A 115,343-nucleotide genomic window follows, 5' to 3' on the forward strand; every position below is an offset into this window, starting at 1 on the left:
GGGTCTGAAGGACGTGTGCCCGGCCTCGGATCTGGCCGAGGGGTTGTTGAACAACGTGGCCCGTCCGCCGGTGCGTTCGCGTGACGGGTCGCGGGTGCTGTGGGACGGGCGGGCGGTGCCGCACTTCAACGAGGCCGACGAGGGTGTCGCGGTCGACGCGCTGGTGACCAACCGGGTGTGGTCGGCGATGGGTCTGGACCCGGCCACGACGTTGCACGACGTGCGCTGGGGCGAGGACTTCGACGGGGACTTCGTGTGGGTGTGGGAGATCTCGGGGTCCGTGCCGGCCTCCCACCTGGACGGCGGGTACGCGGGGGCTGAGGGGTGGCGGCAGGACCCGGTGTTCTTCCCCGCCGGTGGGTCGACCCTCAACGGGGTCTGCAAGGCCGGGGAAGTGGTCTGGTCCCGGGTCTACATCGCCGACGGCCGGTTGCATGCTGATCTGGGCCGTGCCACCGCGGTCGACCTGCCCGCCGCGGAGACCCGGCGCCGCAAGGAGGCCACGAACCCGGAGTGGCCGATCCTGCACGCCGTGCTGCACGGCGTGACCCGTGACCAGTTCATGGCCCGTCACAAGGCCAACCACCTCAACGTGGCCTACGCCCCCGACGCGGCCACCGCCGACAAGGCCCTGACCGCCAAGGCCGCCATGCTCCACGGCATGGGCATCGAGGTCCACCTCTGCGGCGACATCCAGATCTGACCACCGGAGCAGGGCACGGAGCAGGCACCGTACGCCCGGCCGCGGCACCGCGGCCGGGCGTACGGTCGGGTGCCGGCGCACGGCCGGCGGACGAGAGGGACGGCACATGGCTGACACGCAGGACGACGCGACGGCGCTGGTCGAGCGGCTCGAGGCCGAGCTGCGGGACGTGACGCTCGTACGGTTCGGGCACGACGACGCGTGGTGGCTCGGCACGTGGGTCTGGCGCGTCGCCGCCGAGCGCGACCTGCCGGTCGTGGTCGACGTGCGCCGCGGCGAGCACCAGCTGGTGCATGCGTCCCGGCCGGGCACGTGCGCCGACAACGACGGCTGGGTCGAGCGCAAGGTGCGCACGGTCCGCCGGTTCGGAACCGCGTCGTACGTCGTCGGGCGGCGGCTGGCCGCCAAGGGCCAGACGCTCGCCGACTACGGCCTCGACCCCGCGCGCTACGCGACCGCGGGCGGCTGCGTCCCCGTCGTCGTGGACGGTGCCGGTGCCGTCGGCACGCTCGCGGTCTCGGGGCTGCCGCAGGCCGACGACCACGCGCTCGCGCTCGAGGCGCTGCGCGCGCTGCGGGCCGCGCAGGAGACCGGCGAGGTCTGAGGCCCGCGACGGGCGGCGCGAGCGTCGCGACGACGGGTCCGCGTCAGGCGGTGTCGGTGCGGGCCGCCGGCACCGCCGGCGTCGCCTCCGCGTCGTCGGCCCCCGCCGCCGTCGTCGCCGACCGCTCCGGGCCGGCCGGCTGCGCTGCCGCCGGCACCCCCGCCGCCGCCAGCGCGGCGTCGACCCGCGACTGCACGAGCGCGGCCGTGCGCCGGCGCCGCCACCGCACCAGCACGACCCCACCCACGACCACGACCAGCAGCGCGAGCTGCGACCACGGCACGGCCCACACCACGACCGACGCCGAGCCCGTGCGCAGCGCCGCGTCCACGACGTCGTCGCCCACGACCCACGGGCGCGTGTCGACGTGCCCGGCCGCGCGGACCACGGGCCACACCCGCAGGTCGCCCTCGACCCACGCGGACTGCCCGGGCAGCACCTCGCGCAGCTCGGCGCGGTGCTCGGCGGCGCCGACCCCGCCCGGGCCCGCGAGCTCCGCGACCGTGCGGGCCGCGAGACGCACGTCGCCGGTGTTCGCGACGCGGTAGCGCACGTGCACCGTGCCGGGCGCGAACGGGTTCCACGACGGCACCCAGCGCGCCTCGACGTCCTGCGGCGCGAGCGCGGCCGTGACCTCGCCCGTCACACGCAGGTGCAGGCGCACGCCCGTGCGCGCCGCGAGCCGCACGCCCTCACCCGTGACGAGCTCGGCCACGACGCCCGCCGGGTGGTCGCCCGGCGTCGCGTCCGCGGGCACCGTGACCGTCACGGGCACGGTCGCGCGCGCACCGGGGTCGAGCGTGACGCGCAGCGCGCCGTCCGCCTGGCGCTCGGCCCCGGGGACGTCGCCGAGCGCGACCCACGCGCCGCCGTCCACGGGCGTCGAGCCGCCGGGCGGCAGGTCGAAGTCGCCGCCCTCGGACAACGTGCCGTCGCCCGCGTACACCGCGAACGTCGCGGCGCGGTCGCCCAGGTTGTCGAGCACGACCGCGTCGTCGGCCGACGCACCCGGGTCGAGCACGTGGCGCAGCGACAGCCGCCCGTCCGGGCCGTCGGGCGTGCCGGGGCGCACGGACCACGTGACGGCGGGCGTCCCGGCGTCCGTCGTCGCCGGGACGGGCGCGGGTCCGACCGCGGCCGCGGGTGCGGCGGCACCGGTCGCGGCGAGCGCCGCGAGCACACCCGCGGCGAGGAGGCGCCCGGCGCGGACGTGCACGGCGCGGGCACCGGCGGTGCGGTGCGTGCGGTCGGTGCGGCGGGTGTGGTCGGGGCGGCGCGTGCGCGTGCCCCGCGGCGCGGGGGTGGTGCGCGGCGCGCGGGCGGCGGGGGGCGTGCGGTGCATGGGTCTCTCCTCGGTCCGGCGTGCGGCGGGGGTGGCCCCCCGCCGCACGCCGGTGTCCGTCGGTCGGGTCAGTCGACGGGGAACAGCGTCAGGCTCAACGTGCCCGCGTACTCCCCGGGCGCGGTGTCGACCGGCACGTCGAGCACGAGGTCCGCGCCCAGCGTCGCCGTGCCGACCCGGCCCTCGGCGGTCGCCGACGCGAGCCGGCCGGGCACGACCAGCCCCTCGCCGCCGCCGAGCGCCGTCGCGCGCGCCTCACCGGCCACGAGGCCGGCCCGCGGCGTCTCGACCCGCGGCGTCCACCCCAGGTGCTTGCCCTCGAGCAGGCGCGACCCGGAGTCGAACGTGTACGCCTGGCCGGTGACGGCCCACCCGGTGACCCCCGCCTGCGCGACGCTCCGCGAGTCGGTGACGGTCACGGCGGGCAGCTGCCCCCGGAACCGCAGCGCGGTGCCGGTCTGCTGCGGCCCGTCGAGCGTGACGCCCGAGCCGTCGTCGGCCACGGACAGCGCGAGCACGCCGTCCTGCCCCTCCGGCACGACCGCCCGCAGCTCGACGCCCTGCGTGCCGCCGTCCTCGCGGAACAGGCGCGGCAGCAAGTCGATGAGGTTCGTCGACCACACCTCGAACCCGTGCGGGCCCTGCGTGACGCCGGCGAACTCGTGCTCGACCCCGTTCTTCTCCAGCAGGTCCAGCAGGTTCATCGTCTGCTGGTAGGTGAAGTCGGTCTTGTCACCGGTGTACATGCGCGCCAGCCGCGTCTCGGCGTTGACGGCCGCGGCGTCGAACTGCGGCGTGCCGAAGAACAGCCCGCCCGAGAACGCGCCGACCCACCCGAACTGACCCGGACGGGTCAGCCACGTGTTGAGCGTGTTCATCGCACCCATCGACAGGCCCGCGATGCCCTGCCCGGCCGCGTCGGACCGGATGTGGTACGCCGCGCGCGCCGCCGGTGCGAGGTTGTCGAGCAGCTCGGTCGGGAAGTCGGGCACGTTGCCGTTGCCCATGACGACGACCATCGGGACGATGCCGCCCTGCGCCGAGTAGTTGTCGAGGATCTGCGGCGCACGGCCCACCTCGACCCAGTCGCCGTAGTTCTGCCCGCCGCCGTGGTTGAGGTACAGCACGGGGTACGGCTCGGCGCGGTCCGGGTCGTAGCCCGGCGGCGTCCAGACGTACGCCTTGCGCTCCTCGTTCGCGACCTTGCTGTCGTACGTCAGCACGGACAGCTCGCCCCGCTGGCCCTCCGGGGCGTCGGCGAGCATGCGGTCGTTCTCGCCCGGCACGAACAGCGGGCTGACGCCCGTGAGCGTGTTCACGGTGTCGGCGGGGTCCTTCTCGTCGACGCCGTCGACCACGTACCGGTAGTAGTAGAAGCCGTCGAGCGGCCCCATCGACAGCCGCCACCGGTCGCCGACCTTCGTCATCGGCACCCGGAACCACGCGCCGTTCGGCGCCCAGTTCGCCCACACCGTGACGCCCTTCGCGTCGGCCCACTGCGTGCCGGTCTCGAACGTGACGATGCCGTCGGCGTCGACGTGCGGCGTCGTGATCGAGCCCGCCGCGGGCGGCGTGTAGCGCGCGTCGAGCGGGCGGTGCCCCTCGCGCGGGCCGTGCCCCGCGTCGTCCCGGAAGACGCGCGACGCGAAGTCCCGCAGGCCCTCGCGCCACGTGTCCCACGTGCCGCCCGTGTCGGGGTCGACGCCGTCGAACTCGTGCTCGACGCCCGCGCGCTCGAGCGTGCGCAGCAGGTCGTGCGTGCTGTTGTACGCGGGGTCGAGCACGTTGCCGACGTAGACGCGCAGCCGGTCGGTGCCCGCGTTGATCTCGCGCGCGGTGCTCGCGCTGATCGACCCGGTGAGCCGCCCGGAGAACGACGCGACCTCGGAGAACACCCCCGGGTCGGTCCGCAGCACGGTGAGTGCGTGGTGCGCGCCGTCGCCGATGCCGGCCAGCGCCTGGCCCGCCGCGTCGTCGGACACGTGGTACGCGTCGCGGGTCGCGGCGACCACGCCGTCGAGCAGCTCGGTGCGCGGGTCGGTGCCCCGCGCGTCGGCCATGACGACGACCATGTCGGCCAGGCCGCCCTCGGCGGCCAGGTTGTCGAGGACCTGCGGCGCACGGCCCAGCTCGGCCCACTCGCGCGCCGACTGCGAGCCGTCGGCGAGCAGGTAGAGCACGGGGTAGGCGTCGGCGCGGCCGGGGTCGTAGCCCGGCGGCGTCCACACCAGCGCGTCGCGCTCGGCGCCGTCGACGGGGCTGTCGTACGCGAGGTCGGCGACCGTGCCGCCGTGCGCGACGTCCGCCATCCACTGCACCGACGGTCCGGGCACGAACAGCGTGCTCCACGTGGGGTGCGCCGTCACCGCGACGGGGCTCGTGGGCTCCTTGAACGACTTCTTGGTCCGGTCGGGCCACGTGGCCGTGTACTGGTAGTAGTACAGGCCGGGCTGGAGGATCCCCACCTGCGTCGGGTAGTCGGTCCCGCTCGGGTCCATGGCCAGGTCCGACCACGTGCCCGCGGGCCCGAAGTTGCCCTGGAGCTCGACCTGCGCGGGCTTGCTGCCCAGGATCCGCTCGGCCTCGGCCTGCGGCACCACGAACCGGTGGTAGCCCTCGGGCGTCACCGACACCCACGGGTCCGGCGCCACCGGCTCGGCTGCCGCGGACGGCGCCATCGCCGCCGCCGTGCCGAGCGCCAGCGCGGCGCCGGTGACCACGGCCGTGGTCCTGCGTGCTGCGCCACGGGCCTGCCGTGGCGTTCTTCCCCTCATCCCCATCGGTACCCCTTTCACGGTCCCGACCGGCAGGGGACGTCGCGGCCCCGCGCTCGTCCTCGAGCGTGGGGGAGTACGTCCTGCGCCACCCCCTGACGGAGCCACGGACGCCTGCGTCCGCGGCCTTCCCGCCGTCCTGCGACGGTGCAGGGGCGGGTGCCCGAATGCTGTCGGGTCGAGAGGTTTAACGTCAACCTTCCGAGTGCACCGGGGTGTGCAGCGCGGCGCGGCGCACCCCTGCCCGTGCGACGCGGGGTGCCGTACGCTGGCCGACGGACCACCACAACTGAACACGCTGCTCGAACCGCGGCGGGAGAGCTCCCGCCGACCGTCCGCCCGCACACCGGTGCGGACGGCAGCGCGGGACGCCGAAGGAGCAACCCTCCCCGGGAATCTCTCAGGCCCCCGTACCGCCGCGGCCAGGCAACTCTGGAAAGCGGCGCCGGCCAGGTCCGGCGCCCACCGACGGTGCAAGTCGGCGCGCCCCGGAGCCCGTCCCGTGGGACGCGCTCATGGCGGACCGGCAAAACTCTCAGGTCACCCCTGCGCGGGTGGATGACAGAGCGGGGAGCCCCTACCCGTCCCGGACCCGTCCGGACGACCCCGTGGAGCACCCGTGACCGACCTCGCCACGCCGCCCGTCACCCCGCCCGCCGCACCGACGCACTCGCCCGCGGCCGCGGGTTTCGTCGACCGGCACGTCGGCCCGCGCGGCGACGAGACCGCGCGCATGCTCGCGACGCTCGGGTTCGCGGACCTCGACGCGCTCGTCGACGCGGCCGTGCCCGCCGTCATCCGCACGGACCGGCCGCTGGACCTGCCCGCCGCGCGCGGCGAGGAGGAGGTCCTCGCGGACCTGCGCGCGATCGCGGGCCGCAACCGCGTGCTGCGCCCCATGATCGGGCAGGGCTACTACGGCACGACGACGCCCGCGGTGATCCGCCGCAACGTGCTGGAGTCGCCGGCCTGGTACACCGCGTACACGCCGTACCAGCCCGAGATCTCGCAGGGCCGGCTCGAGGCGCTGCTCAACTTCCAGACCGTCGTCTCCGACCTGACGGGCCTCGACGTCGCGAACGCCTCGCTGCTGGACGAGGCCACCGCGGTGGCCGAGGCGGTCGCGCTGATGTGGCGCGCGTCGCGGGCGACGACGGGCACGGTCGTGCTGGACGCCGACCTGTTCCCGCAGTCGCTCGCGGTCGCGCGGGGGCGGGCCGAGGCCGTCGGCCTGCCCGTGGTGGTCGCGGACCTGCGGGACGGCCTGCCCGAGGTCGACGGGCCGCTGGTCGGCGTCGTCGTGCAGCAGGTCGGCGCGTCGGGCGCGCTGCACGACCTGCGTCCGGTGGTCGCGGCCGCGAAGGAGCGCGGCGCGCTCGTGACGGTCGCGGCGGACCTGCTCGCGCTCACGCTCGTGACGACGCCCGGCGAGCTCGGCGCCGACGTCGCGGTCGGCTCGGCGCAGCGGTTCGGCGTCCCGCTGTTCGGCGGCGGCCCGCACGCCGCGTTCATGGCGGTGCGCCAGGGTCTCGAGCGCACGTTGCCCGGGCGCCTGGTGGGCGTCTCGGTCGACGCCGACGGCGCACGCGCCTACCGGCTCGCGCTGCAGACCCGCGAGCAGCACATCCGCCGCGAGAGGGCGACGAGCAACATCTGCACCGCGCAGGCGCTGCTCGCGATCGTCGCGTCGATGTACGCCGTCTACCACGGGCCCGACGGCCTGGCCGCGATCGCGCGGCGCGTGCACGGCGGCGCCGTCCGGCTGGCCGAGGTGCTGACGGCGGCGGGCGTCGAGGTCGTGCACGAGCACGTGTTCGACACCGTGCGCACGCGCGTCCCCGGTGCGGCGCGCGCGGTCGTGGCCGCGGCCGCCGCGCGCGGCGTCAACCTCTGGGCGCCCGACGACGACCACGTGCAGGTCGCGTGCGACGAGACGACGACGGGCGACGACCTGCGCGCCGTCGTCCTCGCGTTCGCCGACGCGGGCGTCGCGACGCCGCCGGTGGACGGGCCGTCCGTCGCCTCCGTCGCGCCGCAGCCGGCGGACGTGCCCGCGCACCTCGCGCGGTCGACCGGCTACCTCACGCACCCGGTGTTCCACGTGAATCGTTCCGAGACCGCGATGCTGCGGTACCTGCGGCGGCTGTCCGACAAGGACCTCGCGCTCGACCGCACGATGATCCCGCTGGGCTCGTGCACCATGAAGCTCAACGCGACCGCGGAGATGGAGCCGATCTCCTGGCCCGAGTTCGCCGCGATCCACCCGTACGCGCCCGCCGACCAGACGCAGGGGTACGCGGCGCTCGTCGGAGAGCTGCAGGACTGGCTCGCCGAGATCACCGGGTACGCGGCGGTGAGCGTGCAGCCGAACGCGGGTTCGCAGGGCGAGCTCGCGGGGCTGCTCGCGATCCACGCGTACCACGAGTCGCGCCGCGCCGACGGCGACGAGCCGCGCGACATCTGCCTGATCCCGGCGTCGGCGCACGGCACGAACGCGGCCTCGGCGGCGCTCGCGGGGCTCAAGGTCGTGGTCGTCGCGACGGCAGAGGACGGCGAGGTCGACCTCGCCGACCTGCGCGCGAAGCTCGCGCAGCACGGCCCGCGGGTGGCCGCGATCATGATCACCTACCCCTCGACGCACGGCGTGTACGAGGCCCACGTGCGCGAGGTCTGCGACCTCGTGCACGAGGCGGGTGGGCAGGTGTACATCGACGGTGCGAACCTCAACGCGCTCGTCGGGCTGGCCCGCCCGGCCGAGCTCGGCGGGGACGTGTCGCACCTCAACCTGCACAAGACGTTCTGCATCCCGCACGGCGGCGGCGGCCCCGGCGTCGGGCCCGTCGCGGTCGCGGCGCACCTCGCGCCGTTCCTGCCCGGTGACCCCACGCCCGGTGCGGCCGGCGGCTCGCCCGTCGCACCCGTCGCGGCCGCGCCCTGGGGCTCGGCCGGCATCCTGCCGATCTCGTGGGCGTACGTCGCGCTCATGGGCCCCGACGGCCTGCGCCGCGCGACCGAGACCGCGGTGCTCGCTGCCAACTACCTCGCGGCGCGCCTGCGCGAGCACTTCCCCGTGCTGTACGCCGGCCCCGGCGGGCTCGTCGCGCACGAGTGCATCCTCGACCTGCGCCCGCTCACCAAGGCCACGGGCGTCACCGCCGAGGACGTCGCCAAGCGCCTCATGGACTACGGCTTCCACGCCCCGACGCTCTCGTTCCCCGTCGCCGGCACGCTCATGGTCGAGCCGACCGAGAGCGAGGACCTCGCCGAGCTCGACCGGTTCGTCGACGCGATGGTCGCGATCCGCGCCGAGATCGACGCGGTCGCCGACGGCACGTGGGAGCTCGCCGACTCGCCGCTGCGGCAGGCGCCCCACACGGCCGCCGCCGTGACGGCCGACGCGTGGGACCACGCCTACGGCCGCGAGCGGGCGGCCTACCCGCTCGCGTCGCTGCGGGCCGACAAGTACTGGCCGCCCGTGCGCCGCATCGACGGCGCGCGCGGCGACCGGCAGCTCGTGTGCTCGTGCCCGCCCGTCGAGGCGTACGCGGACGACGTGCGATGACCGGCCCCGCCTCGCCCGCCACCCCCACCACCCCGGGAGACGACATGACCGACCGGCGCTCGCCGCTGCACGACGAGCACGTCGCCCTGGGCGCCGCGCTCACGTCCTTCGCCGGCTGGCAGATGCCGCTGCGCTACACGTCCGACCTGGCCGAGCACACCGCGGTCCGCACCGCCGCCGGCCTGTTCGACCTGTCGCACATGGGCGAGATCGAGGTGACCGGCCCCGACGCCGGCGCGTTCCTCGACCGCGCGCTCGTCGGCGACCTCACCGGCCTGCGGGTGCACGGCGCGCGCTACACGATGGTCGTGCAGGAGGACGGCGGCGTCGTCGACGACCTCGTCGTCTACCGCACGGGCGAGCGGACGTACCTCGTGGTCGCGAACGCGTCGAACCACGAGGTCGTGCTCGCCGAGCTGCGCGAGCGCGCCGCGGGCGCCGGTGCGGGCCTCGACGTCGAGGTCGTGGACCGCTCGCAGGCCACGGCGCTCGTCGCGGTGCAGGGACCGCACGCGCTCGCCGTCGTCGAGGCGCTGCCCGGCCTCGCGCCCGCACCCGACGCCCCCGCCGACGTCACCCCCGCGACGCTCCGGTACTACGCGTGCCTGCCGATGGTCGTCGACGGCACGCCCGTGCTCGTCGCGCGCACCGGCTACACCGGCGAGGACGGCTTCGAGTTCTTCCTCGACGCGGCCGCCGCGCCCGCGCTGTGGCGCGCGCTGCTCGCCGCCGGTGCCGACCACGGGATCGTGCCGGCCGGGCTGTCCGCGCGGGACTCGCTGCGTCTCGAGGCCGGCATGCCGCTGTACGGCAACGAGCTCGACCGCACCACGACCCCGCACGACGCGGGCCTCGGGCGCGTCGTCCGGCTCGACAAGGTCGACGCCGCGGGCGAGCCCGTGCCGTTCGTCGGGCGCGACGCGCTCGCCGCGCGCGCGACCTCGCAGCCCGCGCGCGTGCTCGTCGGCCTGCAGGGCCTCGGGCGCCGCGCCGCCCGCCACGGGTACGCCGTGCTCGCGTCCGACGCCCCCGACGCCGCGACCGTGGGGACCGTGACGTCGGGCGCGCCGTCGCCCACGCTCGGCCACCCCGTCGCGATGGCCTACGTGACGCCCGAGGTGTCCGCCGAGGGCACCGAGCTCGCGGTCGACGTGCGCGGCCGCCGTGAACCGGTGCGCGTCGTGCCCCTGCCCTTCTACCGTCGTCCTCGGTGACGGCGCACACGCCGTCGCCCCGCACCCCGCACCCCCGCACCGCCCGAGACCCCCAGGAGCCCCGATGACCGCCGAGCTGCCGACGACGCTGCAGTACACCGCCGAGCACGAGTGGGTCGACGACGCGTCGCCCGCGACGATCGGCATCACGTCGGTCGCCGCCGACGCGCTCGGCGACATCGTCTTCCTCGAGCTGCCCGCGGTCGGCGCGACCGTCGAGCAGGGCGCCGTGATCGGCGAGATCGAGTCGACGAAGTCGGTGTCGGAGCTGTTCTCGCCGGTGTCCGGTACGGTGACCGAGGTCAACCAGGCAGCGGTCGACGACCCGTCCGTGGTCAACTCCGACCCGTTCGGCGCCGGCTGGCTCCTGAAGGTCGACGTCACCTCCACGGGCCCCGTCATGACGGCCGAGGAGTACCGCGCGCTCAACCCGTGAGGCCCGTTCACCCCGATCCGTGGGTGAAAGTGCCCAGCAGACCCCCCGGACGGGCGCGAACTCGGACACGCGTCCATTCGTCCGGGTGCTTGCCCCGAACGAGTGACCTGCCGCACCCTGCTGAGGACGGAAGTTCGCCCGGGTGTATCAGGGCCGGTCGGACGATGTCATGTCAGGTGCAGCGATCGGCACCGCGGGGGGGATCTCACGGTGATTCGGAGAAGTCGGCAGAAGTCGCGTCATAGCGGTCCCACCTGCCCCTCTCATCCGGTACGCAGCCACCGCGGTCCCGGAGAGTCCGGGCCCGCCGCACTCCGGAGGACATCATGAGCATGCTGGACACCACCGTGAACCCGGCCGCCACGGGAGCGCACGCGCTCACCCGTCGTGAGCGGGTGGTGCTGGCGGAGCTGGCCGAGGACGTGACGCTCGAGGAGATCGCCACGCGGCTGTTCGTCACGCGCAACACGGTCAAGTCGCAGGTGCGTTCCGTGTACCGCAAGATCGGCGTCTCGACGCGTGCCGAGGCGGTCGCGTGGGCCGAGGCGCACGGCATCCGCTGATCCGGCGTGCCGCCGGCCCCCGCGTCGGGAACGGTGCGGCCACACGGCCGTGACCGCGACGTGACACGTGGCTGGCACACTCGGCGCATGGACCCCGTGCTCGTCGTCGCCGCCGCCGTGGTCGACGACCTCGACGACCCCCGCCTGCTGCTCGCCGCGCGGCGTGCCACGCCCGCGAGCCTCGCGGGCCGCTGGGAGTTCCCCGGCGGGAAGGTCGACCCCGGGGAGACGCCCGAGGAGGCGCTGCACCGCGAGCTGCGCGAGGAGCTCGGCGTGCGCGTGGGGCTCGGCGTCGAGCTGCTCGGCCCGGACGACGGGGCGTGGCGCCTGTCGGAGCGGTACGTCATGCGGCTGTGGTTCGCCGAGGTGGTGGAGGGCTCGCCGGAGCCGATCGTCGAGCACGACGAGCTGCGCTGGCTGCCGTCGGGGCAGTGGCACGACGTGCCGTGGCTCGACGCGGACGTGCCGATCGTCGACCGTCTGGTGGAGTTCGTGGCGTCGTTCGCACCCGACCCGCACGCCGGACCGGGGCGCTCGGCCTGACGTCGCGCGGCCGTGTTCTCCGTGCGCGAACACCTGCCGCCGACCACTTGGCACTCTCCCGCGGAGAGTGCTAATCCTTGACGTGTAGCCGACCCCCGGCGGGCGACCCCGCCGGCGGGAGCACCGGGGCCCGGGCGGTCCGGGCCCCTCGTCGAGGAGGTGATGGGTGTGGCTACTCGTGTCGACCCCTTCCGGGAGATGGACCGACTGCTCACGCAGGTCCTGGCGTCCGACCGCGCCGCGGCGACGATGCCCATGGACCTCTACCGCGACGGCGACCACTACGTGCTGCACGTCGACCTGCCGGGCGCCGACCCGGGCACGATCGACGTCAACGTCGAGGACCGCACGCTGACCATCCGCGCCGAGCGGACCGCCCGCACCGAGCACGACGTGCAGTGGCTGGCCAAGGAGCGGCCCGTGGGGACGTACGCCCGGCAGCTCACCGTCGGTCGCGGGCTGGCGCTCGACCGCATCTCCGCGACCTACGCCGACGGCGTGCTGACGCTCACGGTGCCCGTCGCCGAGGAGGCCAAGCCGCGCCGCATCGAGGTGCAGCACGGCGCGACGCCGACGTCGATCGAGGCGGGCGCCGCGGCCGGCTGACCGCCGCCCCGCCCCGCGACCCCGCAGGCCGTGCCGCGCCCCCGGTGCGCGGCACGGCCTGCGCCGTGCCGCGGCGCGACGTCAGGCAGCCGGTCCGAGCCCCGCGAGCACCCGCGTGACGGTCGCCGTGCTCACGGGCTTGCTCAGCAGCGCCGTCACCCCCTGCGGGGGGTCGTCGCCCACGGCCGCGTGCTCCACGACGCCCGTGACCAGCACGAACGGCACGTCGGCGCACGCCCCGCGCACGCCGGCCAGCACGTCGAGCCCCGTGCCGGACGGCAGGCGGTAGTCGCAGAACACCACGTCCGCGCCGGGAGCCGCGGCGACCGCCGCCGCGACGTCGTCCGCCTGCGCGACGTCCCAGCCGGCCTTGTGCAGGATGTGGGCGAGGACCAGCCGGGACACGGTGTCGTCGTCGACCACCAGCGCCCTCATCCGGCGTCCCCCGCCGAGCGCACCGCGACCATGCGCAGCACGCGGTCCAGCATCGTCAGCTCGAACACGCGCCGCGCGTCGGCGGAGCGTGGCTCGCACACCACCGCCGTGCCCCCGACCGACTCGCACACGCGGTGCGCGTGCACGACCGCCGCGAGCCCGGCGGAGTCGACGAACGTCGCCTCCGTGAGGTCGACCACCGCCGTGTCGACGCCCCCGACGGCGAACGTGTCGATCGCGCGCCGCACCTCGAGCGCGACGGGCGCGTCGAACCGGCCCGCGACCTCGATCACCGCGAGCCCCGGCGCGGGTCGCGTCACCTCCAACGACGTCGGCGTCACCGCGCACCCCCCGCCGGCGGTCGGTGCACGTGCAGCCGCCACGTGTTCACGGCGCCCTCCCGGGTGTGCTCGAAGTCGTCGACGAGCTTGCGGACGATCATCAGCCCGTACCCGCCCTCCTGCGGCACGCCGGGCACGGGCTCGACCGCCATCCGCGTGCGGTCCGGCGCGGCGCCGCCGTCGCTCACGTGCACGGTGACGCCGCGGTCGTCGACCGCGCCGCGCACGTGCAGCCGGTCGCAGCGCGTCAGGCCCGAGTGGTCGACCACGTTGACGCAGACCTCGTGCGTCGCGAGCTCGATGCGGGTGCGCACGCGACCCGGGCTGGACCAGCCGGCGTCCGCGAACAACGCCGTGAACCAGTCCTCGAGCACGCTCAGGGCCGAGTGGTCCACCGGCAGGTCGATCTCCCGGATCATGCCCACGCCTCCCGTCGGACGACGACGAGCGTGCGGTCGTCGGACTGCGCCACGCCCCGGCCGTGCGCCGCGACCGCGTCGAGCACTGCCGCGAGGTCGTCCGCCGCGGTGCCCCGCGACCACCGCGCGCACAGCGCCGCGAAGCGGTCGTACCCGAGCATGCCCCCCGTCGCGTCCTCCTGCTCCACGAGCCCGTCGGAACCGACCCACAGCGTGTCCCCGGGCGCCATCCGGACCTCGCGGACCGCGTGCGCCAGGCCCGGGAGCACGCCGAGCGGCGGCGACGTCGCGCGCAGCGGCGTCACACGCCCGCCCGCGCCCAGCAGCACGGGCGAGTGGCCCGCGTTGCACACGCGGGCGACGCCGCTCGCCGGGTCGACGTGGCCGACCGCGAGCGTGACGAACCGCCGGATGTCGACGAGCCAGTCGTGGACGTCCCGGTCGACCCGCTGCGTCGCCGCCACCACGTCGCCCGGCTCGACGCTGGTGAACGCCGCGAGGCACTCGGCGATCACGCGGCTCATGACGACCGCCGCGGGCAGGCCCTTGCCCGCGACGTCGCCCACGGCGAACCACAGCCCGCCGTCGCGCTCGGCGAACGCGTACAGGTCGCCGCCCGCGACGTGCGCGGGCACGGAGCGCGCCGCGACGTCGAGCCCGGGCACCACCGGCGGCGCGGGCGCGAGCACCGCCTGCGCGACGGTCGACGCGGCCTCGTGCTCGCGCGCGACGGCCGCCCGCTCGACGGCCGTCGCGTGCAGGCGCCAGATGGTGCGGGCCATCACGGCGGTCGCCACGACGACGTCGACGAGGTCGAGCTCGCCCGTGCCGAACGGCGGCCCGGCGGTGCGGGACACGACGACCCCGCGCAGGTCGTCGTCGGGCTCGGCGGGCACCTGCACGACCGTCGAGCCGCCGTCGAGCACCGCGACCCGGCCCGGCGCGGTCGTCGCGGCCGCCGCCGCGGCGCGAGCGACCACACCCGTCGCGGCGTCGGGATCGGCCGCGCGCACGTCGTCGGGTCCCAGCACGGCCACGACGTCGGCGTCCGTGAGGTCGGCCGCGATCGCGAGCAGCCTCGCACGCGCCTGCGTCGGGTCGAGCGCCCGGTCCAGCACGGACGCCAGCAGCCGCAGCGCGTGCAGGCGGTCGAGCGCCGTGACGAGCGCGTCCATGATCTCCGGTGCGTCCGGCGTCCCCGTGGTCACCGCGCGACCCTCACCCGGCGTCCGGCAGCAGGACGCCGGCGAGGTCCGTGACCTCGAGGATCGTCCGCACCGGCTCCGACGTGCCGGTGAGGGTGAACGTGCCTCCCCGCGCGAGCGCGGTGCGCCGCAGCGCGACCAGCTCGGCGAGCGCGCTCGAGTCGACGAACGTGACCCCGGACAGGTCGACCTCCAGCGCGGGGGCGTCACCCTCGACGAGCGCGCGCAGCACCCCCTGGGCCTGCGCCACCTCGTGCGCGTCGAACCGCCCCACGACCTCCGCCCGGCCGGTGCCGCCCACCCGCTCCGTGCGCACGCTCATCCGTCCCGCCCCCTCCGGTCCTTCGGCGCCCCGGCGCGCCCCGTGCCCCGCGCGCTCACGAGCGCCCGCCCTCGGCGGCCAGCCGCCGCAGGTGCAGCACGTGCCAGTGCACGACGTCGGCGAGGGCCGCGCCCGCCGCCGCGGTGAAGTTCTGCCGCCCCAGCCGGGTGCGCAGCTCGTCGTCGTCCAGCACGCGCTCCAGGGCGTCCGCGAGCCCCGCCGCGTCACCGAGGTCGTAGCGCTCGACCGCGAACCCCTCGTCCTCGACGAGGTCGTCCAGCTCGCTGCCGCGCGGCAGGACCACCGCCCGCCCGTGCTCGCCGGCCAGGTGCAGCACTCCGGGGGCGCCCGGGCCCGGCGCGGACGGGAACGCGACGACCGCCGCCGAGCGGAACAGCGCCGGCACGTCCTCGTCCGCGACGAACCCGGTCAGCTCGAGGCCCGGCAGGTCCGCGTGCCGCGCGGCGACCTCCGCCAGGTACCCCGGCTCGTCCGGACCGTCCGACCCCGCAAGCACGAGCACGACGTCGTCGCGGCCGCGTCGCCGCAGCTCGCGGTACGCGTCGACGAGCACGTCGGCGGTGACGGCGGCGCCCCACCTGCCGTAGGCGAGGACGCGCCGGGGGCCGGGCGGACGCGCGAGGTCCGGCAGCGGTACGAGCTCGAAGCTGCCGTGGGGTGCCAGCGCCACGTGGTCCGCGCCGAAGCGGTCGCGCACGAGGTCGACGTGCCGCGGGATGGTCAGCGCCAGCAGGTCGGCGCGCAGCAGGGCTCGCAGCCGCAGCCGCCCGACCGCGCGCGCCGCCCGGGCTCGCAGCGACGGACGCCCGCGGTCCGCCGCCCGCTCGTCGATCTCGTCGGCGAGGTCGTGCAGCAGCACGACCACGGGCACCCCCGCGCGTCGCACGAGCCACGGCGACAGCAGGCCGAGCGTGCCCGGCACCCCGTGGTCCCCGAAGGACGCGAGCTGCACGTTGAACAGCACCGCGTCCAGGCGGTGCTCCCGCGTCGCGCGGCGGATCCGCCAGGGCGTGCGCAGGTCCTCCGGCCGCCATGCCGCGACCGGCGTGACCCCCGGCGACGGGGCGGGCGCGCCCCAGGGCGTCACGTCGTGCAGCAGCACCACCTCGGCGACCTGCTCGTGGTGGGCGAGGTGGTGCACGAGGTGCCGCCCGTACTCGGTGAGCCGCGCGCGGCTCGGCGGGTACGCCGTCACCACGCCCACGTGCAGCCCGCGGCGGACCGCGCTCGCTGGTGTCATCGGCCACCCCCCCTGAGGGGTCGGCCCGCGGTCGCCGCGGGCGGGTGTTGACGCCCGGTGCTCCACGTCCGACCCTGTGGATGGTCCAGACGGTACTCCTGGCGCTGCGGCGCCGACAGCAGGGGCGCAGATGACCGGCACGGGGCAGACCGGCACGGGGGCGGCGGGAGCCGACCTGCTCCGACGGCTGCCCGCCGGCGCCCGTGCCGCGCTCGCGGTCGGTCTCCTGGGGGTGCTCGCGGGTGCCGCGGTCGGCCTCGCCGGGGGTGAGCGGGCCGCGACCGTCGTGTGCCTCGTCGTCGAGCTGCTCGCGGCGGCCGTCGTGACCGCGCGCGTCGTGATCCTGCCCGCCGAGCGCGGCGCGTGGAGCGCGATGGCGGCGGCGCTGCTGCTGCACGCCGTCGAGGAGCTGCTGGCGGCGTCGTCGGTGGGCGGGATCGGGCTGTGGGTCGCGCTGTCGGCGGCGTCGTCGGCGTTCGCGGTCGTCAGCGTCGTCGCCGTCGTGTCCGCGCGCCTCGTGACGCAGACCCCGGTGATGTGGCTCGAGACGACCATCGCGGCGTCGGGGCTGCTCGCGGTCGGCGCGATGCTCGTGGGGCCGCTCGGTGGCGCCGGGTGGCTCGTGCTCGTGCACGTCGCCGGACCGCTCGTCGTGCTCGCGGCCCTCGTGGGCGGGCTCGTGGCGCTCGCGCAGCGACCCACGCCCGCGTGGTGGGCGATCACGGTCGGCTTCTCGCTGATGACGCTGTCCGCGGCGCTCACCACGGCCGGGTCCGCCTGGGCCGAGGGCGGGCCGGGCCTGGCCGCGGACCTCCTGACGGGCGTGGGCACGCTGGTCGTCGCGGCCGGGGCGTGGTGGTCCCGCCCGCGGGCGACCGGGGTCGTCGCACCGCTGTCGAACCTCGGGGTGCCGCTCGTGTTCCTCGTCGCGGCGCTCGTCGTCGAGCTCGTCGACACCATGGCCGAGGTACCCGTGCTCGCCGAGGCGGCGGCGTTCGTCGCGCTCACCGCGGGGGTCGGGCGGCTGTTCCTCGCGGTGCGGTCCGCGCAGCGCGTCGGGCGCACCGAGCAGGCGCTCAACCGCACCCTGCGGCAGGCGCACGAGGACGCGCTCGCCGCGGCCGCGGCCCGCACGGCCTTCGTCGCCAACATGAGCCACGAGATCCGGACGCCGATGAACGCGGTGATCGGCATGACGGGTCTGCTGCTCGACACCGACCTCGACGCCGAGCAGCGCGAGTACGCGCAGACCGTGCGACTGTCGGGGAACCTGCTGCTCGACCTCATCAACAACGTGCTCGACCTGTCGAAGATCGAGGCCGGCGGCCTCGACCTCGAGGACCACCCGTTCGACCTGACGGCCGCCGTCGACGACTCCCTCGGGCTGCTCGCGCACGCGGCCAGCGCGCGCGACGTCGCGCTGCTCGCGGACGTCGACCCCGCGTGCCCCGCGTGGGTGCGCGGCGACGTGACGCGGCTGCGGCAGGTGCTCGTCAACCTCGTCGGCAACGCCGTGAAGTTCACGCACAGCGGTGACGTGGTGGTGCGGGTCGCACCCGCCGCCGGCCCGCCCGGCGCGCTGCGCTTCGCCGTGACCGACCAGGGCATCGGCATCCCGCGCGACCGCATGGACCGGCTGTTCCGCGAGTTCAGCCAGGTCGACGCGTCGACCACGCGGCGCTACGGCGGCACGGGGCTGGGGCTGGCGATCAGCCGTGCGATCGTCGAGCTCATGGGCGGTGCGCTCGGCGTGACGTCCGAGGTGGGCGTGGGCTCGACGTTCGCGTTCACGGTCGTGCTGCCGCCCGTGCCCGCACCGACGCCCGAGTCCACCGCCCCCGCGGTGCTGCACGGCCGCACCGCGGTCGTCGTCGAGGACGACCCCACCAACCGTCGCATCCTCGTCTCGCAGCTCGAGCGGTGGGGGCTGACGTGCCGCGCCTTCGCGTCGGCCGAGGACCTGCTCGACGCCGCCGACGTCGACCGACCCGACCTCGTGACGCTCGACATGCGGCTGCCCGGGCTCAGCGGGGTCGAGGCGGCGACCCGCGTGCGGGAGCACCCGGGCTGGCAGGACGTGCCGCTCGTGCTGCTGAGCAGCCTGAACGACGTGCTCACCGTGCAGGAGCGTGCACCGTTCGCCGCTCTGCTGACCAAGCCCGTGCGCGCGGCCGAGCTGCGGCGCGTCGTCACCGACGTCGTCACGGGCCGGCGGCGTGAGCCCAGCCGCGCCGCGCCCGCCCGCACCGGCGCGCGGCTGCGGGTGCTCGTCGCCGAGGACAACGCGGTCAACCGCACCATGGCGGAGCGGGTGCTGGCCGCGATGGGCCACGACGTGGAGACCGTCGGCGACGGCGGTGCGGCCGTGGCGCGCACGGCCGAGCAGGACTTCGACGCCGTGCTCATGGACATCCACATGCCCGTGCTCGACGGCCTGGAGGCGACCCGGGAGATCCGCGCGCGCGGCGGCGCGCACCAGCCGGTGATCGTCGCGCTGACCGCCAGCGCGACGGCCGAGGACCGGCAGGCGAGCGCCGCGGCCGGCATGGACGACTTCCTCACCAAGCCGTTCCGGTCCCAGGACCTCGATCACGTGCTTGCGCGCGTCGTCCCGCAGCGCTCGGACGCCGCGGTGGCACCCGCGCCCGGCGCGCCGACCGCACCCGCGCCGCCCGGCGCCGCCGACCCGACCGCCCCCGCCGCTCGGGACGTCCCCGCCGACCCCGCGGAGGGCGCGCCCGTCCTCGACGCCGACGCGTTCGCGCTCGCGTGCGAGGTCGACGCCGCGTCGGGCGGTGCGCTGCTCGGCGCGTTCGTCGCCGACTGCGCGACCGGTGCCGACCGCCTCGACGCGGCGGCCGCCGCGGGCGACCCCGGCGAGGTCGCCGCGGTCGCGCACGCGTGGCTGGGTGCGTGCGGGACGGTCGGCGCGACGGGCCTGGCGGACCTGCTGCGACGGGTCGAGGACGCCGCGCGGCGCGGCGCGCTGCCGGGCGCGGACGTGCTCTGTGCCGTGCGTGCCGAGGCGACCGCGGTGACCGCCGCGGTGCGTGCTGCCGTCAGCGCGTGAGCGTCGCCACGAGGCGGTCGAGCGCGTCGTCGAGGATCGACGGCGCCGTCGCGAGGTTGAGGCGCACGTGCCCGTCGCCGGCCTCGCCGAACGTCGGGCCGGGGTTGACCGCGAGCCGCCCGCGCGCGAGCACCAGCCGCGCCGGGTCGGCACCGCTCGCGACCACCGCGGGCGTCGCGCGCAGGTCGAGCCACGCGAAGTACGTGGCCGCCGGGCGGTCCCAGCGGGCCTCCGGCAGCCGCTCCGCCAGGACGGCGGCCGTGCGGTCGCCGTTCGCGCGGATCCCGGCGCGCACGTCGTCGAGCCACGCGTCGCCCGCGCGGTAGGCGGCCTGGTGCGCGATCGACGCGACGTGGCTGACGCCGTGCCGCACGATCTCCGGCAGCCGCTCCAGGTCGCGCGCCGCGGGTCCCGGCACGGCGATCGCGGCCTTCAGCCCGGCGAGGTGGAACGCCTTGGACGCCGAGTGCAGCGCGATCGCGTCGGGGATCACGGTGGTGGTGGGCACGAACGGCTCGTCGCCCACCACGAGCGGCGCGTGGATCTCGTCCGCGACGACCCGCACGCCGTGGTGCGCCGCGAGCTCGCCCAGCGCGCGCAGCTCGTCGGCCGTGTGCAGCGTGCCGGTCGGGTTGTGCGGGTGGCACAGCAGGTACGCGCGGGCACCCGCGAACGCGCGGTCCAGCGCGTCGAGGTCGAGCCGCCCCGCGGGCGTGAGCGGAGCGGTGACCACGCGCCGGCCCGCGTGCTCGACGAACGCGCGGAACGGCGGGTAGACCGGCGGGCTGATGACCACGCCGTCGCCGGGCCCGGTCACCAGGCGCAGCACCTCGACGGCGCCCAGCATGACGTCGGGCACGAGCCGCGTGCGCTCGACCGGCACGTCCCAGCCCTGCCGCCGGGCCGCGAAGTCCGCGAACGCCTCCGCGTACGCGGTGCCCTGCGGGCTGGTCGGCTCGGCCTCGTACCCCGTGTCGCCGGTCGTCATGGCGCGGTGCACCGCGTCGACCACCGCCTCGAGCGGGCGCACGTCCATCTCGGCGACGAACGCGGGCAGCACGTCCGGCTCGTACGTGCGCCACTTGAGCGAGGTGCGCCGACGCAGCTCGTCGGGCGTGACGTCGAACGGCGAGGTCATGAGGTCACGGTACGGCCAGGCGTGCGAGTCGTGGCGACGAGGTGCGGCGCCGACGTGCGGCGACTGGGTCTGCGTTCCATTTCTCACCATGGAACTTGAATGCGACCGGTCGCCGTTCAAGTCCGCTTGTCAGCGACGAGGGCTGCTGGTCAGGACGTCGACCACCGCGGGCGCGCGGTAGATCTGGCTCCGGGACTCACCGCCAGATGCCTGCCCGCCGCAGCAGACCGCGCGAGGCCCCGGCCGCCGCGGGTGCGGCGGGCCGGGGCCCCGGGTCGTGCGGCGCGGCGCCTGCGTCAGAGCGTCGCGCGGACCGTGCGGGTCGCCTCGACCAGGTGCTCGAGCGAGGGCGTGACCTCCTCGTAGCGGCGGGTCTTGAGGCCGCAGTCCGGGTTCACCCAGAGCTGGTCGACGTCGATGGTGCGGACCGCCTCGGTGAGCAGCTCGGTGACCTCGGCCTGCGACGGCACGCGGGGCGAGTGGATGTCGTACACGCCCGGGCCGACGGCGCGCGGGTAGCCCGCCGCCGCGATGTCGCCGAGGATCTCCATCTTCGAGCGGGCCGCCTCGATGCTCGTCACGTCCGCGTCGAGGCCGTCGATCGCGTCCATGATCTCGCCGAACTCCGAGTAGCACAGGTGCGTGTGGATCTGCGTGTCCGGGCGCACGCCGGCCGTCGAGAGACGGAACGAGCGCACCGACCAGTCGAGGTACGCCGCGTGGTCCTTCTCGCGCAGCGGCAGCAGCTCGCGCAGCGCCGGCTCGTCGACCTGCACGATGCCGATGCCCGCGGCCTCGAGGTCCGCGATCTCGTCGCGCAGCGCGAGCGCCACCTGGTTCGCGGTGTCGCCGAGCGGCTGGTCGTCACGCACGAACGACCACGCGAGGATCGTCACCGGGCCCGTGAGCATGCCCTTGACGGGCTTGTCGGTGAGCGACTGCGTGTACGTGGTCCACGCGACCGTGATGGGCGCGGGCCGCGACACGTCGCCCCACAGGATCGACGGGCGCGTGCAGCGCGAGCCGTACGACTGCACCCAGCCGTTCTGCGTGACCGCGAACCCGTCGAGGTTCTCCGCGAAGTACTGCACCATGTCGTTGCGCTCGGGCTCGCCGTGCACCAGCACGTCCAGGCCGATGCGCTCCTGCAGCTCGACGACCCGGCGGATCTCCGCCTTCATCTCGTCCTCGTACGCCGCCGCCGACAGCTCGCCCTTGCCGAACGCCGCGCGGGCCTTGCGGATCTCGGGCGTCTGCGGGAACGAGCCGATCGTCGTGGTCGGCAGCGCCGGCAGCCGCAGGCGCTCGGCCTGCGCGGCCTTGCGCGCCGCGAACGGGCCGCGGCGGAACTGGTCGTCGGTGAGCGCGGCGGCGCGCTCGCGCACCTCGGGACGGACCACGCCGGGTGCCTCCGCCCGGCTGCGCACCGCGTCCGACGCCGCGCGCAGCTGCTCGGCGACGGCCGCGCGGCCCTCGGTCAGGCCCGTCGCGAGCGTCGCGACCTCGCGGACCTTCTCGTCGGCGAACGCGAGCCACTGCACGAGCGTGCGGTCGAGCGCGGGCTCGTCGTCGAGCGTGTGCGGCACGTGGAACAGCGACGTCGACGTGCCGACCGCGACGGCGGCCGCACCGAGGCCCGCGAGCTGCTCGAGCACCGTGAGCCTCGCGTCGAGGTCCGCGCGCCAGATGTTGTGGCCGTCGACGACGCCGCCGACGAGCGTCTTGCCGGCCAGGCCGGGCACCGCGACCGTGGGTGCGTCGCCGCGCACGAGGTCGATCGCGAGGCCCTCGACGTCGGTGGCCGCGAGCACCGGCAGCGCCGCGCCGAGGTCGCCGTAGGGCGCCGCGACGAGGATCGCGGGCCGCTCGGGTCGTGCGAGCTCGGTCGCGAGCGCGCGGTAGGCGCGGGTCGTGGCCTCGGCCAGCACCGCCGCGTCGACGCCGATCGAGTCGGAGACGAGCGCGGGCTCGTCGAGCTGCACCCACGTCGCGCCCGCGGCGGCGAGCTCGGTGAGCAGGCGCGCGTAGACCGGCAGCAGGTCGTCGAGCCGGTCGAGCGGGTGGAAGCCCGCGGGCGCGTCCTCGGTGGGCTTCGCGAGCGCGAGGAACGTCACGGGGCCGACGACGACGGGCCGCGTGAGCACGCCGTCGGCGAGCGCCTCGGCGAACTCGGCGACCGGGCGGTCCGACGCGTAGCGGAACGCCGTGCCCGGGCCGATCTCGGGGACCAGGTAGTGGTAGTTCGTGTCGAACCACTTGGTCATCTCGAGCGGCAGGTCGTCGCCGCGGCCGCGCGCGACCGTCGAGTATCCGGCGAGGTCGAGGCGCCCGTCGGCGTCCTGCAGGTCGGCGAAGCGGGCGGGCACGGCGCCGACGAGCGCGGCCGTGTCGAGCACGTGGTCGTAGAACGAGAACGCGCTCGGGATCGCGGGGGCGTCGGTCGCGAGGCCGAGCTCGGCGAGGCGGGCGCGGGTGCGCCGGCGCAGGTCGGCGGCCACGGCCTCGACCTCGTCGGCCGTCGTGCGGCCGGCCCAGAACGCCTCGAGGGCCTTCTTGAGCTCGCGGCGCGGGCCGATGCGGGGGTAGCCGAGGACGGAGCCGGTGGGGAAGGCCGGGGTGGCCGGCGCGGCGGGCGTGGTGCTGGTCATGACAGGTTCCCTCGCGGAGTCGTCGAGGCGGCGCCGGTGGGCGCGGCCGGGGTCGTGGGTGCGGTGGTCGTGGGCGGGGCGGGGTCGGCGACGGTGGTGCGCCGTCCGCCGACGAGGTCGGCGCCGTCGAGCAGGTCGAGCGCCGCCTCGTGGGTGTTGAACGTGTAGACGTGCACGCCGGGCGCGCCGCCGTCCAGCACGCCGTTGACCAGGTCGACACCGGCGCGCGTGCCGCGCCGGTGGCGCTCCGCGGGGTCGTCGGTGCCGCCGAGCAGGTCGAGCAGGCGCTGCGGCACGGGCACGCCCGTCAGCTCCTGCACGCGCAGCAGGCGGGCCGGGTCGGTGGTGGGGATGATCCCCGGCACGATCGGGATGGTGACGCCGGCCTCGCGCGCCTCGGCGACCAGACCGAGGTAGGCCTCGGCGTCGAAGAAGACCTGCGAGATCGCGAAGTCGGCGCCCGCCTCCTGCTTGGCGAGCAGCGCCTGCACGTCCTGCGCGCGTGTGCCGCCGGTCGCGTGGTTGCCGCGCGGGAACGCCGCGACCGCCACGGACAGCGGGCGGACGCGGGCGCGCACCGCCTGCGACGCGGAGCGGCCGCACCGGCGGCCCTCGATCTCGCGGAGCAGCTCGACCAGCTCGGCGGCGGTGTGCACGCCGTCGGGGTGCGGGCGCCAGTCCGGCTCGCCCGCGGGCGGGTCGCCGCGCAGCGCGAGGAACGAGCGCACGCCCTCGTCGAGGAACTCCTCGACGATCGTCGTGACCTCGTCGCGCGAGGTGCCCACGCAGGTCAGGTGCGCGATCGGGGTCAGCGACGTCTCGCGCAGCAGGCGCCGCACGAGCACGCGCGTGGTCTCGCGCGTGCGGCCCGACGCGCCGTAGGTCACGGACACGAAGTCGGGCTCGACGGTCTCGAGCTCGCGCACCGTGCGCCACAGCCGCGGCGCGGCGTCGGGGTTCCGGGGCGGGAAGAGCTCGAAGGACACGGTGGGCCGGTCGAGGGCGCCCGCCTGCTCGGCGCGCCGCCCGGCGGCCCGGGCGGGCGGCGGGGCGGGTGCCTCGACCTCGGCCACGAGGGTCATCGGGTGCGGCCCGGGAGGCACGCGGTGCGTGCGCTCACGGGGCAGCACGGGCTGCACGAGGGGTCGGTCGCCAGGGCGCAGACGGTCATCGTCACTCCATCGTTCCTGGCGGAAGCACCCACACCCTCGCAGGGAGGGGGGTTGCTGCGGCGTCGCGGAGCCAGGTCTCTCAGCCGCTCTGGATGGTCGACGACGATGCTAGCGGCCATGCCCGGATGGCGGACAGCGCTTCTCGTTCAGTGAGACGACTTCGTTCGGTCGGCGGCCCTCCCGGCTCCGACGGGCCGGAGTGGGTCGGTACAGCTCGTCGCGCGCCGACCGCCCGGGGCGACGCCGGGTGGACGGCAGGGGTCAGCGGCGGCGGCGGTGCAGCGAGGGCAGCGCCTCGCGTGCCGTGCGCTGGTGCGGCAGACCGAACCAGGACGTCGCCGGGGTCATCACGGGGACGTCGTGCAGGCCCTCGTGGACGGCCGCGAGCACCTGCGGGTCGGGCTCGCCCGCCGTCCACCACGCCTCGTGCGCGGCCTGCACGGGGTCGTGCTGCCCGTCCGGGTGCGCGTGGTGGGTCATGGGGGCGACCTTAGCGGCGGTGGGAAGGGCCCCGTCGGCCGCCGGACGCTTGTTCACCCCACGCGTCACCCCGCCGGAGCAGCGCGCGCGCCACCCGGGGGACGCGGCGTCACCCGGCCACCACGACGCACCCCGCGAGGTGGTCGTCGACCACGCCGCACGCCTGCATCGCGGCGTACGCGGTGGTCGGGCCGACGAACCGGAAGCCGAGCGACTTCAGCTCCTTGGCCAGCGCGGCCGACTCGGCGGTCCGCGCGGGCACGTCGGCGTAGCTGCGCGGGCGCTCGCGGGGCGCCGTGGGCGCGTGCGACCACAGCACCTCGTCGAGCGTGCGGCCGGAGTCGTGCAGCGCGAGCAGCGCGCGGGCGTTCGCGATCGTCGCGTCGACCTTCGCGCGGTTGCGCACGATCCCCGCGTCCGCGAGGAGCCGCGCGACGTCGTCCTCGCCGAACGTCGCGACGACCTCGGGGTCGAACGCCGCGAACGCGGCCCGGAACCCCTCGCGCTTGCGCAGGATCGTCAGCCACGAGAGCCCCGACTGGAACGCCTCGAGCGAGATGCGCTCGTACAGCGCGTGCTCGTCGTGCACCGGCACGCCCCACTCCTCGTCGTGGTAGGCCGCGTACACCGGGTCGCCGGAGCCGAAGCACCGGAACGGCTCGTCCTGCGCCGGCGGTGCGGCGGGCGTCGCGTCGGGGGTGGGGACGGTGGTCGTCATGGCCCGAGTCTGGCGCGTCCCGCCGACACCTCGACGCGACCGGCCGGGCACCTGTGCGGCGCGGATCGTCACCCGGGTCTGGGGGCGGCCCGGATCCGTCTGAGGTGCGTGCCCGGGGCAACCGGAGTAGGCAGGGCTGCATGAGCACACCGGCAGCACCCGCCACCCCCGGTCCCGCGCGCCGCGCGCCCTGGTGGCCGTGGGCCGTCGCGGTCGTCGTGCTCGTCGGCGTCGTCGTCGCGCTGCTGCTGACGCGCGGCGACGGCGACGACGCGGCGGCCCCGACGACGTCGCCGACGCCCGCCGCCACCACGCCCACCACGGCGACGAGCCCGAGCGCGACCCCGGCCGCGTCGCCCACCGCGACCGCGGGCTGCGCCCCGACCGGCGACGGACCGCCCGCCGGCGCGGACGTCCGCGAGGTCGTCGACGTCGACGGCGACGGACGCCCCGACCAGGCGTGGCTCACGGGCGGCGCCGACCGTCGCATCGGCATCACCACCGCGTCGGGCGCGACGTTCTCGGCCGCGATCGACTCGGCGAGCCCGGTGCCCGCGTCGGCCGTCGTGCAGCGCGTGCAGGCCGACGCGATCCCCGTCGTGCTCGTCGACCTCGGGCGCGAGGCCCGGCTGTGGTCGGTCGTCGACTGCGGGCTCGTGGCACCCACCAACGCGCAGGGCCAGGCGTACACGTTCGACCGCGGGTTCGCGGGCCAGGGCACCGGCGTCGGCTGCACGCAGGACGGCGGTGCGCTGCGCCTCGCGGGCCTCGACGCCGTGAGCGCCGACGGCGGCACGTTCACGGTCACGCGCACGTGGGTCGACCTGGGCGACGGCGGGCGCACCGCGCGCAACGGCGCGGCCGAGCAGGTCGCGACGGGCGCCGCGGCGGACGACCCGGTCGTCACCACGGCGCAGCAGGTGTCGTGCGGCGACCTGCTGGCCGGTCGCGACGGCCCGGTCGAGCCCGCCTCCTGACGGGCGGCCGTGGCCGCGGCCCGTCGATGGGCGACCATCTGTCGACGGACAGCCGTACGGGTCGACGGACACGCGCGCGCGGGTGTCCGTCGACCGTGGGCGTGTCCGTCGGCGTCGTTGCGGGAGCGCCGGGAGGGTCGTCCGAGACCGGGGCCTACGCCCGGCCGAGCGTGCCGCCCGTCGCTCGCGGGCCCGGCGTCCTCAGCGCGCACACCCGCGGCGCGGTGACGTCGGTCGTGTCGACGACGACGGTCGCACGACCGCGCGGGTGCGCGGCCCGCGCGTACAGCCGCTGCGCGCCCGCGTAGCGCTCCCAGACCGGGTCGTCGGGCGCACGGCCCTCGCGTGCTGCCATGCGACGCGTCGCCTCGGCGAGCGGCACGTCGAGGTGGACCGCGACGTCCCAGCGGTCGGCGAGCCCGTCGCGCAGCAGGAACGTGCCCTCCACCAGCACGACCGCAGCGGGGGGTGCCACGAGCGCGACGCCGGGCGCTGCGAGGCCGTCGTCGCGCGTCGGGCGGTAGCGCCCGTCACCGCCGGGACCCAGCGGGTCGAGCACGTCACGCACGAGCGCCGGCACGTCGTACGCATCGAGCCAGAACCCCTCCGGGGAGTACCGGCCGCGCGCGTGGCGTACGTGCGGCGGTGCGAGGAAGTCGTCCGCGTGCACCACGAGCACGGGGCGTCGCTGGCGCACACGTTCGGCGAGGTGCGCCGCGAACGTCGTCTTGCCGCTGCCGCCGGCACCGTCGACCGCGACCAGGGCGCGGGCGCCGGGCGCCGCCGCGACCACCAGCCCGGCGACGACGGCCAGCGCGTCGTGCTCCATGCAGCGATCGTGCCACCGTCGCGCGCGACGGCCCGCCCGATCGCCGCGCACGACGGCGGGTCGGCTCAGCGCACCCGCCAGTCCCCGACGTCGCACCGACCGTCCTCGGCGGAGCCGGCGGCCAGCACGCAGCCGTCGGACCGCACGCCGAGCGTGTGCGTCGAGCCCGCGGCGACGGCCACGACGTCCCGCCACGCCGCCACGTCGCACTGCCCGCGGCCGTCGTCGCCCGCGGCGAGCACGCGCCCGTCCGCGGTGACCCCGACGGTGTGGTGGCTGCCGGCCGCGACGGCGACGACGTCGCACCAGGTGCCGACCTCCGCGACACCCGCCCCCGCGCTGCCGGCCGCGACGACCCTCCCGTCGCGCGTCAGGCCCACGGTGTGCAGGGACCCCGCGGCGACCGCGACGAGGTCGCGCCAGCGGCCGACGCGGCACTGGCCGCGGCGGTCGTTGCCCGTGGCGACGGCCGTGCCGTCGGCGCGCAGACCGACGGAGTGCCAGTCGCCCGCCGCGACGGCGACGAGGTCGCGCCACCCCTCGACGTCGGCAGCGCCCTCGGCGCGCCGCCCCGCGGCACGTGCGGTCCCGTCGACGAGCACCGCCAGGGTGCGTCGCCACCCGGCCGCCACGGCCACCACGCCGGACCAGTCGCCGACCTGGCACTGCCCGTCGCGGTCCCAGCCCGCGGCGAGGACCGTGCCGTCCGCCCGCAGCCCGACGGTGTGCGAGCGACCCGTGTTGGGTGCGGTGTGCACGTTGCCGGCCGCCACGGCGACCACGTCCCGCCAGTCCGCGGTGCGTCGCTCCTCGGCGCCCGGCGGGCCGGCCGTGAGCACGGACCCATCGGGCGTCACCGCGACCGAGTGCCGGCGTCCGGCGGCGACGCGGGACCGCGCGTGCGCGGCGGGCCGGCTCAGAACAGCGGCCACGGCACCGGCGACGACGCCGCCTCCGGCCCGGGGAACCGCCCGCTCGCGAGCAGCCGCTCGCACCGCGCGACCAGCGCGTCGACCTCGGCCCCGTCCAGCAGCGCCGCCAGCTCGTCGCCCAGCGCACCGTGCACGCCGTCGCGCACGCGCTCGACGCCCGCGCGCTCGTCGGCGTCGAGGTGCTCGCCCACCCAGCCCCACAGCACGGTGCGCAGCTTGGGCTCGGTGTGGAACGTGACGCCGTGGTCGACGCCGTACCGGTGGCCGCCCGCGACGGGCAGCACGTGCCCGCCCTTGCGGTCGGCGTTGTTGACGAGCACGTCGAGCACGGCCATGCGGCGCAGCGCGGGGGAGTCCTCGTGGACGACGGCCACCGGGCGGCCGCGCTCGTCGGCGCCCTCGAGGACCGTGCGCCACCCGGGTGGCACAGCCGTCGTCGGGACCACGTCGACGGGGTCCTGCTCCGGGTCGGTGTCCTGCCAGAGCTGCACCATGCCCGGGCCCAGCGGCCCGTCGCGCAGCCACGTGCGCGGCACGACGTCCCAGCCCAGCTCCTGCGACACGAGGTACGTCGCGACCTCGCGCCGGGCCAGCGTGCCGTCGGGGAAGTCCCACAGCGGCTGCTCGCCCGCGACGGGCTTGTAGACGACCTGCACGCCGCCGACCGTGCCGACGAACGTCGCGTTCGACGCCGTGGTGACGCGACCGACGACCACCAGCTCGCCGTCGAGGGCGTCGACGTCGTGCGCGTCGTCCGGGTCGGTCACGCGCCGTCGAGCGGGTCGCACACGTGACCGTCCGGGTCGACCGGCCGGCCGCACCGCGGGCACGCGGGTCGCCCGGCGCCCACGACGCGGCGCGTGCGCTGCACGAACGCCCGCGCGGTGCCCACCGGCATGCGCACCAGCAGGGCCTCCTCGGGCTCGTCCTCGTCGGCGTCCGCGAGGGCCAGCGGGTCGTCGTCGTCCGGCGCCTCCTGCAGCGGGAACGCCTCGACGACCACCTGCATCGTGCGCGGGTCCCAGCCCAGGCGCATCGTCCCGGTGCGGAACAGCGCGTCGTCGGGCGGGTCCAGCGGGTCGTCGTCGACGAGCTCGGGCGGGGTCTCGCGCGGGACGGAGACGGGGTGGTCCGCGTCGTTCGCGAGGTCGTCGAGCAGCTCCTCGATGAGGTCGGCGAGCGCGGCGGACTGCTGCTTCTCCAGCACGACGCTCGACGACCGGGCGCCCATGCGCGCCTGCAGGTAGAACGTGCGCTCGCCGGGGCGGCCCACGGTGCCGACGACGACGCGGTCCGGCCAGTCGAACTCGTGGACGCGGGTGGTCATCTTTCGAGTGTACGAACGGTCAGCGCGTCGCGTCGGTCGAGACGTGACCCGCGCCGCCGCCGACCGGTGCGTCGTCGGCGGGGCGGGCGGCCGCGAGCCAGCCGAGGTCGTCGGACGAGCTGTTCGTGGTGACGACGCGCGGGCGCCCGGGCCCGTACTGGACGATCGACACCGACGCGGGGCCGACGTCGAGGCGCTGGAACAGGTCGAGGTGCAGGCCGAGCGCGTCGGCCAGGACGGCCTTGACGACGTCGCCGTGGCTGACGGCCGCCCACACCGCGCCGGTGCCGTGCTCGCGCTCGACCGCGGCGTCGTGCGCGCGCACCGCCGCGACGGCGCGCGCCTGCATGCCGGCCAGCGACTCGCCGCCGGGGAACGTCACGGCCGACGGGTACGACTGCACCGTCGCCCACAGCGGCTCGCGCGCCAGGTCCGCGAGCGACCGGCCCTGCCAGTCGCCGTACCCGCACTCGGTGAGGGCGTCGTCGACCGTGAGCGTCGGCGTGCCGGCCTGCCGGGCGAGCAGCGCGTCCGCCGTCTGCCGGCACCGCTCCAGCGGGCTCGTCACGACCGCGACGAGCGGCACGACCGCGAGCCGCTCGGCGGTGCGCCCGGCCTGGCCGTGCCCGACGTCGTCGAGCAGCACGCCCGGGGTCCGCCCGGCGAGGACCCCCCGGACGTTGGCGTCGGTGCGGCCGTGGCGGACGAGCAGGACGGTGGCCATCCGGTCAGCCTAGGCAGCGAGGCCGCCCGCGCGCCCGCGCGACGTCACGCACCGAGCGCCGCGAGCGCCTTCCTGATCCGCGTCGGCGAGACCGGCACGGGCGTGCCGAGCTGCTGCGCGAACAGGCTCACGCGCAGCTCCTCGACCAGCCACCGCACGTCGTCGAGCGCGGCGTCCCGCGCCGGGTCGGGGGACGCGGTGCGCGCTCGCTCGCGCGCGGCGACGTACAGGTCCTCGACGTCCTGCACCTGCCACGCGAGGTCCGCGTCGCGCTGCGGGTTCTCGGCGGCCTTGGCCAGGCGGTGCCGCGCCGCGCGCAGGTACCGGACCAGCTGGGGCAGCCGGTCGGCGCCGACCTCGGAGACGAACCCGTCGTGCACGAGCGCCGCGGACTGCGTGCGCAGGTCCTGCGCGGTCGCGAGCAGCGCGAGGCTCGCCGAGCCGCGCACGTCGGCGTCGAGCTCGCGCCACGCCGTGAGCACGGCGACGAGGTCGGCGACCACGCGGTGCACATCGTCCTCGAGCGTGTCGCGCACGGCCTGGCGCAGCGCCGCGTACGCGTCGGCGTCGCGGACCTCGCGCACGGGCCGGCCGCCCAGGTGGCGGGCCATGATCCGGTCGACGGCCGCGAGCTGCACGTCGGTGACCAGGGCGTCGGTCGACGCGTACGGCGACGCCGCGAGCGCGAGGGCCTGCGTGCCCGTCCAGCGCGACGTCACGCGGGGCGTCGCGAGGCCCACGTCGAGCAGCAGCAGGCGGCGCAGGCCGCGGCGCGCGGCGGACTCGGCCGCGGCGGCGTCGGCGAGCACGCGCAGCGCGACGCCCGCGCGCGGGCCCGTGCCCTCCTCGACGAGCGTCGGGTAGGCGCGCACGACCCCGCCCGCGGCGGACGGCGCCTCGACCACGTCGGGCAGCGCGCCCGGCAGGTCGGCGGGCCACGTCGTCAGGCCCGTGCGCTCGAGCGTCGGGGCGGGTGCGGCCTGCGGGCGGGCGGTCGCGGGCGTGGGCGTCGTGGGGGTCCGCCGCGACGCACCGTCCGCCGCGGGCCGGTCCGCGGCCGTCGGGGGTGCGGCGACCCCCGCCTGCGCGGCGGCCTCCTCCATCGCGGCCCGCACGGCGGTGCGCACGGCCGACGCGACGGCGTCCTGCGCACGGTCCGCGTTGCGGCGCTGCAGCGCGAGCAGGTCGGTGCCCTCGTCGATCACGCCGCCGCGGTCGCCGACCACGCGGAACGTCATGCGCAGGTGCGCCGGCAGGCGGTCCTCGTCGACCGCGTCGGGCGGCACCTCGACGTCGCGCAGCGCCCGCACGGCGCGCGCGAACATCTCCCGGAACGACGGCGCCGCGTCGGCCGCGCGCACCGTGTCCTCCCAGGTCGCGGCGTTCTCGTCGAGCCACGCGTCGACCGCGCGCGCGACGTCCGGCGCGGGCACGAGCTGCACGCGCACGGGCTTGGGCAGCGCACGGATCGTCGCGGTCAGCAGCTCGGCGCGCATGCCGGGCACCATCCAGTCGAAGCCCTCGGGCCGCACGCGCGGCAGCTGCGACAACGGGACGTGCACGGTGACGCCGTCGGCCTCGGTGCCGGGCTCGAACTGGTACGTCAGCGGGAACGACAGGTCGCCCTGCGGCCAGCGCGACGGGAATGCCTGCTCGTCGATGTCGGCGGCGTCCTCGCCGACCAGCAGGTCACGCGTGTACGTCAGCAGGTCGGGGTCGGCGCGGCGTGCGTCCTTCCACCACCGGTCGAAGTGCCGTGCCGAGACCACGTCGGCGGGCACGCGCGCGTCGTAGAAGTCGAACAGCGCGTCGTCGTCGACCACGAGGTCGCGGCGGCGGGCGCGCGCCTCGAGCGCCTCGGCCTCGGCGAGCAGCCGCCGGTTCTCGTGGAAGAACCGGTGGTGCGTGGTCCACTCGCCCTGCACGAGCGCGTGCCGCAGGAACAGCTCGCGCGCGTGCTCGGGGTCGATCTTCGCGAGCAGCACGCGCCGCTGCGCGACCACGGGCACGCCGTACAGCAGCACCTTCTCGTCGACCATCGCCGCGCCCTGGCGCGTGGACCACGCGGGCTCGGAGTAGGTGCGCTTCACGAGGTGCGCGGCGGCCTCCTCGACCCACGCGGGGTCGACGCGCGCGACGTCCCGCGCCCACAGGCGCGACGTCTCGACGAGCTCGGCCGCCATGACCCACGACGGGGGGCGGCGCGCCAGCCCCGAGCCGGGGAAGATCGCGAACCGCGCACCGCGCGCGCCGAGGTACTCGTTGCGGGCGCGCGCGTCGGGGCGGCGCGGCTTGCCGTCGCGGCCCTTGGCGGGCGCGCCCGCGGCGACGTCGGTGACGAGCTGCATGCCGACCTGCGACAGCAGGCCGGGCAGCATCGCGCGGTGGATCGCGTCGCCGTCCCACGACCAGCGGGTCTGCACGCCGTCGGGTCCGGTGCGCTCGGCGGACTCCTGCGTGGGCGCACCGGTCGGGGTGTGCCGGCCGCCGTCGCGACGCCCGTCGCGGCCGTGGCCCGCTGCCGCGGGGACGTCGGACGACGCGGGCACCGGCGCGCCCTTGGCGTCGAAGCCCAGGTCCTTGGCCATCTGCCGGAGCTGCGCGACGACGTCCTGCCACTCGCGCACGCGCAGGTAGTGCAGGTGCTCGGCCTTGCACAGCCGCCGGAACGCGGACCCCGACAGCTCGCGCTGCCGGTCGCGCAGGTACGTCCACAGGTTGAGGTACGTCAGCAGGTCCGACGTCGGGTCGGCGAACCGGCGGTGCATCGCGTCGGCGGTCTCGCGCTGCTCGGCGGGCCGCTCGCGCGGGTCCTGGATCGACAGCGCGGCCGTCACCACGAGCACCTCGCGCGCGACGCCGCGGCGCCCCGCCTCGACGACCATGCGCGCGAGGCGCGGGTCGATCGGCAGGCGTGCCAGCGCGCGCCCCGTCTCGGTGAGCTGCGTGCGGCCCCGCCGCTCCTCGAGCGCACCGAGCTCGGTGAGCAGCACGACGCCGTCGCGCACCGAGCGCACGTCCGGCGGGTCGACGAACGGGAAGTCGACGACCTCGTCGGGCGACGTCACGACGCCCACCGCGATCATCCGCAGGATCACCGACGCGAGCGACGTGCGCAGGATCTCGGGCTCGGTGTACTCGGGGCGGGACTCGAAGTCCTCCTGCGAGTACAGCCGGATCGCGATGCCCGGCGCGACGCGGCCCGAGCGCCCGGACCGCTGGTTGGCGGACGCCTGCGACACCGGCTCGATCGGCAGCCGCTGCACCTTCGTCGCCTTGGAGAACCGCGAGATGCGCGCCGTGCCGGGGTCGACGACGTACCGCACGCCCGGCACCGTCAGCGACGTCTCGGCGACGTTGGTCGCGAGGATCACCCGACGGCGCGTGTGCGGCTCGAACACGCGCCGCTGCTCGGCGGCCGAGAGCCGCGCGTACAGCGGCACGACGTCCACGCCGAGCGCGTGCCGCGGGTCGCTGACCCGCGGTCCCAGGGACCCGCGCAGCGCGTCCTCGGCGTCGCGGATCTCGCGCTCGCCCGACAGGAACACCAGGACGTCGCCCGGGCCCTCCGCCATGAGCTCGTCGACGGCCTCGGTGATCCCGGTGACCACGTCACGATCCGGGCCGTCGTCGGGGGACAGCGGCTGGTAGCGGATCTCGACCGGGTAGGTGCGGCCGCTGACCTCGACGACCGGTGCGGGCACGCCGTCGGGGTGCTCGTCGCTCGGCGGGGCGCCGAAGTGCCGCGCGAACCGGTCGGAGTCGATCGTCGCCGACGTGATGACGAGCTTGAGGTCGGGCCGCTGCGGCAGCAGCCGCGTGAGGTACCCGAGGATGAAGTCGATGTTGAGGCTGCGCTCGTGCGCCTCGTCGATGATGAGCGTGTCGTACATCCGCAGCATCGGGTCGCGCTGGATCTGTGCGAGCAGGATGCCGTCGGTCATCACCTTGACCAGGGTCGAGTCGCTCGACTCGTCCGTGAACCGCACCTGGTAGCCCACGACCCCGCCCAGCGGGACCCCGAGCTCGTCGGCGATGCGCTCGGCCACCGTGCGCGCCGCGATCCGCCGCGGCTGCGTGTGGCCGATCTGCCCCGCGCGGCCCCGGCCCAGCTCGAGCGCGATCTTCGGGATCTGGGTCGTCTTGCCCGACCCGGTCTCGCCCGCGACGACCACGACCTGGTGGTCGCGCAGGGCCGCCGCGATCTCGTCGCGACGGGCCGAGACGGGCAGCTGCTCGGGGTAGACGATCGCCGGCAGGACCACGTCCGCGCGGGCCTGCGCCGTGCGGGCCAGGTGCGCGTCGCGGGCCGCGGCGCGGGTGGCGTCGTCGCGTCGTCCCCCGTCGCGTCGTGCCTCATTGCGTCGTGCTGCGTCGCGCGCGCGACGTGGAGCGCCGCCGCCGGCCGTGCCCTCACCGGCCGTGGCCACGCCGTCCGTGCTCTCGCGCGCGGAACCCTCGCCCCGCCGTCCGCGACCCCCACGCCGCCGCGGCGCACGACGCCGCGTCTCCGCACCGTCGGCCGCCGGGCTGCCGGCGTCGGCGTCGGCGGGGACGTCGGCGGGGGTGGGGTCGGACGTGCTCACGACCCACCATCCTCCCAGGCGTCCCGGCGGGGCTCACGCCGAATACCGGGACGCGGGGTCCGCGAGACCGGGCTCACCGCATCCGTGCGGCCGCAGAACGTTCCTCAGCCCGGTCTCGCTCCGGTGGCGTCCCGCAGTCCGGGCAGCAGCTCCTCCGGCAACTCGTCGACCGGCGCGACGACGAGGTCCTGCACCTTCCAGTCGAGGTCGGCCACCGCGTGCCACGCGTGCTGCAGCTGCGCCTGCGTGGGCATGCCGTCGCGCGGCACGACGAACGCCTCGACGTGGAACACGTGCCCCTCGTCGCGCACGCGGGACTGCGCCTGGGCGACCCACGGCAGCGCCCGCAGGGTCGCGTCGATGCGGTCGTGCAGCGGGTGCGGCTGCGTGCCGTCGACCGTCGTGGCGCGTGCGTCCATGAGCGCCGCGACCGCCGAGCGCAGGTTGCGGACGCCGTCGTGCAGGATGCTGCCGGAGATGAACAGCGCGGCGACCGCGTCGGCCCACCACAGGCCCGCACCGATGCCGAGCACGCCCACGATCCCGCCGACGGCGGTCATCCAGTCGGCCTTGTTCATGTCGGCGTCGGCGTAGAGCACGCGGTCGTGCAGCTGCTCGGCGAGCGGCATCTTGGCGCGGCCCAGCAGCACGGGCGGCACGATCGTGTACGCGAGGACCGCGACCATCAGCCAGCCCGCCCAGATCTCGTGCCCCAGCACGACGATGAGCCCGACGGGCGGGTGCTCGCCGGCCAGCAGCCCGGACAGCGAGTCGAACACCAGGAACGCGCCCATCGTCAGCAGCGCCGTCGCGGCCACCAGGTGACCGATGCCGACCGACCGGTGGTAGCCGTAGGGGTGCCGCTCGCTCGGCACCCTGCCCGTGACGTGCAGCGCCACCAGGAACGCGACCGGCGGGATGAACGACAGCAGGTCCTCCGCCCACGCGGCCTTCATGGCCTGCGAGCTGCCCATGACGAGGTACGTCGCCGTCACGGCCGTGACGAGGAACCCGATCGTCAGCCACGCGAGCCGCACCGCGCGGCGGCGTGCGCGCTGCGCGTCGGGCGGCAGCTCGGTGTTGCCGAACCGGAACGACTGCTGCACGGCTCCCTGCGTCACGGCGCCGTCACCTCCTGGTCGAGCAGGTGCCGCTCGAGCGCGACGAGGAACGCGTTCTCGCCCATCGGCGCGAGCACGACGTGCCCCTCGGGCTTGCCGTGCTCGTCCGTGACGGTCGTGTAGGCCACCGTCACCGCGGCCTTCGACGTCCACGGCGTCGACGCCGTGAACCCGCCCACGACCACGTCGAGCCGGCCCTCCTCGAGGTCGGCGACGAGCGCCTCCTCACCGCCCGTGGTCCACGTGACGTCCGCGCCGAGCGAGTCCGCGAAGTCCTCGACGAGCGCGACCTCGACGCCGTCGGGCGACCCGTCCGGGCCGAGCGCCGTCCACGGCTCGTGCGGCGAGAGGCCGGCGCGCAGCTCGCCGCCGCGCACGCGCTCGAGCGTGCCGTCGGGGTCGGTCGGGAACGTCGGGGCGTCCGCGCCGCAGCCGGTGAGGGCGACGAGGGCGAACGCCCCGGCGACGAGCGCGGCGCCGCGGGCGCGGCGGGCGGCGCGGTGCGCGTCACGCGTGCCGGCACGCGTGCGGCGACGGCGGGAGGACGTCATGCCGTCATCGAACGCCGGGACGCGCGTCCGCGCACGTCAGAGAGGTGGATGCCGACCCGTCGTGCACGGGTCGCGGTGGGCCGGGTGCCTGCGACGCGGCCCGTCAGCGCAGACGTTCGAGCTCGACGAGCCCCTGCACGACCGGCCCGACCACCACGAGGTACATGAGGCCGAAGAACAGCGCCCCGAGCAGCGTGAACCCGATCGCGTCACCCAGCCGACCGGGCGTGCGCAGGTGGCGCACGATCTTGCGGACGAGGTGCGTCGGGTGCTTCACGTCCCACGAGTTCAGGCGCACGTGCCGACCCAGGTAGATCCCGAACGCGACGAGCAGCAGGACGACCGCCTCGACCGCGCGGGCCTCCGCACCGGCGAGCGGCGCGACGGTGTCCCCGTACCGCAGGATCACCCACGCGAGGATCACGAGGAACACGTTGAGCACGGTCGTCAGCACGCCCGACATCGCGAGCACCAGGACGAGCAGCACGTCGTACCACTCGGGCACGCGCTCGCCCTCGCGCCGGTGGTTGAGGTTGAGCTCGGTGATGAGGTACCCCGCGTTCGGCAGCATGAGCAGCCACACGACCCCGAGGACGATCCCGGAGCCCCAGACGACGGCGGGCGGTGCGCCGCGGGAGATCAGCGGCAGCAGCACCACGACGGCCACCGCGAGCACGACGAACGGCGCGACGGACAGCGCGAGGTTGAGCAGCATCGGGCGGTACAGCCGTGTCCGGTAGACGGGGGCCCGCGCGACCACCAGCGCCGCCGCGAACAGGTTCATCAGCAGGACCCCGACGACGAGGCTGTTCAGCACGCGTTCTCCCTCCGCACCGCACGTCGCGCGGCAGGCACCGTCCGCACGCGTGCGCTCATGGAACCAGCCCGGCGGCGCGCCCGCCCGCGGTCCACCCCCGCCGGGGCCCGCCCCGCCGTGGTCGGCTCCCGCCGGGCTCGCTCCCGCCGCGGGCGGCTCCCGTCGTGATCCGCGCCCAGGTGCCTCTCCGCCCGCCCGCCTCCTGCGTCGTCCCGCCACCCGCTCCGCGACGGACAGCGGCACGGCACGGCGGACAGCGGCACGCAGGTGTCCGTCGTCCGTGCGGCTGTCCGTCGCGGGAAGGGGGCGGCGGCCGTGCGCGGGTGGCCGAGCGCGGGTGGCGTCGCCGGGTGCGCGACGGGGGGTAGCCCTTTCGGGTGAAGGGCGGGGCGTGTCGCTCGTCCGGACGGCATGCTGGTCGTTGGGTGATTCGTCCGGATCGGCCGACGGCGACGGAGCGGAGGCAGCGTGCTCGACCACCCGTGGCCGCCGCCGTCGCCCGGCCCGCAGCAGCCACGCGACGCGCACGGTGCGGCATGGCGCAACGGCACGCAACCCCGGCACGCGGCCGCGCCGCGCCGGCCCGGGGCGTCGGGGTGGCCCGACCTGGCGGGTGAGCCCGCGGCGCGACGACGTCACGACGACGCGCGCTCGGCGGACCGCGACGACCGCGAGGACCGTGGTGGTCCGTGGCGCGCGGGCCGCCCCGAGGGCGAGGCCCCGCGGGGACGCCTGCCCGCGTCCGGCACCTCGTGGGAGCCGGCCGCCGCGTGGATCCCGCAGCCCACCCCCGCGCCCGAGCAGCGGTGGACCCCCGAGCAGGACTGGCTCACCGCCTTCGCCGCTGCGCCCGCGGTGGCGCCGGTGCGCCCGCGCCGCGCCGCGCTGCGCGTCTGGGGCCCCGTGCTCGCGGTCGCCGTGCCGCTCGTCCTGGTCCTCGCGGCCGTCGCCCTCGCGCGGGGCTAGGGGTCGGGCTGCGCGTGGCCCGTCCCTCGCGCCTCGCCGGGGCTACCGTGGCCGCATGAGCGACCCGACCGTGCCCGCGACGCCCGACTCCGAGCTGCGCACCGACGGCGAGCGCCGCGTGGTCGAGGCCCTCGACGCCGCGGGCGTGCCGTACGTCCGCACGCGGCACGGGCGCGTCGGCTCGCTCGCGGAGGCCGCCGCGGCCCGGGGCATCGCGCCCGCGGACCTCGTCAAGACGATCGTCGTGCGGCGCGGCGACGACGACTACCTGCTCGTGCTGCTGCCGGGGGACCGCACGATCTCGTGGCCGCGGCTGCGGGCGCTGCTGGGCGTGAACCGGCTGTCGATGCCGGACGCGGCGGTCGCCAAGGACGTCACGGGCTTCGAGCGCGGCACGATCACGCCGTTCGGCACGACGCGCATGTGGCCGGTCGTCGTCGACGCGCGGGCCGCGGGGCGGACGGTGTCGATCGGCGGCGGCGGGCACGGCGTCGGGATCGAGCTCGCGGTCGACGACCTCGTGGCCGCGCTGGGTGCGACCGTCGCGGAGGTCAGCGAGGCCGAGTGACCGCCCGACCCCGGACCCTCGGGTCAAGCGGGGGTCAAGCGCGGGTGCGGCAGGAGTAGGGTGCGGGAACGCGCGCGGTGCGCCGCGCGTTGTGGCGAGGGATGGCAGGTCCTTGTCGTCGTTCGGCGCGCGGGTGTCGGAGGGCGCAGGTAGCGTCGATCCGCCCGTCGCACCCCGGTACGACGACGTACCGACCCGAGGCACGAGGAGCACGAACGCCACATGACGGAGCTGTCGAGCGTCGTCGAGCCCATGACGTCGACCGTGGAGCAGACGATGACCGTGGAGCACGCGATCCGCGTCGAGCACCGCGAGGACAAGGCCGTGGTCTGCCTGGTCGGGGAGATCGACGCGTCGCTGCGGGAGTCCGCGTCCGCGTCGATGGGGCTCGCGCTCATGAGCGGGCTGCCCCTGCTGGTCGACGCGACCGAGGCGACGTTCGTCGACTCGTCGGGAGTCGCGTTCGTGCTGCAGCTGCACCTCGCGGCCAGCGAGGCGCAGATCCCGCTCACGCTGCGCGACCCGCACCGCGTGCTGCGCGACGTGCTCGACATGGTCGGCCTCGGCACCGCGATCCCCGACGAGGGCGAGGCCCCCGCCTGACGCACGGCGTCGTCCCGGACGGTGTCGGTGGGCTCGGTTAGGTTCGCCGCATGCGGCTGCTGCACACGTCGGACTGGCACCTGGGCCGGACCCTGCACGGGGTCGACCTGCTGGACCACCAGTCGGCCTACCTCGACCACCTGGTCGACGTCGTGCGCAGCGAGTCCGTCGACGCGGTCGTCGTCGCGGGCGACGTGTACGACCGGGCGATCCCGCCGGTCGAGGCCGTCACGCTGCTGTCCGACACGCTCGCGCGCCTCGCGGAGCTCACGACGGTCGTCGTGACGTCGGGCAACCACGACTCGGCGACGCGCCTGGGCTTCGGCGCCGCGCTCATGCGCGAGCGCGTGCGGCTGCGCACGCGCGTCGCGTCGCTCGCCGAGCCGGTCGAGGTCGGGGACGTGCTCGTGTACGGCCTGCCCTACCTCGACCCGGACGTGTGCCGGGCCGAGCTCGCGCCGGTCGCTCCGGACGGGTCGCGTGCGCTGCTCGCGCGCTCGCACGAGGCCGTGACGACCGCGGCGATGGCGCGCGTGCGCGCCGACACGGCCACGCGTGCGGCGGGCGGCGACCGGCGGCGGGTCGTGGTCGCGGCGCACGCGTTCGTCGTCGGCGGGCTGGCCAGCGAGTCGGAGCGGGACATCCGTGTCGGCGGCGTGGACCACGTGCCGGCCGCGGTTTTCGCGGGGGCCGACTACGTCGCCCTCGGGCACCTGCACGGCCCGCAGGTCGTGGGCGGTCCCGCCGGCACGACGCTGCGCTACTCGGGCTCGCCCCTGGCGTACTCGTTCTCGGAGCGCCACCAGACCAAGTCCACCGTGCTGGTCGACCTCGCGGGCGACGCCCCGGCCACGACCCTCGTGCCCGCACCCGTGCCGCGGCGGCTGACGGACCTCACGGGCACGCTCGACGACCTGCTGGGCGCCGCGGGCGAGCCGCACGTCGACGACTGGGTGCGCGTCACCGTCACCGACGCGGCACGCCCGGCCGAGCTGTTCCGCCGGGTCCGGCAGCGGTTCGCGCACGCGCTCGTCGTGCAGCACCGCCCCGACCGGCCCGACGACGCGCGCGAGCGGCTCGCGCTCGTCACCGCCGCGGCCGACCCCGTGCAGGTCGCTGCGGACTTCGTCACGCACGTCACCGGCGGCGCGCCCACGGACGCCGAGCGCGCCGTGCTGCGCGCCGCGCACGAGCACGTGCTCGCGGCGGAGCGGAGCGCCTGATGCACCTGCGTTCGCTCACCGTCCAGGCGATCGGCCCGTTCGCGGGCCGTCACACGGTCGACGTCGACGCGCTGGCCGCGTCGGGGCTGTTCCTGCTCGAGGGGCCGACGGGCGCGGGCAAGTCCACGCTCATCGACGCCGTCGTGTTCGCGCTGTACGGCAAGGTCGCCGGTGCGGACGCGTCCGACGAGCGGCTGCGCTCGGCGTACGCGGCGGACGACGTCGAGAGCGTCGTCGACCTGGTGTTCGAGGTGCCGTCGGGCGTGTACCGCGTGCGGCGGACGCCCGCGTACCAGCGGGCGAAGCGGCGCGGCACGGGCACGACGACCGCGCAGGCGAGCGTCAAGGCGTGGCGCCTGCCGGCCGACGCCGACGTCGCGGGCGCCCCCGACGCGCTCGAGGGCGTGGGCGAGCTGCTGGGCACGCGGCTCGACGAGGTCGGCGCCGAGCTGCAGCGCGTGGTCGGCCTGGACCGCACGCAGTTCGTGCAGACCGTCGTGCTGCCGCAGGGCGAGTTCGCGCGGTTCCTGCGCGCGACGGGCGAGGAGCGGCGCGTGCTGCTCCAGAAGATCTTCGGCACGCAGGTGTACGAGCAGATGCAGCAGCGGCTGGCTGCGCTGCGCGCCGAGTCGGCCCGCACGGTCGAGGCGGCGCGCACGGCGCTCGGGCACGCGGTCGAGCACCTGCTGGGCGCGTGCGGCCTCGACGCCGACGAGCAGGCGGCGGCCCGCGCGCTGCTCGACGAGGCGGTGGTCGGCTCGCCCGTCGGGGCGCGTGTCGCGGACGCCGTCACGGCGACCACGGGCGGGCTCACGTCATCGGCCGCCGACGTGGCCGCGCGTGCCGACGCGGCCCGCGCGGCGTGGCAGAGCGCGCGGACCGCGCACGACGAGGAGCGGCGCCTGGCCGGGCTCGTCGCGCGCCGCGCCGCGCTGCACGCCGAGCGCGCGCTGCTCGCCGACGCGGCCGAGCAGCACGCCGACGACGTGCGACGCCTCGGGCTCGCGCGCGCCGCCGCGACCGTCCGGCCCCTGCTCACCGGCTGGCGCGACGCGTGCACCGCGCACGAGGGCGCGCTCAAGGCCCTCGTCGCCACGGCCGACGTCGCACCGGCCGCGCTGCTGCGGGTCGGGGACGTCGCCGACGTCACGACCCTGCTGGCCGCGACGACCGGCACGACGCCCGACGGTCCCGCCGCTGCCGGCACGGCGTCCGACGGTCCCGCCGCCGGCACGGCCGGGGCGTCGGCCGCGCCCGGGCCGGACACCGACGCCGAGCGGGTGCTCGACGCGTGGCGCACCCACCTGCGCGCCGCGCGCACCGACGCGGCCGAGGACGCCGCGGCCCTGCGACGGACGGTCGAGACCGAGGCCGGCCTCGTCGCGCGCCGGCGCACGGTGCGCGACCTCGCGGCCGTGCTGGACGACCTGCGCGCCGAGGCCGCGGCGGCCACCGAGTGGCTCGCGCAGCGCCCCTCCGCGCGCGCCGCCGTCGAGCAGCAGCGGGACGCCGCGCGCGCGGCGGCCGCGGGTGCCGAGGCCGCCGCGACGGCGCTCGCCGCGGCCCGCGCGCTCGCCGCCGACGTCACCGCGCTCGCCGCCGCGCGCCGGGAGCTCACCGAGGCCGAGGCCGCCGTGCGCGCCGCCGCCGACGACGCGCTCGCCGCGGTGCAGGCCGAGAGCGCGCTGCGGTCCGCGCGCGTCGCGGGCCTCGCCGGCGAGCTCGCCGGGACGCTCGTGCCCGGCGACGCGTGCCCCGTGTGCGGCGCCGTCGAGCACCCGGCTCCCGCGTCGGTCGGGGCCGACCACGTCACGGCCGACCGGGTGTCCGCCGCCGAGGCCGTGCGTGCGGCCGCCGAGCGCGTCGTCGCCGAGGCCGGCGCGCACCGGGCCGGCCTCGCCGAGCGCGTCGCCGGCCTCGCGGCCCGCACCGGCACGCACGACGCCGCGTCGGTCGCCGGGCTCGTGCAGGACGCCGAGCGGCGCGTGGCCGACGCGACGGCGGCGGCCGCACGCGCGACCGCGCTCGACGCCGGGCTGCGCGACCACGACGCCGCGACCCGGGACCGCGAGACGCTCCGGGACGAGGTCCTCGCGCAGGTGCGGACCGCCGAGCTGCGGCTCGAGACCGAGCGCGACACGCTCGCGCGCGCCGAGGCCGAGGTGCTCGAGGCGCGGGGCGACCACCCGACCGTCGCTGCGCGGCACGCCGCGCTCGAGGCGCTCGCGCAGCGCGCCGACGACCTGCTGGGCGCGCTGGACGCCGAGCGCGCCGCCGCGGCCGACGCGCGCCGTCGCCGCGACGAGGCCGACCGCGCCGTCGCCGAGCACGGGTTCGCCGACCACGGCGCCGCGCACGCCGCGTGGTGCCCGCCCGACGTGCTCGCCGACCTCGAGCGGCGCGTCCTCGCGCACAGCGCGGCGGCGGCACGTGTCGCGGCGGCCCTCGCCGAGCCGGACCTCGTCGCGCTGCCCGAGCGCGTCGAGCTCGACGTCGCCGCGGCCGAGCGCGCCGAGCGCACCGCCCGCGTCGCGCTCGACGAGCTGGACGGGCGGGCGCGCGTCGCGGCCGCCCGCGCGGCCGCCGCCGCGGACGCCGCGGCACGCGTCCGCACGGCCGCGGCCGCGCTCGACGCGGCCGTCGCCGCGGCCGCGCCCGTCACCCGCATGGCCAACCTCGCGGCCGGCACCGGCAGCGACAACGCGCACGCCCTCTCGCTCGCGACGTACGTGCTCGGGCGCCGGTTCGAGGACGTCGTCGCCGCCGCGAACGACCGGCTCGCCGTGATGTCCGACGGCCGCTACGAGCTCGTGCGCTCCGACGAGAAGGAGGACGTGCGCACCCGCACGACCGGCCTGTCGATGCGGGTCGTCGACCACCGCACCGAGCGCGCGCGCGACCCGCGCACGCTGTCCGGCGGCGAGACGTTCTACGTGTCGCTGTGCCTCGCTCTCGGCATGGCCGACGTCGTCACCGCCGAGGCCGGCGGCGTCGAGCTCGGCACGCTGTTCGTGGACGAGGGGTTCGGTGCGCTCGACCCGCACGTGCTCGACCAGGTGCTCGCCGAGCTCGGCCGGCTGCGCAGCGGCGGTCGCGTCGTCGGCGTCGTCTCGCACGTCGAGGCGCTCAAGCAGGCCGTCGCCGACCGCATCGAGATCCGCCCCACCCCCGAGGGACCGAGCACGCTGCGCGTCCTGGCGGGCTGACGGCGCCCGTCCGACGGCGCCGGGCCCTGCTGCACCACGTCCGGCCGCACCACGTCCTGCCGAGCCTCGTGGAGCCTCACCACGTCCGGCCTCACCACGTCCAGCCCCGCGCGGCGAGCTCGACCTCCTCACGGAACCGCTCCTGCGCGTCGCCCAGGGCCGCCGGCCGGACCTCGACGCCCGCGAGCCCGCACGCCTCCGCCAGGAGCGCGTCGTACGCGAGCCGCGACGCGATGATCCGCTCGGCGCGGGCGTACGCGTGCACGTCGACCTCGAGCCGGCGCACGTGGTCCGCGACCGCGCCGAGCCGCTGCTGCACGCGCAGCGTCCGGAACGGGTCGTACGGCTCGGGCTCCGGGTGCCGCAGCCTGGCGGCCACCGCCTCGAGCCGCGCCGCCAGCCACGTGCGCCAGCGCGGCGGCTCGTCCGGCGACGGGAACAGCGACCAGACGCCGAGCAGCACGACGCTCGGTGCCACCGAGACCACCAGAAGCAGGAACCAGGTCATCGCGCGTCCTTGGTCGAAGCCCTGCCACGAGCCTAGGCAGCCGCTGTGACGTGCGCCACAGGATCGGGCGTGGTCCCGGTGCGCGGGCCGCTCGTGCACGCGCACCACGGGACCTCCCGGGCTCGGGCGCCTACCGTGTGGGGCCGGGGCACCGGCCCGGACGGGCCGGGCACGACGAGGACGGGGAGCCGATGGGAGCCAGAGGGGTCGTCGCGGGGGTCGTCGCGCTCGGACTCGTAGGGGTCGGCGCGTACGTCGGTGACCGGTTCGCGCGGGACGCCGCGCAGGAGCGCGCCGCGCAGGTCGTCACGCAGCAGCTCCAGGTCGACGGCGAGCCCGACGTGCGGATCGACGGGTTCCCGTTCCTCACGCAGCTCCTGGCACGCTCGCTCGACGACGTCGGCGCCACCGCCGCGGGCGTGGTGTTCGAGGGCGTGCGCGCGACCGACGTCGTCCTCGACGCGACGGACGTGTCGCTCGAGTCGCCCTACCGGGTCGGGCACGCGCGGCTGCAGGCGACGCTGCCCCCCGAGTCGATCGAGCGGGCCGTCGCCGACCGCGCGAACCTCGTCGTCGACGTCACGGTCGACGGCGACGTGCTGCGCGCGTCCGGCCAGGTGCTGGGCGCCCCGCTGACGGCCGGCCTCGTGCCGCGCGTCGAGGACGGGCGCCTGCTCGTCGACCTGCGCGACGTCACGCTCGGGGTCGGTGCGCTCCAGGTGGACCGCCTGCCCGACGCGATCGCCGACCGGCTCACCGGGCTCGAGGTCCCGCTCGGCGGTCTGCCCGAGGGCGTGGTGCTCGAGAGCGTCGCGGTCGTGCGCGACGGCGTCCGGTTCGTCGCCGGCGGCACCGACGTCGTGCTGGAGCAGTCCCCGTGACGACCGCGCGGCTCGGGGCCGCCCCCGACGTCTCGGGCGTCGCCGACCTGTGGCAGCGCGTGACGACCGCGCAGCCCGCGCCCGACCGCACGACGGTGCTCGTCGTCGGCGCCGCGGTGCTGGTCGCGCTGCTCGTGCCCGGCCTGTGGCACCTGCTGCGCCACGGCCTGACGATCGTCCACGAGGCCGCGCACGCCGCGGTCGCGGTGCTGGTGGGCCGGCGGCTGTCGGGCATCCGCGTGCACTCCGACACGTCGGGGCTCACGGTGTCGCGCGGCAAGCCGCGCGGGCCGGGCATGGTGGCGACCGTGGCCGCCGGCTACCCCGGGCCCGCGCTGCTGGGCGTCGCGGCGGCGTGGCTGCTGTCCCGCGGGTACGCGCTGGGCGTGCTGTGGCTGCTGCTGGTCGTCGTGGTCCTCGTGCTGCTGCAGATCCGCAACTGGTACGGGCTGTGGGCCGTGCTCGTCAGCGGGGCGGTGCTCGTCGGCGTCACCGGGTGGGCCCCGGCGGGCGCGCAGACGGTCGTCGCCGCGGGGATCACGTGGTTCCTGCTGCTCGGCGCGCCGCGGGCCGTGCTCGAGATGCAGACCCAGCGCGCCCGCCTCGCGCGGCGCGGCGGGCGCGACACCTCGGACGCGGGTCTGCTGGCGGGGCTCACGCACCTGCCGGCGGTCGTGTGGGTCGCGATCCTGCTGCTGGTGTGCCTCACCGCGCTCGTCGCGGGGGGAGCGTGGCTGCTCGCGGCGTGGCCGGGCGCCTGACCTGCGGCGTCACCCGTCGGTGGGACATGGGTGCGCGTCGGTGTGCACGGGGCGACATCGGCCCGACGTCCCACCGGACGTGCGTCCAGGTCTGCCAGAGTGATGCGGTGAGCACAACACCGGACGATGAGGCCCGCCCGGCGCGCAACGAGTCGCTCTCGCTGCGACGTGCGCTCGCCCTGCTCGACGTGTGCGCGCAGGACTCCGACCCCGCGGGTCTCACGGCCGCCGAGATCGGCCGCCGGCTCGACGTCCACAAGTCCACGGTCCTGCGCCTCGCGGCGCCGCTGCTCGAGGCCGAGCTGCTGCGACGCGACGCGAGCACCAGCCGGTTCCGCCTCGGGCCGGGCGCGCTGCGCCTGGGCCACGCGTACCTCGCGAGTCTCGACGTCGAGACCGTCGCGGCCGGCCCGCTCGACGACCTCGCGCGCACGAGCGGCTGCACGTCGATCCTGTCCGTGCCGGACGGGCTGCAGGTCCGGGTCGCGGGTCGGCGCCCCGCGCCGGGGGCCGCCGGGCGTGCGGCGGGCCGCGTGCCCGCGAGCGTGCCCATGCACTGCTCCGCGAGCGGCAAGGCGATCCTGTCGTTCGCGGCGCCGTCGCTGGTCGACCGTGCGGTCGCGGCCGGGTTGCAGGCGGCGACGCCGCGGTCGATCACCGACCCGGGCGAGCTGCGCGCCGAGCTGATGCGCACGCGGCGGCGCGGCTTCGCGGTCGACGACCGCGAGCTCGACCCCGACCTGCGGGCGGTCGCTGCGCCCGTGCTCGACCACACGGGGGACGTGGTCGGTGCGCTCTCGGTCGTCGCACCCGCCGCGCGGATGCCGGCGGCGGTCGTGCAGGAGCACGCCCGCGCGGTCGTGCACGCGGCCCGGACCGTCACGCGGCACCTCGGCGGCGTCGCGGGGCCGGGCGTCGACGTGCACGCGCGCCGCGGCGCCTGACGGCGACGTCTCCGGACCCGTCGGCCCCGACCGCGGACCCGCTGCCCGGTCCGCGGACCGGAGCGGCGCACGGGTGCGCCCGCGGCGCCGGGGCGTCTCAGTCCGTCGAGGTCGGCAGCGTGAGGATCTCCACGCCGTCCTCCGTGACGGCGACGGTGTGCTCGGTGTGGGCCGTGAGGCACCCCGTCGCGCTGCGCAGGGTCCAGCCGTCGGCGTCGGTGACGAGCTCGTCGGTGTCGGCCATGACCCACGGCTCGAGCGCGAGCAGCAGCCCGGGTCTCAGCGTGTAGCCGCGCCCGGGCGGGCCGGTGTTGGGGACGTGCGGGTCCTGGTGCATGGTCGAGCCGATGCCGTGCCCGCCGAACTCGGTGTTGACCGGGAACCCGGCGCCGGTGAGGACGGTGCCGATCGCGTGCGACAGGTCGCCGATGCGGGCGCCGGGCCGGACCTCCGCGATCGCCGCCGCGAGCGCGGTGCGGGTCGCCTCGATGAGCACGTCGGCCTGCGGCGACGGCCGCTCGCCGACGACGAAGCTGATCGCGGCGTCGGCCGCGACGCCGTCCTTGAGGACCGCGAGGTCGAGCGTGAGCAGGTCGCCGTCGGCGAGCACGCGGTCGTGCGGGAGGCCGTGCAGCACGGCGTCGTCGACCGACGTGCACACGTAGTGGCCGAACGGCCCGCGGCCGAACGACGGCGCGTAGTCGACGTAGCAGGACTGCGCACCGGACTCGCGGATCAGCTGGGCGGTCCACGCGTCGATCTCGAGCAGGTTGGTCCCGGCCCGGGTGCGGCGCCGCAGCTCGGCGAGGATGTCGCCGACGAGGCGCCCGGTCACGCGTGCGCGTGCCAGCTCGGACGGGGACAGGATCTCGATCATGCGGGGGGTCCTTCGCGGGAGGTGCGGGGTGGGGCGGGGGCTCGGGAGGCCGGCGCGCTCGGACGACGATCTCGGATAACAATACCGGGAAGACAGTACCGGTACTATCATCGCCCCATGGTCCGCCTGCCGCTCACGCCCGCCGAGGTCGAGCGCGGGAAGCGCCTCGGCGCCCTTCTGCGCGACGCCCGCGGGACCCGCACGATCCTCGACACCGCGCTCGACGCGGGCGTGTCCCCCGAGACGCTGCGCAAGATCGAGTCCGGCCGCGTCGCGACGCCGTCGTTCCCCACGATCGCCGCGCTCGCCGCCGTGCTCGGGCTCTCGCTCGACGAGCTGTGGGCGCGGATCGCCGAGCCCGGGGTCGACGCGGCGCCGCGCGGCGCGCGGCAGCGGCTGGCGTCCTGACCCACCCGGCTCCCCGCCTGCCCCGGGCGGCCCGGTGGCGGGAGAGCGGAGCGCGCGCCCTCAGTCCGCGACCACGCACCGCCCCAGCTCGCGGTCGAGGGCGTCGCGCTCGGCGCGCGTGACCCACAGCCCGTAGGCGGCCTTCACGTCCACCTGGCGCAGCGCGTACACGCACCGGTAGCCCGAGTTCGGCGGCAGCCACGTCGCCGCGTCGCCCGCACCCTTGCGCTGGTTGGTCGGGCCGTCGACGGCCTGCAGGTTGGCGGGGTCGTTCGCGAACGCGCGGCGCTGCTCGGCCGTCCAGCCCTGCGCGCCCTTCTGCCACGCGTCCGACAGCGCCACGACGTGGTCGATCTGCACCTGCGACGACCGCTCGCCGCGCTCGAACGCGATCGTCGTGCCCGTGTACGGGTCGTCGAGCGTGCCCGTCAGCACGACGCACCCGCGCGTCGCGGGGTCGGTCGTCACGTCGACCAGGTCCCGCGCGAGGACGTCGTTGCGCGTGTCGCAGCCGTTGCGGTCGACGTCCGCCCACGCCTGCCCGAACTCCTCCCGGGCGTAGCCCGTGCGCGGTGCGCGCCCCTTGACCGCGAGCCCGTCGAGCGCGGCGTGCCCGGCCGCGAGGTCGGCCGCCGTCACCGGGTAGCGGGCCGCCGCGCGCGCGTCGAGCCAGACCGGTCCGCCCAGCCCCGCACCGAGGGCCACGAGCAGCAGCAGCGTCCAGGGCCACGCGCGCCGGCGGCGACGGCCCCCGGACCGGGGCGCGGGACGGGGCGAGGCGGCGCGGACGAGGGCGTCGAGCGAGGTCACGGGCGCACACCCTGCCGGACGGGTCCGACAGCGCGCGCGCCGACGCGCGCGGGCGGCGACGTGGCACGCACCACGACCGCCTGGGGGTGGGTCGCCTCCGCCCGGGGCGGGTCACGCCCGCGTGCCCGCGGACACGGCGGCGCCCGGTCGCCCCGCTCGCGTCGCCCGCGTGCCGGGGGCGCGGTCAGTCCTCGACGTCCTCCGGCAGCGCCTCGTGCCCCGGGCGGCCGTGCGTCCGCTCGCGCTCCTTGAGCTGCGCCTCGTACACGTGCCGCCGCCCCGCCGTGAGCTCGTCACGGACGAGCCGCTCGGCGTCGGCGAACGCGCGGTGGTAGCCGTCGTCGAACTCCTCGACCACCTGGAACGTCCACCGGCCCGGGAGCACGTCGCGGCCCACCACGTCGGCCCGCACGCGGTCCGCGAGCTCGCCGTGCCCGGCCTCCTCGAGCCGGTCCAGCGCCTCCTGCAGCTCCATGTCCGCGCGCCCGACCAGCCGGTGGAACGCGTAGAGCATGCCGCGTGCGTGCTCCACCACCTCGAACGCGGCGGTCACGCCGCCGACGGCCTCGACCGTCGCGTCGTCCACCCCCGGGGGCGGCAGGTGCCGGTCGTCGGGCCCGTCGTCGCGCGTGCGCTCAGCCATGGCACCCACCCTGCGGCCGCCGCGCGCCGACCGCACGCCCGGCGCCCTCCACCGCCCGGGCAGGTGGGCGCGACGACGCCCGACGCCGGACGCGGGTGCCGGGACGTACGTCCGGTGGACCGTGGGGCGCTCGCGCGTCATGCTCACCCGGTGACGCGCACGACACCCGAGGGGGAGCGATGACGGCAGCACAGGACGCGCCGGGGGGCCGGGGTCCCCGCGGCATCCTGCGGCGCAGGTCCGTCGAGGACGCGCTCGCGGCGGTCGACGACCCGTCGCGGCAGCTGCGCCGCACCCTCACGGCGTGGGACCTCGCCGTGCTCGGCGTCGCCGTCGCCGTCGGCGCGGGCATCTTCTCGGTCGGTGCGACGGCCGCCGCGCGGCACGCCGGGCCGTCGGTCATCGTCTCGTTCCTCATCGCGTCCGTCGTCTGCGGGCTCGCGATCATGTGCTACGCCGAGTTCGCGTCGACCATGCCGGTCGCGGGGTCGGCGTACACGTACTCGTACACGACCATGGGCGAGTTCGTCGCGTGGATCATCGGCTGGGACCTGATCCTCGAGATGCTGCTGGCCTCGGCCGTCATCGCGAAGTTCTGGGGCGTGTACCTGTCGGACGCGTTCGGGCTGTTCGGCGTCGACGTGCCGACGGTCGTCAGCCTCGGCGGCGTCGAGGTCGCGTGGGGCCCCATGCTGATCGTCGCCGTGTTCACGGCCCTGCTCGCGGTCGGCACGCGCCTGTCGACGCGCGTGAACAGCGTGTTCACGATCATCAAGGTCGGCATCACGCTGTTCGTCATCATCGCCGGGTTCTTCTACGTCAAGGCCGAGAACTGGACGCCGTTCGTGCCGCCCGCCGAGCCGGCGCCCGCCGGCACGAGCGGGCTGCACCAGCCGCTCACCGGCTTCCTGCTGGGCTTCGAGCCCACGACGTACGGCGTCATGGGCATCCTGTCCGGCGCCGCGCTGGTGTTCTTCGCGTTCATCGGGTTCGACGTCGTCGCCACCACCGCGGAGGAGACCAAGGACCCGCAGCGGGCCGTGCCCAAGGGGATCCTCGGCGGGCTCGCGCTCGTCACCGTGCTGTACGTGCTGGTGACGGTCGTCGTCACCGGGATGGTGAGCTACCGCGACCTCGCGGCGTCCGACTCGCCGTCCCTCACCACCGCGTTCGTGCTGGTCGGGGCCGACTGGGCGGGCAAGGTGATCTCGGTCGGCATCCTCGTGGGCCTGACGAGCGTGCTCATGGTGCTGCTGCTGGGGCTCACGCGCGTCGTGTTCGCGATGAGCCGCGACGGCCTGCTGCCGCGGGCCGTGTCCCGCACGTCGCCGCGGTTCGGCACGCCGATGTGGCTGCAGATCGGCGCCGGGGTCGTCGTCGCGCTCATCGCCGGGCTGTCGGAGGTCGAGCTGCTCGAGGAGATGATCAACATCGGCACGCTGTCCGCATTCGTGCTGGTCAGCTTCGGCGTCCCGCTGCTGCGGCGCTCGCGGCCCGACCTGCCGCGCGGCTTCCGCGTGCCGTGGTCGCCCGTGCTGCCGGTGCTCGCGGGCGTCGCGTGCCTGTGGCTCATGCTCAACCTCACGACGCTCACGTGGCTGCGGTTCCTCGTGTGGGTCGCGGTCGGGGCGGTCGTCTACGCGACGTTCTCGTACCGGAACTCGATGCTCGGACGCGGCCGGCCCGTCGCGCTGACGGAGTCCGAGCTCGAGGGCGGTGCGCACGGCTGAGCCGTCGGCGTGCCCCTGACCTGCGGGTGACCGCACCGCGGGTTCACCCGGACGCGCGTCCGGTTGGGCCCGGGGGCCCGGTCGGCGCGGTGGCACCTGCGGCATACTGGCGCGCAAGCCACCGAAGGGACCCCCTCACGTGACCGTCTTCCTCGTCGTCGGGGGCCTCGGCCTCGTCGTCCTGCTCGCGTCGCTCGTCTTCGGCGACGTGTTCGAGTCGATCGGCGTCGGCGAGGGCGGGTTCTCCGGCATCGCCGCCGGCGTGGGCTCGGTGGTCTTCGGCGCGAGCGGCGTCATCGTGCTCAACTCCCACCTCGCGACCGTGTGGGCGTACGTCATCGGCGTGGGCTTCGCGATCGTCGCGGGCGCGGTCGCGCAGCTCCTCATCAAGCGGCTCTCCGACACCGAGGACGCACCCCCGCCGCCGCTCGACGGCGCGTACGGCATGACGACCGCGACGACCGGCCCCGGTGGCGGCGAGGTCCGCCTCGAGGGCGTGCGCGACCTCGAGGCGCGCCTGGCGTGGTCGCACGAGGACATCCCCGCGGGCACGCGCGTCGTGGTCGTCGGCGTCTCCGGCTCGCGCGTGCAGGTCGTCCGCGCGAGCTGACGCGCCGACCCCGCCCCACCCCCGCTCCACCCCGCCGCCGCGTGCGGCGGCCGCACCACCCGAGCAGGACCGAGAGGAAGGAGCCCGGCCCGGCCGGGACCCACCATGTTCGACTTCACGCAGGGCAGCGGCTCGACCGTGCTGGCCGTCGGCGCCCTCATCGTCGCGTTCGTCGCGGTGATCGCCCTCATCACCAAGCGCATCCGCCGGGTGCCCCCGAACGAGGCCCTCATCATCGTCGGGCGCGGCGCCGGCCGGAACGCGTCGGCCGACGCGGGCCAGCGCGTGGTCGTCGGCGGGCGCGTCTTCGTGTGGCCCGTGCTGCAGCAGGGCTTCCCGATCTCGCTCGAGCAGCGGCAGATCGGCATCACCGTCGAGGGCGTCGACAAGAACCGCATCAAGCTCGCCATCAAGGCGTCCATCAACTTCAAGGTCCGGGGCGGCGAGGAGGGCGTGCGGCGCGCCGCGCAGCGCTTCCTGTCGCAGCAGGCCACGCTCACCGACGTCATCAAGGAGTCCCTCGAGGGCTCGCTGCGCTCGATCATCGGCGACATGACGATCGAGCAGATCATCAGCGACCGGAAGTCGCTGCAGGACGCGGTGGTCAACTCGACCAAGACCGACCTGGCCGAGCAGGGTCTGCAGGTCGACCTGCTCAACATCTCCGACATCTCGACGCCCGGCTCCGACTACCTCGCGAACCTCGGCCGTGCCGAGGCCGCACGCGCCCGCCAGGTCGCCGAGGTCAAGGAGGCCGAGGCGCAGCAGGTCTCCGAGTTCGCGAAGATCCAGGCCATGGAGTCGATCGCCGAGCGGCAGCGCGACCTCGCGCTCAAGCAGGCCGGCATCAAGGCCGAGACCGACAAGGCGAACGCCGAGGCCAACGCGGCGGGACAGCTCGCGCGCGCCGAGCAGGACCGCCTGGTCGCGACGCAGGAGCGCGAGGCCCTCGCCGAGAAGGCGAAGGTCACCGAGGAGCAGCTCGACATCGACGTCCGCAAGCCCGCCGAGGCGTCCGCGTACGCCGCGGTGCAGCAGGCCAACGCCGAGCGTGACGCCGCCAACGCGGCCGCCGAGGCCGAGGCGTTCCGCCGCATGAAGGTCGCCGAGGCCAACAAGATCGCGACCGTGCAGGACGCCGAGGCCGCGGCCGAGGCGACGATCCGCGCCGGCAACGCCGAGCGCGACCGTCAGCTCGCGGAGGCCAAGGCGCTCGAGGCGCTGGGTCTGGCCCGTGCCGCGGCCGCCAAGGCCGAGGGTCTCGCGCAGGCCGAGGCCACGCGCGCGCAGGCCGAGGCGCTGCGCGAGCAGGGCGAGGCGGTCCTCGCGCAGCAGGTCATCGCGCTGCTGCCCGAGATCGTCCGCGCCGCGGCCGAGCCCATCAGCGGCATCGACCAGCTCACGGTCGTCTCGACCGACGGCGCGTCGGCCGTGACGAAGACGGTCGGGCAGGTGCTGGGCGAGGGCCAGGAGGTCATCAAGTCCCTCACGGGCCTCGACCTCAGCACGCTCGTCGCGAGCATCGCCGGCAAGGCGGTCGCCGGGTCGTCGACGGGTGCGAACCACACCGCCTGACGGCCGCCGCACGGCACGAGGCCCCGGCCCGGAGCGATCCGGTGACCGGGGCCTCGTCGTGCGCGGGCTCGCCCGAGGCTCAGGCGGGCGTGAGCACGACGACCGGGATCTGCCGGTCGGTGCGCGTCGTGTAGGTGTCGTAGTCCGGCCACACGGCGGTCGCGCGCGCCCACCAGGTGTCGCGCTCGGCGCCCGTGACCTCGCGGGCCACGTAGTCGCGGCGCACGGGGCCGTCCTGCAGCTCGACCAGCGGGTGCGCGAGCAGGTTGCGGTACCAGACGGGATGCGTGGGCGCGCCGCCCATCGACGCGACGACCGCATACTCGCCGTCGTGCTCGACGCGCATGAGCGGCGTCTTGCGGATCTTGCCGCTCGTCGCCCCGAGGGTCCACAGCACGACGACGGGCCGGTCGTTCAGCGTCGTGCCGCGCGTGCCGCCCGAGCTCTCGATCAGCTCGACCTGCTCGCGGGCGAACTGCGACGTGCTGGGGGCGTACTCACCGCTCAGAGGCATGCCCGGCACAACCTCCTCCCCGCGTCGTGCATTCCCCTCCGCCCGCCACCGGGTGCACGCGGGTGGCAGCCGGACGTCCCGGGGCCGGCGTGAGGGCACTGTCGCGTGACTTCGCGCTACAGTGATCGGTATACCAAGCAGCAGAGGCTCTAAGGAGTGCTCTGTCGAGCATCAGGAGTGACGCATGAAGGTGCAGTCATCCCGGACGCGTCGAGACCTGCGCACGCTCGGGAGCCACCTCGCCGCAGCGCGCAAGGTGCACGGCCTGACGCAGCAGGAGCTCGCCGAGCGCGCCGGTGTGACCCGCGCGACCGTCGGCAACCTCGAGCGTGGAGAGGGGGGCACGCGGATCGAGGCGCTGCTCGCCGTGGCACGTGTGCTGGGCTCGAACGAGCAGCTGGTGGCGGCGCTCGACCCGCTGAGCACGGAGTTCGGTCGACTGAACGCCGCACGGACCGGGCTGCGGAGGGTACGCGCGTGACCCGCGACGTCCGGGTGCACGTCGCCCTGCCGGGCGAGGAGGTGCCTGCCGGGGAGCTGGCGTTCGAGACGAACGCCGGAGGTGCGCTGATCTCGACGACCTTCCGGTACACGGAGGCGTGGCTGCGGCACCCGGCGTGCTACGCCCTGTGTCCCGAGCTGCCGCTGGTGACCGGGTCGCGCCGCAGCACCGGACCGCGTCTTCTCCCAGGTGCGATCTCGGACACCGGTCCCGACCGGTGGGGCCGCACCCTGCTGTTCGACGCTGCGCGACGTGCGGCGAGGGCGGGCGGCGCCGCGATGCCGTCGTTCACCGACGCCGACTACGTCGTCCTCGCCGACGACCGCACGCGGCTCGGCAACCTGCGGTACGTCGACCCGGCCACCGGGGCCCACCTCGCACCGCCGGAGGACGACCTGCCGACTCTGGTGGACCTTCCGGACCTCGTCGCGGCCGCCCGTGCGGCCACGGCGCACGAGCCGGTGGACGACGCCGCGCTCCGGCTGCTCGTCGCCGGTGGGACGACCCTGGGCGGTGCGCGTCCCAAGACGAGCGTCCGGACGCCCCAGGGTGGGCTGGCGCTCGCGAAGCTGCCGGCGGCCGACGACCGGTGGGACGTCCAGGCATGGGAGGCCGTGGTGCTGCAGCTGGCACGTGACGCCGGCATCACCGTTCCCGGGTTCGCGCTGCACCGCGTGGGGCCCGAGGCGTCCGTCCTCGTCCTCGACCGCTTCGACCGAGCGGCCACCGGGCGCGTCGGCTATCTGTCGGCCCACTCGCTGCTCGAGCAGAGACCCGACGAGGTGGTCTCCTACGTCGACCTCGTCGAGGCGATGGGCGACGTCGCCCAGGACGCGCCGGCGCAACGGGCCGAGCTCGCGCGCCGGGTCGCGTTCGTGCTCGCCGTCAACGACGTGGACGACCACATGAGGAACCACGGCCTGCTGCGGGGGACGCGGGGATGGCGGCTGGCGCCGATGTTCGACGTCAACCCGTGGCCCCGGGAGTGGCCGGAGCAGTCCACGCCTGTCGCGGCGGGTGGCTCACGGACCCGGCGGGACGTCACCGAGCTGGTGGACAGCGCGGGAGCGTTCGGACTGACGTCCGACGTCGTGCGGGGCATCGTGCACGAGGTCGACGAGGTGGTGCGCGCGTGGCCCCGCGTCGCCACGAGCTACGGGATCGAGGACCCGGAGGGCGGTGTCGTCGCCACGGCGTTCCGCGTGACGGCGCCCTGACCGTGGCGCGGGTGCGTCGCGCGACGGCGCAGCACCCGGGTCGTCACGACGCCGCGGCGGGGACCGAACAGGTGGACCAGCGCGAACACGACGCCCTGCGCGAGGACGATCGTCGGGCCCGACGCGGTGTCGGCGTAGTAGCTCGCGTACAGCCCGACGACGCCGCACGCGGCCGCCATGACGGGTGCGATCACGAGCATGCGCGCGAACCGGTCGGTCAGCAGGTACGCGGTCGCACCGGGGATGACGAGCAGCGCGACGACGAGCACGACGCCGACGGCCTGCAGCGCGACCACGGCGGTGAGCGCGAGCAGCCCCAGGAGCAGGGCGCCGGTGCGCCGCGGGTGCAGGCCGATCGCGTGCGCGTGGGTCGGGTCGAACGCGTAGAGCGTGAGGTCGCGCCGCTTGAGCAGCAGCAGCGTGAGCACGACCGCGCCGAGCGCGGCGACCTGCACGAGGTCGGCGCGCGAGACGCCGAGCAGGTTGCCGAACACGATGTGGTTGAGGTCGGTCTGGCTGGGGGTCACCGAGACCAGCACGAGGCCGAGCGCGAACAGCGACGTGAAGACGATGCCGATCGCGGCGTCCTCCTTGACGCGGCTGGTGTCGCGCACGAACCCGATGAGCACGACCGCGACGACGCCGAACACCACCGCCCCGGCGGCGAACGGGGCGCCGACGACGTACGCGAGCACGACGCCCGGCAGCACCGAGTGCGACACCGCGTCGCCCATGAGCGACCACCCGACGAGCACGAGCCAGCACGACAGCACCGCGCACACCACGGACGCGACGAGCACGGTGACCAGCGCGCGGACCATGAAGTCGTACGTCAGCGGCTGCGTGAGCAGGTCGATCACGGTCACCGCGCACCTCCGAGCGGGTCGAGCCCGAACGCGCGGGCGAGGTTCTCGGGGCGCAGCACGTCCTGCGGGGTCCCGTGCACGAGGACGTGCCGGTGCAGCAGCACGGCCTCGTCGGCGAGCGCGGGCAGCGCCGCGAGGTCGTGGGTCGAGACCAGGACGGCGGCGCCGTCGGCGGCGAGCTCGCGCAGCAGGCGCGTGATCATGGCCTCGGACGCCTTGTCGACGCCCGCGAACGGCTCGTCGAGCAGCAGCACGGTCGCACCCTGGGCGATGCCGCGCGCGACGAACGCGCGCTTGCGCTGCCCGCCCGACAGCCGACCGATCTGCCGGTCGGCGAGGTCGGCGAGGCCCACGCGCGCGAGCGCGTCGTCGACGGCTGCGTGGTCCGCGCGGCGGGGGCGCCGCGTGAACCCGAGGTGCCCGTACCGGCCGGTCATGACGACGTCGCGCACCGCGAGCGGGAACGACCAGTCGACGTCCTCGCTCTGCGGCACGTACCCGACGGCGCCGCGGCGGCGGGCGTCGGCGGGGTCGCCGCCGTCGACGCGTACCGTCCCCGCGTCGGGCCGGACCACGCCCATGACGGACTTGAAGAGCGTCGACTTGCCCGACCCGTTGACGCCGACGAGGCCGCACACCCGCCCGTGCGCGAGCGCGAGGTGGACGCCGTCGAGCGCTGTGACGTCGCCGTAGCGCACGTGCAGGCCGCGGACGTCCAGGGCGGGCGTCGTCGCGTCGGCGCGTGCGGCCGCGGCGGGGCCGGTCACGACGCACGCCCCGTCAGGCCGTCGACGATCGTGCGCACGTCGTGCCGCAGCAGGTCGAGGTAGGTCGGCACGGGGCCGTCGGGCTCGGACAGCGAGTCGACGTAGAGCGTGCCGCCGAACGTCGCGTCGCTCGCGTCGACGACCTGCCGCATCGCGGTGTCCGAGACCGTGGACTCGCAGAACACGGCGGGCACGTCGCGCTCGCGGACCACGTCGATGACGGCGGCGACCTGGCGGGGCGTGGACTGCCGCTCGGCGTTGACGGCCCACAGGTAGTGCTCGTCGAGGCCGGCGTCGTGCGCGAGGTAGGTGAACGCGCCCTCGCAGGTCACGAGCACGCGCTGCCGCTCGGGAAGGGTCGCGACGGCGGCGACGAGCTCGTCGTGCACGCGCTGCAGCTCGGCGGAGTACGCGGCGGCGTTCGCGCGGTAGTCGGCGGCGTGCGCGGGGTCGAGGTCGGCGAACGCGTCGGCGATGTTCGCGACGTACACCTGCGTGCGCAGCGGGCTCATCCACGCGTGCGGGTTGGGGCGTCCCGCGTAGGCGTCCTCGGTGACGTCGAGGACGTCGACGCCGTCGGAGACGACGACGTGCGGCACGTCGACGCCGTCGAGGAACTGCGCGAACCACGCCTCGAGGCCCAGCCCGTTGTCGAGCACGAGGTCGGCGTCGCGCGCGCGGGCGACGTCGCCGGGGGTGGGGTCGTAGCCGTGGATCTCGGCGCCGACGCGCGTGATCGACTCGACGCGCAGGTGGTCGCCGGCGACGTTCCGTGCGATGTCGGCGAGCACCGTGAACGTCGTGAGGACGACGGGTCGGTCGTCGTCCGGGTCGTCGGCGGGGGTGGTGCCGGCAGCGCCCGGCGAGCACGCCGCGAGCAGCGCGACGGCGAGCGCGAGGGCGGCGAGGGCGCGGGGGTGGGACATGTCGGCGAGGCTAGTTTCGGGTGACCGAACTTGCAATCGGCGGAGCCCGAAACGATCGCCGGCGCGCCTAGGGTGGGACGCGTGAGCACGCACGAGTACGCCATGACCGGGTTCCGGGTGCGCGAGCACCGCGTCGAGGTCCCCGTCGACCACGCAGACCCGCACCGGTTCGGCGCGCTCGAGGTGTTCGCGCGCGAGGTCGTCGACCCCGCGCGGGACGCCGAGGACCTGCCGCTGCTGCTGTTCCTGCAGGGCGGCCCCGGCGGCATGGCCCCGCGCCCCACGCCCGGCGGCTGGCTCGCGGCCGCGCTGCGCACGCACCGCGTCGTGCTGCTCGACCAGCGCGGCACGGGCCGGTCGACCCGTGTCGACGCCGCCGACGTCGCGGCGTTCGACGACCCGCGCACCGCCGCCGACTACCTCGCGTGCTTCCGCGCCGACGCGATCGTCGAGGACGCCGAGCACCTGCGCCGCACGGTCTTCGGCGGTCGTCGCTGGACGACCCTCGGCCAGTCGTACGGCGGCTTCTGCACCCTCACGTACCTGTCGCGGCACCCCGGCGCGCTCGACGCGTGCTGGGTGACCGGTGGCCTGCCGCCCGTCGGCGCGACCGCGGCGGACGTCTACGCCGCGACCTACCCGCGTCAGCTCGCGCGCAACGCCGCGCTGCACCGCGCGTTCCCGGGCGACGTCGAGCTGCTGGGACGGCTCGCGGACCGGGTCGCGGCGGGCGACGTGCACCTGCCGACGGGCGACGTGCTCACGGTCGAGCGGCTGCAGACCCTCGGCATGCCGCTCGGCATGAGCACGGGCGTCGACGACCTGCACTGGCTGCTCGACACCGCGCTCGACCGCCGCGGCGAGCCCGCGCCCGGGTTCCTCGCGCAGGTCGCCGCCCGCACGGGCTTCGACACCAACCCGCTGTACCTCGTGCTGCAGGAGGTCATCTACCACTGCGGCGAGCGTGAGCCCGGGTGGGCCGCGGCCGCCGAGCACGCGCGCCACGCGGCGTTCGCCGCCGGTGCGCGGCCGCTGCAGCTCACGGGCGAGGCCGCCTTCCCGTGGATGTTCGAGCAGGTCGCGGCGCTGCGGCCGTTCCGCGCGGCGGCCGAGGAGCTCGCGGCCCGCACGTCGTGGCCCGACCTCTACGACACCGACCGGCTCGCGGCCAACGAGGTCCCCGTCGCGGCCGTCCAGTACTACGACGACCCGTACGTCGACCTCGACCTGGCCCTCGCGACCGCGTCCGGGCTCGGGAGCAGCCAGGTGTGGGTCACCAACGAGCACCTGCACGACGGCCTGCGCGTCGCGGGCGACGTGATCCTGCCGCGGCTGGCCGATCTCACGGCCGGCCGGTGGTCCGTCACGGCACGCTGAGGCCCGCGCCGCGTCCGGCCGGGTGACGCCGACGCGGCGCGATCGGGTGAGCGGACGTCTCAAGCGCGGGTCGCATCGGACAAGTCCGGCATCATGGGTGGCTCCCCACCCCTCGGAGGTCCCACGTGCGTGCTCGTCGCGCGCGGGCGGCCGGTGCGCTCACCGCCGCCCTCGTCGTCCTGCTCACCGCCTGCACCGCTGGCGGCGGGGATCCGTCGCCCGCGTCGTCGGGGACGGTCGACCCCGGGCCCGGGCCGGAGGACGTCGTCGCGTCGCCCGTCGTACCGGAGGGCGGCACCGAGGTGCGCGTCGACGTGCACCCCGTGGTGCGGGACGGCGACCTGGCGGTGCTCACGCTCGATCTCACGCCGCTCGAGGACCTCGGGGAGGACGGGTCCGTCACCCTCCACGGCTTCGGCGGCCCGATGGCGACGAACCTCAGGCTGTCCGACCCGGCCAACGTCCGCCTCGTGGACCTCGAGCGGGACGTCGTGCACCACGCCGCGGTGGACGCCGACACGGAGCCGGTCGTCGCACCGAAGGGGTGGGAGCGGCTGCGCGGGCCCGGGGGCACACGGCTGCAGATCCCGTACGCGGCCCCCGACGCCGACGTGACCGAGATGTCGTTGTTCCTGCCCGGTGCGCCCCTGGTCGCGTCGGTGCCGGTCATCGACGGCGACGTGCCGTCGAGCGTGCGCCCGGACGCCCCGCGCCCGACGGCGACGAGCACGGCCACCCCCTCGCCCGAGCCCGAGCGCATCGCGGTCGACCGGATCGTCGCGGCACCGGTGTTCCCGCTGGACTCGGCCTCGGCCGAGCTCGAGGGTGCGGTCAAGACCGTGGAGTCGACCGAGCGCGTCGACGTGCAGCTGGGCGCCGACGTCCTGTTCGAGTTCGACCAGGCGACGCTGACCCCCGCGGCCGGTGAGGCGATCGCGCTGGTCGCGGCGCGCATCGCCGAGCGTGAGCCGGGGACCGTGAGCGTCGTCGGGCACACCGACGACCAGGGCGACGACGCGTACAACCTGGACCTCTCGCGGCGGCGCGCGCAGGCCGTCGCCGACGCGCTGGGTCCGCTCGTGGGCCCCGGCTACCGCATGCAGGTCGACGGGCGCGGCGAGGCCGAGCCGTTCGTCGCGAACGACTCGGACGAGAACCGCGCGCTCAACCGTCGCGTCGCCGTGAGCCTGACGTCGACCGTCACGACCCGCACCGACGTGACCGCGACGGGCGAGCTGCCGCCGTTCGGCGACAAGGGGCTCGTCGGGCAGGGGGAGGAGCCGCTCCTCGTCGACAGCTCGAGCCGCCGGCACGAGGTGCAGGCGTCCGCGCGCACCGTGCACGGGCACGTGGTCGTCGACCTGACCGTGCGCGGCGTCGACGACTACGCGGGCACCGGCATGGTGCTCCCCTCGCTGCGGGGGTGGTCGTCCCACCGCGGGCAGGGCACCGACACCCCGCTGGACGTCGCGGGTCGCGCCGTCATCCTCGACGGCGCGACCAAGCTCTACCCGATGGACTACCGGATCGGCACCACCGAGCGCGCGCCCGACGGCGAGTGGCTGACGCTGACCGACCTGCGCGGCGCGACCCGGATCGACGGCGGGCAGAGCCGCGTCTACTCGTTCGTCTACCCGCGCATGGCGACCGACGCCGTGACGTTCCAGGTCGGCTCGGGCAGCGTGTTCGACACCGACTTCCGCATCGTGGACGTGCCGGTGCGGCACGAGGCACGCGACTGACCCGGCGGGACGCCGGTCAGCCCGGGGCGGGAGCAGGCGTGACGTGCCGGTCGAGCACGCGTCGCCACGGCGTCGACGGCAGCCGCGGGTCCAGCGCGGCGAGGCCCGTGCCGTACTTCGAGATCCGCACGGGCCGGTGGCCCGCGTGCCACAGCAGGCGGTCGGCGGCGCACGGCGTCGCGCCGGTCTTGGTCTCGACCACCACCAGGCCGTCGAGCGCGAGTGCGTCGCCGCCGCCGGCGGCCGACCACGCGAGCCCGGTGTCGAGGGTCAGGCGCGCGTCGGGGCGCCCCGGCCCGCCCGGCAGCAGCAGCGTGGAGCGGCGGTACCGGCTGACGAGCGTGGGCGCGAACCGCGGGTCGGCGGGTCCCGGGACGTCGGCCTCGCCGAGGACGTCGTCGGCGAACTCGCGCGCGTCGGCCGTGAGGCGGTCACGCGCGTCGACGTCGTACGGCAGCCGGGTCTTCACGGTCGCGCCGCGCGGACCGCGGGTCTTGACCTCGACGAAGCACGCGGCCGTGTCGAGGTAGGTGCGCGTGCGGACCTTGAACCGCCGGCGTCGACGCCGCGCCGTGCCGAGGTAGCTCGTGAGGTCCGGGGTGTCGAAGTACACCGACTCGTAGGCGAGCTGCTGCCGCCCGTCGATCCGCAGCACGCGCGTGCCGTCGTCGAGCCCGGCCAGCAGGGCGGTGACCACGCGGGTCGGGAGCACGTACTTGCGGTCGACGCGGGTCTGCAGGGCCGCGCGCGCCGTGAGCTCGTCGAGCCCGACGGTCGCGAACCGGTCGAGGGCCGCGCTCGTCGTGCCCACCGGGTGCGCGGCGCTCACCGGGCCGCCGAGCCCGTCGTCACGGGCTGCTCGGCGGCCGGGGCGGGGACGTGCTCGCCCGTGAGCGAGTACCGCACGTCGACCCACGTCGTGTCGTTGACGAGGTCGAGCCGCTGCACGTGCGCGGCGTGCACCCGCGCGCCGAGCATGCCCTCGAGGTGCGCCACCAGCGCCGGCTCCGACGTGAACGCGCGGTCCACCACGACGGTCTGCGAGCGGTACCGCCGCAGCAGCCGCGGCGAGTCGCCGATCGCGACGACCACGAGGATCAGCGCCATCAGCCCGACCGCGACGGGCACGGGCGTCGTGCCCAGCCCGCCGATGAGCCCGAGCGCGAGCGCCGAGAAGTAGTACGCGACCTCGCTCTGCGCGAGCTCGGTCGACCGCAGCCGGATGATCGACAGCACGCCGAACAGCCCCAGGCCGAGGCCGGCGCCGACCGTGCTCGACCCGAGCGCCGCGGCCACCGCCAGCACGCCCACGTTGACGCCGAGGTACGCGACGACCAGGTCGCGCCGCCGGTGCCGCGGGACGTAGAGCACGAACGTGAGGACCGCGACGGCGACGAGGTCGGCGACGAGCAGGGCGAGGTCGGGCACGGGAGGCCTCCGGGGAGAGGGGCGGGACGGGAGGGCACCATCGAGCCCGACCGCGCTGTGGCCGCCCTGTGCGGGTGCTGGGGCGCCGCACAGCGTTCGTGCAGGTGCCGGCGCGACGCGCTCAGCCCAGCAGCGGGTGGACCGCGTAGACCAGGCCGACGACGACCCCGAGCACGACGGCCGCGGCCAGCCACGTCAGCAGCCGGACGCGCCACCGCGTGCGCCGCTCGTCGTCCACGTCACCCAGCCTGCCGTCCCGCGGCGGGGACGGCACCTGCTCGACCGGCCCGCGGCGCGTGCCGGGCGTCGAGCGCGGCGTCGAGGTCGGTGAGGATCCGCTCGCACTCCTCGACGTCCCACGGGGTGCCGGCCAGCTCGAACTCGAACAGCACGGGCCGCCCGGACCGCTGCGCGATCTCGCGCGCGGCCTTCTGGTAGTACGTGCCGAAGTTCCGGTTGCCGGAGCCCATGACCCCGACGAGCAGCCGCCGGTTGCGCTCGGAGCGCAGGAACCGGCGCACGGCCTCGGGGATCGTGTCGTTGGACTCGTTGCCCGTCTTGTACGACGGCGTCAGCAGCACCCAGGGGCCGTCGACCTCGCTGCGCCGGTGCTCCCGCTCGGCGAGGTTGTGCACCGGCCGGTCGAGCCGCTCGGCGAACGCGCGGACCAGCCCGCTCGTGGACGAGTAGTAGTAGACGGGCGTGCGGCGCATGCCCCCAGCCCACCGCGCGGCACCCCGGACCGACCCCGGACGTTGGTCCCGGGCAGGCTGGTGCCGGGTCGCGCGGCCGACCCGTCGCGTCAGCCCAGCCGGGCCGACGCGATCCGCGCGCCCTCGACGAGGGACTCGAGCTTGGCCCACGCGATCTGCTCGTGGACGCGCCCGCCGAGCCCGCAGTCCGTGGACGCGACGACGTTCTCGGGGCCGACGCGCGCGGCGAACCGCTCGATGCGCTCGGCGACCAGCTCGGGGTGCTCGACGACGTTCGTCGCGTGCGACACGACACCGGGCAGGATGACGGCGCCCGCCGGCAGCGCGACGTCGTCCCACACGCGGTACTCGTGCTCGTGCCGCACGTTCGCGGCCTCGAACGAGAACTGCCCGGCGTGCACGTCGAGCATGGTCGACACGATGTCGCGCAGCGGCAGGTCGGTGGTGTGCGGGCCGTGCCACGAGCCCCAGCACAGGTGGAACCGGATGCGGTCCTTCGGCAGGTCGCGCAGCGCGTGGTTGAGCGCCTCGACGCGCAGCGCCGTGAACGCGAGGTAGTCGTCGAGCGCGGGCTCGGGCTCGATCTGGTCCCAGTTCTCGGCGATCGACGGGTCGTCGACCTGCAGGGTCAGACCCGCGTCGAGGATCGCGACGTACTCCTCGCGCAGCGCGTCGGCCCACGCGAACAGGTAGTCGCGGTCGGTCGCGTAGTAGGCGTTCGTGAGGCGCGCCGCGGAGCCGGGCGCGATCGCGGTGACGAACCCGTCGGCGGCGCCGGCCGCGGTCAGCCCCGCCCGCAGGTTCGCGACGTCCGACGCGACGGCGTCGTGGCCCGTGTACGTCAGCGGGCCGGTGCAGCGCGGGAACGTCGTGGGCGCCTCGCCCGCCATGACGCCCGACGTCGGGTCGTCGTAGGCCGCGGCGAACCGCTGGTGGTCGCGGCGGTGCACGAACCCGGTGGTCCGCAGGTCGCCCGGCGTCGACAGGTGCCGCTCGACCGCCCACGCCATCGTCTCGTCGAGCTCGAGGCCGCCCGTGCGCGCGAACGAGTAGGACCACCACGCGCCGAAGTCGACGCTGCTGCTCATCGCCTTGCCGTACTCGCCGTCGCCCGGCACGGTGATGCCCAGCTCGACCTGGCGGCGCACGAGCGCGACGACCTGCTCGCGCAGGAACTCGTCCCAGTCGGGGCGGGGCCGGCCGGCGGCGCGCTCGGCGTTGGCCGCGACGAGCTCGGGCGTGCGGGGCAGGGAACCGGCGTGCGTGGTCGCGATGGTCACGCGGGCGATGCTACGTCGCGTGCCGGTGGACGCCTCGGGACGTCCCGGCCTCACGACCCGATGCGGGGGAACGGCTCGAGCGAGAACGCGACCTCGACGGGGACGTCGAAGAACGCGGCGATGCGCAGCGCGAGGTGCAGCGACGGGCTGTACTCGCCGCGCTCGAGGTACCCGACCGTCTGGTAGTGCACGCCGAGGGCCTCGGCGAGCTCGCGGCGGCTGACGCCGCGCTCGGCGCGCAGCACGGCGATGCGGTTGTGGACCGTCTCGGCCGCGGTGGTGCGGCCCGGCGTGGGTTCGCTCGCCACGTCAGCCGCGCTGCAGGAAGGCGTGGAGGCGGTCGGCCAGCGCGCCCGCGGTCTGGCGCGCGGCCGTGCGGCGCAGCACCGCGGGTGCGGCGACGAGCCCGACGACGGCCCAGGCGAGCAGCACGAGCACGGCGATCTCGGGGTGCCACGCCCCGCCGACCTCGAGCCCCTCGGCACCCGGGGGCAGCGTGGTGGACCGCAGCCCGTGCGCGAGCCAGTACAGCGGGAACGCCTGCACGACGCCGCTCGCCCACCCCGGGACCGTCTGGGGCCCGAACACCCCGGAGACGGCCGACAGCGCGACGACGGGTGCCATGACGAGCAGCAGCACGCGGGTCGTGCGGCCGGCCAGCGCGCCGCCGACGATCCCGACGGGCAGCGTCGCGAGGGTCCCGAGCACGACCCAGCCGACCAGGGCGGCCCATCCGGCGCCGCCCTGGTGCATGGGGTCGCCGAGCAGGAGCGCCCACGGCGCGAGCAGGATGACGAACATGGGCAGCGCGCCGAGCACCTGGGCGAGCACGACGCCGACGGTGTACGTGGTGGTGCCGCGCGGTGTGGTGCGCAGCCGCAGCACGGTGCCGTCCTCGACGTCGGCGGACAGCGCGAACGCGGGCCCCATGACCATGCCGAAGACGACGACGGCCGCCACGATGCCGGGCATCGCGAGGTCGGGGAGCGTCGCGCCGCCCGCACCGGGGACCTCGACGTGCCGCTGCGTCACGAGGTAGACCAGCAGCGCGACGCCGATGACGAGGTTCCAGGCCATGTCGTCGGGTGCGCGGAGCATGTTGCGGAAGTCGGCGAGGCCGCGGCGCAGGCCGAGGCGGACGGCGTGGACGCGGGGCGCGGGCGTGCTCATCGGGTGACCTCCAGCGGCTGGCCGGCCTCGTGGCGGCGGACGATCTCCAGGTAGGCGTCCTCGAGGCTCGCGTGCGCGACCTCGAGGTCGGTGACCTCGGGCGTGGTGGCGAGCAGCTCGCGCGTGAACGCCACGGGGTCGTGCGTGCTGTGCACGTGCCGCTGCCCGCCGCTGGCCCAACGCACCTCGGACGGGCCGGCGACGTCGCGCGCGACGGCGGCGGGGCTGCCGTCGGCGACGATGCGCCCGCCCGCGAGCAGCAGGATGCGGTCGGCGACGTTCTCGGCCTCGGCGAGGTCGTGCGTCGTGAGGAGGACGACCGTGCCGTCGAGGTCGACGACCTCGTGCACTAGCTCGTGGAACTCGCGGCGGGCCGCGGGGTCGAGGCCAGCGGTGGGCTCGTCGAGGATGAGCAGGTCGGGGCGGCCGGCGAGCCCGACGGCGACGTCGAACCGGCGGCGCTGCCCGCCCGAGAGGGTCGCCATGCGCTGGTCGGCGACGTCGGTGAGACCGACGCGCGCGAGCAGCTCGTCGACCGGGCGGGGACGCGGGCGGTCGGGCGTGCCGTAGGGGCGGTACGCGTCGGCGAGCTGGCCGAGGAGCTCGCCGACGCGCCAGCGGCGGTGGTCGCGCCACGACTGCAGCACGACCCCGATGCGCGCGCGCCACGCGTCGTCGCCGCGCTCGGGGTCGACCCCGAGCACGCGGACGTCGCCCGCGTCGCGGCGCCGGAAGCCCTCGACGATCTCGACGGTCGTGGTCTTGCCGGCGCCGTTGGGGCCGAGCAGCGCGACGACCTCGCCCTGCGAGACCTCCAGGTCGATGCCGTCGAGCACGGTCCGGTCGCCGTAGGCCTTGCGCAGGCCGGCGACCGCGATGGCGGGGTCTGCTCTGTGTCCCATGTAGTACATGTACTACAAGGGATCGTAGGTCCGCTACCCCAGCGGGCTCAGAGGATCCCCGACGACACCCGCCGCAGCAGCGCGTGCACGGCCGGCCGCCACTCCTCGCCGTACGTCGCGACGAGCCAGACGCCCACCGCGACCAGCACGAGCGTCACGAGCAGCAGCCCGAGCCGGCGGCGCACGTCAGCGCACCCCCGGCCCGGGGCACCCGCGGCGGAGCGAGGTCACCAGCGGACCGTCAGCCACGGCGAGTCCTCCTGCTCCAGCAGCGAGCGGGTCGCGCTGGTGAACTTGCCGATCTCGGAGTCCAGCGGGTCGCGCATGTTCGACGCCTTCCAGAACGCCCGGCCCACGCAGAACGCGTCGCCGAAGTCCTTCCACGACGCGTACGCCGGGCGCGCGAGGTCCACGGCCTGCGCGATCGCCGCGTACGCGCGCGCCTCGTCGACGAACCCCGCGTCGACCAGCAGCCGGCTCACGTGCACGACGCGTGCGGCGTCCCACGCGACGATCGACGCCGGCAGCGGGTCGACCAGCTCGCCGTGCCCGCCGACCTTCGCCGCCGCGAGCCACCCCAGGTACCACTCGCGCGCCCTCGCGCCGTCGAGCCCGCGCGCGGCGGCCTGCGCCGCGACCTCGTCGGCCTTGGCCTCCGACTCGCGGCGGCCCAGGCGCTGCTCGAACGTCGCCTCGACCGCGGGGCCGACCACCGCGTAGTACCCGCGGTGGCCCTCGGTCAGCAGGAACGCGTACGTCGCGTCGACGTCCTGCGGGCCGTGCACGTCCCACGCGCCCGCGAGGAGCCTGGCGGCCGTGCGCTGGTCGGCCTCCATCGTGAGCGCGTTCATGGGCAGGCTGCCCTCGGCCGCGTGCACGGCGCCCAGCGCGAGGCCGCGCTGCTCGGCGTCCGAGAGCGGGCGCGCGCCCTCGAGCGTGTGGAACGACGACGAGAAGAAGCTCTTGAGGGACGACAGGAATCCCACGGGGTACCTCCGGGACGGCGGGTCAGGACGGGGTCGTCCCCATCGTGCCGGGCGCGCGTCCGGCCGCCCGAGGCGTCCGAACGAACCCGAACGTCCGATGACTAGTCTCGACGGGTGACCTCTCCCGTCGTCCCGGGCGACCCCCGTGGCTGGGACGACCTGACGAGCGCGCTGCGGGCCCTGCGCGCGCACGCGGGGTCGCCGTCGTTCGCGCAGCTCGTGCAGCGCGTCGAGCGCGTCCGCGCCGCACGCGGCGTGCCGGCGGGCGAGCGGCGCCCGGGCCGCGTCACGGTCTACGACGTGTTCCGCGACGGCCGCGCGCGGCTCGACGTCGAGCTCGTCGCCGACGTCGTCCGGGCCCTGGGCGGCGGCGAGGACGACGTGCGCGCGTGGCGCGCCGCGCACGCCGCCGTCGCGGGGCGTGCGGCCGACGCCCGGCCGGCCGCGTCGCCCGCCGCCGCGCCACGCACCACCCTGCGCCCGCTGCCCGACGAGCCCGCCGCCCTCACCGGACGCGCCGCGGAGGTCGACGCGCTCACCACGGCGTGGGACGCGGGCCGCGTCGCCGTCGTCACCGGCATGCCCGGCGTGGGCAAGTCCGCGCTCGCGCACGGCGCCGCGCGCACGTGGGCGGCGGGCACGAGCCGGCCCGTGCTCGTGGTGCCGACGCCCGGCGACGGCGTCGAGGCGCGCGACCTGCTGGCCGACCTCGTCGCGGCTCCCGGTGCGTCGTCCGCCGGTGCCTCGTCCGCCGGTGCGGTGCCCACCGGTGCCCAGCCCGCGGAGGTGCGGACGGGGGACGCCACCCCCGTGCCGCGGGGGCTGCTGCTCGTCGAGGACGTGCCCGACGCGGACGTCGTGACAGCCGTGGCCGACGCGGCCTCCGGGTGGGCGCTCGTCGTCACGTCACGCCGCGCGCTGCCCGAGGTCGCAGGCGTGCACGTGCGCGTCGAGCCGCTGCCCCCCGACGCGGCGGTCGCGCTCATCGCCGCCGTGGCGGGTCCGGAGCGCGTCGCCGCCGAGCCCGATGCGGCGCGCCGTGTCGCGACCGCCTGCGAGGGGCTGCCGCTCGCGCTCGTCGTCGCCGCCGGGCGGATCGCCGGGCAGGAGTCCTGGTCGCTGGCCGACCACGCGCGGCGCATCGAGGCGTCGGCGCACGCGCTGCCCGCGCTCGACACCGCGTACGACGCGCTCGCCCCCGACGAGGCGCGCGTGCTGCGCCGGGTCGCGCTGGTGCCGGCGCCGCTGCCGCCCGTGTGCGTCGCGCTGCTGGTCGGGGCCGACGAGCGGTCGGTGCGCGACGTGCTGTCGGGGCTCGACGACGTGCACCTGGTCCGCACGGGAGCCGACGGTGCCGTGCACCTGCACGCGCTGGTCCGGCGGTACGCCCGCGAACGGGCGGACGCGGTCGACGCGCACAGCGACGTGGTCGCCGCCGTCGGGCGGCTCGGCGCGTGGCTGGCCGAGCGCGCCGCGGCGCGGGTCGCGGTCGTCGCGCCGCACGCCGCCGACACGCCCGCGACCCGCGACGAGGCCGCGGACGACGCCGTCGTCGCGGCCGCGCACGCGTGGCTCGAGACCCACCGCGCGGTGTGCGTCGCGGCGGCGCCCCTCGCGGCGGACCTCGGGCTGACGGACGTCGCGCAGGGCCTGTCGGACGCGCTCGGCCCGTGGTTCGACATGGTCGCGCGCTGGCGCGACGCCCTCGTGGTGCACGGTGCGGCGGCCACGGGCGGCGACCCCGCCGCCGTCGCGCGCGCGTGCCGCGACCTGGGCCGCGCGCACGAGCGGCTCGGGCACTACGACGAGGCGCTCGCGCAGCTCGTGCGCGCCGCAGAGTCCGGGCACGACGCGCGCCCGGGGCAGACGTTCAACCGCGTCGGCAACGTCGAGAAGCGACTCGGGCGGCTCGACGCCGCGGCGGCCGCGTACGCGCGCGCCGAGGACGCCGCGCGGCACGGCGGCGACGCGGTCAGCGAGGGCCGGGCGATCGGCAACCGCGCCGACACGCTGCGCCTGCTGGGCCGCTACGACGAGGCGTGCGACGGCTACGCGCGCGCCCTCGCGCTGAGCGAGCGCGTCGGCGACCGCAACAACGCGGGCATCGTGCGGCTCAACCACGCGACCCTGCTCGAGACGCTGGGCGACCTGCCGCGCGCGCGGACCGTGCTGGGCGCCGCGCTCGACGACGCGCGAGCGATGGGCGACGCGAGCCTCGAGGCGGCGGTGCGGACCGCGCTCGCGAGCGTCGACCTCACGGCCGGCGACCCGCACGCCGCCGTGGCGCAGGTGCGGGCCGCGCTCGCGGGCCGCGCCGACCTCGAGGCCGCGGTCGGTGCGGAGGCGCGCGCCCTGCTGGGGCGCGCGCTCGTCGCCACAGGGGACGTCGACGCGGGCCGTCGCGAGCTGCTCGCGGCCCTCGCTGCCGGCCGCGCGGCGCGCGTGCTGCTCGTGCAGGGCACGGCCGCGCACGCGCTCGGCACGCTCGACCTCGCCGCGGGCCGCGCGGACGACGCCGAGGCGTGGTTCGCGTTCGCGCTCGACGTGGGGACGCGCATCGGCGTCGCGGCGGACGTGACCGCCGCCCGTGACGGGCTCGCGGCCGTCGCGGCGCTGCGCGGCGGCGGTGCGGGCGCCGAGCCGTCGGCCTGAGCGTCGGTCGCGCGCGGCTCAGCCCTGCGGCTGCCCCGCCACGTTGACCAGCCACGTCGTGCCGAACCGGTCCGTGACCTGCCCGAACTCGTCACCCCACGGGGCGACCGCCATCGGCATGACGTCGGTGCCGCCGTCCGCGAGCCGCGCGAACGCCGCGCGCAGCGTCTCGGCGTCCGTCGCGTCGCCGAACAGCGCGACCGCGCCGGGTCGCTCCGGTGCGGGCATCGACGCCGGGGTGTCGGACGCCATGAGCGTCCCGCCGCCGGGCAGCTCGAGCTGCGAGTGCATGACCTTGCCCGCGTCGGCAGGGTCCGACGCCATGCCGAACTCGTCGAACGTGCTCGACGTCGCGGCACCGCCGAAGACGTCGGCGTAGAAGTCCATCGCCGCGCGGGCCTGGTCGCGGAAGCCCAGGTAGGGGCTGAGGCGTGCGGTCATGGTCGGTCCTCCCGAGGGGTGCGTGCCGGTGCAGGTGTCGACCCGGCGGGCCGCGCGGACTCATCGGGCACGCCGCGCCCCGTGGCACACGGGTGCACCTTCACCCGGTCCCTCAAGGTGTATCGATCACACCCGATGCTGAGGGCAGCGAGTCGGCGACCAAGGACGGTCGTGCGCAAGACCAAGGAGGGTTTCTCATGGCCGGTGTCCCACGGGCCAGGGTGACGACGACGCCGTGGCGCTGGTTCGTCGACCGGTCGCTGGGCGTGAAGATCGGCGCGTGCCTCGCGCTGCTCGCGCTCGTGGCCGTCGCCGTCGCGGGCGTCGCGACCGTGCGCATGCAGGCGCTCGCCGGTGCGCAGACGCGGCTCGAGCAGGAGGCCATCGGCCCGTTGCGCGGTGTCTCCGACCTGCAGCGCGCGTTCACGGCCGTGCGGCTCGGCAACGTGCGGCTCATGACGGTGACGGAGGGCGAGCGCCCGGCGACGCTCGCGACGATCGCGGACGAGCGCGAGCAGGTCGGCACGGTCACGGCCGACCTCACCGCGGTCGACGAGGAGCTGGGGCAGCGGCTCGCGGACGCGATCCAGCCGTACCTCGACCTCACCGACCGGTACCACGAGATGGTCGCGATGGACGACCCGCGCGCCCCGGTGTTCCTCAACGACGACCTCGTGGTGCGCGGCACCGACGCCGACGCGGAGATCGCGGCCGTCGTCGAGGAGCTCAACGCGCTCGCGGGCGACACCACCGCCGCGACGTCGCGTCTCGTGGGCACGTCGGTCGTGGTGCTGTGGGTCGTGGTCGCGGGGGCGCTGCTGCTGGCGGCGGGCGTCGCGGTCGTCACGGTGCGCCGCATCCTGCGCTCGGTGCGCGGCGTGCAGGACGCGGTGGTCGCGATGGCCGCGGGCGACCTCACGGTCGAGGCGACGGTCCGCGAGCGGGACGAGATCGGGCGCATGACGGCGGCGCTCACCGAGGCGCAGCGGTCGCTGCGCGAGACGCTGGCGGGCGTGGTCGAGGGCGCGCAGACGGTCGCGGCGGCGACGCAGCAGCTGTCGGCGTCGTCGACGCAGGTGGCGTCCGCGTCGCGCGAGACCGAGCAGCGCGCGGGGTCGGTGGCCGCGGCCGCCGAGCAGGTGTCGCGCAACGTGCAGGCCGTCGCGGCGGGGACCGAGGAGATGGGCGCGTCGATCCGGGAGATCGCGCAGAACGCGTCGGAGGCCGCGCGCGTCGCGGGGCAGGCCACGGACGTCGCGAAGACGACGAACGAGCAGGTCAGTCGCCTGGGCGAGTCGAGCCAGGAGATCGGCAACGTCGTCAAGATGATCACGAGCATCGCCGAGCAGACCAACCTGCTCGCGCTCAACGCGACCATCGAGGCGGCCCGGGCCGGCGAGGCGGGCAAGGGGTTCGCGGTCGTCGCGGGGGAGGTCAAGGAGCTTGCGCAGGAGACCGCGAAGGCCACCGAGGACATCGCGCGGCGCGTCGAGGCCATCCAGGGCGACACCGCCGGGGCCGTCGCGGCCATCGGCGACATCTCGCGGATCATCGCGGCGATCAACGACTTCCAGCTCACCATCGCCTCGGCCGTCGAGGAGCAGACCGCGACGACGACCCAGATGTCCCGGTCCGTCACGGAGGCCGCGACCGGCTCGGGCGACATCGCCGGCACCATCACCGGCGTCGCGACCCAGGCGACGTCCACCAACGAGGCGATGGACCAGGTCACGACGTCCGTGGCCGACCTGGCCCGGATCGCGGCCGACCTGCGCGCCCGGACGGCCCGGTTCACGTACTAGGGGTTCACGTACCAGCGGTTCACGTACTCGGGTGCTCCGACGACGGTCCCGGGTCGGTAGCGTGCTCGCGTGCTGCGTGACTCGGTGACGGTGAGGACGAGGGTCGACGCGTCCCTCGACGTCGTCTGGCGACTCCTGACGGTCGGGCGGGACGCGTGGTGGCCCGAGATGCGCTTCGACGCCGTCGTCGGCTCGCCGCTCGTCGAGGCCTGGACCGAGGACGGCGTCGAGGCGACGGCCACGGGCCGCGTGACCAGGTGCGACCCACCGCGGCTGCTCGCGTTCGTGTGGGCCGAACCGACGTGGGAAGGTCCGCTCGAGGTCGTGGTCCGTCTGACCGCGGACGGGACGTCCACCGTGGTCGACCTGGCCGAGACGGGGTTCGTCCGCGCACGGACCCCGCGCTCGCTGCCCGACGAGCACGAGGAGGGGTGGCGCTACCACCTCGCGCGGTGGAAGCGCGCGAGCGAGGGCGGCGACGTCGACGGCCGGTGAGCGCGGGAGGCGGGACGCCGACGCCGGCGCACGGGAGGGGTGGCCCGTGCGCCGGCGTCGTCCCGACCGTCAGCGGACGGTCAGGGCGTTCGCCCGCGCCTGCTCGCCGAGCCACGCCAGACTCGGCTTGGGGCGGCGCTCGAACGTCTCGGGGTCCCAGCCGACCAGGCCGAACGTGGGACGGAAGCCGCTGGCCCACTCGTAGTTGTCGAGCAGGCTCCAGTGCAGGTAGCCCTCGACCGTGACGCCGTCGGCGATCGCCGCGTGCAGGTGCGCGAGCGCGGCCTCGGTGTAGTCGATGCGGCGCGCGTCGTCGGCCGTCGCGATGCCGTTCTCGGTGACGAACACCGGCACGCCGCCCGTGAGCTCCCACGCCGAGCGCACGCCCTCGGCCATCGCCGGCGGGTAGTACTCCCAGCCCGTGAGGGTCGTCTCGACGCCCTCGGGCACCTGCCGCGGGCCGTCGGGGCCGATGATCGTGCGCGTGTACGCCTGCACGCCGACCCAGTCGTCGCCCTTCGACATCTCCAGGTACCAGTCGTCGCGCGGGTAGCCGTACGCGTGCTTGACGTCCTCGCATCCCGGCTCCGCCTGGAACGCCTGCGTCGCGATCGTCCAGCCCGACCGCACGCCACCGACGCCTGACAGCACCTCCTGCGCGCGGTGGTGGCACTCGAGCAGCGTGTCGGCCACCGCGAGGTCCGGCGCGGGCAGCCCGTACGCGACCAGGTTCGCCGGGTCCTCGCCCCCCGCGATCATCGCCGCGATGTTCGGCTCGTTGATCGTGCAGACCCACTCGACGTCGTCGCCCAGCACGGGCAGCGCCGCCTCGACGTACCGTGCGAAGCGGTCCGCCGCGTCGGCGGCCCGCCACATGCCCTCCTGGTAGAACCAGCGCGGCACCGTGAAGTGCATGAGCGTGACCATGGGCGTGACGCCCAGCTCGAGCGCCGTCTCCACCATGCGCCGGTAGTGCGCGACCTCGGCGCGGGACACGAAGCCCTTCTCGGGCTCGATGCGCGCCCACTCGATGCTGAACCGGTACGTGTCCAGGCCCGCGTCCTTGAGGAGCCGCATGTCCTGCGCGTAGCGGTGGTAGGAGTCCGCGGCGTCGCCCGACGGCTCGACGATCGTCGTGCCGGGCGCGTGCTCGCGCACCCACCAGTCGCTGGTGACGTTGTTGCCCTCGATCTGGTGCGCGGCGGTCGCCGCGCCCCAGCGGAATCCGTCGGGGAACTGCAGGGTGTGTGCCACAGGGCTGTCCTTCACTCGGTTGCAGGGCAGGAGGACCAGAAGCCGACCAGCAGGTCGGCCGTGGCCTCGGGGGTCTCGAGGTTCGGCGAGTGCGCCGCGCCGGGCAGCACCGCGTAGCGCCCGCCCACCTGCTCGGCGGTGCGGCGCTGCCACGTCTGCGGCCAGGCGACGTCGTCGTGCTCGCCGTGCGCGACCAGCACCGGGAGCGCGGTGGCGGCCAGCGCGGGGGTGACGTCGGCGGGGTCGGCGAGGATGTCGATCGCCGCGACGAGCTGCGCGGTGCTCGTGGCCCGTGAGCGCTCGCGGTGGAACGCGGCCTCGGGGTCGAGCTCGACCGGTTCGCCCTGCGCGAGGCGCCAGGCGAGGTCGGGGTTGTCGAGGGTCCACAGGTCGGCGGCGCCGCCCGCGGCGAGCAGCCGCGCGCGCAGGTCCGCCTTGCGGCCCGGCCAGCCGTGCGGGCCCGAGCACAGCAGCGTGAGCGACCGGAACGCGCCCGGGTGGTGCACGGCCGCGGCGGCCGCGACGGTCCCGCCGAACGAGTGGCCGAGCAGGTGCACCGGGGTCCCGAGCAGCGCTGCGACCTCGTGCACGTCCTCGACCAGGCGGTCGAGCGCGTGGTCCGCCGTGCGGGGGAGCGCGCCGGAGTCGCCCTGCCCGCGCTGCGAGATCGCCCACGCGTCGACGCCCTGCGCCGCGAGCAGCGGCAGCAGCACGCGGTGGTCCTCCTTGGACCCCGTGAACCCGGGCACCAGCAGCGCCGTGGCGCGGACCTCGCCCGCCGGCCGCGCGCGCAGCGCGGTCAGCTCGACCTCGGACAGCCGCAGCCGCAGCGGCTCGACGCCCGCGGGCAGCGCCAGGCCGCCGAACGGCCGCCCGGGCGTGACGACGCCGGTGCCGGGCACGACGTCCGGTCGGACCTGCTCAGGGGCCGTCACGACGCCTCGAACCGTCGGGCGGGCTGCGGCACGGCGGCCAGCAGGCGGGTCGTGTAGTCCGCCTCGGGGAACCGCAGCACGCGCACCGTCTCGCCGCGCTCCACGACCGTGCCGTGGTGCAGCACCATGATCTGGTCGGCGATGACGCGCGCCGAGAGCAGGTCGTGCGTGATGTAGAGCAGCGAGACGCCCGTCTCGCGGCGCAGCTCCTGCAGCAGCGCGAGCACGCCCGCGCGCAGCGACACGTCGAGCATCGACACGGGCTCGTCGGCGACCAGCACCTGCGGGTTCGACGCGAGCGCGCGCGCGATGACGACGCGCTGGCGCTGCCCGCCGGACAGCTGGTGCGGCAGCTTGGCGGCGAACTGCTCGACCGGGGTCAGGCCCACGGTCTCCAGCAGCTCGAGCACGCGGGCCCGCGCGGCCTCGCCGCGCAGGTCGGTGAAGTTCTCGACCGGCCGGGTGAGCGTGTACTCGACCGTGCTCAGCGGGTTGAGTGCCGAGTACGGGTCCTGGAACACCATCTGGACGTCGGCGTGCAGGCGGCGCAGCTGGCGGCGGCGCATCCGGTCGACCCGCTGGTCGCCGAACCGCACGGTGCCGCTCGTGGGCCGCTCGACGCCCGTGAGCATCTTGGCGATGGTCGACTTGCCGGACCCGGACTGGCCGACGAGCGCGAGCGCGCCGCCCGGCTCGAGCGTGAACGACACGTCGTCGACGGCCGTGACGGGCTGCTCGCCGCGCCGCGGCGCCGGGTACACCTTGGACACGTGCTCGACGACGACCGCGTCGCGCGCGGCGCCGGCGTCGGGCCCCGCCGCGGTGCCGCGCACGGACGCCGCGGTGCCGCCCGCCGCGTCGACCGTGCGCGAGCTCAGGCCCGGCAGCTCGACGACCTCGGCGCGCGGGTCCGCGTAGTGCGAGAGCAGCATGCGCGTGTACTCGTGCCGCGGGTGGCGGTACAGCTCGCGCGCGGGGGTGTCCTCGACGACGCGACCGTCGTGCATGACCGCGACGCGCTCGGCGGACTCCAGCACGACTCCGAGGTCGTGCGAGATGAGCACCGCGGTGAAGCCCTCGGCCTTCTGCAGCTCGCGGATCGTGTCCATGACGGCGTGCTGCACGAGCACGTCGAGCGCGGTGGTCGGCTCGTCGAACACCATGAGGCGCGGCTCGAGCGACAGGGCCAGCGCGATGGACACGCGCTGCCGCATGCCGCCCGACAGCTCGCCGGGGTACCGGTCCAGGACGGTCGCGGGCAGCTGCACCTTGTCGAGCAGATCGACCGCGCGCGCACGCCGCCGGGGCGCCGGCACGTGGCCGTGGGCCGCGAACACGTCGGCGAAGTGGTGCCCGACGGACCGCACGGGGTTGAGCGCGTTCATGCCGGACTGCAGCACCATCGCGAACCCGCCGCGGCGCTGCGCGCGCAGCTCCTCGGCGCCCATGCCGGCGATGTCGGTGCCGTCGAACACGATCCGCCCCGACGCGATGCGCGCGGGCGCCTTGGCGAGCCGCGTGATCGCGAAGCCGAGCGTCGACTTGCCCGAGCCGGACTCGCCGACCAGGCCGACGAACTCGCCCTGCTCGAGGCTGAGGCTGACGCGGTCGACGGCGGTCGTGGGCTGCGCGCCGCGCGGCTCGTAGACGACCGTGAGGTCCTCGATCTGCAGCAGGCTCATCGGCCGGTCCCTTCCCGCAGGCGCGGGTTGGACAGGCCGTCCACGCCGAAGTTCACGAGGGTCATGGAGGTGGCGAGGAGCGCGATGCACAGGCCGGGCGCGAACAGCAGCACCCACTGGCCGGTGAGGATCGCCATGGAGTTCTGGGCCCAGAAGATCATCGAGCCCCAGCTCACGGTCGACATGTCGCCCAGGCCGAGGAACGACAGGCCGGACTCCGCGAGGATCGCGGCGGTCGCCGCGCCGAAGAACGACGCCGCGATCATCGACGTCATGTTCGGCAGGATCTCCCGGAACACGACGCGCGCCGGGCGCTCGCCCGAGAACACGGCGGCCGTGACGAAGTCGCGCGAGCGCAGCGACCGGGTCTGCGAGCGCAGCACGCGCGCACCCCACGCCCACCCGGTGAGCACGACGACCAGGATGATCATCGGCAGCCCGCCGTTCTGCAGGTACGCCGCGATGATGATCATGAGCGGCAGGCCCGGCATCACGAGGAACAGGTTGACCAGGAAGTTGACGACGTCGTCGCCCCAGCCGCGCAGGTAGCCCCACGACAGGCCGATGACGACCGCGACGAGCGTCGACAGGCCGCCGGCGACGAAGCCGACGAGCAGCGAGATCCGCGCGCCGTAGATGACCTGCGAGAGCACGTCCTCGCCGTTGCCGGTGGTGCCGAGCCAGTGCGCGGCGGACCCGGCCTCGTTGCGGCCGAACGAGTCGTCGTGCGGGCCGTACGGCGCGAGCACGGGCGCGAGGACGGCCATGAGGACGAACGCGCCCAGCATGACGAGCCCGACGCGGGCCTTGGGGTTGGCCCACACGGTCGCGAACCCGCGGCCCACGACCTGCAGGAAGCGCCCGGTGCGGGTGCGGCTCGTGCGGCGCGGCGGCCCGGGGACCACCTGCGGCTCGGTGCCCGCCGCGGTCACGGCTGTCGGTTCGGTCATGTCGCTCACCGCCTCGTCCGGGGGTCGAGGACGCCGTAGAGGATCTCGACCAGGAAGTTCGCCACGAGCACGCTGACCGTGATCATGAGGAACAGCGCCTGCATCAGGGGGAAGTCCTGGTTGGTCACGGCGTTGAACAGCAGGTACCCGACGCCCGGGTAGTTGAAGACCTGCTCGACGAGCAGGGACCCGCCGACCACGCCGCCGAGGGCCATGCCGAAGCCCGTGAGGTTCGGCAGGATCGCGTTGCGGGCGGCGTAGCGCAGCGCCACGGTGCGGCCGCGCAGGCCGTTGGCCTCGGCGAACGTCACGTAGTCCTCGCCGAGGGTCGTGATCATGGTGTTGCGCATGCCGAGGATCCAGCCGCCGAGGGACGTCAGCAGGATCGTGAGCGCGGGCAGCGCCGCGTGGTACAGCGCGTCGCCGACGAACTCGGCGGAGAACGTGGGGACGGCGGTGGCCGAGTAGGCGCCCGACGTCGGGAACCAGCCGGCGACGTAGCCGGCGAAGAACAGGATGAGCAGCGCGGTCCAGAAGTAGGGGAACGCGGACAGGAAGCTGCCGGTCATGGTCGGCACCGAGTCCATCCAGGTGCCGCGCCGCCAGGCCGCGCCGACCCCGATGAGGGTGCCGAGCACGAACGCGACGACCGTCACGAGCCCGACCATCACGAGCGTCCAGGGCAGCGCGGCCGCGACCAGCTCGGAGACCTGCTGCGGGAAGAACGTGTACGAGACCCCGAAGTCGAGGGTCAGGACGTTGTGCAGGTAGCTGACGTACTGGTCCCACAGGTTGCCGTCGGGCAGGCCGAGCTGCACCTCGATGGCGCGCTGCACGGCGGGGGAGACGGGGCCGTTCTGGGACAGCCGGGCGATGGCGGCGTCGGCGGGCGAGCCGGGCATGAGCCGCGGCAGCACGAAGTTCAGCGTCACCGCCGCCCACAGCGTCAGCAGGAGCAGACCGAGCTTGCGCAGGGCGTAGCGCACCGGAGCCTCCTCGTGTCGGGTCGGGTGGGTCGTGCGGGGGGTGCCCGGGCGCGTCGTGGCCGCGCCCGGGCACCGCCGTCAGGAGGCCGGCTCGAGGCTCGTGAGGATGAGCAGCGGCGTCTGGTCCCACGTCTTGGGGGACGCGTACGGGTCGTCGGCGCTGGGCCAGCCGGTGAACGACTTGGTGGAGAACAGGCCCCACGACCCGCCGTAGAACAGCGAGATCATCGGCAGCTGCTCGTAGGCGATGGTCTGCAGCTCCTGCGCGATCTCGGCCTGCCGCGCGTCGTCGACGGTGACCTTGAGCTCGTCGAGCAGGGCGTCGGCCTCGGGCGACTGGAACCGCCCGAAGTTGCCCGACGCGGTGGTGCCGACGTCCTGGTAGAACCGCGCGCCCATCATGCCGCTGAAGTCCTGGTACGGCTGGCCGGTGCCGCCGACGGTGCCCATGACCATGTCGAACTCGCCCGAGCGCATCTCGCGCTGGTAGGCCGCGGGCTGCGGCTGGACGACCTCGACCTCGATGCCGAGCGCGCCGAGCTGCGTCTTGACCTGCTGGACGCCCTGCAGCCAGTCGGACCAGCCGTTGGGGGTCGTGATCCGGATGGTCAGCTGCTGGCCGTTCGCGTCGACCATCTTGCCGCCGGCCTGCGTGTAGCCCGCGGCGGCGAAGTGCTCGAGCGCCGCGTCGGTGTCCTGCTCGACGATCCCCTGGTTCGGCAGGTCGGGGTCGAGGATCTTCTCCTGCGCGGGGAGCATGAGGCCGCTCTGGCTGGCCTGGTCGACGTAGCCCTGCTCGGCCTTGTCGGCGATGGCCTGCTTGTCGAGCGCGGCCGCGATCCCCTTGCGGAAGTCGAGGTTGTCGTACGGCGCCTTCGTCATGTTGGGGATGAGCGCGATGGTCGCGCCGGCCGGGTACCAGTACGTGTTGTGCTCGGGGTCGGCCTTGACCCAGGTGTCCTCGACGTCGCTCATGAACGCGTACGCCCAGTCGTAGCCCTTGTTGACGATGTCGAGCTCGGAGTTCGCGGCGGGCTGCACGAGCCGGTCGGCGGCGACCTTGTCGGCCTGCCAGTAGGTCTCGTTCTTCACGAGCGTGTACTGGTTGGGCGTGAAATCGCCGAGCGTGTAGGGCCCGGTGCCGACCGGGTCCTCGTTGGTGAACGTCACGGGGTCGTCGACGTCGGCCCACAGGTGCTCGGGCACGATCATGGTCTGCGCGATGATGACGGCGCCGGGCACGTCCTCGCTGGACAGGTGCACGATCACGTCGGACCCGTCGGCCTCGACCGAGGCGATGTGCTCGCCGACGCCGCGCAGGTCGAGCTGCGGGTGCTGCAGCAGCAGGTCGAACGTGAAGACCACGTCGTCGGCGGTGAACTCCTCGCCGTCGGACCAGGTGACGCCGTCGCGCAGGTGGAAGACCACGGTGCTCGCGTCGGGCTGCTCGTAGGACTCGGCGAGCCAGGGCGTCTCGTCGCCGGACATCTCGTTGACGATCACGAGCGGCTCGTAGATGTAGCTCGCGGTGTTGCGCTTGTTCGACGAGTACGGGTTGAAGTTCCGCTCGAAGGTCGGCGAGCCGTTGTCGGCGCCGATGAGCATCGAGGTGGAACCGTCGGCGGCGGCACCGCCGCCCGAGGTCTGGACCGGGGCCGCACAGCCCGTGGTCACCAGCACGGCCGCGGTCGCCGCGGCCATGGCGGCGTGGGTCCAGCGCGAGCGGGTCATGAGTCGTTCTCCTCCACGTCGAGGACGGCCCGGGGGCCGTGCGCCGGGGGTGCGCGCGGTCGACTGTATGCGCTTACATCGGACACGGCAACACCTCCCGCCGGCGCACCCCGGCGGCGTCAGCCGGCCGGGGGAGCGACGGCCGCGGCCGGGCCCGGGGTCGCGCGCGCGGTGGGAGCGCACCCGCACGACCTGCGCAGCAGCACCCGCACCGGCAGGTTCAGCGTCGCCGTCGGCAGGCTCGGGTCCGCCATCCGGCGCCGCAGCCGGTCGACCGCCGCGCGCCCCAGCTCGACCATCGGCTGCCGCACGGTCGTCAGCGGCGGCGACGCGGTCAGCCCCGCGTCGATGCCGTCGAACCCGGTCAGCGCGACGCGGCCCGGCACGTCCACGCCCGCGGCCGCGAGCTCGTCCAGGAACCCGAGCGCCGTCTGGTCGTTCGAGCACACGAGCGCGCGCGGCAGGTCGCCCGCGGCGAGCAGGCGCCGCGCGAGCGTGCGCGCCGTCGTCCGCGTGAAGTCGCCGCGCGCCGCGGGGGCGTCGGGCACGGGCAGGCCCGCCTCGGCGAGCGCCGCGCGGAACCCGAGGAAGCGCTCGGCGTCGTCGGGGGAGTCCGCCGAGCCGCCGACGAACGCGAGGTCGCGCAGCCCGTGGTCGGCCACGAGGTGCGTGGTCAGCGCGCGCATGCCCGCCGCGTTGTCGACGCTGATGTGGTCGTGCGGGTCGCCGTCGATGCCGGGCCCCGCCATGACCACCACCGGGATGCGGCGCGCGATGTGCGCCAGCACGTCGTCCGGCACCGTCGCGGACAGCACCGCGAGCCCGTCGACGCGCCCGGCCAGGTCCGACACCGTCGCCGCCGACGCGGGGCCGCGCGCGACCGCGATCATCACCGCGAGCCCGGTGCGCCACGCCTCGAGCTCGGCGCCGCGCATGACCTCGCCCATATACAGGTTGCCCGGGTGCACGTCGGGCGCCTGGCCCGTGTCGACGACCACCTCGACCGCCTGGCCCGCGGGCACGGGCGCCGGGACCGACGCCGGGTCGTCGATGCCGTCGACGTCGGGGAAGCACAGGCCCAGCACGCCCGTCTGGCGGGCCGCGAGGCCGCGCGCCGCGCCCGACGGCACGTACCCCAGCTCCTGGATCGCGGCGTGCACGAGCGCACGCGTCTCGGGTCGCACGTCTTCGGGGCGGCGCAGCACGCGCGACACCGTCGCGGTCGACATCCCGACGTGCCGGGCGACGTCGTACACCGTGGGGGTCTTCGGCACTGGTCCTCCCTTGCCCTGTCCCGGGCGCGTCGTCGCGCGGACGTCGCACGGCCCGTGCGGGCGGCGACGGCCCGCGCCGCGCCCGCCGGCGGGCTCCGTCGCACCGGCGGCCCGGGGGACGGGCAAGCGTCAGGGTGCCACGGCCGGGCGCGTCGTGCGGGCGGTGGTGCGCGGGCCGGTCCGGAGCCTCGGAACGCCCCACGTCCCTGACCTGCGCAGACGGTGCGCCGACCCAGTCGTGGGACGAGATTTTGATCGAACGCTCAAATCACGGCGAGGCCGCCCGATGGTGAAGGAGACCCGTCGTCGATCGAGGAGCACCCGATGCCCGACCTGCCCGCCACGAAGAAGAAGACCTCGTGGAGCTGGTTCGTCGACCGTCCGCTCGGGCTCAAGATCGGCGCGTGCCTCGCGCTCCTCGCGCTCGTCGCCGTCGCGGTCGCGGGCGTCGCCACGGCGCGGATGCAGGCGCTCGCCGCCGCGCAGACCGCGCTCGAGTCCGAGTCGATCGACCCGCTGCGCGACGTGTCGAACCTCCAGCGCGCCTTCACCGCGGTGCGGCTCGCCAACGTCCGGCTGCAGGTCAACACCGCCGACGAGCGTCCGGCGACGCGCGCGAAGATCGCCGAGGAGCGCGAGACCGTCGCGCGCGTCCAGGCCGACGTCGCCCGCGACAACCCCGACCTCGCGCAGCGGCTCACCGCCGCGACCGAGCCGTACATGGTCCTCACGGACCGCTACCTCGACATGGTCGACGCCGACGACCCGCGGGCGCGCGGCTACGCCAACCAGGACCTCGCGCAGCAGGGCGTGGCCGCGGACGCCGAGATCGCGACGGCCGTCGAGGAGCTCAACGCCGGCGCGGTCGAGAGCACCGCGCGCAACGTCGCGCTCGTGCGGACCTCGGTGCTGGTGCTCTGGGGCGTCGTCGCGGGAGCGCTGCTGCTGGTGAGCGTCGTCGCGGTCGTCACCGTGCGGCGCGTCCTGCGGTCCGTGCGCGGCGTGCAGGACGCGGTCGTCGCGATGGCGGCCGGCGACCTCACGGTCGAGGCGACCGTCTGGGACGACGACGAGCTGGGCCGCATGACGGCGGCGCTGACCGAGGCGCAGCGCGCGCTGCGGCAGACGCTCGCCGGGGTCGTCGAGGGCGCGCAGACCGTCGCCGCGGCGACCGAGCAGCTCTCGGCGTCCTCGACGCAGGTCGCGTCCGCGTCCCGCGAGACCGGTGAGCGCGCCGGGTCGGTGGCGGCCGCGGCCGAGCAGGTGTCGCGCTCGGTCCAGGCCGTCGCCGCCGGTGCGGAGGAGATGGGCGCGTCGATCCGCGAGATCTCCCAGAACGCGTCCGAGGCCGCGCGCGTCGCCGGGCAGGCCACGGACGCCGCGAAGACGACGAACGAGCAGGTCAGCCGGCTGGGCGAGTCGAGCCAGGAGATCGGCAACGTCGTCAAGATGATCACGAGCATCGCCGAGCAGACCAACCTGCTCGCGCTCAACGCGACCATCGAGGCGGCCCGCGCCGGCGAGGCCGGCAAGGGGTTCGCGGTCGTGGCCGGCGAGGTCAAGGAGCTCGCGCAGGAGACCGCGAAGGCCACCGAGGACATCGCGCGGCGCGTCGAGGCCATCCAGGGCGACACGACCGGCGCCGTCGACGCGATCGGCGACATCTCGCGCATCATCGCGGCGATCAACGACTACCAGCTCACCATCGCCTCGGCCGTCGAGGAGCAGACCGCGACCACCGCCGAGATGTCCCGCTCGGTCGCCGAGGCCGCCACCGGGTCCGGTGACATCGCCGGCACCATCACGGGCGTCGCGACGCAGGCGTCCTCGACCAACGAGGCCATGGACCAGGTCGCGACGGCCGTCGCCGAGCTGGCCCGGATCGCGGCGGACCTGCGGGCCCGCACCGCACGGTTCACCTACTGAGCCGACGACGGTGCGAGGGCGTCTGCACCCATCCCCCCCCGCGGGGCGTCCTCGCACCGTCGTCACCCCGCGCGGGTGCGCCACGCCGCCTGCGGCGCTCGTCCTGCTCGCGCCAGGGTCAGGCGGCGCGCGTCTCGAGACTGCTCATGGCCAGCGCCATCGCCGCGATCTCGGCGCGCACGCCCGCGTCGTCGCGCGTGCACAGCCACGACGACACGATCGCCGAGCCCTGCGACACCAGGGCCCGCGCGACCACCTCGACGGGCAGCGCCCACGTCGAGCCGCGCGCGGCCGACCACCGCTCCACCAGGTCCGTCGCCGAGGCCAGCAGGCGCTCGTACGTCGTCCGGACCCCCGCGGGGCCCGCGCGGCGCAACGCCGTCACCGTCAGCTCCGCGACCATGAGCTGGTACGCCTCGTCGCGCTGCACGTGCGCCAGGTACGCCAGCAGCGCCGACTCCACGCCCTCCCGGACGCCCGCCGCCTGCTCGACCGTCTCCCACACGTGGCACAGCGTGATCGACAGCTCGCGGTCGATCAGCGCACCGATCAGCGCGTCCCGGTCCTCGAAGTAGTAGTACAGCGCGCTCGGCCGCACGCCCGCGCGCGCCGTCACGGTGCGGGTCGTCACGGCGGAGAGACCGCCCTCGCGGATCACCGCGACCGTGGCGTCCAGCAGCTGCTCGCGCCGCTCGGCCATGGTGCGGTGCGGCTGGTGCTGGCCCGCCACCTCAGTACCTCCCCAGCCCCTGCGGTGTCCGGGCGTTCGAGGCCCTGAGCCTATGCTCCGCCGGGAGCGCTCCACGTGCGATCGGGGGGTGGTTCCACCCCTGCGCGGGAGCGGTCACCGCTCCTGCCGGCTCGACCCCACGGGACGGTGCGACGCGCGGCCTGCGGGCAGCCGATGAGCCATGCCGACCTCACCTCGTCCGAGGCGCGCGACCGCGACGACGGACCGGGGCGAGTTCCACGACCGTCGAGCATCGGGGTGACGTGGCCCGAACGGGTGAAACAACCGCTTGCCGTGCACGGGACGCCGCTTCTGTGCCGATACGTCGCCAAGGCTCGGACGCGCCGAGCCCAAGGGGGCGGTACCGGCATGTCGCAGCGGACATCTCTCACGCGGGCGCTGTGGTCCGCGGTGGTCGTCGCACTCGTGGCCACGATGTCCGCGACGCTGGTCGCGGCACCCGCGCACGCGGACACGCAGGCGTGGGCAGGCGAGGTGTCGTTGTCGGTGGATCGTACGGATCTGCATTCGGGGTCTCGTACGGTGCAGCTGAACGTGAAGACGTCGATTCCGTTGCAGAAGCCCTACCAGCTGAGCGTGTACGACAGCTCGGGGGTGCTGGTTTGGGCTTGCGATGCTTCTTCGTCTTCCACGTGTCGTCCGAGCGCTGGTCCGGTAGATTCCACTTTCTCGCGCACGATCGCGGACTATGACGGTCGATCGTTCACTGCGTATGTCGCGAAGGATGCTCCCTCGATGGGCGTGCCGGTCGATGACGTGCGCTCGACGGCGAGCACGCCGGTGGTGACCAATGTCGGGTGGGTCGGATCGGTGTCGTTGTCGGTGGATCGTACGGATTTGCATTCGGGGTCTCGTGTGGTGCAGCTGAACGTGAAGACGTCGATTCCGTTGCAGAGGCCCTACCGGCTGAGCGTGTACGACAGCTCGGGGGTGCTGGTCTGGGCTTGCGATGCTTCTTCGTCTTCCACGTGTCGTCCGAGCGCTGGTCCGGTAGATTCCACATTCTCGCGCACGATCGCGGACTATGACGGTCGATCGTTCACTGCGTATGTCGCGAAGGATGCTCCCTCGATGGGCGTGCCGGTCGATGACGTGCGCTCGACGGCGAGCACGCCGGTGGTGACCAATATCGGTTGGGTCGGGTCGGTGTCGCTCAAGGTTGATCGAACCGCTCTCGACTCAGCGAATCGAGAGGTGTTGCTCGAAGTTGAGACATCGATTGCGATTCCGTCGCCCTACCGTGTGACCATCTACGACGACGCGGGAAAGCTCGTGATGAACTGCGGGCAGGACTCTGATTCAACATGGTGGAGCAACGGGTGCAGGCCGAGCGCGACGACGCCGTTCAAGCGCGAAGTCAAGGTCGTCGTCCCGGACTACACTTCTCGAACTTTCACCGCGTACGTCTCAAAGGATGCCCCTGGTCTCGGTCCGTCGGTCGATGACGTGCGGGCTTCCTCCACGGCTCCAACGGTCACGAACGTGGGTTGGGTCGGTAGCGTCAGTGTCGATGCGAGGCGCATCGACGACTATTCGGACGGTTACTCGCTCCAGTTGACCGTTAAGGCCACGATGCCTGTTGTCGCGCCATACAGGGTTGTCATCTATGACAACACCGGGGCGATCGTCAAGATCTGCGGGTGGGATCGCGAGTCGGGATGGTCGTCCAATGCCTGCAATCCGAGCACCACGCGTCCGATGAACGAATCATTTGGTCTTCGGGTCAACGACAAGAATCCGCGGTCGTACGTCGCCTACCTTGCTCGTGACTATCCGTCGCCCGGTTACCCGGTGGACGACGTCCGTGCGATCTCGGGCGTGTACGCGTCCTCGGCTCTGGGTCCGACGGCACCCGGTGAGGTCTCCGGTGGCTCCAACCCGTCGCAGTCGTGCTCCGACAGGTGTCACGGCGACCCCGTGAACAGCAGGACCGGAGAGTTCTGGGAGTCGGTCACCGACCTTGCTGGCGCTGGTCCGGCGCCGGTAGGCGTGACGCGCACCTATGCCGCGAGCCGCGCTTCGACGGACGGTCCTCTTGGTCACGGGTGGACCTGGCCGGCCGACATGCGGCTCGCGGCGGATGATGCGGAAAAGGCGGGCACCATCGAGGACGCAGCCTTCGTCTCCGTCACTCAGGAGAACGGCTCGATCGTCCGGTTCGCGCGGCTTCCGGATGGGTCGTACGTGGCGCCGGGAAGAACGCTCGCGACGCTCGAGCGCGCGTCCGATGAGACGTTCCGGCTCACGAGGCGGAGCGGGCCGTCGTTCATCTTCGACGGTGCCGGGCGTCTGCGGTCGGTCACCGACAGGAACGGCAACACGGTCACCTACGAGCGGGACTCGTCCGGACGTCTCGTCTCGGCGAGCGGCACGAGCGGCGGTTCGCTGACCTTTGCCTGGTCCGAGCAGCGCGTCACCGAGGTCACGGATCACCTGGGGCGGGCCGTTGTCTACGGATACTCGGCGGCCGGCGACCTGACGAGCGTCAAGGGGCCCGACGGTTCGACGACCTCCTACGAGTACGACAGCGCGCACCGTGTCGTCGCGCTCACCAGTGCGACGGGCGGGACGACCCGGAACACGTATGACGCTTCCGGGCGGGTCGTCAAGCAGATGGATCCGTTGGGGCGCGAGCTCGCGTTCGCCTACGCCACAGGTCAGACGACCGTGACGGACCCATCGGGCATGGTCACGGTCGAGAAGTACACCGACGGACAGGTCGTCTCCGTGACGAAGGGCGCCGGGACGCCGCTCGCGGCGACGACGACCTTCACGTACGGCCCGACCAACCAGGTGGAGTCGACGACCGATCCGCTGGGCCGGGTCACCCGGTTCACCTACGACGCGCGCGGCAACCGCACATCCGTCACCGACCCGTTGGGCCGCACGTCCACCACGACGTACGACGCGTTCAACAACCCGCTCGTCGTGACGAACGCCGCCGGTGAGGCGACGACGTTCACGTACGACGAGCGTGGCAACCCGCTGTCGATGACGGACCCGACGGGCGCGGCGACGACGTTCACGGTCAACCCGGACGGCACGGTGGCCACGGCGACGGACCCGACGGGCGGGGTGACGACGTACACGTACGACGCGCACGGGTTCGTCGCGTCCTTGACTGGTCCCGACGGCGCCGTGGTGACGACGGTGCGGGACGCGCTGGGCCGCGTGGAGGCGTCGACGGACCCCCGCGGTGCCGCTCCGGGCTCCACCGTGGGCGAGTTCACGTCGACGTTCACGTACGACGCCGCCGGGCGTCGCCTGACGTCGACCGACCCGTTGGGTGCGGTGGTGGCCTCGGCGTACGACGCGGCGGGCCGCCCCACGAGCGTCACGGACGCGACGGGCGCGACGACGACCACCGAGTACGACGCGGCCGGGCAGGTCACGGCCGTGGTCGACGCGGCGGGTGCCCGCACGACGTTCACGTACGACGGCGCGGGGCGTGTCACGTCGGTGACGGACGCGGCCGGCACGGTCACCGAGACCGCCTACGACGTGCTGGGCCGTGCGACGGCCGTGACCGACCCGCTGGGCCGGGTCACGCGCACCGAGTACGACGCGGGCGACCGGGTCGTCGCGACGGTGAGCCCGTCGGGCGCCCGGACCGCGTACGCGTACGACGACGCCGACCAGCTCCTGACGGTGACCGACCCGAAGGGCAAGGTCACGACGACGACCTACGACCGCGCGGGTAGGCCCGTGACGGTCACCGACGCCGACGGCCGGAAGGTGACGACGTCGTACGACCGCGCCGGGCGCCCGGTGAAGGTGCTGCGGGCCGACGGCAGCGCGCTGCTGTGGGACTACGACCCGGCGGGCAGGGTGACGGCGACCGTGGATGCGGCGGGGGAGCGGACGACGTACACGTACGACGCGGCCGGCCGACGCGCGTCCGCGACCGACACCGCGGGGCGCACGACGACGTTCGGCTACGACCCGGCGGGGCTCCTGACGTCGCTCACGCAGCCCGACGGCGCGGTCACCACGTACGACCACGACGCCGCGGGGCGTCGCACGGCGACCGAGTACTCCGACGGCACACCCGACGAGTCCACCGTCTACGACCTCGCGGGCCGGCCCACCGCGGTCACGGACGGCAGCGGGACGACGACGTACGCCTACGACGCCGTCGGTCGTGTCACGCGCGTCGCCCAGGGATCGACCGAGGTCGGCTACGCGTGGGACGCCGTCGGGCGGCTCACCGACCTCACCTACCCGAGCGGTGAGCGGGTGCGTCGCGCCTACGACGCGGCGGGTCAGCTGACGACCGTCACCGACTGGGCGGACCGGGTGTTCACGTACGCCTATGACGCGGACGGTCTCACCACCGAGGTGGCGTACCCGAACGGCGTCACGACGGACGTCGACCGGGACGCCGTCGGGCTGGCCGTGGCGATGACGACGTCCGCGAACGGCGTCGACCTGCTCGAGCTCGCCTACGGGTACACCGATGCAGGCCTGCTGGCCGACCAGACCACCACGCGCTCGACGCAGTCGCGCGCGCCGCCCGCGGCGGCGAGCACGAGCAGCACGTTCACGTGGGACGGCCTGGCGCGGATCTCCGAGGTCGAGGGCCACGGCGCCGGGGTGTTCGCGTTCGACGCCGCCGGGTCGGTCACGACGCTGGCAGACGGTCGCACCCTCACCTACGACGCGGCGCGCCAGCTCCAGTCGCTGACCGCGCCGGCCTCCTCCCCGGGCGGGGACCCGTCGACCACGACGTACTCCTACGACGCCCGCGGCAACCGCCTGACCGCCACGACGGGCTCCGGTGACGACGCGTCGAGCGTCGAGCACGTCTACGACCAGGCCAACCGCCTCACGTCGGTCACCACGGCCGACGGCACGGCGACGTCGTACACCTACGGGCCCGGTGGTCTGCGGGCTACCGCGACCACGGGCACGGCCACCGAGCACTACACGTGGGACACCCTGGCCGGCGTCCCGCTGCTGCTCGCCGACGCGATGTTCGCGTACGTGTACGGCACCGGCAGCGTCCCCCTGGCGCAGGTCGACCTGGCCGACGGGGACGTCGACTACCTGCACACCGACACGCTCGGCTCGGTCCGCAGCACCACCGACGCGATCGGCGCGGTGACCTCCGGCGCCGACTACGACCCGTACGGCCGGCCCGAGGCACCCACCTCTGACCCGACCGCTCAGGTCACGCGCTTCGGCTATGCGGGGGAGTACACCGACCCCACGGGCTACCTGTATCTGCGGGCGCGCTACTACGACCCCGAGTCGGCGCAGTTCCTCACCCGCGACCCCCTCGAAGCCACCACCGGCAACCCGTACGGGTACACAGACGGCAACCCGCTTCAACATGTCGACCCACTCGGCTTGATCGACTGGGGGGTTGCCATTGGAATCGGTGTGGCGACTGCCCTCGTGACGGGCGCGGTACTTTGCGTCGCGAGTGTTGCATGCGCTGCAGCCGTCGGGATCGGTGGCGGACTCGCGCTCGCGGGTGGTGGAGTGGCGGCCGGTGCCACGACCTCGGTGGCGACGATCGCGACCACCTCAGTTGCGGCTGGCGTATCGATGACGTCGGCATCGATCATGCTGCAAACTGCAGGCGAATCGGGCTCGCACGCCTCGTCAAGCGCCAGCGGCCGCGACTGTTCCGGCGCCTCCCGGGATCAGAGCGGTGGCCGCGGATACCAGGCTCGCGGCGAAGCTGCAAAGTTCGATCTCGATGAGATTGCGGAGATGGTGCGTAGCCACACTCTCGACGCCTCTAATCAGAGGCCAGGCATTGACCGTATTCTGCAAGCGCTGCAGAAGGGCAGACAGACGCGCCTCGAAGGTCGGACGCAACTGGATTTGGGAAACGTCCGCGTGATTGTTAATGAGTCCCAGCCGTGGCGAAGCACTACCTTCTATCGATGAGGAGACTAGATGAGATCGGAAGCATTTGTGGATCATCGGGTAGAGTTTCCAAACGATAAGGGGTATCTCCGTCTCGGGGAGTTCGTCGACGGCTACTCGATGCATGTCGGAAAGTTTGAAGAGCGCAGTCAGCCCACGGATTGGGGCGCTGGAGATTTCGTGGCGACGCTTTATCTGCGAGATAGGCTCGAACGTGTGCTCGGTCAAGTTCCGCCAGGCGTGCGGGACGAGCTCGTAGCCGAGCTCAACGTTCTAGACCGGAGGCTCCAAGACGCGACAGAGGAGGATCGAGGCGGAAGGGTGTTGCGCAGCGCAGGGGAGGTGCGTCCGAGGTCTGCATGGTGGTGGTGGCGGCTCCCGGTGGTCGATCCAGCGCGAGAAGAGTTCTTTCGCGACGAAGTGCGGTGACACCCTATGTGACATGTGTCTCGTGCCGGTTGGTCGATCGGTCGCTCCTTTGTAAAGGCTACCTTGGCCACGGCGATAAGGTGCGAAAGTCCGATGTTTGGTGATCATCTTGTGAGCCGCGCCAGTCGATCTGCCGGGCCGTCTCAATCGTCGATGGCGCGGTCGGCGGTATGCGTGCAGTGCATCGAAAGCGGGGCTCGTGCCTCGCTGCTTGCGCGCCGCTCTCCGCGTGGATTTCACGCTGGACGAGATCTGCATCGGCATGGTGGTGTGACCCGAAGAAAGATGCCGGCGCCGTGCACCGTGGGGGACGTCAACGACCGGCCATGGATCTTCGCGCAGATGCGCAAGCACGGCCACGCGTCTCGAGAGGGTTGATGACGATGCTGTTCGAACGCCTTCAGGGTGCGCCGGTCGACGGTGCGCTCGTGTACGACGCGCCGGCCAACTCGTTCGTCTTCCAGGGGTGGCGCGCGGCCGGCACGGACGATGACCGGGCGACGGGGCTCGCCGCGTTGACGATCGGCACCCTGCAGCTCCACGTCGGCGTCGCCAGCGGGCGCGTCTACTTCGTCGACGGCTACCACGAGGTCCGGTCTCGCTGGTCGTCGGCAGTCGTCCGGCCTCCGGAGCCGCGACCGGGCGTCGTCCGCGTGCATGGCGGGGGGGAGGTGCTCTCGGGGGTGGGGTACACGTTTGCCCCTGGCGGTGCCTGGCTGACCTCCGTCGACGAGGTGAGCGGCTGGGTCCTGGTGGCCGACCCGTCGGGCCCGCCTGCTCAGGACGTCGTCCTCGTGGCGGCGGGCACGGTGCTCGGGCTCGCCGAGGGACGGCTGGTGGCGCTCTGGCTCCGCCCGTCGGCGTGGGGCGAGGCCGACGCGGACCCGTCGGATGTGCGATGGAGCAGGGTCTCCTTGTCACTGACGACCCGTCTGCGCGCGCAGGTGGCGCGCCCGCCCGGGTTGTCGGTGGCGTTCGACTGGACCAACGGGGTAGCGAGCCGAGGATTCGACTCGTCCGACCTGCTCGACCACCAGCTGGACGAGGCGGCGCGCTTCCTCGTGACGTGCCGAGACGAGATCGACAGCGTGCCCGCCGTGACGAACGCGTGCCTGCTCGTGAGCGTCACCCCGCGGGTCCCGCAGGACAGCCTGTTGTTCCCAAGGGCGCTGCTGAGAGAGCTGGCGCGGATCAGGTGCGAGCTCATCCTGGACACGCACCTGGGCTGATGCGTACCGCACGCTGTCATCGGCGACGACCGGGGCGTCGGTCGCAGGAGTTCGAGGAGCAGCGCGTGCACCCTGGTGAGAACGCCCCGCCCGTAGAAGGGTGTGGCGACGTCGCAAGAACCGGCTGCGGTGAGCTCGTGTTCACCGAGAGGTAGGTGGTGTGGCGATGACGGATCAGTTGTCGGTGGAGGCGCTTCGTGACGCGATCTCGCGGGTTCTTGACGCAGTCGTCCGATACGGCGCCGACGGCCCCGATCTCGGCTTCGACTACTTCTGGACGATCATCGACCCCAGGATCCTGGACGACCCCGCGAGGCTCCAGCCCGAGCCGACGGTGGCGCAGGTCTCCGAGCTGCTGGAGCGTCTGAGAGACCCTTCCTTCGGGGAGAGCGATCATCTTCCGTCTCTCGGGACGGAGCTGCGCTGGCTGGCAGAGCTGCTCAGTGCCCTCGCGGCCCACCTCGAGCAGGGGCGCTGGTCGGAGGTCGATCCTCGCTGACGGCGACGCCCGTCGACTCGGGCGGCGACCGCTCGCTCGCCGTCCGGTTGCGGCACCTGTCCACGTCCGTGCGCGGTCCGCGAATCCACCAGCCCCGCGTCGCACCGGGATGGTAGGACGGTAGCCATGACCACCACCCCCGGCGGGGACACCCCCACGCCCTTCCACGACCTCGACGCGTACGTCGCGCTGCCGCGCCTGTCCGGGCTGGTCCTGTCGCCCGACGGCGAGCGCCTGGTGACGGCCGTGCAGACCCTCGACCGCAAGCGCACGTCCTACGTGACCGCGCTGTGGGAGGTCGACCCGCACGGCGAGCGGCCCGCGCGCCGGCTGACGCGCTCGGCGAAGAGCGAGTCGTCGGCCGCGTTCACGCCCGCGGGCGACCTGCTGTTCACCAGCGCGCGGCCCGACCCGGACGCGGACGGCGACGAGGACCCGAAGCCCGCGCTGTGGCTGCTGCCGGCCGACGGCGCCGAGGCCCGCGTGGTCGCCGACCGCGGCGCGGGCGTCGGCGGCGTCAAGGTCGCCTCCGACGTGCCGACCGTGCTCGTCGTGTCGGACGTCCTGCCGTCCGCCAAGGACGACGCGGACGACGAGCGGCTGCGCAAGGAGCGCAAGGACAAGAAGGTCGCGGCGATCCTGCACACCGGCTACCCGGTGCGGTACTGGGACCACGACCTGGGCCCGGCCGTGCCGCACGCGTTCGTCGGCACGGTCGGTGCGGACGTCGCGGCGCCACGCGCCGGCGAGCGCGACCCGCGCGTCGAGCTCACCGACGTCACGCCCGACGCGGGCGTCGCGCTGCGCGAGACGCAGCCCGAGCTCAGCCCCGACGGCCGCACGGTCGTCACGGCGTGGAACCGCCCCGCCGCGCGCGGCGACCTGCGCTCGCTGCTCGTCGCGGTCGACGTCGCGACGGGCGAGCGGCGCACGCTCGTCGACGACGCGGACGCCGACCTGGGCCACCCGCGCGTCTCGCCCGACGGCCGCTGGGTCGCCTACGCGCGCGAGAGCCTGTCGTCCCCGCACCAGGCCCCGACGGTCGAGCTGTGGGTCGTGCCGTCCGAGGGCGGCGAGCCCCGCCGGCTCGGCGCCGACTGGGACCGCTGGCCCGCCGACTTCGTGTGGCTGCCGTCCTCCGGCGGGCTGCTCGTCGTCGCCGACGACGACGGCCGCGCGCCGGTGTTCCACGTGGAACTGACCTCGGGCGCCGTCACGCGCGTCACCAGCGACGACGCCGCGTTCTCCGACGTGCAGGTCGCCCCCGACGGCGCGACGGCCTACGCGCTGCGCACGTCGTACGCCGCGCCCGCGCACCCCGTGCGCATCGACCTCGCCGCCGCGCTCGCGGGCGGCCCCGTCGCCGCGACGCCGCTCGTGTCGCCCGCCGCCGACGTGCCGCTGCCCGGCCGGCTCGAGGAGGTCGTCACCACGGCCGCCGACGGTCAGCGCGTGCGGTCGTGGCTCGCGCTGCCCGACGGCGCCGGCCCCGACGCCAAGGCCCCGCTGCTGCTGTGGATCCACGGCGGCCCGCTCGGCTCGTGGAACGCGTGGTCGTGGCGGTGGAACCCGTGGATCCTCGTCGCGCGCGGCTACGCCGTGCTGCTGCCCGACCCGGCGCTGTCCACCGGCTACGGCCAGGACTTCATCCAGCGCGGCTGGGGCGCGTGGGGTGCGGCGCCGTACACCGACCTCATGGCCGCGACCGACGCCGCGCTCGAGCGCGACGACGTCGACCCCGAGCGCACCGCCGCGATGGGCGGCTCGTTCGGCGGGTACATGGCCAACTGGGTCGCCGGGCACACCGACCGGTTCCGCGCGATCGTCACGCACGCGAGCCTGTGGGCCCTCGACCAGTTCGGACCCACCACCGACGCGTCGTTCTACTGGCAGCGCGAGATGACCCCCGAGATGGCGCTCGAGAACTCGCCGCACCGGTTCGTCGGCGACATCGTCACGCCCATGCTCGTCATCCACGGCGACAAGGACTACCGCGTGCCGATCGGCGAGGGCCTGCGCCTCTGGTACGAGCTGCTGTCCGCGTCGGGCCTGCCCGCCGACGACGAGGGCCGCACGCCCCACCGGTTCCTGTACTACCCGGACGAGAACCACTGGGTGCTCACGCCGCAGCACGCCAAGGTCTGGTACGGCGCCGTCGAGGCGTTCCTCGCCGAGCACGTCCTGGGCCGCACGGGCGACGACGCGGTCGCGTACCCCGAGGTCCTGGGCTGAGCCCGGGCCTCACGACGCCCTGACGACGACGGCCGGCGCACCCGAGCAGGGTGCGCCGGCCGTCGTCGCCGGGACCGGCCCCGACGGGGCGCGCCTGGAGCCCGGCACGCGACAAACCCGCAGGTCACGGCGGTCGATGACGGTGCCCAGGGGGTAGACAGTCGCGCGACGGGAAACGTATGCTGGGCAGCGCCCTGGGAGTTGATCCCGGTGGAAGACGAAGACCCGAGACCCTTCCGGACGGTTGTGGCGCTCGGGTCGACGCATGTCTGGGGTCAGACGGTGACCACCGACGAGACCAAGGGTTGCGCGCGACGTCTCCACTCCCCGCCCCTGGTCCACGCCCACGCGATGGCGTCCGGGACGGCGAGCAGCGGTTCCGCGCTCGCGTGAGCGTGCTCGTAGGCGAGGATGTCGCGGCACTGAAGACGCCGCACGAGCTCGAGCAGCTGTTGCTGGTCCCGCCTCGCCTGTCCACACCCTCGGCGGTCTCCAAGCACAGGCGGGTACCCGCGCCCGTGTCGACGACATCGTGGACCAGCCGCTCGAGGCACGCGCGTCGGCGGGTGATGTTCGACTTGTGGCCGGCCCCGGCCTCGTACAAGGTCGCGCTGCACCCCAGATCAGCCATGCGCTGCAGGATCAAGCGCCTTCGAGAGTCGGACTCCTTGACCATGTGCAGTCGACGCTGGCCGGGCTCGACGAGGCTCTTGACGCCACGGCGCGTGGCTGTGACGTCGTCCGGCATCACCACCGCCGCCACCAGCAGGTAGCCGCGACGCATGGACTCGTCGACCACGACATGTCGCACACCCATCGACATCTCGTCCTCTCAGCCGTCGCGAGAGACGAGCGGCCTCCGTCCCGGTGCGGTGCCTACAGGTCCGCCGGGTCCACCAGGAAGTCCGCCTCGTCGGCGACCTCGCCGCCCACGGCGGCCTGCAGCGCCTTCGCGACCTGCGCGACGAGCGGCGCCGAGCGCGAGCGCGCGACGCGGTGCGGCAGCGACGGCTTCTCCTGCTCGATCTGCTCGATCTCGAACGGCTCCCACCGCACGCGGTACGCGACCACGCCGTCGGTCGTCCAGGGCAGGTCCTCCATGAGCGGGGGCAGCTGCTCGCACGCGGCCACCTCGACCGCGAGCATGCCGTCCACGCCCAGGTCCACCAGCACGCCGAACGACTCGGACGGCGGCGGCGCCGCGAGCATCAGCTCGTCGAACGCGTCGGCCTCGGCCATGAGGCGCTGCCGCTCGTCGTCGTCCTGCACGCCGTGCTGCTCGAGCGCCGAGCGCAGACCCGACCCGCCCGACTCCGGGGCGCCGCCCACCGCACCCTGCGACGAGCGGCCCGCGAGCAGGGTCGGGCCCTTCCACGACCCGGGGATCGCCTCCGACAGGTACGCGCGCGGCTGCACGCGCTGCACCAGCTCGAGCACCGTCGCGGGCTCCACCCAGCGGTCGGTGAGCACCGTGAGGTCTGTCGACGCGTCGGGGTCGGGCGTCAGCACCGCGCCCGTCTGCGTGCGGACCGCGCCACCCAGCCGGCGGGCCGCCGCGACGAGCCACTGCACCACGCGACCCTCCTCGCGCACCGGCAGACCGTCCGGGAAGGCACGCTTGAGGCCGTCGCGGTCGCCGCCCGGGTACGGCCGCTCGCCGCGCTCGCGCGGCGTGTGCAGCACCCACACCATGACCGTGGTCGCCGGCAGCCCGAGCGCGACGGCGCCCGCCGCGTCCGTGCGGTACGGCCCGGCCAGCGTCGACAGACGCGCGAGCCGCAGCGCCCGCACGGGCGCCGCCTGCCGCCCGACCGCGCGGATGCCGAGCGCCGCCGTCACCGCGGGCAGCACGCCCGTGCGCGTCGGCGCCTCGGACGCGGGCGCGTCCTCCCAGCGCACGCCGCGGAACCGGCTCGCCGCCAGCACCTCGACCTCCTCGGGGGAGACCCCCGCGGGCAGCGCGAGCAGGTGCCGGTCCGCGAGCGTCGGGTCCTCGACGGGGAGCGCGGGCGCCTCGGCCTCGGCCATCACAGGTCCGTCCGGTGGAAGTTCTGCCACGACCGGGACGCGGTCGGGCCGCGCTGCCCCTGGTAGCGCGAGCCGTACTCCTGCGAGCCGTACGGGTGCTCGGTCGGCGACGACAGACGGAAGAAGCACAGCTGGCCGATCTTCATGCCCGGCCACAGCAGGATCGGCAGCGTCGCGACGTTCGACAGCTCGAGCGTCACGTGCCCGCTGAAGCCCGGGTCGATGAACCCCGCGGTCGAGTGCGTCAGCAGCCCCAGACGGCCCAGCGACGACTTGCCCTCGAGGCGCGCCGCGACGTCGTCCGGCAGCGTCACCTGCTCGTACGTCGCACCCAGCACGAACTCGCCCGGGTGCAGCACGAACGGCTCGCCCGCCTCCGCCTCGACGAGCCGCGTGAGGTCGGGCTGCTCGGCCGACGGGTCGATCACCGGGTACTTGTGGTTGTCGAACAGCCGGAAGAACCGGTCGAGGCGCACGTCGATGCTCGACGGCTGGACCATCGCGGGCTCGTACGGGTCGAGCACGACCCGTCCCTGCTCGAGCTCGGCACGGATGTCGCGGTCGGAGAGCAGCACGGGTGCGAGCGTAGTGGGAACCCGTGGGAACCGGTGAGAGCCAACGGACGAACCGGGCGCGGTGCACAGCCCGACCCGCGTCGCGTTCACCCGCACGGGCACGCCGACATGGACCGGTGTCCGGGTTAGCGTGGCGTGCGTGACCACGACGATCGCCCGCACGGTGCGCGTCGTGGCACCCCTGGCGCTCGTGCAGGCCGCGCTCGCCGCGTGCTACGCCGGCGTGGTCGTGGTGCTGCTGCCGCGGCAGGTCGCGCTGCTCGACGCGGCGTCGAAGGTCGAGAACCTCGCGCTCGTCAGCACCGTGTCGTTCGCGTTCACGGTGGCCGCGCAGCCCGTGGTCGGTGCGCTGAGCGACCGCACGCGCGGCAGGTTCGGCCCGCGCGTGCCCTGGATGGTCGGCAGCGCGCTCGTCGCCTCGGTCGCGCTGCTCGCGCTCGGCCGCGCGTCGTCGTTGCTGCTGCTGGGCGCGCTGTGGGTCGTCGCGCAGGTCGCGCTCAACGGCGTCGACGTCGCCGCCGCGGCCGTCGTGCCCGACGAGGTGCCGCCCGCACGGCGCGGACGCACGTTCGCGGCGCTCGGCGCGGCCTCGGTCGTCGGCGCCGCGGTCGCGGTGACCGGCATCGGCGCGGCCCCCGACGGCACCGCGGGCGCGTACGCGGCGCTCGGCGCGGGCGTGCTCGTCGCGACGGCGGTGTTCGTCGTCGTCGCGGGCGTGGCCCGGCCCCGGCCCCGCGCCGGTGCGCCGCGCCCGTGGCGGCGCCTGCTCGTCGACCCGCGCCGCGAGCCCGCGTTCGCGCGGGTGTTCGCGTCGCGGTTCGGGTTCGTGCTGGCCTACCAGCTCGTCTACACGTACCAGCTGTACGTGCTCACCGACCACGTCGGCCTCACGGACGCGCGCGCGTCGGTCGTGCTCGGCACCCTCACCGCGGTGAGCCTCGTCGCGGTGCTCGTCGGCGCCGCGGTCACCGGCGTCGGCAGCGACCGGCTCGGCCGCCGCACGCCGTTCCTCGTCGGGGCGTGCGCGCTGCTCGCGGTCGCGGTGCTCGTGCCCCTCGCGTGGCCCACCGTGCCCGGCATGGCCGTGTTCGCGGTGCTCAAGGGCCTCGCGTCGGGCGCCCACCTGGCGGCCGCGACGACGTTCGTCACGGAGGTGCTGCCCGCGGCGGGGACGTCGCCCGCCACCGACCTCGGCGTGTTCAACGTCGCGACCAACGTGCCGCAGGCGCTCGCGCCCGCGCTCGCGGGGCTCCTGGTGCTGCGGGCCGGCGGCTACCCGACGCTGTTCGTCGCCGCCGGCGTCGTCGCGCTGGCCGCGCTCGTCGCGAGCCGGCGCGCCGGCCGGGCCCCCACCTCCCCGACGCCCGAGCGGGTGACGACGTGACCGGCCCGCACGGCGTCACGGTGCACGGCGCGCCGCGCCTGCCGTCCTGGCTCGTGCCGCGCCCGCACCTCGTCGCCCGGGTCCAGGACGGCGGGCCCGTCGTGGTGCTGCGCGCTCCCGCCGGCGGCGGCAAGACCGTGCTGGCCGCCGAGTGGGCGCGCGCGACCGCGGACCGCGGCGTGTGGGTGCCGGTGCACGACGTGCGGGGACGCGCGTTCTGGGGGCGGGTCGTGCAGGCGGTCGTCGACGCGGGCCTGCCCGCCGACCACCCGTTCGCGGGCGGCACGACGAGCCTGCGCGAGGCGCACGACGCCCACGGTCACCTGGTGCGCGGGTTCACCCGGCTCGGTCCGCTCGTCCTCGTGCTCGACGGCGCCGACACGCTGGACGAACCCACCGCCACCGACGTCGTGCGGCTCGTCGAGGCCGTGCCCACCCTGCGGGTCGTCGCCGCCACCCGCTCCGCCGGCCCCCTCGAGGCGCCCGCGGCCCGGGTCCGCGTCGACGTCGACGTGCTCACGGGCGACGACCTCGCGCTCACGGTCGACGAGGTGGGCCGCGTGCTCGACGGCGACGACGCCGACCCCGGGCGTGCCGTGCGGGTCCACGCCGCGACCGGGGGGTCCCCGCTCGCGGTCCGGCTCGTCGCGCTCGCGGAGGGCGACCCCGAGCAGGACGTGCGGCGCACGCTCGAGCACGTCGTCACCGGCACGGTCGACCAGCTCGACGCCACGACGGCCGACCTCGTGCGCGTCACCGCGACCGCCGACGTCCTGACGCCCGACCTCGTCGCCGAGCTGGTCACCGGCGCGCCCGCGCAGGCGCGCGAGCGGCTCGACCACCTCGCCGCGCTGGGCCTGGGCACGTGGACCGACCCGGACCGCGGCGGGTTCGCCTACACGCCCGTCGTCCGCGACGCGCTGCGCGCGCGGCTGCGCCGCACCGACCCGGCCCGGTTCCGGCGGCTGCGGGCCCGGGTCGCGGCGTGGTGCGACGACCACGACCTGCCCGTCGAGGCGCTGCACGCGGCCGTCGACGCCGACGACCTCGACCTCGTGACGGCCGTCGCGCGGCGGCACTGGCGGTCCTTCCTGCTCGAGAACGTCGGCACGGTCCGGCCCGCGCTGCGGCCCGTGCACCTGCTGCGGCTGCGGCGCCGCCCGCTGCTGCTGTTCCTGCTGGCGCTCGGGCACAACGCCGACCCCGCGGGCCGGCTGCGGGCCGTCGCGCTGTTCGGCCTCGCCGCGGCGAGCGCACGCGTCGAGGGCGAGCGGACCCCGCCCGCCGACCGTGTGCTGCTGCGCACCATCGAGGTCGTCGCGCTGCGGCTCACCGGCCGCGGCCGCGCCGCCGCGCGCGCCGCCGCCGACGTCGTCCGCCGGGCCGACGCGCTGACGGAGGCGGAGCGCGCACGCGTCGCCGACGTGCTGCCGCACTCCTACGTGCACGCCGGCACCGCGTTCCTCTACGACGCGCGGGGCGAGCAGGCCGTGCACGCGTTCGAGCAGAGCCTCGCCGCGGCCACCACGCCCCCGGCGCAGCTCCCGGGACTCGCGCTGCTCGCCGGCACGCTCGCGCTCGACGGTGCGATGCCGCGTGCACGGCAGCACGTCGCGCAGGTGCGGGCCGGCACGTGGCCGGCGGGGCTCGTCGAGGGGTACGCGGGGGCGCCCTACCGGGTCGCCGAGGCGTTCCTCGCGCTCGAGGACCTCGACCCCGCGCAGGCGCAGCCGCACCTGGACGCGCTCGCGCGGCACCTGCCGACCATCGAGCACTGGCCGCTGATCGCGCACGCGCAGGCGTGGACCGACCTGCTGCGCGACGGCGCCGAGACGGCCCTGGCCCGCCTCGACGAGACCGTGCGCGTGCACGCGCAGCGCCAGCCCGCGCACCGGCCCGCGGCGGCGGGGCTCGACGCGACCCGCGCGACCCTCCTGGTCGCCGCCGGCCGTCCGCTCGCGGCGCTCGAGCTGCTGCCGCGCACGCCCGACGACCCGGCGTCCGTCGTCGCGCTGGGCCGTGCGCACCTGGCCGCCGGCCGACCCGAGATCGCCCTCGACACGCTCGCGCGCACCGGGGCCGTCCGCCGCCCCGCGCTGCGGACCCAGGCCGACCAGGCGCTGCTCGAGGCGGTCGCGCTCGTCGCGCTCGACCGGGCCGGGGACGCCGCGGCGGCCCTGCGGCGCGCGCACGCGCTGCTGACCGTGCACGGCCTGCGGCTGCCGCTCGCGCTGCTGCCCGCCGACGCGCGGCCCGCGCTCGTGGCGCTCGCGCGTGAGCACGGCCCCGCGGGCGCCGTCGAGCTCATCGACGTCCCGGCCCCGTCCGTGGTCCCGGCGGTCGAGGAGCTGCCGGCGCTCACGCCGCGCGAGGCGGTCGTGCTGCGGGCGCTGGCGCGCACGGGCTCGAGCGCGCAGATCGCCGCCGACCTCGTCGTCAGCCAGCACACCGTGAAGTCCCAGCTGCGGTCGCTGTACCGCAAGCTCGACGCGTCGTCGCGCACCGAGGCGCTCGCCGAGGCCGGCCGTCTCGGGCTGCTGCCCGGCGGCGGCGCCGGCCCCGACGGCCCGGCCCCTGACGCGTCCGACCGCTGACGCGTCCCGGACTCACGCACGCGGTGGGGCGCTCCGGGGGGAGTGCGCCCCACCGCGTGGTGGGTGCCCGCGCGCGGCGGCGCGGGCCGTTCGGGGCCTACCGGGTCACCGGCGGGCCGTCGGCGTCACCGCGTCGTCGGACGACGCAGCACGAGCGCGCCGGCGCCGGCCACGAGCAGCAGGCCCGCGAGCGCCGCGACGCCCCAGCCGCCCCAGCCCGTGACGGCCAGGTCCGGCGTCGGGGCGGGGGTCGCGGTCGGGGTCGGCGTCGGTGCGGGCGTCGGCCCGGCCGGTGCGTCGACGTACGTCACGCGCACGAGCGCCTCGGTCGGGTTGCCCTCGACGTCGGAGACCCGGTACCGCACGGGCGTCGGGTCGCCGCCGAACCCGGCGGCGGGCGTGAACGTGACCGCCCCCGTCGTCGGGTCGACGGTCCAGGTGCCCTCGCCGTCCACGACGAGCGTCGTGACCGGCTCGCCGTCGGCGTCGAGCAGCCGGACGGACGTCGGGTCGAGCGTGCCGCGGTCGTTGCCGACCACGTCGACCGTCACGGCGGTGCCGCGCACGTTGCCCTCGTCCACGTCGTCCGCGGCCTGCGGCAGGAAGGTCACGACGAGCCGGGCGCCCGTCGTGCCGCCCGCGGCGTCCGACACCTCGTACCGCTGGGGCGTCGGGTTGCCGTCGTAGCCGTCCTGCGGCGTGAACGTCACCTCGCCGGTCGTGGGGTCGACCGTCCAGGTGCCCTCGCCGGGGACGCGCAGCGTCGTGACGCGGTCGCCGGTCGCGGGGTCGACGATCCGCAGCGTCGCGGGGTCGAGGTCGCCCGCGTCGTTGCCGAGCGGGTCGAGCACGACCGGGCGGCCCAGCTCGTTGCCGTGCCGCGCGTCGTCGGTCGCCTCGGGCTGGTACGTGACCGTGACCTGAGCGCCCGTGGTGTCGCCGGTGGAGTCGGTGACGACGTAGCGCACGGGCGTCGGGTTGCCGACGTAGCCGTCCTGCGGCGTGAACGTCACGGCGCCGGTGGTCGGGTCGACGGTCCAGGTGCCCTGGCCGGGGACCTCGAGCGTCGTGACCTGGCGGTCGCCGTCGACGAGCCGCACGGTCGTCGGGTCGAGGTCACCGGTGTCGTTGCCGAGGACGTCGACGGTCACGGCGGTGCCGAGCGGGTTGTCGAGGTCGGCGTCGTCGGTCGCGTCCGGCACGTAGCCGACCGTGACGGTGGCGGCGACGGTGTCGCCCGTGCTGTCCGTGACCTCGTAGGTCACCGGGGTCGGGTCGACCAGGAAGCCGTCCTCGGGCGTGAACGTCACCTCGCCGGTGGTCGGGTCGACGCTCCACGTGCCCTCGCCGGGCACGACGAGGCGCGTCACGCGCTCCTCGCCGTCGACCAGCCGCACGCTCGCCGCGTCCAGGTCGCCCGTGTCGTTCGCGAGCACGTCGACCGTCACGGTCGAGCCGATCGCGTGGCCGAGCGACGAGTCGTCCGCCGCCTCCGGCAGGTACGTCACGACGACGACGGCCGTCGCGGTCTGCCCGTGGGTGTCGCTCACGCGGTAGGCCACGGGCGTCGGGTCGACGAGGAAGCCGGCCTCGGGCGTGAAGGTCAGCGCACCCGTCGTCGTGTCGACCGTCCACGTGCCCTCGCCGGGCACGACGAGCTCGGTGCCGAGGGAGACGCCGCGGTCGGCGTCCCAGAGCACGACGCTCGCGGGGTCGAGGTCGCCGCTGGGCGCGGAGTCGTTGCCCAGGACGGGGACGGTCACGGGGTCGCCGATGCGGTTGCCGCGGTCCTCGTCGTCGGTCGCGACCGGCGGGCCGATGACCGTGACGGTGCTGGTCGCGGTGTTGTCGTCCTGGTCGCCGCGGTCCACGACGCTCGCGACGTTGGTGAGCTCGGTGCCGGGTGCGTCGGTGACCTGCTGCGTGTAGACCACCGTGAGCGTCTCGTCGACGTCCAGCCCGCGCACGCCGTCGGCGGCGCCGCCCAGCGGGGCGAACGGGCGGGCGCAGGTGAGCGCCGCGGGCATGGCCGCGCCGGGCGTCGCGTCGCACACGACCGGGCCGCGCTCGAGCTGCTCGCTGCCGCCGCCGGTCACGGTCGCGGACGCGAACGTCGCCCCGGCGCCCGGCAGGGTGTCGCGGAGCACGACGACGTCGCCGCGCGTCATCGCCTGCGGGCCCGCGTTGCGGACGGTGACCGTCCAGGTGATCGTGCTGCCCACGGGCGCGAGGTCGGGCGACGCGGCGGGCGCGCCGTCGACCACGGCGGTCTTGGTCACGGCCAGGTCGTACGCGCACTCGACCCAGTCCAGCGTGATGGACCCGTTCGCGCCGTTGCCGGTGCCGGTCTGGCGGCCGGCCGCCGTCGACGTCACGTCGCGCGCGGTGGCGGCCACGACGCTCGAGCCGCCGCCCCCGCCGCCGCCGGCCACCGTGGTCAGGCCGTTGTCCTGGTTCTTGATGGTGGTCGACGCGCCGCCACCGGCGCCGAAGACACCGGCGCCGCCACCGCCGCCCGCGTCGTAGTTGGGGTCGGGCGCGCCCGCTCCGCCGGTGCGGCCCACGCCGGGCAGCCCGGCGAGCGACGCGGTCGGGTGCGTGCCGCCGGCCCCGGGCGCGGTCGTGCCGCCGCCCTTGCCGCCGCCGACCGTCGGGCCGCCCTCGAACCCGTCGGTGCCGTCGGCGCCGGGCGCGACCTGGCCGGGAGCCGCGGGCAGACCGGCGTCGCCGCCGAAGCCGTCGGTCGTGACCGAGTGGCCGCCGCCGCTGCCGCCGCCGCCGCCCGCGAGGACCGCGATCGCGTCGTCGTCGGTCCCGCCGAGGCGCAGGAGGCTGAGCCCGCCGCCGCCCGCGCCGCCGTGCTCCTCGGCCGCCGTGCCGCCGGCGCCGCCGCCGCCCACGCCGCCGGCGCCGCCGGCCGCGCGCACGTTGGCCCGCCCGCCGCCGCCGACGCTGCCGCTGAACGCGGTGCCCGGCAGCACGTCGAACGTCGCGGTGATCGCGGCACCGGCGCCGTTGGACCCGACGCCGCCCGCGCCCGCGGCCGACCGGCCGCCGGCGCCGCCGACGACCGTGGCGACGACCGAGCAGACGCCGTCCGGCACGGTGCCCGCGACGGTGTCGCCGACGGCGAACGCGCTGGTCGCGGCCGCGGGGGCGGGGTCGGCCGACGCGGGTGCGGGCAGCACGAGGCCGAGGCCGCCGCCGAGCGCGAGGCCGAGCACGGTGAGCGTGGTGGTGGCGGTGCGGCCGTGGCGCGGGCGGGTGGCCTGCGCGTGGCGCGCCGTGCGGGCGGGGGGTTGCCTCAGGGGCACGGATCCTCCAGGGGTCGTCCGGGCGTGCGCCGACGGCGCGGTCCGGTGAGCGGGGGTGTGCGCGGCGGGGCCGGTGCGACCGACGGGGCTCTGCGCGCCTCAGATGGTCCGCGGGGGCGGGCTCCCGCGGGCGCGGGGCCCGGCCTTTTCACACCGCACTTCATCCCGGCCGCGCCGGGTTCCTCCCGATGCGTCCGACTCGTGCGTCCAGGGACCTTCGGCCCGGGCTCGCGTGCGGGGCCCTGGGCCGCGCGCGCCTGACGGTGAAAGGTGCCGGGTCGTTCCGGGTCCCGCGACTCTCGGGTTATGCTGTCCGCGCTCCGGTGTGGGAGCGCTCTCGCCGTTCTCCCGCGGGACGTTCCGACGCAGACGCCGGTGCTGCACCACCCGTCGGCCCCGCCGACGGTCGACCAGGTACCTGAGCAGGGTCGCTGACACCTGGGCGCGCCGCGTGCGACGCCCCGCCGGCCGGCCGTGCGACGAGGCACGAGAGGCATGCGATGCGGTTCGGCCACTTCGACGACGCGGCACGTGAGTACGTCGTCACGACGCCCCACACCCCCTACCCGTGGATCAACTACCTCGGGTCGGAGCAGTTCTTCTCGCTGCTGTCCCACCAGGCCGGCGGGTACTCGTTCTACCGCGACGCCAAGATGCGCCGCCTGACGCGGTACCGCTACAACAACATCCCCGCCGACGCGGGCGGCCGGTACCTGTACGTCAACGACGGCGGCGACGTGTGGACCCCGTCGTGGCTGCCGGTCAAGGCGGACCTCGACCACTTCGAGGCGCGGCACGGCCTGGGGTACTCGCGCATCACGGGCGAGCGCAACGGCCTGCGCGTCGCGACGACGTTCTTCGTGCCGCTCGGCGAGAACGCCGAGGTGCAGCGCGTCGCCGTCACCAACACGTCCGACGCCGAGAAGACCGTCACGCTCTTCTCGTTCGTCGAGTTCTGCCTCTGGAACGCGCAGGACGACCAGACCAACTACCAGCGCAACCTGTCGATCGGCGAGGTCGAGGTCGAGCAGGACGGCCCGCACGGGTCGGCGATCTACCACAAGACCGAGTACCGCGAGCGCCGCGACCACTACGCCGTGTTCGGCGTGAACACGCGCGCCGACGGCTTCGACACCGACCGCGACACGTTCGTCGGCGCGTACAACTCGCTGGGCGAGGCGGCCGTGCCGCGCGCGGGCGTCTCGGCGGACTCGGTCGCGTCGGGCTGGTACCCGATCGGCTCGCACTCGGTGCGCGTCACGCTGGCCCCGGGCGAGACCCGCGACCTCGTGTACGTCCTGGGCTACCTCGAGAACCCGCAGGACGCGAAGTGGGCCGACGACGCCCACCAGGTCGTCAACAAGGAGGGCGCCCACGCGCTCCTCGGGCGCTTCGCGACGGCCGCGCAGGCCGACGCCGCGATCGAGGCGCTGCAGACCTACTGGACCGACCTGCTGTCGACGTACTCGGTGCGCTCGGGCGACGAGAAGCTCGACCGGATGGTCAACATCTGGAACCAGTACCAGTGCATGGTCACGTTCAACATGTCGCGCTCGGCGTCGTTCTTCGAGACCGGCATCGGCCGCGGCATGGGCTTCCGCGACTCCAACCAGGACCTGCTCGGCTTCGTGCACCTGGTCCCGGACCGTGCGCGTGAGCGCATCGTCGACATCGCGTCGACGCAGTTCCCCGACGGCTCGGCGTACCACCAGTACCAGCCGCTGACGAAGCGCGGGAACAACGACATCGGCTCGGGCTTCAACGACGACCCGCTGTGGCTCATCGCTGGCGTCGCCGCGTACGTCAAGGAGACCGGCGACTGGTCGATCCTCGACGAGCCCGTGCCGTTCGACAACGAGCCCGGCTCCGAGGTGCCGCTGTTCGAGCACCTGACGCGCTCGTTCGAGTTCACGGTCCAGCACCGCGGCCCGCACGGCCTGCCGCTCATCGGCCGCGCCGACTGGAACGACTGCCTCAACCTCAACTGCTTCTCGACCGAGCCGGGCGAGTCGTTCCAGACCACCGAGAACCAGGCCGGCGGGCACGCCGAGTCCGTGTTCATCGCGGCGCAGTTCGTGCTCTACGGCGCCGAGTACGCCGCGCTCGCCGAGCGCCGGGGCCTCACCGAGGTCGCGTCGCAGGCCCGCAAGGTCGTCGACGAGGTCCGCGAGGCCGTGCTCGAGCACGGCTGGGACGGCCGCTGGTTCCTGCGCGCGTACGACTTCTTCGGCAACCCCGTCGGCACCGACGCCAAGCCCGAGGGCAAGATCTGGATCGAGCCGCAGGGCTTCGCGGTCATGGCCGGCATCGGCGTGGGCGAGGGCCCCGACGACACCGCGGCACCCGCCGTGCAGGCGCTCGACGCGGTCGACGAGATGCTCGGCACGCCGCACGGCCTGGTGCTGCAGTACCCCGCGTACACGACGTACCAGATCGAGCTCGGCGAGGTCTCCACGTACCCGCCCGGGTACAAGGAGAACGGTGGCATCTTCTGCCACAACAACCCGTGGGTGATCATCGCCGAGACCGTGGTCGGCCGCGGCGACAAGGCGTTCGACTACTACAAGCGGATCACCCCGGCGTACCGCGAGGAGATCAGCGACGTCCACAAGCTCGAGCCGTACGTCTACGCGCAGATGATCGCCGGCAAGCAGGCGCCGCGCGCGGGCGAGGCGAAGAACTCGTGGCTCACGGGCACCGCGGCGTGGAACTTCGTGGCCGTGTCGCAGTACCTGCTGGGGGTCCGCCCCGACTACGACGGCCTGGTCGTCGACCCGCAGATCGGCCCCGACGTCCCGTCCTTCACCGTCACCCGCGTCGCGCGGGGCGCGACGTACGAGATCACGGTGACGAACTCGGGTGCGCGCGGCGCACGCGGTGCGCTGGTCGTCGACGGCACGCCCGTCGAGGGCAACCACGTGCCGTACGCGCCCGCCGGGTCGACCGTCCGCGTCGAGGTCACGCTCTGACGCGGGCGCTCACGCGTCCGTCGTCGTGCGCAGGGGGCTGCCGCCGATGACCGTCACCGAACCGCTCGCACCGGTCGCCACGCCGGCGCCCGCCCCGGTCACCACGACCCGGGCGGCGCCGGCGGGCGCGGTGACCCTGCGCACCGACCGCTGGGAGCTCGACGTGCTGCCCGGCACGGGTGCGTCGCTGGGCGCGGGGCGCGTCCGCACCGCCGACGGCGTGTGGCGCGACCTGCTCCGCCCCACGCGCACGTCCGCGGCCGGCGACCCCGAGAAGTGCGCGAGCTTCCCGATGGTGCCGTGGTCCAACCGGATCCGCGGCGGCGTGCTGCCCTTCGCGGGGCGGCGCTGGCAGCTGCAGCGCAACGCGGCCGACGGCACCGCGATCCACGGCGCCGTGCGGTACGCGCACTGGGACGTCGTCGAGCGCACGGCCACGGCCGTGACGCTCGCGACGGAGACGTCGTGCCAGGTGGGCGTCAACTTCCCCTGGCGGTTCGGCGCGACGATCCGGTACGCGCTCGAGGGTGACGACCTGGTCGTAACGACCTCGGTGCGCAACACCGACGTCGAGCCGTTCCCCGCGGGGTTCGGCCACCACCCGTACCTCAGCCGTGCGCTGCTGCCCGTCGGCGCGCCCGTGCGCGAGTACCCGCCGACCGCCGGGCCCGTGCTGCACGTGCCCGCGTCGGCCGGCTACCGGCTCACCGGCGCGCTTCCCGACGGCCCCGCGGGGGCCGTGCCGCCGCGCGCCGACTTCCGGGTCCCGCGCGCGCTGGGCACCGCGTTCGTCGACGACGTGCTCACCGACCTCGAGCCCGGTGCACCCGTGACGGTCGAGTACCCCGACGAGGGCGTGCGCGTCGACCTGACCATGGACCCCGTGTACCGGCACCTCGTGCTGTACGCGCCGCGGCGGCGCTGCTACTTCGCGGTCGAGCCCGCCACGAACGTCAACGACGGGTTCACGCTGCACGAGCGGGGCGTGCCCGGCACCGGCGTGTTCGTGCTCGCCCCCGGCGAGGAGCGCACGGGCACGTTCCGGCTGGCCGTCACGGTCTGAGCCGGGCCCGTCGGCGTCTCGACGCCCGGGACGCGCCGCCCACGAGACCGGGCTCGCGTCGCTCACGCGGCTCGTGAGCGCTCCCGACCCGGTCTCGTGCGCGCCGCTGCCCACCCACCGGGACGCGAGGGTGCCTCGACGGTCGGCCGGGCGGAGGCGGCGCAGGCCGAGCCGTCAGCGGACGCCGTGCGCTCGACGGACGGCAGGCGTCGGGTCGGGCCCCGCAGCGGACGCCGTGCGCTCGACGGACGGCAGGCGTGGGGTCGGGCCCCGCAGCCCGGTGACCGGTCGCGTCAGTGCGCGTGCGCGTGGCCGTGGCCGCCGCCGCGGCCCGGCGGTGAGCCGACCGCGGCGATCGCCGCGACCACCGTCGTCAGCGGGATCGCGAGCACCAGGCCCGTCGCGCCCGCGAGCGTGCGGACGATCTCCTCGGCGAACGCGCCGCCCGTCAGCGTGACCAGCAGCGGCTGGTCGTACAGCTCGAGCAGCAGCAGGAGCGGCAGCGACGCGCCCGCGTACGCGAACGCGATCGTGTAGACCGTCGACGCGATGTGGTCGCGCCCGATGCGCATGCCGCGCGCCGTGAGCGTCCGCCACGACGCGGACGGGTCGGCCGCGCGCAGCTCCCACACCGCGGCGGCCTGCGTGATCGTCACGTCGTTGAGCACGCCGATGCCCGCGAGCACGACCCCCGAGAGGAACACGCCGCGCAGCACGTGCACGCCGTCGGCGCCCAGGGCCCGGGCCAGCGCGAACGTGTCCTCCGACGTCACGGGCTGCAGGTGCGCGACGTGCGCCCCGAGCACGCCGAGGCCCGTGACCATCGCCAGGCCCAGCAGCGTGCCGACCAGCGCCGTCGTCGTCCGCAGCGACACGCCGTGCGCGAGGTACAGCACCACCACGACGATCGCGGTCGACCCGGCGAGCGCGACCGTCAGCCCGTCCTGCCCGGCCACGAGCGCGGGCAGCATGTAGACGCCGAGCACCGCGAACGCGATCCCCAGCCCGAGCAGCGCCCGCAGCCCGCGCAGCCCCGCGACGAGCGTCGTGACCAGCGCGAACGCGAGCGCGAACGCGCCGAGCGGGAGCGTGCGGTCGACGTCGTGCCACGCCCACACCTCGGCCTCCCCGGCGGTCGCGGGGTAGTGCTCGAGCGTCACACGGGTGCCCGCGGGCAGGTCGGCCGCCTCGGTGCCGGAGGTCGCGAACACGTCGACCTCGCGGCCCGCCGACGTCCGCGCCGTGACCTGCAGGCACTGGACGCTCTGCGGCACGGTGCCGTCCGGGAGCACGTCCTCGACGGTGCCGTCGCACGACTGCATCCGCGTGTCCACGACCTGCGCGCCGACGTACCGCACCCCCGCGTCCGAGAGGGTCGTGCGGGGGCCGTCGCCCGACGGCCAGGTGAGCGCGATGCCCAGCAGCGCGGCGAGCGCGCAGACCACGACGACGGCCGTCAGCAGCACGCGCGTCACCGTGCCGCGCGGGTGCGGGGCGTCCAGGTCGGCGCCGCGGCGCGCACGCCGCCGGCCGGGGGGCGCGGGCGCAGCGTGCCCGGGGGACTCGGCGAGGTGGGGGACGATCCCCGCGGCCGCGGGTCCGGTCGCCAGGGGGCCGGCCGCCGCAGGTCCCGTCGCCGCGGGGTCGTGCGGGGCGGGTCCGGTTGCCGCGGGATGGTGCGGGGCGGGTCCGGTCGCCGCGGGGTCGTGCGCGGCGGGCGCGGGCTCGGTCGGGCGGGGCGCGGGCTCGGTCGGGCTCACGGGGCGATTCTTCCCTCCGGCGGGCGGGTCGTGCCGCGGCACGGGTCCGCGCGTCGCACCGGGCCGGTGCGGCGTCGCGTCGACCTCGGTCCCGGCCTCGCCGGTGCCGGTGCTCAGTGGTCGTGGTCGGCGTGCTCGTCGTCGTGCGCGTGCTCGTCGTGCGTCGCGTCGTCGGCGTGGTCGCGGTGCTCCGGGGGCTCGCCGGTCGCGAGCGCGACCTCGTCGGGCACGACGTCGAGCGTGACGGAGCGGTAGACCTCGCCCGTCTCGACGTCGACCGCGAGGACGCGCCGCGTGGCCGGGTCGGTCACGTACGCGGTGCCCGCGTGGACCTTCACGGCGGGGCGCGGGGTCTGCCACTCGGTGGGCTCCTCCCACGCGTCGACCACGGGCGTCGAGCGCACGAGCGCACCCGTCTCGGGGTCGATCACGTGCAGCGCGCCGTCGGTGCCCAGCACGATCGCCTCGCCGTCGTCGCCGCGCGCGAGCGAGCGGAACGTGTACGACGCGGGTAGGTCGACGAGCCGCAGGGTCGCGGTGCGGGTGTCGACCAGCGACACGCGCGTCGGGCGCTCGAGCTCGGCGTCCGGGTCGGTCTTGTAGTCGCCCAGCACGACCGGCGACTCCTCCGAGCCGGCCTGGTTGCCGATGCGGCCGTACGCGTCGGGGCTCGGGACCTTGGTGAACGCGCCGTCGGCGAACAGCACGACCCCGTCCTGGCAGCCGATCGCGACGACGTCGCCCTGCGCGACGGACTCGCCGTGCACGCCCGGGCAGGTGTCGATCGCGGCGATCTCGTCGCCGTCGGCGTCGAGCGCACGGACGCCGGTGCGGGCGTCCTCGGTGCCCTCGGAGACGACGAGCGTGCCGTCGTGCAGCTCGACCGCGACGCCGTGGTGCGCGTGCGGGGTCGTGTACGTGCGGGCGTCGTCCGACGGCCCGTCGGCGACCGCGGTGGAGTCGACGACCGTGACCTCGCCCGTGCCGTCGGCGAACAGCGCGGTGCGGCCGTCGTGGACCACCGCGTGGCCGGGGTGGTCGGCGGGGAACGTCACGTCGGTGAGCTGCGGCTCGCTCGTGTAGTAGTGCGCGTGGTCGCCGTGCGCCTGGCCCCACGTGCCGGCGTCGAGCACCTGGAAGCCCGCGGCGGTCGAGACGAGGACGTGGCGGTGGTCGCCCGCGGGGTTGACGCGCAGGTAGCCCTCGGCGGGCAGGTCGGCGAGGACCTCGAGCGACGCGCCGTCGAGCACGAGGACGCCGCCGTCGTACGTCACGGCGAGGCGCGGGAGGGCGGCCGCGCGCTCGACGGCGGGCGCCGTCGTGGTGTCGGCGGTGGGGGTGGGCGTCGCGGCGTCGGCGGCGTCGGACGTGCCGGAGCACGCGGCGAGGAGCGTCGCGGTGAGCGCGAGCGCGAGCGCCGGGGCGGCGCGGCGGGTGCGGGGGTGCGGGGCAGTGGTCATGGCGTGGTGGGGCGGCAGGGCGCGCCCGGTCCTCTCCGGTCGGTCGGTGGGGTGTCGAGAACCTAACAGAGAGTGAGAGCCGGTATCAATAAGAACGGGGCGCAGGCGTCACCGCAGGTCGAGCACCATCCGGTGCCCCCAGTCGAACGACGCGTCGCGCCGGAAGCCCAGGTGCTCGTAGAACGCCACCGCGCGCGTGTTCTGCGCCGCCACGCCCAGGTGGACGCCCGGCACGCCCCGCGCGCGCAGCGCGTCCGCCAGCGTCTCGATGAGGCGCCGGCCCCAGCCCTGCCCCTGCAGGCGGGGCAGCAGGTCGACGTGCAGGTGCGCGGGCGCGTCCGCCGGCACCTCCGACGGCTCCGGGTGGTGGATCCGCGCGAGCAGCGCGTGGTCCTCGGTGCCGTCCCGCGGGTCCGGCACCTGCGGGTGCTGCGCGCGCAGCACGGGCCACCACGCCCGCTCGCACCACGCCTCGAACGCCGCCGTGTCGGCCGTCGCGACGACGTACCCCGCGACGCCCTGCGCGTCGACCACCACGAGGCTCAGGCCTGGGTCCGCCGTCGGGTACGGGCCGCAGTACACGTGCCCCAGCAGGTCCGGCGAGCGGTACAGCGACGTCGCGTCACCGCCCGCCGCGCCCGTCAGCAGGCACACGCGGTACATGCCGGGCAGGTCGCTGGGGTGGAACGGGCGCAGCGTCGCGGTCACGCGCCCGACCCTGCCACCGCGCGTGCGGGCCGACCAGCCCTGCACCACCCCGGGCGACGGGCGGCGTCACCGGTGGGCCGGGTTGAAGAGTGGGGCCCCGCAGCGGGTAGGATCGACGCCGCAGCGCCCTCGGCGGCGCCGCGCGGGTGTAGTTCAATGGTAGAACATCAGCTTCCCAAGCTGATAGCGCGGGTTCGATTCCCGTCACCCGCTCCGCTCGAGAGGCCAGGTCAGGGCACGTGCCCGCCTGGCCTTCGTCGTCCCCGGCGCCGTCGTCGTCTCCCGCGTCGTCGCGGACGCCGGGCGTGCCCGGTGCGCCCGGCGCGTCCGGTTCGCGACGTCGGCCGCGCGCGCCCCGGATCGTTCCGGATGTCGAGTGGATCGCGTCCGCATGGCGGACGTCGTGTAAACACCTCGTTGCGCGCGCTCGGCCCGCGGGTCACCCGGGCGGCGCACCACCGGGTCGCCCCGTCGGACGCATCGACGCGCATCGTCGCAGGTCAGCGGCTGCTTCGCCGTTCTGGACGCACCCTTCCGCGGCATAGGAGCCCGGTGCTACCTTGACGCCGGCCCACGGGGGAGCCGCACCACCAGGCACCTCGCGTCTCCCGCACCGCACCACGGGTCGTGGTCACGGCGCCCTGCGCGTCGTGCCGGTGCGCGGGGCCGTGCATCGGAACCGGACCGCGTCCCGCACCGACCCCTGGAGCCTCGCGTGACCCCTCCCCCCTCGTCCCGCGCCACCGCCCCTCGCCGTCGCGTGCAGGCCGCGGCCCTCGCCGCGCTCGCGGCCCTCACGCTCGTGGCCGCGGGCTGCTCGACCCCCGCCAGCGCGGAGGGCTCCGAGGAGACGCCGCTCGCCGACTACGAGGGCGGGCAGCGCACGTTCGGGCAGGCGTACGAGTACGGCAACGGGCTCTTCGTGCAGATCAAGGCGCCGGTCGAGTTCGAGCCGACCGAGCAGACAGTGGGTCTGGGCGGCGAGGGCGTGCCGATCAAGATCCGGGTGTCGATCACCAACGGGTCGCGCACCGACTACAAGCCGCACACGTTGAGCGCCACCGCCGTCTCGGGCGGCGTCGAGGCGACGCCGCTCACCGACGCGACCGCGCAGATCGAGGTCACGGGCCCGAGCGTGGAGATCCGGCCCGCGGGTGTGGTCGCGTTCGACCTGGCGTTCCTCGTCGCGGACCCGAGCGACGTCACGCTCACGGTCATCCCCGCGATCGGCGGCTACCAGCCGGTCGTCTACTCGACGCCCTGACCGCTCACGCCGAGGTCCGGTCGCCCAGCCACGGCGCGAGCACGTCGGGGCGGCCCAGCCACGGCGCGTACCCGCGGCGCACCTCCGCGTCGCTGAGGACGAGCTCGGCGAACGCCTCGCGCAGCGCGGGCGCCTCGTCGCCCGTGCCTGTGACCACCAGGCGCGTGTCGGGCGTGCGGCGGCCCCACGGCCCGGCCGCCCCGATGCTGAGCTGACCGCCCGCGCCGTCCCACACGCACAGCGTGTCGGGGCGGCTCGGCACGTGGAACCGTCCGCGGCTGCGCACGGGCGGCGAGCCCAGGCGTCGCACGTCGTGCAGCAGACGCTCGGGGTGGAACGGGTGCGTCGACCGCAGGTCGAGGGTCCACACGCCGTGCTCCGTGGGCGCGCCGGCCACGGGTGCGACGTGCGCGGGGTCGAGCCGGCGCTCGCCGGTCGCGGGACGGTGCTCGTGCGCGACGAGGTCGGCGACGGTCACGGCGTGCCGGCCGTCGACGCGGCGCGCGTCACCCGCGCGCACGTGGTCCAGCAGGTCGGACGCGACGGGGTGGTCGTCGCGCGCGCCGGTCACGAGGACGACGTCGGCGTGCCCCACCTGCGCCGCGAGCGCCTCGCCGACCGCGCGGCGGTCGTCCTCGGTGAGCGCGAGCCCGCGTTCGTCGAGCAGGTCGTCGCCCAGCAGGTCGTGGTGGAAGCCGGCGAGGTCGACGGTCGTCACGGCGTCGCCGAGCCGCAGGCCGGCCAGCGGCTCGCCCGCGCGCATGGCCCAGCCGAGCGCGCGGACCACGGGCAGGGACTCGGCGCTCACGGGCAGCGCGAGCACGACGGCGTCCCAGCGCGGGTCGTCGGCGAGGCGGCGCAGCGTGGGCACGGCGTCCTCGCGGACGGCGCACGACAGGCACGCGTGCTCGAGCGGCACGACCTCGTCCTCGACGACGCCGTCGGCGGACGCGACG

General features: G+C 75.3%; 94 protein-coding genes, 1 tRNA gene and 2 riboswitches (2 of these 97 cut by a window edge). Of the genes, 40 read left to right on the forward strand and 55 right to left on the reverse strand.

The features are described 5' to 3' along the window. Both E4A51_RS10260 and E4A51_RS10265 read left to right on the forward strand, forming a co-directional pair. Positions 1 to 703, forward strand: the 3' end of a protein-coding gene (locus tag E4A51_RS10260) for a fucose isomerase (RefSeq protein ID WP_134851672.1). The gene continues 935 nt to the left of window position 1, outside the view; only the last 703 of its 1,638 coding nucleotides appear in the window; the start codon falls outside the window, past its left edge; the stop codon is at positions 701 to 703. A 106-nt stretch (positions 704 to 809) separates the two neighbouring features. Beyond that, the gene (locus E4A51_RS10265; protein WP_134851673.1) at positions 810 to 1,307 is read left to right on the forward strand and encodes a heme-degrading domain-containing protein; all 498 of its coding nucleotides are present in this window, start codon (positions 810 to 812) and stop codon (positions 1,305 to 1,307) included. Between the two features lie 43 nt (positions 1,308 to 1,350). On the opposite strand, the gene E4A51_RS10270 is transcribed toward E4A51_RS10265, so the two are convergent. Both E4A51_RS10270 and E4A51_RS10275 read right to left on the reverse strand, forming a co-directional pair. Beyond that, positions 1,351 to 2,649, reverse strand: coding sequence for a DUF916 domain-containing protein (locus E4A51_RS10270; protein ID WP_134851674.1), 1,299 nt, complete (start codon positions 2,647 to 2,649; stop codon positions 1,351 to 1,353). Between the two features lie 68 nt (positions 2,650 to 2,717). Next, entirely contained in the window at positions 2,718 to 5,369 is a 2,652-nt protein-coding gene (locus tag E4A51_RS10275; protein WP_167748895.1) for an alpha/beta hydrolase-fold protein, read from the reverse strand. Between the two features lie 357 nt (positions 5,370 to 5,726). Further along, positions 5,727 to 5,849, forward strand: a riboswitch (glycine riboswitch). Positions 5,850 to 6,042: 193 nt separating this feature from the next. Here E4A51_RS10275 and gcvP point away from each other — a divergent pair. The 6 genes from gcvP to E4A51_RS10305 all read left to right on the forward strand — a co-directional run bounded on the left by gcvP (position 6,043) and on the right by E4A51_RS10305 (position 12,347). Then, positions 6,043 to 8,985 (forward strand): aminomethyl-transferring glycine dehydrogenase, encoded by a 2,943-nt coding sequence (gene gcvP / locus E4A51_RS10280; RefSeq protein WP_134851676.1) that lies wholly within the window; start codon positions 6,043 to 6,045, stop codon positions 8,983 to 8,985. A 44-nt stretch (positions 8,986 to 9,029) separates the two neighbouring features. Then, a complete protein-coding gene (gcvT, locus tag E4A51_RS10285) occupies positions 9,030 to 10,199 on the forward strand; it encodes a glycine cleavage system aminomethyltransferase GcvT (protein WP_167748896.1) in 1,170 nt (389 codons plus the stop codon). Between the two features lie 64 nt (positions 10,200 to 10,263). Next, on the forward strand, positions 10,264 to 10,635 hold the full coding sequence (gcvH, locus tag E4A51_RS10290) for a glycine cleavage system protein GcvH (protein WP_046529741.1): 372 nt from the start codon (positions 10,264 to 10,266) through the stop codon (positions 10,633 to 10,635). A 326-nt stretch (positions 10,636 to 10,961) separates the two neighbouring features. Then, positions 10,962 to 11,198 carry a helix-turn-helix transcriptional regulator gene (locus E4A51_RS10295; RefSeq protein ID WP_046529742.1) on the forward strand — a complete coding sequence of 79 codons (237 nt, stop codon included), beginning with the start codon at positions 10,962 to 10,964 and terminating at the stop codon, positions 11,196 to 11,198. 87 nt (positions 11,199 to 11,285) lie between these two features. After that, the gene (locus E4A51_RS10300; RefSeq protein WP_134851678.1) at positions 11,286 to 11,741 is read left to right on the forward strand and encodes a (deoxy)nucleoside triphosphate pyrophosphohydrolase; all 456 of its coding nucleotides are present in this window, start codon (positions 11,286 to 11,288) and stop codon (positions 11,739 to 11,741) included. Between the two features lie 168 nt (positions 11,742 to 11,909). After that, on the forward strand, positions 11,910 to 12,347 hold the full coding sequence (locus E4A51_RS10305; RefSeq protein ID WP_070320102.1) for an Hsp20/alpha crystallin family protein: 438 nt from the start codon (positions 11,910 to 11,912) through the stop codon (positions 12,345 to 12,347). 81 nt (positions 12,348 to 12,428) lie between these two features. On the opposite strand, the gene E4A51_RS10310 is transcribed toward E4A51_RS10305, so the two are convergent. Genes E4A51_RS10310 through E4A51_RS10335 form a run of 6 tightly spaced genes read right to left on the reverse strand, consistent with a single transcriptional unit; the run spans position 12,429 to position 16,330 of the window. Further along, the gene (locus tag E4A51_RS10310) at positions 12,429 to 12,782 is read right to left on the reverse strand and encodes a response regulator (RefSeq protein WP_052748398.1); all 354 of its coding nucleotides are present in this window, start codon (positions 12,780 to 12,782) and stop codon (positions 12,429 to 12,431) included. After that, on the reverse strand, positions 12,779 to 13,102 hold the full coding sequence (locus E4A51_RS10315) for an STAS domain-containing protein (protein WP_167748897.1): 324 nt from the start codon (positions 13,100 to 13,102) through the stop codon (positions 12,779 to 12,781). The genes E4A51_RS10310 and E4A51_RS10315 overlap by 4 nt, the downstream gene beginning before the upstream one ends. Positions 13,103 to 13,119: 17 nt before the next feature. Continuing rightward, a complete protein-coding gene (locus tag E4A51_RS10320; protein WP_134851679.1) occupies positions 13,120 to 13,542 on the reverse strand; it encodes an ATP-binding protein in 423 nt (140 codons plus the stop codon). Continuing rightward, positions 13,539 to 14,750 (reverse strand): PP2C family protein-serine/threonine phosphatase, encoded by a 1,212-nt coding sequence (locus tag E4A51_RS10325; RefSeq protein WP_134851680.1) that lies wholly within the window; start codon positions 14,748 to 14,750, stop codon positions 13,539 to 13,541. The genes E4A51_RS10320 and E4A51_RS10325 overlap by 4 nt, the downstream gene beginning before the upstream one ends. Before the next feature lie 10 nt (positions 14,751 to 14,760). Continuing rightward, complete coding sequence (locus tag E4A51_RS10330; protein WP_070320098.1) at positions 14,761 to 15,069, reverse strand: STAS domain-containing protein; 309 nt, start codon at positions 15,067 to 15,069, stop codon at positions 14,761 to 14,763. Between the two features lie 55 nt (positions 15,070 to 15,124). Then, positions 15,125 to 16,330, reverse strand: coding sequence for a glycosyltransferase (locus E4A51_RS10335; RefSeq protein WP_134851681.1), 1,206 nt, complete (start codon positions 16,328 to 16,330; stop codon positions 15,125 to 15,127). A gap of 130 nt (positions 16,331 to 16,460) precedes the next feature. Between E4A51_RS10335 and E4A51_RS10340 the strand changes: the two genes are divergently transcribed. Beyond that, positions 16,461 to 19,400 carry a response regulator gene (locus E4A51_RS10340; protein WP_134851682.1) on the forward strand — a complete coding sequence of 980 codons (2,940 nt, stop codon included), beginning with the start codon at positions 16,461 to 16,463 and terminating at the stop codon, positions 19,398 to 19,400. On the opposite strand, the gene E4A51_RS10345 is transcribed toward E4A51_RS10340, so the two are convergent. From E4A51_RS10345 to E4A51_RS10365, 5 genes are all read right to left on the reverse strand, one after another. Next, positions 19,390 to 20,538 (reverse strand): MalY/PatB family protein, encoded by a 1,149-nt coding sequence (locus E4A51_RS10345; RefSeq protein WP_134851683.1) that lies wholly within the window; start codon positions 20,536 to 20,538, stop codon positions 19,390 to 19,392. The genes E4A51_RS10340 and E4A51_RS10345 overlap by 11 nt on opposite strands. A 296-nt stretch (positions 20,539 to 20,834) precedes the next feature. After that, a complete protein-coding gene (gene metE / locus E4A51_RS10350; protein ID WP_134851684.1) occupies positions 20,835 to 23,186 on the reverse strand; it encodes a 5-methyltetrahydropteroyltriglutamate--homocysteine S-methyltransferase in 2,352 nt (783 codons plus the stop codon). Continuing rightward, positions 23,183 to 24,268 (reverse strand): methylenetetrahydrofolate reductase, encoded by a 1,086-nt coding sequence (locus E4A51_RS10355; protein ID WP_134851793.1) that lies wholly within the window; start codon positions 24,266 to 24,268, stop codon positions 23,183 to 23,185. The genes metE and E4A51_RS10355 overlap by 4 nt, the downstream gene beginning before the upstream one ends. An 82-nt stretch (positions 24,269 to 24,350) precedes the next feature. After that, positions 24,351 to 24,457, reverse strand: a riboswitch (SAM riboswitch). Positions 24,458 to 24,619: 162 nt separating this feature from the next. Next, positions 24,620 to 24,838 (reverse strand): hypothetical protein, encoded by a 219-nt coding sequence (locus E4A51_RS10360; RefSeq protein WP_046529750.1) that lies wholly within the window; start codon positions 24,836 to 24,838, stop codon positions 24,620 to 24,622. A 109-nt stretch (positions 24,839 to 24,947) separates the two neighbouring features. Further along, a complete protein-coding gene (locus E4A51_RS10365) occupies positions 24,948 to 25,556 on the reverse strand; it encodes a DNA-3-methyladenine glycosylase I (protein WP_070320092.1) in 609 nt (202 codons plus the stop codon). A gap of 140 nt (positions 25,557 to 25,696) precedes the next feature. On the opposite strand from E4A51_RS10365, the gene E4A51_RS10370 reads away from it, so the two are divergent. After that, the gene (locus E4A51_RS10370; RefSeq protein ID WP_134851685.1) at positions 25,697 to 26,533 is read left to right on the forward strand and encodes a hypothetical protein; all 837 of its coding nucleotides are present in this window, start codon (positions 25,697 to 25,699) and stop codon (positions 26,531 to 26,533) included. Positions 26,534 to 26,687: 154 nt separating this feature from the next. Here E4A51_RS10370 and E4A51_RS10375 read toward each other — a convergent pair whose 3' ends face one another. The 9 genes from E4A51_RS10375 to E4A51_RS10415 all read right to left on the reverse strand — a co-directional run bounded on the left by E4A51_RS10375 (position 26,688) and on the right by E4A51_RS10415 (position 37,420). Next, complete coding sequence (locus tag E4A51_RS10375) at positions 26,688 to 27,362, reverse strand: uridine kinase (RefSeq protein ID WP_134851686.1); 675 nt, start codon at positions 27,360 to 27,362, stop codon at positions 26,688 to 26,690. 65 nt (positions 27,363 to 27,427) lie between these two features. After that, the gene (locus E4A51_RS10380) at positions 27,428 to 28,201 is read right to left on the reverse strand and encodes a chromosome condensation regulator (RefSeq protein WP_240696439.1); all 774 of its coding nucleotides are present in this window, start codon (positions 28,199 to 28,201) and stop codon (positions 27,428 to 27,430) included. 77 nt (positions 28,202 to 28,278) lie between these two features. Then, positions 28,279 to 29,061 carry an SCO1664 family protein gene (locus E4A51_RS10385; RefSeq protein ID WP_134851687.1) on the reverse strand — a complete coding sequence of 261 codons (783 nt, stop codon included), beginning with the start codon at positions 29,059 to 29,061 and terminating at the stop codon, positions 28,279 to 28,281. Further along, on the reverse strand, positions 29,058 to 29,621 hold the full coding sequence (locus E4A51_RS10390) for a DUF3090 domain-containing protein (RefSeq protein ID WP_070320088.1): 564 nt from the start codon (positions 29,619 to 29,621) through the stop codon (positions 29,058 to 29,060). Before E4A51_RS10390 ends, E4A51_RS10385 begins: the two co-directional genes overlap by 4 nt. A 19-nt stretch (positions 29,622 to 29,640) precedes the next feature. Continuing rightward, positions 29,641 to 30,345: an MSMEG_4193 family putative phosphomutase gene (locus E4A51_RS10395; protein ID WP_070320087.1), complete on the reverse strand. Its 705-nt coding sequence runs from the start codon at positions 30,343 to 30,345 to the stop codon at positions 29,641 to 29,643. A 44-nt stretch (positions 30,346 to 30,389) separates the two neighbouring features. After that, positions 30,390 to 34,931: an ATP-dependent RNA helicase HrpA gene (gene hrpA, locus E4A51_RS10400; RefSeq protein ID WP_134851688.1), complete on the reverse strand. Its 4,542-nt coding sequence runs from the start codon at positions 34,929 to 34,931 to the stop codon at positions 30,390 to 30,392. A 104-nt stretch (positions 34,932 to 35,035) separates the two neighbouring features. Continuing rightward, positions 35,036 to 36,052 carry a cation transporter gene (locus tag E4A51_RS10405; RefSeq protein WP_070320745.1) on the reverse strand — a complete coding sequence of 339 codons (1,017 nt, stop codon included), beginning with the start codon at positions 36,050 to 36,052 and terminating at the stop codon, positions 35,036 to 35,038. Then, a complete protein-coding gene (locus E4A51_RS10410; RefSeq protein WP_070320746.1) occupies positions 36,049 to 36,603 on the reverse strand; it encodes a transporter substrate-binding domain-containing protein in 555 nt (184 codons plus the stop codon). Before E4A51_RS10410 ends, E4A51_RS10405 begins: the two co-directional genes overlap by 4 nt. 103 nt (positions 36,604 to 36,706) lie before the next feature. After that, positions 36,707 to 37,420 (reverse strand): DUF1361 domain-containing protein, encoded by a 714-nt coding sequence (locus E4A51_RS10415; protein ID WP_070320747.1) that lies wholly within the window; start codon positions 37,418 to 37,420, stop codon positions 36,707 to 36,709. 468 nt (positions 37,421 to 37,888) lie between these two features. Here E4A51_RS10415 and E4A51_RS10420 point away from each other — a divergent pair, with 468 nt between their 5' ends. The 5 genes from E4A51_RS10420 (at position 37,889) to E4A51_RS10440 (ending at position 43,986) form a co-directional block, all read left to right on the forward strand. Then, positions 37,889 to 38,386, forward strand: a complete 498-nt coding sequence (locus E4A51_RS10420) for a hypothetical protein (RefSeq protein WP_070320748.1) — start codon at positions 37,889 to 37,891, stop codon at positions 38,384 to 38,386. A gap of 55 nt (positions 38,387 to 38,441) precedes the next feature. Beyond that, complete coding sequence (locus E4A51_RS10425) at positions 38,442 to 38,954, forward strand: aminoacyl-tRNA deacylase (RefSeq protein ID WP_134851689.1); 513 nt, start codon at positions 38,442 to 38,444, stop codon at positions 38,952 to 38,954. 222 nt (positions 38,955 to 39,176) lie between these two features. Continuing rightward, positions 39,177 to 39,557 (forward strand): STAS domain-containing protein, encoded by a 381-nt coding sequence (locus tag E4A51_RS10430; RefSeq protein ID WP_134851690.1) that lies wholly within the window; start codon positions 39,177 to 39,179, stop codon positions 39,555 to 39,557. A gap of 50 nt (positions 39,558 to 39,607) precedes the next feature. Then, positions 39,608 to 40,780, forward strand: coding sequence for an exonuclease SbcCD subunit D (locus E4A51_RS10435; RefSeq protein ID WP_134851691.1), 1,173 nt, complete (start codon positions 39,608 to 39,610; stop codon positions 40,778 to 40,780). Next, positions 40,780 to 43,986, forward strand: a complete 3,207-nt coding sequence (locus tag E4A51_RS10440; protein WP_134851692.1) for an AAA family ATPase — start codon at positions 40,780 to 40,782, stop codon at positions 43,984 to 43,986. The genes E4A51_RS10435 and E4A51_RS10440 overlap by 1 nt, the downstream gene beginning before the upstream one ends. Before the next feature lie 91 nt (positions 43,987 to 44,077). Here E4A51_RS10440 and E4A51_RS10445 read toward each other — a convergent pair whose 3' ends face one another. After that, complete coding sequence (locus E4A51_RS10445) at positions 44,078 to 44,494, reverse strand: hypothetical protein (protein ID WP_046529762.1); 417 nt, start codon at positions 44,492 to 44,494, stop codon at positions 44,078 to 44,080. A 191-nt stretch (positions 44,495 to 44,685) separates the two neighbouring features. Here E4A51_RS10445 and E4A51_RS10450 point away from each other — a divergent pair, with 191 nt between their 5' ends. The 3 genes from E4A51_RS10450 (at position 44,686) to E4A51_RS10460 (ending at position 47,080) form a co-directional block, all read left to right on the forward strand. Next, positions 44,686 to 45,375, forward strand: coding sequence for a DUF2993 domain-containing protein (locus tag E4A51_RS10450; RefSeq protein WP_070319132.1), 690 nt, complete (start codon positions 44,686 to 44,688; stop codon positions 45,373 to 45,375). Beyond that, positions 45,372 to 46,136 (forward strand): M50 family metallopeptidase, encoded by a 765-nt coding sequence (locus E4A51_RS10455; RefSeq protein WP_070319133.1) that lies wholly within the window; start codon positions 45,372 to 45,374, stop codon positions 46,134 to 46,136. The genes E4A51_RS10450 and E4A51_RS10455 overlap by 4 nt, the downstream gene beginning before the upstream one ends. A gap of 107 nt (positions 46,137 to 46,243) precedes the next feature. Then, positions 46,244 to 47,080, forward strand: coding sequence for an IclR family transcriptional regulator (locus E4A51_RS10460; protein ID WP_070319134.1), 837 nt, complete (start codon positions 46,244 to 46,246; stop codon positions 47,078 to 47,080). Positions 47,081 to 47,177: 97 nt separating this feature from the next. Here the strand turns inward: E4A51_RS10460 and map are convergent, their stop codons facing one another. Continuing rightward, a complete protein-coding gene (gene map / locus E4A51_RS10465) occupies positions 47,178 to 47,957 on the reverse strand; it encodes a type I methionyl aminopeptidase (protein ID WP_134851694.1) in 780 nt (259 codons plus the stop codon). A gap of 117 nt (positions 47,958 to 48,074) precedes the next feature. On the opposite strand from map, the gene E4A51_RS10470 reads away from it, so the two are divergent. Next, entirely contained in the window at positions 48,075 to 48,365 is a 291-nt protein-coding gene (locus E4A51_RS10470; RefSeq protein WP_134851695.1) for a helix-turn-helix domain-containing protein, read from the forward strand. A gap of 60 nt (positions 48,366 to 48,425) precedes the next feature. Here E4A51_RS10470 and E4A51_RS10475 read toward each other — a convergent pair whose 3' ends face one another. Both E4A51_RS10475 and E4A51_RS10480 read right to left on the reverse strand, forming a co-directional pair. Then, a complete protein-coding gene (locus E4A51_RS10475; RefSeq protein ID WP_082131566.1) occupies positions 48,426 to 49,175 on the reverse strand; it encodes an HNH endonuclease family protein in 750 nt (249 codons plus the stop codon). Positions 49,176 to 49,359: 184 nt separating this feature from the next. After that, positions 49,360 to 49,818, reverse strand: coding sequence for a hypothetical protein (locus tag E4A51_RS10480; RefSeq protein ID WP_070319169.1), 459 nt, complete (start codon positions 49,816 to 49,818; stop codon positions 49,360 to 49,362). A 179-nt stretch (positions 49,819 to 49,997) separates the two neighbouring features. On the opposite strand from E4A51_RS10480, the gene E4A51_RS10485 reads away from it, so the two are divergent. The 3 genes from E4A51_RS10485 to E4A51_RS10495 all read left to right on the forward strand — a co-directional run bounded on the left by E4A51_RS10485 (position 49,998) and on the right by E4A51_RS10495 (position 53,733). Next, complete coding sequence (locus tag E4A51_RS10485) at positions 49,998 to 51,548, forward strand: amino acid permease (RefSeq protein ID WP_070319136.1); 1,551 nt, start codon at positions 49,998 to 50,000, stop codon at positions 51,546 to 51,548. A 139-nt stretch (positions 51,549 to 51,687) separates the two neighbouring features. After that, positions 51,688 to 52,158: an NfeD family protein gene (locus E4A51_RS10490; RefSeq protein ID WP_046529770.1), complete on the forward strand. Its 471-nt coding sequence runs from the start codon at positions 51,688 to 51,690 to the stop codon at positions 52,156 to 52,158. A gap of 105 nt (positions 52,159 to 52,263) precedes the next feature. Next, positions 52,264 to 53,733 (forward strand): flotillin family protein, encoded by a 1,470-nt coding sequence (locus E4A51_RS10495; RefSeq protein WP_134851696.1) that lies wholly within the window; start codon positions 52,264 to 52,266, stop codon positions 53,731 to 53,733. Positions 53,734 to 53,812: 79 nt separating this feature from the next. Here E4A51_RS10495 and E4A51_RS10500 read toward each other — a convergent pair whose 3' ends face one another. Further along, on the reverse strand, positions 53,813 to 54,247 hold the full coding sequence (locus E4A51_RS10500) for a nitroreductase family deazaflavin-dependent oxidoreductase (protein WP_134851697.1): 435 nt from the start codon (positions 54,245 to 54,247) through the stop codon (positions 53,813 to 53,815). A gap of 184 nt (positions 54,248 to 54,431) precedes the next feature. Between E4A51_RS10500 and E4A51_RS10505 the strand changes: the two genes are divergently transcribed. Then, positions 54,432 to 54,728 carry a helix-turn-helix transcriptional regulator gene (locus tag E4A51_RS10505; protein WP_070319138.1) on the forward strand — a complete coding sequence of 99 codons (297 nt, stop codon included), beginning with the start codon at positions 54,432 to 54,434 and terminating at the stop codon, positions 54,726 to 54,728. After that, positions 54,725 to 55,966, forward strand: a complete 1,242-nt coding sequence (locus E4A51_RS10510; RefSeq protein WP_070319139.1) for a type II toxin-antitoxin system HipA family toxin — start codon at positions 54,725 to 54,727, stop codon at positions 55,964 to 55,966. Before E4A51_RS10505 ends, E4A51_RS10510 begins: the two co-directional genes overlap by 4 nt. Here the strand turns inward: E4A51_RS10510 and E4A51_RS10515 are convergent. The 3 genes from E4A51_RS10515 to E4A51_RS10525 are packed head-to-tail and all read right to left on the reverse strand — an operon-like array spanning position 55,903 to position 58,525. Continuing rightward, positions 55,903 to 56,787, reverse strand: a complete 885-nt coding sequence (locus tag E4A51_RS10515) for a metal ABC transporter permease (RefSeq protein WP_082131750.1) — start codon at positions 56,785 to 56,787, stop codon at positions 55,903 to 55,905. The genes E4A51_RS10510 and E4A51_RS10515 overlap by 64 nt on opposite strands. Positions 56,788 to 56,828: 41 nt before the next feature. Continuing rightward, positions 56,829 to 57,599, reverse strand: a complete 771-nt coding sequence (locus E4A51_RS10520) for a metal ABC transporter ATP-binding protein (protein WP_070319141.1) — start codon at positions 57,597 to 57,599, stop codon at positions 56,829 to 56,831. Continuing rightward, a complete protein-coding gene (locus tag E4A51_RS10525; RefSeq protein WP_134851698.1) occupies positions 57,596 to 58,525 on the reverse strand; it encodes a metal ABC transporter substrate-binding protein in 930 nt (309 codons plus the stop codon). The genes E4A51_RS10520 and E4A51_RS10525 overlap by 4 nt, the downstream gene beginning before the upstream one ends. Positions 58,526 to 58,627: 102 nt before the next feature. On the opposite strand from E4A51_RS10525, the gene E4A51_RS10530 reads away from it, so the two are divergent. Next, positions 58,628 to 59,902 carry an alpha/beta fold hydrolase gene (locus tag E4A51_RS10530; RefSeq protein WP_070319143.1) on the forward strand — a complete coding sequence of 425 codons (1,275 nt, stop codon included), beginning with the start codon at positions 58,628 to 58,630 and terminating at the stop codon, positions 59,900 to 59,902. Positions 59,903 to 60,027: 125 nt separating this feature from the next. Continuing rightward, on the forward strand, positions 60,028 to 61,644 hold the full coding sequence (locus E4A51_RS10535; RefSeq protein ID WP_167748898.1) for an OmpA family protein: 1,617 nt from the start codon (positions 60,028 to 60,030) through the stop codon (positions 61,642 to 61,644). A gap of 16 nt (positions 61,645 to 61,660) precedes the next feature. Here the strand turns inward: E4A51_RS10535 and E4A51_RS10540 are convergent, their stop codons facing one another. The 9 genes from E4A51_RS10540 to E4A51_RS10575 all read right to left on the reverse strand — a co-directional run bounded on the left by E4A51_RS10540 (position 61,661) and on the right by E4A51_RS10575 (position 68,123). After that, entirely contained in the window at positions 61,661 to 62,473 is an 813-nt protein-coding gene (locus tag E4A51_RS10540; RefSeq protein WP_240696440.1) for a polyphosphate polymerase domain-containing protein, read from the reverse strand. Further along, positions 62,470 to 63,072, reverse strand: a complete 603-nt coding sequence (locus E4A51_RS10545) for a DUF4956 domain-containing protein (protein ID WP_134851700.1) — start codon at positions 63,070 to 63,072, stop codon at positions 62,470 to 62,472. Before E4A51_RS10545 ends, E4A51_RS10540 begins: the two co-directional genes overlap by 4 nt. A gap of 239 nt (positions 63,073 to 63,311) precedes the next feature. After that, on the reverse strand, positions 63,312 to 63,785 hold the full coding sequence (gene nrdI, locus E4A51_RS10550) for a class Ib ribonucleoside-diphosphate reductase assembly flavoprotein NrdI (RefSeq protein ID WP_134851701.1): 474 nt from the start codon (positions 63,783 to 63,785) through the stop codon (positions 63,312 to 63,314). An 89-nt stretch (positions 63,786 to 63,874) separates the two neighbouring features. After that, the gene (locus tag E4A51_RS10555) at positions 63,875 to 65,074 is read right to left on the reverse strand and encodes a cobalamin-independent methionine synthase II family protein (protein WP_134851797.1); all 1,200 of its coding nucleotides are present in this window, start codon (positions 65,072 to 65,074) and stop codon (positions 63,875 to 63,877) included. A 41-nt stretch (positions 65,075 to 65,115) separates the two neighbouring features. Continuing rightward, positions 65,116 to 65,373, reverse strand: coding sequence for a helix-turn-helix transcriptional regulator (locus tag E4A51_RS10560; protein ID WP_134851702.1), 258 nt, complete (start codon positions 65,371 to 65,373; stop codon positions 65,116 to 65,118). A 1-nt stretch (position 65,374) separates the two neighbouring features. Beyond that, positions 65,375 to 66,235 (reverse strand): ABC transporter permease, encoded by an 861-nt coding sequence (locus E4A51_RS10565; protein ID WP_134851703.1) that lies wholly within the window; start codon positions 66,233 to 66,235, stop codon positions 65,375 to 65,377. Then, positions 66,232 to 67,137, reverse strand: a complete 906-nt coding sequence (locus E4A51_RS10570; protein ID WP_206120025.1) for an ABC transporter ATP-binding protein — start codon at positions 67,135 to 67,137, stop codon at positions 66,232 to 66,234. The genes E4A51_RS10565 and E4A51_RS10570 overlap by 4 nt, the downstream gene beginning before the upstream one ends. Before the next feature lie 47 nt (positions 67,138 to 67,184). Further along, positions 67,185 to 67,322: a hypothetical protein gene (locus tag E4A51_RS18365; RefSeq protein ID WP_156442002.1), complete on the reverse strand. Its 138-nt coding sequence runs from the start codon at positions 67,320 to 67,322 to the stop codon at positions 67,185 to 67,187. A gap of 42 nt (positions 67,323 to 67,364) precedes the next feature. After that, entirely contained in the window at positions 67,365 to 68,123 is a 759-nt protein-coding gene (locus E4A51_RS10575; protein ID WP_134851705.1) for a DUF1266 domain-containing protein, read from the reverse strand. Positions 68,124 to 68,237: 114 nt separating this feature from the next. Between E4A51_RS10575 and E4A51_RS10580 the strand changes: the two genes are divergently transcribed. Next, positions 68,238 to 70,775, forward strand: coding sequence for a tetratricopeptide repeat protein (locus E4A51_RS10580; protein WP_134851706.1), 2,538 nt, complete (start codon positions 68,238 to 68,240; stop codon positions 70,773 to 70,775). 18 nt (positions 70,776 to 70,793) lie between these two features. Here the strand turns inward: E4A51_RS10580 and E4A51_RS10585 are convergent, their stop codons facing one another. After that, positions 70,794 to 71,216: a VOC family protein gene (locus E4A51_RS10585; protein WP_134851707.1), complete on the reverse strand. Its 423-nt coding sequence runs from the start codon at positions 71,214 to 71,216 to the stop codon at positions 70,794 to 70,796. Between the two features lie 197 nt (positions 71,217 to 71,413). Between E4A51_RS10585 and E4A51_RS10590 the strand changes: the two genes are divergently transcribed. Together E4A51_RS10590 and E4A51_RS10595 are read left to right on the forward strand one after the other, a co-directional pair. Next, complete coding sequence (locus tag E4A51_RS10590; protein ID WP_134851708.1) at positions 71,414 to 73,018, forward strand: methyl-accepting chemotaxis protein; 1,605 nt, start codon at positions 71,414 to 71,416, stop codon at positions 73,016 to 73,018. Positions 73,019 to 73,087: 69 nt separating this feature from the next. Then, entirely contained in the window at positions 73,088 to 73,513 is a 426-nt protein-coding gene (locus E4A51_RS10595; protein WP_240696441.1) for an SRPBCC domain-containing protein, read from the forward strand. Positions 73,514 to 73,582: 69 nt separating this feature from the next. Here E4A51_RS10595 and E4A51_RS10600 read toward each other — a convergent pair whose 3' ends face one another. The 7 genes from E4A51_RS10600 to E4A51_RS10630 all read right to left on the reverse strand — a co-directional run bounded on the left by E4A51_RS10600 (position 73,583) and on the right by E4A51_RS10630 (position 82,325). Beyond that, on the reverse strand, positions 73,583 to 74,767 hold the full coding sequence (locus E4A51_RS10600) for a family 1 glycosylhydrolase (RefSeq protein WP_134851709.1): 1,185 nt from the start codon (positions 74,765 to 74,767) through the stop codon (positions 73,583 to 73,585). 11 nt (positions 74,768 to 74,778) lie between these two features. Next, positions 74,779 to 75,702 (reverse strand): alpha/beta fold hydrolase, encoded by a 924-nt coding sequence (locus E4A51_RS10605; protein WP_134851710.1) that lies wholly within the window; start codon positions 75,700 to 75,702, stop codon positions 74,779 to 74,781. Further along, a complete protein-coding gene (locus tag E4A51_RS10610) occupies positions 75,699 to 77,384 on the reverse strand; it encodes an ABC transporter ATP-binding protein (RefSeq protein WP_134851711.1) in 1,686 nt (561 codons plus the stop codon). Before E4A51_RS10610 ends, E4A51_RS10605 begins: the two co-directional genes overlap by 4 nt. Beyond that, positions 77,381 to 78,334, reverse strand: coding sequence for an ABC transporter permease (locus tag E4A51_RS10615; protein ID WP_134851712.1), 954 nt, complete (start codon positions 78,332 to 78,334; stop codon positions 77,381 to 77,383). The genes E4A51_RS10610 and E4A51_RS10615 overlap by 4 nt, the downstream gene beginning before the upstream one ends. Positions 78,335 to 78,339: 5 nt before the next feature. Further along, positions 78,340 to 79,320: an ABC transporter permease gene (locus E4A51_RS10620; RefSeq protein ID WP_046529789.1), complete on the reverse strand. Its 981-nt coding sequence runs from the start codon at positions 79,318 to 79,320 to the stop codon at positions 78,340 to 78,342. A gap of 78 nt (positions 79,321 to 79,398) precedes the next feature. After that, positions 79,399 to 81,051, reverse strand: coding sequence for an ABC transporter substrate-binding protein (locus tag E4A51_RS10625; RefSeq protein WP_134851713.1), 1,653 nt, complete (start codon positions 81,049 to 81,051; stop codon positions 79,399 to 79,401). Between the two features lie 119 nt (positions 81,052 to 81,170). Further along, entirely contained in the window at positions 81,171 to 82,325 is a 1,155-nt protein-coding gene (locus tag E4A51_RS10630) for a LacI family DNA-binding transcriptional regulator (protein ID WP_134851714.1), read from the reverse strand. Between the two features lie 324 nt (positions 82,326 to 82,649). On the opposite strand from E4A51_RS10630, the gene E4A51_RS10635 reads away from it, so the two are divergent. Beyond that, positions 82,650 to 84,251: a methyl-accepting chemotaxis protein gene (locus tag E4A51_RS10635; protein WP_134851715.1), complete on the forward strand. Its 1,602-nt coding sequence runs from the start codon at positions 82,650 to 82,652 to the stop codon at positions 84,249 to 84,251. Between the two features lie 118 nt (positions 84,252 to 84,369). Here E4A51_RS10635 and E4A51_RS10640 read toward each other — a convergent pair whose 3' ends face one another. Beyond that, positions 84,370 to 84,981, reverse strand: a complete 612-nt coding sequence (locus E4A51_RS10640) for a TetR/AcrR family transcriptional regulator (RefSeq protein WP_046529792.1) — start codon at positions 84,979 to 84,981, stop codon at positions 84,370 to 84,372. 174 nt (positions 84,982 to 85,155) lie between these two features. Between E4A51_RS10640 and E4A51_RS10645 the strand changes: the two genes are divergently transcribed. From E4A51_RS10645 to E4A51_RS10660, 4 genes are all read left to right on the forward strand, one after another. Then, positions 85,156 to 90,900 carry an RHS repeat-associated core domain-containing protein gene (locus E4A51_RS10645; protein ID WP_134851716.1) on the forward strand — a complete coding sequence of 1,915 codons (5,745 nt, stop codon included), beginning with the start codon at positions 85,156 to 85,158 and terminating at the stop codon, positions 90,898 to 90,900. Positions 90,901 to 91,685: 785 nt separating this feature from the next. Further along, positions 91,686 to 92,537, forward strand: a complete 852-nt coding sequence (locus tag E4A51_RS10650) for a hypothetical protein (RefSeq protein ID WP_134851717.1) — start codon at positions 91,686 to 91,688, stop codon at positions 92,535 to 92,537. 166 nt (positions 92,538 to 92,703) lie between these two features. Continuing rightward, positions 92,704 to 93,036: a hypothetical protein gene (locus tag E4A51_RS10655; RefSeq protein WP_134851718.1), complete on the forward strand. Its 333-nt coding sequence runs from the start codon at positions 92,704 to 92,706 to the stop codon at positions 93,034 to 93,036. Between the two features lie 126 nt (positions 93,037 to 93,162). After that, positions 93,163 to 95,268 carry an alpha/beta fold hydrolase gene (locus E4A51_RS10660; protein WP_134851719.1) on the forward strand — a complete coding sequence of 702 codons (2,106 nt, stop codon included), beginning with the start codon at positions 93,163 to 93,165 and terminating at the stop codon, positions 95,266 to 95,268. 876 nt (positions 95,269 to 96,144) lie between these two features. On the opposite strand, the gene E4A51_RS10665 is transcribed toward E4A51_RS10660, so the two are convergent. Continuing rightward, a complete protein-coding gene (locus E4A51_RS10665; protein ID WP_134851720.1) occupies positions 96,145 to 97,296 on the reverse strand; it encodes a hypothetical protein in 1,152 nt (383 codons plus the stop codon). Next, positions 97,296 to 97,871, reverse strand: a complete 576-nt coding sequence (gene dcd, locus E4A51_RS10670) for a dCTP deaminase (RefSeq protein WP_134851721.1) — start codon at positions 97,869 to 97,871, stop codon at positions 97,296 to 97,298. Before dcd ends, E4A51_RS10665 begins: the two co-directional genes overlap by 1 nt. Before the next feature lie 139 nt (positions 97,872 to 98,010). Between dcd and E4A51_RS10675 the strand changes: the two genes are divergently transcribed. Next, positions 98,011 to 99,255: an MFS transporter gene (locus E4A51_RS10675; RefSeq protein ID WP_167748899.1), complete on the forward strand. Its 1,245-nt coding sequence runs from the start codon at positions 98,011 to 98,013 to the stop codon at positions 99,253 to 99,255. After that, positions 99,252 to 101,849, forward strand: a complete 2,598-nt coding sequence (locus E4A51_RS10680; protein WP_134851723.1) for a LuxR C-terminal-related transcriptional regulator — start codon at positions 99,252 to 99,254, stop codon at positions 101,847 to 101,849. Before E4A51_RS10675 ends, E4A51_RS10680 begins: the two co-directional genes overlap by 4 nt. A gap of 125 nt (positions 101,850 to 101,974) precedes the next feature. On the opposite strand, the gene E4A51_RS10685 is transcribed toward E4A51_RS10680, so the two are convergent. Continuing rightward, positions 101,975 to 105,163: a DUF11 domain-containing protein gene (locus tag E4A51_RS10685; protein ID WP_134851724.1), complete on the reverse strand. Its 3,189-nt coding sequence runs from the start codon at positions 105,161 to 105,163 to the stop codon at positions 101,975 to 101,977. A 500-nt stretch (positions 105,164 to 105,663) separates the two neighbouring features. On the opposite strand from E4A51_RS10685, the gene E4A51_RS10690 reads away from it, so the two are divergent. Further along, positions 105,664 to 108,132, forward strand: a complete 2,469-nt coding sequence (locus tag E4A51_RS10690; RefSeq protein WP_046529796.1) for a GH36-type glycosyl hydrolase domain-containing protein — start codon at positions 105,664 to 105,666, stop codon at positions 108,130 to 108,132. Positions 108,133 to 108,178: 46 nt separating this feature from the next. Beyond that, positions 108,179 to 109,195, forward strand: coding sequence for an aldose epimerase (locus E4A51_RS10695; protein ID WP_134851725.1), 1,017 nt, complete (start codon positions 108,179 to 108,181; stop codon positions 109,193 to 109,195). Positions 109,196 to 109,488: 293 nt separating this feature from the next. Here the strand turns inward: E4A51_RS10695 and E4A51_RS10700 are convergent, their stop codons facing one another. The 3 genes from E4A51_RS10700 to E4A51_RS10710 all read right to left on the reverse strand — a co-directional run bounded on the left by E4A51_RS10700 (position 109,489) and on the right by E4A51_RS10710 (position 113,123). Further along, positions 109,489 to 110,661, reverse strand: a complete 1,173-nt coding sequence (locus E4A51_RS10700; RefSeq protein ID WP_233421225.1) for a YibE/F family protein — start codon at positions 110,659 to 110,661, stop codon at positions 109,489 to 109,491. 407 nt (positions 110,662 to 111,068) lie between these two features. Then, on the reverse strand, positions 111,069 to 112,415 hold the full coding sequence (aztD, locus tag E4A51_RS10705; RefSeq protein ID WP_134851726.1) for a zinc metallochaperone AztD: 1,347 nt from the start codon (positions 112,413 to 112,415) through the stop codon (positions 111,069 to 111,071). 108 nt (positions 112,416 to 112,523) lie between these two features. Then, on the reverse strand, positions 112,524 to 113,123 hold the full coding sequence (locus E4A51_RS10710; protein WP_206120027.1) for an N-acetyltransferase: 600 nt from the start codon (positions 113,121 to 113,123) through the stop codon (positions 112,524 to 112,526). Between the two features lie 142 nt (positions 113,124 to 113,265). Here E4A51_RS10710 and E4A51_RS10715 point away from each other — a divergent pair. Both E4A51_RS10715 and E4A51_RS10720 read left to right on the forward strand, forming a co-directional pair. Further along, positions 113,266 to 113,336, forward strand: a tRNA-Gly gene (locus E4A51_RS10715). A gap of 502 nt (positions 113,337 to 113,838) precedes the next feature. Further along, a complete protein-coding gene (locus E4A51_RS10720) occupies positions 113,839 to 114,387 on the forward strand; it encodes a hypothetical protein (RefSeq protein WP_134851727.1) in 549 nt (182 codons plus the stop codon). Positions 114,388 to 114,391: 4 nt separating this feature from the next. On the opposite strand, the gene E4A51_RS10725 is transcribed toward E4A51_RS10720, so the two are convergent. Continuing rightward, positions 114,392 to 115,343: the 3' portion of a GTP-binding protein gene (locus E4A51_RS10725; RefSeq protein ID WP_134851728.1), read on the reverse strand. Its footprint extends 149 nt past the window's final position; the window shows 952 of its 1,101 coding nt (coding positions 150–1,101); its start codon lies off the right edge, out of view; it ends in the stop codon at positions 114,392 to 114,394.

Origin of the sequence: Cellulomonas sp. HD19AZ1, assembly GCF_004535805.1 — a bacterium.
Classification (GTDB): Bacteria; Actinomycetota; Actinomycetes; order Actinomycetales; family Cellulomonadaceae; genus Cellulomonas; species Cellulomonas iranensis.

Coding starts and splice junctions, on each gene's coding strand:
- E4A51_RS10390 (WP_070320088.1), bottom strand. CDS start 29,621: ATGACCACCCGCGTCCACGAGTTCGACTGGCCGGACCGCGTCGTCGTC.
- E4A51_RS10320 (WP_134851679.1), bottom strand. CDS start 13,542: ATGATCCGGGAGATCGACCTGCCGGTGGACCACTCGGCCCTGAGCGTG.
- E4A51_RS10505 (WP_070319138.1), top strand. CDS start 54,432: ATGAAGGTGCAGTCATCCCGGACGCGTCGAGACCTGCGCACGCTCGGG.
- E4A51_RS10330 (WP_070320098.1), bottom strand. CDS start 15,069: ATGAGCGTGCGCACGGAGCGGGTGGGCGGCACCGGCCGGGCGGAGGTC.
- E4A51_RS10695 (WP_134851725.1), top strand. CDS start 108,179: ATGACCGTCACCGAACCGCTCGCACCGGTCGCCACGCCGGCGCCCGCC.
- E4A51_RS10485 (WP_070319136.1), top strand. CDS start 49,998: ATGACGGCAGCACAGGACGCGCCGGGGGGCCGGGGTCCCCGCGGCATC.
- E4A51_RS10410 (WP_070320746.1), bottom strand. CDS start 36,603: ATGACGTCCTCCCGCCGTCGCCGCACGCGTGCCGGCACGCGTGACGCG.
- E4A51_RS10590 (WP_134851708.1), top strand. CDS start 71,414: ATGGCCGGTGTCCCACGGGCCAGGGTGACGACGACGCCGTGGCGCTGG.
- metE (WP_134851684.1), bottom strand. CDS start 23,186: ATGACCAGCACCACGCCCGCCGCGCCGGCCACCCCGGCCTTCCCCACC.
- E4A51_RS10565 (WP_134851703.1), bottom strand. CDS start 66,235: ATGAGCACGCCCGCGCCCCGCGTCCACGCCGTCCGCCTCGGCCTGCGC.
- E4A51_RS10615 (WP_134851712.1), bottom strand. CDS start 78,334: ATGACCGAACCGACAGCCGTGACCGCGGCGGGCACCGAGCCGCAGGTG.
- aztD (WP_134851726.1), bottom strand. CDS start 112,415: ATGACCACTGCCCCGCACCCCCGCACCCGCCGCGCCGCCCCGGCGCTC.
- E4A51_RS10610 (WP_134851711.1), bottom strand. CDS start 77,384: ATGAGCCTGCTGCAGATCGAGGACCTCACGGTCGTCTACGAGCCGCGC.
- map (WP_134851694.1), bottom strand. CDS start 47,957: ATGATCGAGATCCTGTCCCCGTCCGAGCTGGCACGCGCACGCGTGACC.
- E4A51_RS10435 (WP_134851691.1), top strand. CDS start 39,608: ATGCGGCTGCTGCACACGTCGGACTGGCACCTGGGCCGGACCCTGCAC.
- E4A51_RS10570 (WP_206120025.1), bottom strand. CDS start 67,137: ATGGGACACAGAGCAGACCCCGCCATCGCGGTCGCCGGCCTGCGCAAG.
- E4A51_RS10375 (WP_134851686.1), bottom strand. CDS start 27,362: ATGGAGCACGACGCGCTGGCCGTCGTCGCCGGGCTGGTGGTCGCGGCG.
- E4A51_RS10335 (WP_134851681.1), bottom strand. CDS start 16,330: ATGACACCAGCGAGCGCGGTCCGCCGCGGGCTGCACGTGGGCGTGGTG.
- E4A51_RS10665 (WP_134851720.1), bottom strand. CDS start 97,296: ATGGCCGAGGCCGAGGCGCCCGCGCTCCCCGTCGAGGACCCGACGCTC.
- E4A51_RS10655 (WP_134851718.1), top strand. CDS start 92,704: ATGACGGATCAGTTGTCGGTGGAGGCGCTTCGTGACGCGATCTCGCGG.
- E4A51_RS10430 (WP_134851690.1), top strand. CDS start 39,177: ATGACGGAGCTGTCGAGCGTCGTCGAGCCCATGACGTCGACCGTGGAG.
- E4A51_RS10300 (WP_134851678.1), top strand. CDS start 11,286: ATGGACCCCGTGCTCGTCGTCGCCGCCGCCGTGGTCGACGACCTCGAC.
- E4A51_RS10660 (WP_134851719.1), top strand. CDS start 93,163: ATGACCACCACCCCCGGCGGGGACACCCCCACGCCCTTCCACGACCTC.
- E4A51_RS10690 (WP_046529796.1), top strand. CDS start 105,664: ATGCGGTTCGGCCACTTCGACGACGCGGCACGTGAGTACGTCGTCACG.
- E4A51_RS10450 (WP_070319132.1), top strand. CDS start 44,686: ATGGGAGCCAGAGGGGTCGTCGCGGGGGTCGTCGCGCTCGGACTCGTA.
- E4A51_RS10365 (WP_070320092.1), bottom strand. CDS start 25,556: ATGACGACCACCGTCCCCACCCCCGACGCGACGCCCGCCGCACCGCCG.
- E4A51_RS10310 (WP_052748398.1), bottom strand. CDS start 12,782: ATGAGGGCGCTGGTGGTCGACGACGACACCGTGTCCCGGCTGGTCCTC.
- E4A51_RS10295 (WP_046529742.1), top strand. CDS start 10,962: ATGAGCATGCTGGACACCACCGTGAACCCGGCCGCCACGGGAGCGCAC.
- E4A51_RS10470 (WP_134851695.1), top strand. CDS start 48,075: ATGGTCCGCCTGCCGCTCACGCCCGCCGAGGTCGAGCGCGGGAAGCGC.
- E4A51_RS10265 (WP_134851673.1), top strand. CDS start 810: ATGGCTGACACGCAGGACGACGCGACGGCGCTGGTCGAGCGGCTCGAG.
- E4A51_RS10370 (WP_134851685.1), top strand. CDS start 25,697: ATGAGCACACCGGCAGCACCCGCCACCCCCGGTCCCGCGCGCCGCGCG.
- E4A51_RS10360 (WP_046529750.1), bottom strand. CDS start 24,838: ATGACCCACCACGCGCACCCGGACGGGCAGCACGACCCCGTGCAGGCC.
- E4A51_RS10270 (WP_134851674.1), bottom strand. CDS start 2,649: ATGCACCGCACGCCCCCCGCCGCCCGCGCGCCGCGCACCACCCCCGCG.
- E4A51_RS10625 (WP_134851713.1), bottom strand. CDS start 81,051: ATGACCCGCTCGCGCTGGACCCACGCCGCCATGGCCGCGGCGACCGCG.
- E4A51_RS10500 (WP_134851697.1), bottom strand. CDS start 54,247: ATGCCTCTGAGCGGTGAGTACGCCCCCAGCACGTCGCAGTTCGCCCGC.
- E4A51_RS10395 (WP_070320087.1), bottom strand. CDS start 30,345: ATGGCCACCGTCCTGCTCGTCCGCCACGGCCGCACCGACGCCAACGTC.
- nrdI (WP_134851701.1), bottom strand. CDS start 63,785: ATGCGCCGCACGCCCGTCTACTACTACTCGTCCACGAGCGGGCTGGTC.
- E4A51_RS10355 (WP_134851793.1), bottom strand. CDS start 24,268: ATGACCCTCGTGGCCGAGGTCGAGGCACCCGCCCCGCCGCCCGCCCGG.
- gcvH (WP_046529741.1), top strand. CDS start 10,264: ATGACCGCCGAGCTGCCGACGACGCTGCAGTACACCGCCGAGCACGAG.
- E4A51_RS10495 (WP_134851696.1), top strand. CDS start 52,264: ATGTTCGACTTCACGCAGGGCAGCGGCTCGACCGTGCTGGCCGTCGGC.
- E4A51_RS10645 (WP_134851716.1), top strand. CDS start 85,156: ATGAGCCATGCCGACCTCACCTCGTCCGAGGCGCGCGACCGCGACGAC.
- E4A51_RS10480 (WP_070319169.1), bottom strand. CDS start 49,818: ATGGCTGAGCGCACGCGCGACGACGGGCCCGACGACCGGCACCTGCCG.
- E4A51_RS10425 (WP_134851689.1), top strand. CDS start 38,442: ATGAGCGACCCGACCGTGCCCGCGACGCCCGACTCCGAGCTGCGCACC.
- E4A51_RS10585 (WP_134851707.1), bottom strand. CDS start 71,216: ATGACCGCACGCCTCAGCCCCTACCTGGGCTTCCGCGACCAGGCCCGC.
- E4A51_RS10340 (WP_134851682.1), top strand. CDS start 16,461: ATGACCGGCACGGGGCAGACCGGCACGGGGGCGGCGGGAGCCGACCTG.
- E4A51_RS10530 (WP_070319143.1), top strand. CDS start 58,628: ATGACCGGGTTCCGGGTGCGCGAGCACCGCGTCGAGGTCCCCGTCGAC.
- E4A51_RS10440 (WP_134851692.1), top strand. CDS start 40,780: ATGCACCTGCGTTCGCTCACCGTCCAGGCGATCGGCCCGTTCGCGGGC.
- E4A51_RS10635 (WP_134851715.1), top strand. CDS start 82,650: ATGCCCGACCTGCCCGCCACGAAGAAGAAGACCTCGTGGAGCTGGTTC.
- E4A51_RS10345 (WP_134851683.1), bottom strand. CDS start 20,538: ATGACCTCGCCGTTCGACGTCACGCCCGACGAGCTGCGTCGGCGCACC.
- E4A51_RS10445 (WP_046529762.1), bottom strand. CDS start 44,494: ATGACCTGGTTCCTGCTTCTGGTGGTCTCGGTGGCACCGAGCGTCGTG.
- gcvT (WP_167748896.1), top strand. CDS start 9,030: ATGACCGACCGGCGCTCGCCGCTGCACGACGAGCACGTCGCCCTGGGC.
- E4A51_RS10515 (WP_082131750.1), bottom strand. CDS start 56,787: ATGGTCCGCGCGCTGGTCACCGTGCTCGTCGCGTCCGTGGTGTGCGCG.
- E4A51_RS10650 (WP_134851717.1), top strand. CDS start 91,686: ATGACGATGCTGTTCGAACGCCTTCAGGGTGCGCCGGTCGACGGTGCG.
- E4A51_RS10525 (WP_134851698.1), bottom strand. CDS start 58,525: ATGTCCCACCCCCGCGCCCTCGCCGCCCTCGCGCTCGCCGTCGCGCTG.